The organism is Mucilaginibacter sp. Mucisp73, assembly GCF_059491465.1.
This window is the reverse complement of sequence record NZ_CP168507.1, coordinates 57,672-173,014: the sequence shown is the minus strand read 5'-3', so window position 1 is coordinate 173,014 and position 115,343 is coordinate 57,672. Positions and strand designations below refer to the sequence as shown.

Here is a 115,343-nt window from a genome sequence, read left to right as displayed (position 1 = left end):
CCGAAAATCTTAAAACTGATAGCGATAATCCAGAAGGGGAAATGCGGTTTATCCAGCCAGTCGGCACCGTGATACATCAGATCGGTAAAGTTATTGCTTTGTGCCATGCTCCGGGCCAGGGCCGAATACAAAGCCCCATCATCAGTAAAGAATTTGATGCCGATACCGGCTACATTAAGCACGATAGCTAATAACAGCACAATAAAATAAGGCCGTTTTTGCGATGAAAAAATTGAAGCTGCTGTACTCTCCACTAAAAATATTTATGCCCAAAAATAGCTGAATTTTAATTATTCCAGGGCAGGTATTTGGGTTGATCATGGTTGATCAGTTCGGGCTTGGCCGAATTTAACGCATGCCCGTTTAAAACCTGTTCGTATAAGGCAAGGTAAGCTGAGGCCATCTTGCCGATATTAAAGTTATCAACCGCATATTGATGGCAGTATTGCTTATTGAAGCTGTCAACATTTTTCAACCCAATGGCCAATTCTGTTTTACTTGCAGAAAGCAAGCCAACTTCAGCGGGCACCAGTTCGGGCAACGATCCGTAAGGCGTACCAAAAACCGGGCAGCCGAAATAAAGACTTTCAACAATAGCAATTCCAAATGGCTCATGCCACAGTACCGGGAAAAGCAGGGCTTTTGAACTGTTCATTACAACTGACTTCGCTTCATCGCCCACCATCCCTTTGAAACGGACATTTAAGTTGGGTGTAAAGCGTAATCCCATTTTCAGGTTGAGGCGGGTACCTCCAAGTACAACCAGTTTATTGCCACTCATTGTTGCTACATCGATAGCCCCTTTTACATTTTTAACGCGCCAGGCAGCTTTAGCCAGAAAATGGGTATGGATGCGCTTATTATCGAGCATAGGTTTTTGATAATCAGCCGTATCTATGGCATTATGCACAAAAACTATTGAGCCATGCCTTTGTGCATGATTGGCTGACACAAATACCGAGTTAACATCTAATTGCAAACCACCAGGGTTATTATGAACAGTTACGATATAAGGCTTTTTAGTAAAACCACTCACCTGGAATTGGAAGTGTACCACGTCAATATCATCAGGCACCTGTTGGTTGATATCAACAGCCGGATCGTAGATGAGCACTTTTGCAAAGGGACAGGTTGAGCCTGCACCTACCAGGTAAGTAACCTTGTGACCAAGCCTGTTTAACTCACGGCCAAGCCACCAGATAATTCGTTCGGTGCCGCCATATTTTGTTGCCGGGATTGGGGTGTTGTTTACGATGAGGATATTCATAGATGTTGGAGGCAAAGGTAATATTAGGAGTGTAATAAATTATTTCTTTATCGCTATCGATCGTTAAACTCTTTTAAACGAATAAAGCAGAATCATTATATTTGTTATATGGACACGCTAAAAATTAGTATACTAAATCCAAAAGCATTAAAGCTTTTAAAAGATCTTGCCGCACTTGATCTTATAGCTATTCAGGACAATTCTAAAACCGGATTTCAAGACGTCTTAAAACGACTACGCAATAAAAATTCAGACCTTACTCTTGAAGAGATCACAAGGGAGGTTAAAACTATTCGTGCAAGGCGTTATGCCAAATAATATTATTAAAGTAATTTTAGACACCAATTTATGGATAAGCTTTCTTATCAGAAAAGATTATTCCAAGCTTGATGCTTTACTTTTTAGTGGTCGAATTAGACTTATCTTCAGTAAGGAGCTATTGCAAGAGTTTTTAGATGTCGCAAGGAGACCGAAATTCAGGCGATACTTCTCTTCGATTGATATTTTAGACATTATCGAAACTATTGAAGAATTTGCCGAATTTATAGAAGTGCAAATTTCTGTAAAAGCATGTAGGGACGAAAAAGATAACTTTCTTTTAGCTTTAGCCGTCGACTCAAAAGCTTCTTATTTATTGACCGGCGACCTTGATCTTTTAGAACTGAAATCATATCACCATACGATTATAACAACGATTGCTGATTTTTTTGAGCTCTCTATTTCCTAAACCACTTTCTACTGGCCACCAATAACCCAAATTCTTCTGATGGATATTTCTCCGTTGACTTATGATGGATTTTATGCGCCCGGCGAATCCCGACTAAGTACCGGTTGTCACTTTTGAAAGCCTTGAAACGGTTATGGATAAACCAATCGTGAAAAATGAAATAAATGATCCCGTAGATGCTTATACCTGTACCTGTCCAAAACCGATAGTCCAAATTTAAATGTCCCATCCACATCAGCCATAAGGCGCAACCTGCAAAGCCGATGCTGAACAGGTCGTTCAGTTCAAACCAGCCATGCCTTTGTTGATGATGTGTTTTGTGAATAAACCATAATGGCCCATGGAAAAGGTATTTATGCATAGCCCAGGAGATGAGTTCCATCAACGCAATGGTTAATACTACAATTCCTATATCTGCCAATACTATCATATCATTTAGCGGTTAAGCTTCGGGCTATCAGGTCTTTCATCTTTTGGGTATTTTCATCTCCGTAATCACCGTAGCCGGTCTTCTTTAAAATCAACTTCCCTTTCTTATTAAAGATAATCACCGTTGGATATCCTCTGAAACCAAACTGCCTGTCGGGGCATTTGGTTTTATCCTCAGGCGTATATTTTGCTAATACCTTACCGGTGTAAATCTTTTCGTTACAACCTGGTATAAAATACACAGGCAATTTAAAATCGTCCCGCATACTGTAATGTTTATACAGGTTAACAAAGTTAGTCATCGATTTATCCTGTGTTATAAACCGCTTAACTATCCCGCTATCGGTTTGGCATAGGGTTATGAAACAAAATTTTTTATTGTCTTTATATTGGGCGTAAAGCTTGTGCAGCATGCCCATTTCACGAAAACAAGGCGGACAGGGCACAAACCAGCAATCAATAAACAGCACTTTATTTTGGCCTAATTGCTTTAGCGTGGTATGCTTTCCGTTGATGTCGTAAACCTCAATGTTAGGTATTGATTTAATTTTTGGGGGTTGTGCATGAACTACACAGCCAAGCAAAATAAAAAATGCGAATAAGGAGCAGGTTATTACTTTCATAGCCGAAGTATTTACCGCTAACTTAAAATTAAAAAAGCGGCTATCAAATGATAACCGCTTTTAAATATTTGAAATTAAAAATCCGACATCGAAAATCCGATATCCGAAATTATTAAATATGTATCGCCCTGTTTTCAGTGGCAGCCAAACATGCTTCACGCATCGCTTCGGTATAGGTTGGGTGGGCATGGCTCATACGCGAAATATCTTCGGCACTTGCACGGTACTCCATCGCTACAACGGCTTCGGCTATCATATCGGCAGCACGCGGACCAATCATGTGTACACCTAAAATTTCGTCGGTAGTGGCATCGGCCAATACTTTTACAAAGCCGTCCAGGTCGCCACTGGCGCGGGCACGACCGCTGGCCTTGAACGGGAACGAACCTGTTTTGTATTTAACACCTGCTGCTTTCAGCTGCTCTTCTGTTTGACCAACAGCGGCAACTTCCGGCCAGGTATAAACTACACCGGGGATCAAGTTGTAATCAATATGTGGTTTTTGGCCGGCAATAATTTCGGCAACCAACGTACCTTCATCTTCGGCTTTGTGGGCAAGCATAGCGCCCTTAATCACATCGCCAATAGCGTAAACACCTTTAACTTTGGTTTCCAGGTGTTCATCAACTGTAATTTTACGGCCACGTTCTTCAACGGTAATGCCGATATTCTCTAAACCTAAACCATCGGTGTAAGCTATACGACCTACGGCTACCAGGCAGTAATCACCTTTAAGTTCCAGCTTTTCGCCTTTGGGTGTATCACAGCTAACGGTTACTTCCTTACCTTTTACGGTAGCGCCGGTAACTTTATGGCCCAGGTAAAATTCCATACCCAGTTTGGTCAGTACTTTTTGTAATTCGCGGCCCAAGCCTTTATCCATAGTTGGGATAATGCCGTCCATAAACTCAATTACAGATACTTTGGCGCCTAAACGGGCATAAACCGAACCCAGCTCCAAACCGATAACGCCGCCACCGATCAACACCAGGTGTTTTGGTACTTCGCTCAGGCTTAATGCTTCGGTTGATGTAATAATGCGTTTTTTATCGATAGGCAAAAATGGCAATGCCGATGGTTTTGAACCAGTAGCGATGATCACATTTTTACCGGTAATTTCGGCAACAGTACCATCGTTCTTTTTAACAGTAATGGTGTTTTTATTTTTGAATGATCCTACACCAAAGTGAGTGTCGATCTTGTTTTTCTTCATCAGGTAGCTGATACCGCTGGTGTTAGCATCAACAACTTCCTGTTTGCGTTTAATCATCTGCCCAAAATCTATCGAAAGATCTTTAAGGTTGATGCCATGGGTTTTAAAAGCATGGGCAGCATTGTGGTAATGTTCAGACGAATCAAGCAGCGCCTTCGACGGGATACAACCTACGTTAAGGCAGGTACCGCCAAGGGTATTATACTTTTCAACAATAGCGGTTTTTAAACCAAGCTGGGCACAGCGGATAGCGGCTACATAACCACCGGGGCCCGAACCTATAACTATAACATCATATTGCATAGTAGTGTGTATTTTATGGTGGGCAAAGTTAAGGATTATTGTCTGAACCTGAATTTATCGAATTAAGGAATTATCAGAATACCAGGCAAATTCAATAAATTCATTTAATTCAGACAAAATCACGACAATCCTTTAATCCCATAAATCATGGTTCAGATTTATCCCATACCAACCACATTTTATCCCATTTTGTAACAGAACCATTGATAAATCGGTTTATCGTTAACTCTTTATTAAATTTAACCCAATTTAACACGACTGATCTCATGAAGAAAATTAACTTATTTTTTGTGCTGGCATTATTATATACCGGCGTTAATGCTCAAAGCAACTATGTAAAGGAGCATTTTACCAAAAAAGAGGTGTACATCACCATGCGCGATGGTGTAAAACTGTTCACCTCTATTTATACCCCAAAGGATGCTTCATCGCAAAATAAGTACCCGATGATGATGATGCGTACCTGCTACAGCATCGCCCCTTACGGCGAGGATAAATATCCTCAAAGGCTTGGCCCGTCTGAAATTATGATGAAAGAAGGCTACATTTTTGTTTACCAGGACGTACGCGGCCGTTGGAAAAGTGAAGGCACCTGGACCAACATGAGCCCGGTTATCGATAACAAAAAAAGCAAAAAAGATGTTGACGAAGGTTCTGACACCTATGATACTATCGACTGGCTGGTAAAAAACGTAGCCAACAACAACGGTAAAGTCGGGCAGTATGGCATCTCCTACCCGGGCTTTTATACCGCGGCAGGCATCCTTTCAAACCACCCGGCCCTAAAAGCTTCATCTCCGCAGGCCCCTATTTCTGATTTCTTTTTTGACGATTTTCACCACAACGGTGCCTTCATTGAAGGGTACTTTTTCACCTTCCCGGTATTTGGTGTTCAAAAAACTGATACAACCAGCAAAGCCTGGTACTCCATGCTTAAACCCGATAGCAAAGATGGCTATCAGTACCTGTTAGATCTTGGCCCGCTAAAAAATGCCGATAAATTTTATCATGATAACTTCTTCTGGCAGGAAACTATTAACCACCCTAACTACGATGAGTTTTGGCAAAAACGCGGTTTGCTGAAACATTACGGCAAAGTAAAACCTGCGGTGATGCTGGTTGGCGGCTGGTTTGATGCCGAAGACTTAACCGGTCCGCTGGCAATTTATAAAACCATTAACAAGTCAGATCCAAATGCATATAACACCATAGTAATGGGGCCATTTGGTCACGGCCGCTGGTCGCGCGAAACAGGGCATACTATGCATAGCAATGTTTACTTTGGCGATAGCGTGGCTACCTTCTACCAAAAAAACATTGAAGCTAAATTCTTCAACCACTTCCTGAAAGGTAAGGGCGATAAAAATTCCGGCTTACCAAATGCATACATGTTTAATACCGGCAAAAAGGAATGGGCAACATTTGATAAATGGCCTGCTGCCAATGCCGTACACGAAAAAATGTTTTTAGGTGCCGATGGTAAGCTTGTAAATACCCAACCTTCCGCAGCAGGTTCAGTTTCATACATCAGCGATCCGCTTAAACCGGTTCCTTATACTGAGGATAATACCACTACCATGGGCTTTACGCCGCACAATTACATGAGCGAAGATCAGCGTTTTGCAGGCCGCCGCCCGGATGTGCTGGTTTACCAAAGCGAGGTATTAAACGATGATGTTACCCTTGGCGGTGAGGTCATGGCGCACCTTAAAATTGCCACCACTGGCACCGACGCCGATTTTGTTGTGAAACTGATTGACGTTTATCCGCCCGATGAACCCAACAACCCATACATGCCAAACAAAAACATTATCCTGAGCAATTACTGGCAAATGGTACGTTCGGAAGTAATGCCGGCACGTTTCCGTAACAGCTTTGAAAAACCGGAAGCACTGGTAGCTAATCAGAAAACCGATGTGAATTTCCGCCTGCAGGATGTGCTGCACACCTTCAAAAAAGGTCACCGTATCATGATCCAGGTACAAAGCACCTGGTTCCCGATAGTAGCGCGCAATCCACAAAAATTTGTGGAGAACCCGTATAAGGCTGATGAAAGTGATTATATCAAAGCAACCGAAACGGTTTACAACGATAGCTATATTGATGTGCAGGTTTTGAAGTAGTTTATAGTGATTAGAGGTTGGAGGTCAGAGATTAGTTTTTTTCTCCGATGTCATTTCCGTAGGGAGAAATCTCCTACGCACGAAGAGTAGGCTTGAAAAGCAACTTTACAGGGCGTATAAGATTTCTCTTCCGCGCCACCGAATGAGACTCCTGCTGCTTCATCGAAATGACATGCGTTAAAAAAAACTTTAACTTAGCTATCATGGATACCTTTTAACCTGGCACAATTTAAATACATGAAAATAAAACAACTATATCTTGCAGCCCTGACCTTATTAAGTGCTGCAACATTCACTCAGCCAGCCGGGGCGCAGCTCCTAAAGGAAAAAGAGCAATTCACCCATGCCGATTCGCTGCGTGGAATGCTTACGCCTTTGCGTACCTGTTATGATATCAATTACTATCACCTTGACGTTAAGATTGATATCGATAAAAAGTTTATCAGCGGCAGCAATCAGTTTAAATTCACCGCCACACAGGATTTCAATAAACTCCAGTTCGACCTGTTTGCTAACCTTAACATTGCTAAAGTTGTTTATAAGGGGAAAGAACTTGCCTATACCCGCGATGGCAACGCTGTATTCCTCAACTTTCCGCAAACCATAAGCAAAGGCAGTAAGGATGAATTTACTGTTTATTATTCAGGCAATCCAACTATAGCTAAAAACGCTCCCTGGGATGGCGGGCTGGTATTTAAAAAAGATTCATTAGGCAAACCCTTTGTAGCAACCGCCTGCGAAGGGATTGGCGCCAGTATCTGGTGGCCCAATAAAGATCAGCTGGCCGATGAGGTGGACAGCATGATGATCAGCATCAGTGTGCCAAAAGGTTTGAAAGATGTATCCAACGGTCGCCTGCGTAAAGTAACTCCGCTTAAGGATGGGTACACCCGGTTTGATTGGTTTGTGGCCAACCCGATCAATAATTACGATGTTGCTGCCAACATTGCCGATTATACTCATTTTGAAGATACCTATATGGGCGAAAAAGGCAAGCTTACGCTTGATTATTGGGTTTTGCCAACCAGTCTGGAAAAAGCAAAAAAACAATTTGCCGCCAATGTCAAGCCTATGTTGAAAGCCTTTGAGCACTGGTTTGGCCCCTACCCCTTTTATGAAGATGGCTATAAACTGGTTGAAACCCCACACCTGGGCATGGAGCACCAGGGAGCTGTAGCCTATGGCAATCACTTCATGAATGGTTATATGGGTTATGATTTATCGGGTACAGGCTGGGGCAGCAAATGGGATTATATCATCGTTCACGAAAGCGGGCACGAATGGTTTGGCAACAATATAACTGATAAAGACCTTGCCGATATGTGGATCCACGAAAGCTTTACCTGTTATTCTGAATCTCTTTTTGTAGAGGATAACTGGGGCAAAAAAGCCGGACAGGAATATAACTACGGTTTAAGGCTTACTATTAATAATGACGGCCCTATAGTTGGCGTTTACAATGTAAACAAAGAAGGCTCGGGCGATATGTACTCTAAAGGTGCTGTTTTCCTGAACATGATCCGCACTATTATTAATGATGATGAAAAATGGCGCGGCATCCTGCGCGGCCTTAACAAAACCTTTTATCATAAAACGGTTACTTATGACGATGTGGTAGGCTTCATCAACCAACAATCGGGCATGGATCTTTCGGCAGTTTTTGATCAGTACCTGCATTACCGCAGCCTTCCGGTGCTTGAATTTACCAGCCATGAAAACAAGCTTTACTGCCGCTGGATAGCCGAAGCCAAAGATTTCAATATGCCCATCAGGGTACGTGTAAAGGGCGGCGAATACAAATTCATCACCCCAACAAAACAAATGAGCCCGGTTGAAATTGCAGGCGCCACCAAAGACAATATTGAAATTGATTATTTAAACTACTACGTGGGTGCGCTCATGGATTAATCCCCAATATAAATGAAAAATAAGTTTTTTAATATTTTTGCTGTCGCTTTAGGCCTTACCATAGTCGGCATAGCACCAAGCCAGGCGCAATTAGGCACCAACAGGCAAACATTTACCCGTGCCGATTCGCTTCGGGGCAGCTTAACGCCGCTGCGCACCTGTTATGATATTAACTATTATCACCTGGATGTGAAGTTTGATATCGACAAAAAATTCATCAGCGGCAGCAACCTGTTCAAATTCACGGCTACTCAAAATTTCACCAAACTTCAGTTTGATCTGTTTTCCAATTTAAAAGTAGAGAAAGTGGTGTATGAGGGCACCGAAATCCCCTTTACACGCGAGTTTAATGCGGTGTTTGTTACCTTCTCAAAAACCATAAAAAAAGGCAGCAAGGACGAGTTTACCGTTTATTATTCGGGCAACCCAACTATTGCCAAACGTGCGCCATGGGATGGAGGGGTGGTTTATACTACAGATTCGCTTGGTAAACCGTGGATAGCAACAGCCTGCCAGGGTATCGGCGCCAGCATTTGGTGGCCTACAAAAGATCATCAGTACGATGAGGTAGACAGCGTCCTGATCAGTATCAGCGCACCTAATGGTTTAAAAGATGTATCCAACGGCAGATTACGCAAAGTAACCGACTTAAATAACGGTTATACCCGCTTCGATTGGTTTGTGGCTAACCCTATCAACAATTATGACATAGAAGCCAACATTGGCGACTATGCCCACTTTGAAGGTACTTACCAGGGCGAAAAAGGCCCGTTAACGATGGACTACTGGCCATTAAGTTACAATATTGACAAAGCCAAAAAACAATGGGAGCTTGATGCGCCGCGAATGCTTAAATCATTCGAATACTGGTTTGGCCCCTATCCTTTTTATGAAGACGGCTATAAACTGGTTGAAACGCCACACCTGGGTATGGAACACCAAAGCGGTACCGCTTATGGCAACCACTATAAAAACGGTTATCTCGGTCGCGACCTTTCAGGTACCGGCTGGGGCCTAAAATGGGATTTCATCGTGGTACACGAAAGCGGTCATGAATGGTTCGGCAATAACATCACCTCAAAAGATGTTGCCGATATGTGGATCCACGAAAGTTTTACTAATTATTCCGAATCGCTTTTCATTGAAACCTATTACGGTAAACAAGCCGGGCAGGAATACGTGAACGGAACCCGTAAAAATATCCGTAACGATAAACCTATTGTTGGCCCCTACGGTGTAAATATGGAAGGATCGGGCGATATGTATTACAAAGGCGGCAATCTGTTAAATATGGTGCGCACTATCATTAACAACGATGATAAATGGCGTAGCATCCTCCGCGGGCTTAACAAAACCTTCTACCATAAAACAGTTACTTATGATGATGTTGTAGGCTATATCTGCAAACAGGCAGGCATGAACCTGGCGCCTGTGTTTGACCAGTACCTGCATTATAAAGATATTCCAACCCTGCAGTTTGTAACTAAAGACGGCAAGCTTTATTCCAAGTGGATTGCCAATGCCGAAGGTTTCAACATGCCGGTAAAGGTGCGTGTAAAAGGCGGCGGTTATATATTTATTAAACCAACCACACAGTTTACCCCTGTAAAAATTGACGGTATTACGAAGGACAATGTGGAGGTGGATACTTTCAATTATTATATTAAGGTTGATTAATGGTTGATTAGGTGAGTGGTTTATTGGGTGAATGGTTTAGCCCAATAGAATTCAGACTTACGAAGTTTTAGAAACTTCGTAAGTCTTGCTTTTTATAAGGTGAGAAAGTTATCCCCCAAACCAACCACTCACTCAATCAACCACTCACCCCCTCCCTCCACAAAAAAATCAAATCACGTGCAACTTTCCTCCCCCTGCCTGCGTCTAATTTGAAAACGAAACTAAAACAACCGTCATGAAATCGATCTCAAAAATATTATTAGCTGTAGCATTGGCAGCAGGAACAACTGGTTACAGCACTGCAAAACCATCGCACCCAATTGTTAAACATGCCGATCAAACCACACAAGACCGCCATTTATCTGGCTTCAGCGCTATTGACCTGGCAGGCTCTTTTGATGTTTACTTTACACAGGGCTCAAACGAATCAGTAAAAGTTGAAGCCCCTTCAGATGTTATTGACAAGATCATTACCGAAGTGCAGGGCGGCGTATTGAAGATCTACAGTAAAAAAGGCACCAACTGGGATAACTGGAGCTTTGGCCGCAGCCGTAAAATGATTGTACATGTCGTAGGTAAAGATATGACCAGCATTAACGTTGCCGGCTCCGGCGATGTTTATTTTAAAGAAGGCATCACCACCACGTCATTAAAATTAAAAGTTGTTGGCTCGGGCGATATGCTGGGCAAAGTGAATGCTAAAAACCTGGACAGCAGCATTTCAGGCTCTGGTGATATGAAACTTTCGGGCCGTGCCGATAATTCAAGGGTGAATGTGGTAGGCTCCGGTGATTTTACCGCCCGCGACCTGATCACCATTAACACCGAAGTGCATATAGCCGGTTCGGGCGATGCCACCATCAACGCCAGCAACAAAATTGAAGCATCTGTAAGCGGCTCAGGCGACGTGCATTATACCGGCGGTGCTAAAAATATTTCAAGCTCAAAAGCAGGTAGCGGAGATATTGAAAGGATATAAGAGCCCTGCCTAAGATAGGAACCTATTAACATATATTGCAGCGTCATTATAAGGTACGAAGACAACCGACCGAAGGGAGCTCATTAATACCTATAGAAAACAAATTATAGTTATTAATAATCCCCGATTTGCAGGTTCGCCCGGTATAGTTCGCGATTGTTTCGTACCTTATAATGACATAATAATAAGTTGTTGATTATTAAGTATGTTTATTGAGCCTGTTTTATAACATGGGCGTTGCCTGCGGCCCGGGCTTTCCGTTACAAGTCCTCGCTTTTCCCGCCCGCAATCCCTCTACACGCTGTGGGCTTTACACTGCAATCCCTCCTATGTTTACATCTAATATTATTGTAATGATTTTATGAGTGAAAAGAATGAGAGCACAGCAATCCCAAACAGCCTTGAGCATGTTGAGCGTTAGATATAGCCTCACTCCTTTACTTTTTTGAGTTTGAACAGAATGTAAGGAATACGACCAGGCAGTATATCCAGGATAACCAACAGGAGGAAAAACGAAGAAAGGTTTTCACTTATAACAGTTAAAAACTTTGATCAATGGCAAGCAGATTATTAAAACAAGTAGTAGGTATTGATGTGGCTCAAAAAGAGCTGGTGGTTTCTATCGGCAAGATGGATGAGCAGGCAGTTATAACAGTTTATGCGAACAAGATTTTTCCAAACAATGAAAAAGGATTTGCAAACCTGGAAGTATGGATAAACAAGCAAAGCATCCCCCAATATCCATTAAGATATGTAATGGAGGCCACAGGTGTATACCACGAGCGCCTTGCTTATTATCTGGCCGGCAAAGGGTATGCTGTAAGTATTGTCATGCCCAACAAGATCTCGAACTTCTTCAAGACACTGGAGATCAAAACAATTACCGATAAATCAATGTCTTTTGCCATAGCCATGTTCGGACTTGAAAAGAAACTGGATAACTGGGTACAACCCAAAAGGGTGTTCAGGACTCTGCGGCAGATAACCCGTGAAAGAGAACAACTTATTGCAGAAAGAACCATGATCAAGAACCAGCTACATGCTGAACAGTCCGAAGCTTTTCCGGGGGAAGATACTATCCGCAGAATGATGGACAGGATAAAGATGATTGGTGAACAACTTAAAGAAATACTTACTGAGATTAGAACAGCTGTAGCACAGGACAAACATTTAAAACAAACACTGGCTACCATTACCACTATTCCTGGAGTCGGCTTATTAACGGCCACTGTGATCATAGCCGAAACAAACGGCTTTGAGCTGATCAGGAGTAAAAAGCAGCTGACCAGTTACGCCGGGCTGGATGTCAGGGAAAAAGAATCCGGCTCATCCGTTAAGGGCAAACCCAAGATATCTAAAAGGGGGAACAAGCATTTACGAAAAGCCATGCACTTACCTGCATTAGCGGCCATAAGACATTCAGAAAGATATAAAGCTATATTTGTCCGGATCGTATCCCGAAATAGCGTGAAAATGAAAGCTACTGTAGCAGTACAAAGAAAATTATTGGAGATGGTATACACTATATACAAAACCAACAAACCATTCGAAAAACACTACCTTCAACAGAATGCACACATATCCGAAAATAGTTAGAGCAGTCGCTTCAATTGAAGGACTGCCCTAAACAGGCTAACATAAAGCTGCCTAAGACTCAAAAATAAAAAATAACTTTTGCATATCAACACAGAATCTAACGCGGCCCACGCGCAACTCCGCTAAAATAGTATTTTTCATGTCATCACTTTTTTTTCAGGGCTTCCCTGATGGTTACTTGCAATGACACTTTTTATTTTACAGTATTTGTGAAGCTAATTTAGTTCGCTTCTTATTATCTTTATCTAAGATAATCACCTCCACCATTCCTATCGCTAACCATGAAAAAGCTATTCTTCATCCTGATTGCTGCCTGCTTTTGCGCATGCAACAATCCGTCAAAACCAGGGGCGGATACCGCAGCTGAATCATCAAACACTCCCTACGAAATAAAAACCGGCGGTAACAAGCTCATTAAAGTTGCTGGTAAATATAACGTATGGACGAAAAAAGTTGGCGACGGTAAAATAAAAGTGCTGCTACTGCATGGCGGTCCGGGTTTTTCACACAACTATATGGAATGCTTTGAAGATTTTTTGCCGAAGGAGGGCATTGAGTTTTATTATTATGATCAGCTTGGCTGTGGGAATTCGGATGCTCCTGCTGATACCTCATTATGGAACATTCCACGTTATGTTGAAGAGGTTGAAGAAGTGCGTAAAGGATTAGGGCTTGATAATTTTTACATACTCGGACATTCATGGGGCGGTATGCTGGCTATGGAATACCTGCACAAATACCAGTCGCACGTTAAGGGGGCGGTATTATCAAACATGACAGCCGGTATTAAAGGCTATGTTGCCTATGCCGCTGAGTTGAAGAAGAAGTTTTTTTCGCCGCGTGATATCGCTGTATTTGATTCGTTAGACAGACTTAAACAATACGACTCGCCTCAATACAACGACCTGTTGATGAATAAACTGTATACCCAGGTGATCTGCAGGCTTCCATTAGAGAGCTGGCCCGAACCTTTATGGCGTGCCTTTAAAAAAGCTAACCATACCATATACATACAAATGCAGGGCGTTGACGAATTTCATGTAACCGGCAATTTTAAAGGATGGGAATTTTGGGACAAACTCCCGGATATAAAAACGCCTACCTTTGTTTTAGGCGGCGTACATGATGAAATGAACCCCGAAGACATGAAAAAGGAAGGTCGCCTGTTACCCAACAGCCGCACTTACCTGTGCCCTAACGGCAGTCACATGAGTATGTATGATGATCAGCAAAATTATTTCAAAAATCTCATTGCCTTTTTAAAAGATGTTGACGCGGGCACATTCACTGCCGATAAAAAGTAGCACACCAATTATTAATCTTATATAACCACCACACACTTAATCATGAAAAAGTTATTTACCTGTATCATCACGATGATGATCTTTACTGCGGTAAATGTTTATGCGCAGTTAACACCACAACCCAGTTCAACACAAAGTGTTGTGCAGGATTTCGGCCTCGGGAAAATCAGTCTGGTTTACTCCCGTCCGGATGTAAGAGGCCGTAAAATATTTGGAGGCATGGAACCTTACGGAAAAGTTTGGCGCACGGGGGCCAATTCGGCCACGGTGATTAAATTTACCGACGAGGTAAGTATGGAGGGCAACAAGATCCCGGCGGGCGAGTATGGTCTGTTCAGCATCCCCGGCGAAAACGAGTGGACTATCATCCTCACCAAACAACCTAAACAATGGGGCGCGTATAACTATAAAGAAGCTGATGATTTTTTGCGTTTTAAAGTAAAAACAGAACACCTTAAGGCATTAACAGAAACTATGACCCTCGCGTTCAGCAATGTAGCGGCAACTACCTGCGATTTGCAGATGATGTGGGAGCATAGCGGCTTCACCATCCACATGACCACCGATATCGATGCCAAGGTGATGGCCCGAATTGACTCGGCCATGAATACCGATAAAAAGCCATACTATGAAGCTTTGATCTATTACTACAACAATAATAAAGATATGGACAAGGCCTTAGCCTGGGCTACCGAATTGGAAAAAGACAAGAACTTTCCGCCATTTGTGCCTAAACTATGGAAAGCCCGGATCTTATTGAAAAAAGGTGATAAAGCTGCAGCCATAGCAACAGCCCAGGAAGGTGTAAAAATGGCTACAGATATGAAGGCAGATGAATATGTACGTTTAAATAACGAACTAATAGCACAGGCGAAGAAGTAATGATTAAAACACCAAAGTTTCCCCTCGAGTAATCGGATAAGTTGAACCCCTCTGGGGTTCAGGTAAGGGGTGGATGTTTTTCTACAAACCTTTTCCCTCTCTGGGGGATTTTTATAGTTTAATAAACAGGTATTAATTGAGATGTCTTTAAGGTGCACCAGAGGTGCAAAAGGGTTGTAGCGTAAATTACAGAAATATCCTTTGCACCAGAGGTGCAAAACAAAACGCCTTGCTGATCAATGACAAACCAATTTGTGGATTAACTAATCTTTAAGAGACCCAAAGGGGACAAAAAAGCCCTAATATCAGTATTACAAAAAATCCTTGTCAGCGATACTGACAAGGATTTTTCGTTTATTCTCTCCTTTGGAGAGGATTTAGGGCAGGTTAAAATCTCGTATAAAAAGCCAGCTGTGCTACGTGATTTACCACATAAGCATCGGCTTGTTTAATGTATTGATTAAGATAACCAGCTTCGGCATCAAATGATTTGCTAAAGCGGTAGCCAACTGCAACGTAAGCACGGTTTTGATCAAAGAAGTGTTTGTTTACTTTATTCTTATTTTGAACGTTTACAAAGGCCTCGTTTTGCAGGGCGAGGAAAGTACCTTCCGTAAATACATCCGAATCCGGTTTCATCGGGATCACCGCGCGGGCAAAATACCTGAAGCGCTGGGCAAAATAACGGTCGTTTCTATTGTCGGCGGTATTACCTAAAAAGCGCTGTTCCAACCTTAAACGGTGTGCCAGCTGTATGTGTTTGGTAAGCTTATGGGTATAGGTGTACTGCTGCCAAATGCGGTGCTCCGGACGAAAAGTTGTTTCGTTGCTGGGAGTACGGCCATAAGTGGCTATGTAGGCATAACCCAAAGCGCCCACCTTGTTTTTGGCAAAATAATAATTAGCCGAAGGGCGAAGCAGGATATGTTTAAGATAACTTACCTCATCGTGCGAGCGCAATTGCCCATCAAATGAATAGCCCCAATGTTCGGATAATTTTTGGCTGTGAAAAATAGCCGCCCAGCCCGAAAACTGGTTGTCTTGTGCCAGCAGCCTTGCAGGTGCCGCCAGCAGTAATACTGCAAAAATTAATAGTTGTTTTCTTAATTGCATGGTTGATATATATGTGTTATAAAGGTTAACATTTACTGTAGAGGCGCATTACATACATCTCTTTTTACGACAGAAATTTGCAGGATCTGTCATTCTATTTAAGGCAAAGACGCATGTAATGCGTCTCTATACATAACTTCACTAATCCTTAAACCTCACCAAAGTCTGTCGGCCCAGGTCAACCGTTACCCTGAAGGCTTCCTGGTTGCTGCTATAGCCCGGTGTTTGGTGCAGGCTTAATATAAATTGTCCTTTTACACGCTTGTATAAAAACGGCGTGTAAATAATATCAAGCCGATTATAGGTCTTCTTTTCAAAAAATGCATCACCATAAATAATATGGCTGCCCTGGCCTTTGTAAAATTCATCAAACAAGGCAAAACGTTTCCAGCTTAAATAGGCATTGGCTACAAAGCCGGCAGGTTTATGAAAACCATCAACACCCCTAACCCGCTCAAACGACATCATGCCGCCTGCCTCAATAGATAACGAATCTAAAATGGTTTTATGACTTAAATCTAAACCTAATCTTATTTGTCCGCCGCCATTGTCCTGGATATGGTCGTTTGGTAAAAGCACCTCGGCTCCTGCATCATGCATCAGCAAAAAATAGTGCGATACATAAAAGGGGCCTGTTAAGCTTGGCCGGTATTTGCCCGAAAAGCCGAACAGGAACTGTTCACGATCGGTAACGGTTTGGCGGCTTACCCAATCAATCCAGGCAGTTTCGGTAAAGTGGGCATTATGAAAACGAGTAAGCAAACCCTCAACATTAGGGCGGTAGTAGCGCAAAGTATCGTTCAGTAGAGCCCGCGGATAATCATCCAGCAAACCTTCGCGCGGGAAAGCACCGGCATTGAACAGCCAGTTTTTACCGGTAAAGCTGTAATAGGCAACGGGGTTAACTTTTAAAAAGTATGGTTTCGCACCAAACTCATGAATGCCGTTAACCCCTACAATAAAGTGGTTCACACTATCGATATTCAAGCCCAGGTCAAGCGCGGTACGCACACCCGAATAGGTGCGTGAGCGGGCAACAAAATCTTTGTACTCCCGGTTATCCATAAAACCCAAGCCATTAAAATGGATATCAAGGCTGCCCTGTGCAAGGGCTGCAGTGGTGGTTATGATCGAAAAAAAGACAAAAAGGTATATCCGTTTAAACATAGTCGATTTATTATTTTACTGTAATGTTGATGCTCTTGCTGTTACGTCCGCCAAAAAATGGTTCGGTACGCAATGAAAAAATGAGTTGATATCTGCCAGGCTGCTCCGGTGCTGTTACGCTAAATTTAAAATGAGTGCTTTCGCCCGGCTTTAGGGCAATGTTATGGAATGAATCATCTGCCTTTTGATTAGTGATCTGATCAGTCTTTTTAAAGAAACAGGCTTCAAAAAATACAGGGTGCTTTTGATTTTTATTACTGAAATCAATGGCGAATGGATAAGGATTTTTAACCGTAAGGTCGAAATCTATTTTTTGCCCCGGACTAACAGCTTCTTTGGGAGCAAGTGTTTCAAATTCAACCCGCTGATAGGTGCGTGTGTCATCAACCCAACCGCCATACCATTTACCGGCAAATACGTTAATGGAATCGGTTGTTACACCGGGCAACCAAACATCCAGTATATAATAAGTTTTTTTATGCTGAATGCTGTCTTCTATAGGCCAGATATCATACTGGGTACGGCGATAATGGCGTGAATCATAGGCAAGCCCACGGGTGGTGTTATTATAAAAATTGTATTTGGACGGATCCTGAAAACCTTCATAAAATATCACATAATTATTGCCTGCCTTTTTCTGGATCTGATGCGCCCAATCCTTAAAGCCGAAAAAGCTTTTCATGGCATCGATCTTTAGCAAGAACGGAGGCCCCCAGATAATACAGATACGAACAAGCAAAATCAGGCTGACGTTTATCACCGCCAAACGATTAAACCAAACAGGTTTGCCTCCCGGCCTGGCAAAACTGATAAGCACCAGCATGCTTAGCGGTACGTAAGCTATAAGCGTCCAATGGAGTTGTACCTCACCTTTAAAGGAGGTAAGAAAAAAGAATGCCAAAATACCTATGCTGTTTACGAGCAGGGTGCGGGTGAAAACATCTTGTAGCTTAGTTGTAAATCCTTTATAAAAAAGGAACCAGCCAATCAGCGGCCCGGCCATTATCAACTGCCCCAATGGATATAAATAGGTATTATCCAACTGGTAGTCATCGGCCGAACGTTCGCTAAGGTGATAGCTTATTGAAGGATAATCGTGGTTTACCTGCCACAGGATATGCGGTGCATACAAAGCCAGCGCCAGCAGCACAATTCCGTAAAAAGATCCTCGCTTAAGCAATTTTATATTAGATACAAGCGTGAAAGCAACCAACAAAATGCCATGATACTTGCTATACAGCAGGCAGGCTATCACCACGCCCAATATAATGGCCAATTTTAAGCTGTCCTCTTCAATATATTGCTGATAAAAATACAGGAACAGCACCGTGAAAAACAGCAAAGGAGCATCAGGTGTGGTGGTAAAGCCATAAATATGGAATACAAAGATGCCTGAAACCACCAGTATAAAGTTGATGGCATCAACCCTATAGCGCTTTAACATCATCCACATCAGGTATAAAGATGCGGTGGTGCTGATCACTGTAAAGAGCCTCGCTCCAAATTCATTATGTATGAGGCTGTAACCTGCTTTAATGAAAACGGCCACCATAGGCGGATGGTCATAATACCCCCAGTCTAAAAAGCGGGAATAAACCCAATAGTAGGCCTCATCCGCATGGATCTCCAGGGTAAATGCCTGTACGGCATTTAGCAAAGCCCACAACAGTAAAAAATAAATTATTGGCTTGTTATATTTTACCGGCGCGCTATTTAAAGAGGTATCCTGCATTAAAATGGATGAGTAAATGAATGGGCAAAGGTATGATAAAAGATATAAGCCATAAAACGTTGGCAGCGGCGATGTGATAATTTGACGAAAAACATACCACAATCTTCATAATTTAGCGCAGCTGGAAAGCCTTAACCCATCCAATATAAAATGAAACAAGAATTTGAGGTTATCAAAAAACCACGCCTGATGCTGTTAAACGTTGTTAAAGATCTTAGCCCCGAACAACTTAACCACATCCCCGCAGGTTTTAATAACAACCTGATCTGGAACCTGGCGCACCTTATTTCGGGTCAGCAAGGTATTTGCTATACGCGCGCAGGCGTACCTATTGTGGTTGATGATAAATACTATACCCCCTACCGTCCCGAAACAAAGCCGCAGAGCTTTATTAATGCTGATGACATAGCCGAAGTCAAAGAGCTGCTTATTTCAACCATTGATAAAATGGAGGAAGATTACCAAATGGGTATTTTCTCAAATTACCAACCGATGACCACCCGTTATGGTGTTACCTTGAGCAATATAGAAGAAGCAATCCGTTTTTTGCCATTTCATGATGGTTTGCATACCGGTTATATCATGGCTTTGAAAAGAGCGGTTTTGGAGGAGATGGGTAAGCTTGTTTAGTAAACAATTTTACTAAACGGGATCCCTACCGTTAACCCGATTGCTGTTTTATTGTAAGGCAGTCGGGTGTTTTTTAAGGAATTATTCATGTCCTGAAGCAAAAGCTGTGCTTCAAAATTTATGGCCGGGACTCCCTTTTTATCGATCAATACAATAGGGATGCCGATGATAGAGTTGAGCGCCTTATAAGTCCCCCATTTTTTTTCGATGCGGAAACTCACCCCCACATGTGAGGTTCCGGGGATATACACCAGTTTACCCACCGCAACCGGGGTTATAAAATTTTTATACTGGCCAATGTACCGGTCGCCTTTATTTATGGCGACCGTATTTGCTCCGTCTGTTCCCTGCGTCCCTGTTACATCAGCACTAAATAAGGAGCCGTTTTGTACCGCGTTATTCACAAAGCCTTTACCGGCAAAGGTTAAAAAGAACCGGCCCAGCTTAGGGCTTTCCCAAAAGCGGGTATGGCTTAAAAAAAGTTCGAGCGGGTAATTATAATGTTTGTTAACCGGCGCGTTAATGTCATTGCTTACCATAAATTTTTGAGGTATAACCGGAATATAAACGCCTGCCGTTGTCCAGTTATCGGTAACAAGATTAAAATTGGCTGTGTTAACCATCAGTTCCGACTGTTGTTCAGAAAACTGTTGCAAATAATCTGCCCGAAGCGTGACATAAAAAGTTTTCCGCAGCTTGCTTTTAACATCAGTTAAATCTTGCCCGGGCACTTCATCTTGTTTCAAAGCGTTAAGCGATTGTTCGAACTCTTCAACTTTTTTATTGATGCTTTGAACAAGTGTGTTTACCATCAAGGCCCGGGCGGCATCCATCTCCTTTTTGAAATCGCTATTCGCTGCATAGTAGGTCTTCGGTTTTCCCATCCATGTTTTCTGAATTGTAAAACCCAGTTGATTATCATAATACCTGTTAGCAGTTTTTGCCGAATATGCATTGGCAATATTTACCCTTGCCCCCACTACTACAAATGACCTTACCCAATCATCGCTATCAACCGGTTGGTGAAAATTGTGATTGATACTGATTGCCCCTTCCGCAGCATTAAGATTTACGTAGTTTTTATAGAGAGAAAGGTCTTCATTACCGGAGAGGTAAGAACTCACTTTATTTGACAGGAAAATGTTCATCGCTTTATTGGAGATGAGCATACCCTGTCCGTTACTAATAGGCCAATGAGTTACTTTACTGTTTATCGCTTTTATCTCATCGATGACCTGTCCTGTGGTTTGGGCTTTCAACTCCACTATGGTACAGCACGAAAACAGCAGGCCACATAATATTGCCCTCATCCCACCTAAATATGTCAGGCCAGCCCCCATTGCCGCGTAATTTGATTGGTAAAAACTTTTTGACAATCAGTATTGAGCAGGGCTTTTCGGGCGTTGATCCAGCGGGTAGCTGCATCGCCATACATTCGTTGGATGCGTTCGGGCGTAACCTCGTTAGCTTTACCCCAATGAAAAGTAAAGGGAATATTTTCATGCTCAAGCATCAGCCATACCTGGGTATAAAAGTTGTAGGCTTTGTCGGAGAGCGGCGCGTCCAGCTCCATAATACAGGTATGTTCAAACCGGGTAAAGCCCAATGTGGCTTTGGTTTGTTTAACAAACCTGAATGAAAATACACCGCTGAAAGGGCCGATATCTTTATTGATCTTCAACATCAAATCGGCAACCCTTGGCGAAAGTTCTGCCGGGAAACCGATGGCAGAGCTCAATAGTTTTCCTCTTAACGTAGTATTGCTAAAAATTTCGCCCAGCGTACCAAAATGAGGATCAGTATTAGTTGTCATGCTGGTATTTAACACCTTGGTAACTACAACCGGAACCAAAGCAGGTATGGCATCAGTAATAGTACCTATAAAACTGGCAGCATCATCTCCCGGGCCGATCCCCGCCGCGTTATCAACCGGGGGCTGATAGTTGGTACGATACGGGCGCTTATACATAGTGGTTACAAATGCGCCTTTGTCCAGATCGTACGGATTAAGTAACACCGAAAAATGACATGGGCGCTCGTTACTACATGGCAGCTTATCGGTATCGCTGAAATCAAGTGTTGCCATCATACCCTGAAGTTCGGCATCATAAGGTAACCGTTGCACATAAGTTTCTAACAAAAACAGGGGTTCTGTTTCCATTAGTACGCCGTGGATAATACCGAAGCTCCCAAAACTTACCAATGCGGCATTAAAAAGTTCATCATCCTGTACCAGCTCGGTTTGCAACAGATCCATAAACCGTTGCGCCACAACAGGAGCCGACGCCCTTTCCAGCCAGATATGCCTGTCAGGACTTACTACAATATGGAGCCCTACTACAAAATCTGGCGTGGCACCAAAATCAAACGCCGAGCCGTGAGTTCCTGTACTCACTGCACCAGCTATAGTTTGCCCATTACTGGCACCGGAAGTTTTGAGTGACAAGCCCCTGTTTTTCAAAAATGCGCCGAGCTCCCAGATACCGTTGCCACTTTGTGCAAAAAGCAGGTGGTCCTTGTTGCCTGTATAAGCCGGGTTAACCGCAGTATCGGCAACAGTAAACCTGGTGTTAAGGGGTTTTGTATCCAGCATTACACCATCTTTAACCGTTGCTATTTTTGTCCACGACCAGCCTGCGCCTAATGATCGTAATGGAGTATCGGTCTCAATAGCTTCTTTAATCAGGTTTTGAAGCCCTTTGGTAGCGTCATTATAACCTTCAAGGGCATCAAGATTGTCTTCATTGCCCAATTCATACAGATCTTTAATTTGCTCGGTAAAAGTTTCGTGCCGGTTTTCCCAACTGCTGACTCCTGTTTTAATAACTTTCATAGCCGCTTATTTGATTACACCATCTTTGGCGCAAGGTTTACCGCATTTCCACTCTACCCTTGCAGGGCTCCAGATACCTAAGGTTACAACAGTAAGCAAGGAATAACCGAAATTATTCTTCACCGTAACTTCGGCCATACCATTGGAGCCAAGGGAATCACATATAGGAGTAACGATTCGCTTGGGGCTTTGGATAGCCCCCCAAAAAAAGAAGTTTACATTCTGGTGCGATACCTCTGACCCAGCCTGCGCCTTTGTTTCGACACGGGCCGTGTAACAACTGCACAGCATTAATGAGATTAAAACAGCAGGGATACGCTTCCTGTAAAAATACAGGGGCCTGTTCAAACGTAATGGCAACATATTCTAAGTATTTGGGAAATTTCCTAAAATACAATAAAGTAAATCCAAATACTTGATTTTCAATCAAGTAAAAACACGTTTATTGAATACGTACTTTTACGTCATTTATTTGATTAATGAAAAGAAGGGGGCTTATCTTATTGATTTGTACAATCCCAGATGCTTTGGTTTGGTTAAAACGATATGCCATAAATGGTTTTTTCTTGAGCGGAAGGATGCAGCGCTGGCACTAAGATAGTAGCGCCACATGCGGTAAAAGGTATCACCATATTTAGCATTAAGCTGCGGCCAGCCTTGCTCAAATTTTTTACGCCACTCCATACAGGTTCGGTCGTAATATACGCCGAAGTTATGCCAATCTTCCAAAATAAATAAGCCCTGCCATGCTGTTGAGAGCTGTGCTGCCGATGGCAGCATACCATTCGGAAATATGTATTTTGCAATCCAGGGATCGGTAACTGTAGTTGAGTAATTACCGCCTATGGTATGAAGAAGGCAAATACCGTCATCTGCTAAATTTTCGTTTACCCTTTCCATAAAGATGCGATAATTACGATAGCCAACATGTTCAAGCATCCCGACAGAAACTATCCTGTCGAATTTTTCATGTACATCGCGATAATCCTGCACCCTGATCTCCACTGGTAAACCTTTGTTAATCTCCTTTGCAATAATGGCCTGCTCTTCCGAAAGAGTTACACCAATTCCTTTTACGCCATACTTTTCGGCTGCATATTGAAGAAGGCCGCCCCATCCGCAGCCTATATCAAGCAAGCTCATGCCGGGTTCCAATTTTAGTTTGCGGCAAATCAGATCAAGCTTAGCTTCCTGGGCCTCATCTAATGTTTGTGCAGTTTCCCAATAGGCACAGGAGTATATCATCCGCTTATCAAGCATCAACTCAAACAGATCGTTGCCAATATCATAATGCTTGTGTGCAACCTCCTTAGCCTTTGATTTGGTTTGCTGATTACCAAATTTTGCCTTGAGAAAGTATTTAAGCGTATTTAAGTCGCGTGGGATCATTTTATCAACCCGGTGATACTGGACGCGGAAAAAGAATTCGTCAAGCGCTTCACAATCCCACCAGCCTTCCATGTAAGCTTCCCCAAAACCCAGGGACCCTCCTGCCAGCACACGATCATACAATTTAGGATTGTGTACCTGTAAGTCCCATGAGTTATTGCCATTCACGGTAATACCACCTGAAGCAAACATATTTGTAACAATCTCTTTTGATGATCCCATAGCTTTTTCCGGTTTATGCGGTGATAAAGATATTCTTTTTGCGGAAAAACGGGAACAATTACTAACATAGTACAGCCACGGGTTACGCTGCGCTAAACCCGCGGCAGCTTTAGTAAACCCGCGGCAGCTTTACAAAAAAAGCCCCCTTACAGGAGGCTTTCTTATATATTCATTAAATCACTTTAAAGATTAGTATATAGTATAATCACGATTAAACTTCTTCCATGCTTTCGCCGGTTACCGTTTCTTTAATCTTATTTTCCAACTCTTCCTGTAGCTCTGGGTTATCAAGGATCAGTTGTTTAACAGCATCGCGGCCCTGGCCTAAACGGGTTTCACCATAACTGAACCATGAGCCTGCTTTTTTAATAATGTTGTATTCAACACCCAGGTCAATGATCTCACCGGCCTTTGAAATACCTTCGCCAAACATGATATCAAACTCAGCTACACGGAACGGAGGGGCAACTTTATTCTTAACAATCTTAACCTTTACGCGGTTACCGGAAACTTCATCGGTGTCTTTAATTTGGGAGATACGGCGTACATCCAAACGTACCGAAGCATAAAATTTCAATGCATTACCACCGGTAGTGGTTTCAGGGTTACCAAACATAACACCGATCTTATCGCGCAGCTGGTTAATAAAGATACAGCAGCATCCTGTTTTGCTGATAGTGCCGGTTAGCTTACGTAATGCCTGTGACATTAAACGTGCATGCAGGCCCATTTTTGAATCGCCCATTTCGCCTTCGATCTCGGCTTTAGGAACCAACGCCGCAACAGAGTCGATAACCAAAATATCAATAGCGCCCGAACGGATCAGGTTATCGGCAATTTCCAGTGCCTGTTCACCATTATCAGGCTGGGAGATCAGCAGGTTTTCAACATCCACGCCTAATTTCTTGGCATAAAAACGATCGAAAGCGTGCTCCGCATCAATAAAGGCGGCAATACCACCGTTCTTTTGCGATTCGGCAATGGCATGGATAGCCAAAGTTGTTTTACCTGACGATTCAGGTCCGTAGATCTCAATGATCCTTCCTTTAGGCAAACCGTTAACCCCCAAAGCAATATCAAGCCCCAATGAGCCGGTTGATATTACTTCAGTTTGTTCAACTACGGATTCGCCCAATTTCATGATGGTACCTTTACCGTATGATTTTTCCAGCTTATCTAACGTAAGCTGTAATGCCTTCAATTTATCAGCGCTATTTTTATCTATGTTAGCCATCGTATTAATTTCTTCAACAAATATAATTACATTTTTTAAAATTACTAATTTTTTTAGTAATTTATTTTTTAGCGAGTGGTTGATTGGAATGTATTAAGTAAATATAATAACTACTCACCAAGTCATCTATTCACTTAGTCAACTAATTATCCACACTTCTCTTCTTCAACTCCTTACCTATAATATTAAGGGCCTTTTTCTTTTTAGCTTCTTTGGCCTTCTTAAGTTTTGCAGCTTCAAGCCTTTGCAGCGCGGCTTCTGTATTATTGCGCTCATAATAGCGGCAAAACCACGTAAGCGGACAAATATCGCATTTAGGGCTGCGCGCCAAACAAATATACCGGCCGTGCAATATAAGCCAGTGATGTGCAACACCTATATATTCTTTAGGAATATTTTGGACCAGTTGCCTTTCAACCGCCAACGGAGTACGGGCATTATTAGTTAAGCCAATGCGGTTGGCCACCCTAAAAACATGCGTATCAACAGCCATGGCCGGTTCTTCAAAAATAACCGAAGCGATCACATTGGCTGTTTTGCGGCCTACACCCGGTAATTTTTGCAGATTTTCTATCCCCGAAGGTATTTCGCCGTTAAAAACTTCCACGAGCATTTTGCCCATGCCTACCAAATGTTTGGCTTTATTATTAGGGTAACTTACAGACCGGATATATGCAAAAACTTCGTCGGATGTTGCGGCAGCCAGGTCTTGCGGAGTAGGAAAACGCTCAAACAGTGCCGGCGTTACCTGGTTAATCCGTTTATCAGTACACTGTGCCGAAAGTATAACGGCCACCAATAATTGAAATGGATTATTATAGTTCAGCTCAGTAACCGGGTTAGGCTGGTTTTTAGAAAAATAATCAACAAAATGGCGATAGCGTTCGGCTTTTAACATTTTTAGTTCATGGTTGATAGTTCATGGATCATGGTTCAAGCACCCAGCTTAACGCAATGGCGATCCTGTCCAAAAGTATAGATATTCACAACAATAAAAAACCATGAACTATGATCCATCAATCATAAGCCATCTTAAAATAGAAAGGTTCATAAATCACTTATTGGGTTTTGGTTTTTCGATTCGCATCGGTAACCTTTTCAACAATCATGATCTATGAACCAGTGGGGGAATCCGCAATAAATACTAACGTAAGCTTTTTGAATAATCCAGGATCTGGTGTATAGTTTGCACTTTAGGTTTCCTGATCAGCAGGTCCAAATCAGCACGAATTGAATTGTAAAAAATCACTTCGTCGGCGTCCAGATTTTCTTGTGCATTCCTGTTCATTTCAGCTTCGTTAGCTAATGCATTTAACGTTTTTGTAAAGGTTTCATCCATAAGCTTATTTTACTATAATTTTTATATGGTTTATAACGGTGGCTTAAAGATAATATTTTGTTAAATGAAAATTAAATGAAATTTTTATTTAAAGAAATTAGCTGCCAGAAGCTATGAATTACGTTATTGCAACAGTAAATAACTTTATATCAGCAACTAATGAAACAATATCAGAATTTTACACAAAAAATAAGGTTAGAATATTATTATCCGGTTTAACCTAAACAATAATATCCTAACCTTTTATCGCTAAACTCTTATACTAAAAAGCTAATTTTTCAGGCTAAGCTCCTTGCTCTGCATCATTTTGCGGAGGTTATTAAGGGCATAGCGCATACGGCCAAGGGCGGTATTGATACTAACATCGGTAATATCGGCAATCTCTTTAAAACTCATATCGCCAAAGTGGCGCATAATAAGCACCTCCTTTTGTTCGGATGGAAGCAGCTGGATCAGTGCTTTAAGATCTTTATGGGTTTGATCCCTAACCATCTTGTCCTCGGTACTTTCGTCATAATTACCAAGCACTTCAAAAATATCGAAATCATCGCCATTGCTGATCATAGGCGCACGTTTTTCACGGCGAAAATGGTCAATCACCAGGTTATGTGCAATTCGGGTTACCCAGGGCAAAAATTTACCTTCTTCATTATATTTACCGGCTTTAAGGGTGTTAATCACCTTTATAAATGCATCCTGAAAAATATCTTCGGCAAGGTATTCGTCTTTTACCAGCAAGTAAATAGAAGTATATATTTTTGATTGGTAACGCCTTATCAATTCTACTAAACCGGCTTCGTCGCCGGCTACATATAGATGGATTAGATCCTGATCACTCTTCAATTGAAAATCCATAGAAAGTACTACTTAAAACTTAATTTTTAGTTAAAACCTTTTAAAGTAAAGTATATTCTATAGCGTGCTCCTTAGGGGTTAAAGATTTGTTCGCTCAAATAAAATAAATTATTGGCAAAAAAACAAATAAAATTTTTTTTTTTGCGTCTTACTTTACTATTAATCGGCATAATTACCTGTAAAACCATCATTTATTTGGTACGCTTCCGTTAGACTTATTTTTAATACCGAAGGTTTAATCATTCGCCAAAATAAATTTTTTAAAAAGTAGTTGTTAAAACAACATTAAGTTTTAAAAAGTCAGCAAACTGTAAACTCCAATATTTCACGTAGTTTAATCCAATAAACAATCAAAACTCATTTGGATTCTGCTAAATTTTTTAGGATTTTTGCATTCGCAAAAAGTTCATGGTTAATAGATCATGGTTCATGGTATAAATTTTGCCACTAACCTGCAAAGCATACTACTATGATCCATCAACCATCAACTATGAACTAATTCAATAGAATGAGTAAAGAAGCAGAAAAAGATCCGCAAAAGCATATTATTATAAAAGGCGCAAGGGTGCACAACCTTAAAAACCTTGATGTGGCTATTCCCAAAAACAAACTGGTGGTAGTTACCGGCATGTCGGGTTCGGGCAAATCATCACTCGCTTTCGATACTTTGTACGCCGAAGGCCAGCGCCGCTATGTGGAAAGCCTTTCATCATACGCCCGCCAGTTTTTGGGCCGAATGAACAAGCCCGATGTTGATTATATTAAAGGCATTGCACCGGCCATAGCTATTGAGCAAAAGGTAATTACCTCAAACCCACGTTCAACTGTTGGTACATCAACCGAGATCTACGATTATTTAAAACTGCTTTTTTCACGTATCGGTAAAACGATATCGCCCATATCAGGCAATATCGTAAAAAAAGACTCAGTGACCGATGTGGTTAACTTTGTGCTTTCATTGCCTAACGAAACCCAGGTAACCATTCTTGCTCCATTGCACCCGCACAACAACCGGAGCCTTAAAGAAGAGCTTGCAGTATTGATGCAAAAAGGTTTTGTTCGTGTTGAATACAATGGCAAACTTTCGCGTATCGAATCTTTATTAGAGGATGAAACAGTAGAGAACGTTCCTTTAATGGCGGCTGAACCAACAGTCGAGATCAAAAAAACAAAGACAAAAAAAGCCGCTGCAGAAACTACCGAAATTGATGAGCAAATTGCAGTACGCATAGTTGTTGACCGCGTTACCAAAAATGAGGAAGACGAAACTATTAGCCGCTTAGGCGACTCCATACAGACTGCCTTTTTTGAAGGCAAGGGCGATTGTTTTGTTCGCTTCCAGGAACCTGACAACGATACCGAGCATGAGCGCTTTTTTTGCGACCGTTTTGAGTTAGACGGATTGAAATTTGAAGAACCTACGCCAAACTTCTTCAGCTTTAATAATCCGTATGGCGCTTGTAAAAAATGCGAAGGTTACGGCAAGGTGATCGGTATTGATGAAGACCTGGTTATCCCGGATAAAAGCAAATCTATTTATGAGGGGGCCATTGCCCCGTGGCGCGGCGAAAAGATGCGCGAATGGAACGATGCGCTGGTAAGACATGCCTTAAAGTTCGACTTCCCTATCCACCGTCAATATAATCAGCTAACCGAAAAAGAGCAGCGCCTGCTCTGGACCGGCAATAAGTTTTTCCGTGGCCTTGACGAGTTTTTCAAGGAAATGGAAGAACAAACGTATAAGATCCAGTACCGTGTTTTGCTGTCGCGATACAGGGGCAAAACCACCTGCCCGGAATGTAAGGGCAGCCGATTACGAATGGATGCCTCTTACGTAAAGATCAATGAAAAGTCGATAACCGATGTGGTACTGATGCCGCTGGATAAAGCCTTTGAATTTTTTAAATCGCTTGAACTCAGTGAAACTGAGGCCAAAATCGGCAAACGCTTGCTGATGGAAATAACCAACCGCCTCGGCTTTTTAAATGATGTGGGCTTGAGTTATTTAACGCTCAATCGTTTATCAAATACATTATCAGGTGGTGAGTCGCAGCGAATCAACCTCGCTACGTCATTGGGCAGCAGCCTGGTAGGTTCAGTGTATGTTTTGGATGAGCCGAGCATCGGTTTGCATCCGCGTGATACCCAAAGGCTGATCAGCGTATTAAAATCCCTCCGCGATGTGGGTAACACCGTATTGGTTGTTGAGCACGAGGAAGAGATCATGAAAGCTGCCGATCACATTATTGATATTGGTCCGGAGGCCGGTACCCATGGCGGAGAGCTGATCTTTACCGGTACTTATAACGAAATTATAAAAGACGATAAAAGCCTCACCGGCAAATACCTGAGCGGCAGGGAAGAAATAGCTATCCCCGCAAGCCGCCGCAAATGGCACGATTTTATCGAAATAAAAGGCGCGCGCGAAAACAACCTGAAACACGTTACCGCCAAATTTCCGTTAGGCGTGCTTACTGTTGTTACCGGCGTATCCGGCTCGGGCAAAACCAGTTTGGTAAAACGCATCCTTGCCCCCGCTGTTCAAAAGGCATTGGGCAATTATTCGGGTGAACAAACAGGCTCATATGATGCTATTGATGGCGATTACAGCAAAATTGAACAGGTTGAACTGGTTGACCAAAACCCGATAGGCCGTTCATCGCGCTCAAACCCGGTTACTTATGTTAAAGCCTGGGATGAAATCCGAAACCTGTATGCTGCTCAGCCGGCAGCAAAAGCCGCCGGGCTAAAACCTTCGGCATTTTCATTTAATGTTGAGGGAGGCCGCTGCGATGTTTGCCAGGGCGAAGGTGAGGTTAAGATAGAGATGCAGTTTATGGCAGATATCTTTCTTACCTGCGAAACCTGCGGGGGCCATCGTTTTAAGCAGCATATTTTAGATATCCAATACAAAGAAAAAAACGTATCGGAGATCCTGAACATGACCATAGATGAGGCAGTTGAGTTTTTTGCCAAAGAGCCAAAGATCATCGCCAAAATAAAACCGCTGGTTGATGTTGGTTTGGGATATGTTCAGTTAGGGCAGTCGTCAAATACCTTATCAGGTGGTGAGGCTCAGCGTATTAAACTTGCTTCATTCCTGGTGAAAGGCAACAACACCAATAAAACATTGTTTATTTTTGACGAACCTACCACCGGTTTGCATTTTGCTGATATTAAAAAACTGCTGAAATCGTTTGATGCCCTGCTTGATCATGGCAATACCATCATTGTTATTGAGCATAACATGGATGTGATCAAATGTGCCGACTGGGTTATCGATATTGGCCCGGAAGGCGGCGACCGCGGTGGTAAAGTAGTATTTGAGGGCGTTCCTGAAGACCTTCTAAAACAAAAAGACAGCTATACGGGCAAGTTTTTAAAAGAGCGGTTTTAATTTAAAGTGCCCGTGTAATAAAACGGGCACTTTAAAATTTGCTTTATAAACATATTCCTACTTTAGGCCTTTCTCAACAAATGCAGGAATTGGCTTGAAAATCCTGGCCCAACTCTTTGAATATCAGCCTTGGTATTCCAAACGTGAATATTTATATTTACCTAAATCTTCCATACCTTTTTAATCTGAAACATCCGTTTACAGCAATTAATTTTATTACTAATACCTAAATTTCATTATCATGCCAGGTACAAAAGAATTTTATGACACTATCCGTGCGTCTGTATTTAAAGGCCACATTTCACAAAGCCAGATTGATGGTATCGAAGCCATTTTAAAGGCCGCAGCTGATGCCGGCGTTACCGATCAGCGTAAGGTAGCCTACATGTTAGGCACCGTTTACCATGAATGTGCAGGCACTATGCAGCCGATAAATGAGTTTGGCAAGGGTAAAGGTCATCCCTATGGCGAAAAATTTAAAATGGGCGGGGGGCCTGGTCACCGTATCCCTTATACAACGCCCGATCAGCTTTATTATGGCCGCGGTTTTGTACAATTAACCTGGTACGAGAACTATGAGGCCATGGGCAAGCATTTACACCTAGACCTGCTTAACCATCCCGAATTGGCACTTCAACCTGATGTAGCTGCCAACATTATGATTGAAGGTATGACAAAAGGCATGTTTACCGGCGTGGGCTTAGGCAAATATTTTGACGCCACCCATGCCGACTGGATCAACGCCCGCCGTATTATTAACGGGAATGATCACGATGTGCTGATAGCAGGTTATGCCAAACATTTTTATAAGGGATTGACCGGTATTGATGCGTAGTAAAATTAAATTCAGTTGCCAGGTTTATCGGTGCCAGGCAACTGAACCACTATGTAAAAACTTATAAGTATTTTCGCGTTGTTGAAACGATGGAAATAGTTAACCTGATAAAGAAATACAACGATCTTGGCATAGCTGATGTGATTGACCACAACCGGTTTAACCTCATTTCTATTGACCATCACTCTACACGGATTGAAGGCTCAACATTGACAGAGGTAGAAACACAAGTGCTGATCACCGAAGGGCGCACGCCCAACGGCAAGCCGTTGGAAGACAGCTTGATGGTAACAGATCATCACGCGGCCCTCCTTTTTACAATTGAAAATGCAAAAGTAAAAAGAGCATTGTCAGTATCTCTTTTGCAGGAAATCAATGCTTTGGTGATGAAGAATACCGGCAAAGTATACAATACTATGCTGGGTACCGTGGATTCCCGAACCGGAGCATTTCGGAAAGGCAACGTCACTGCAGGTATTTCCTATTTCCCCAATTTTGATAAAGTGGAACGCCTGACAAATGACCTGGTAAAAAAGCTCAATGAATCCATCGGTTCCGCCTTATCTGTTGCTGAACAGCTGAATCTTTCCTTTGATGCACATTTCAATCTCGTAAGTATACATCCTTATTATGATGGCAATGGGCGCACCTCGCGATTATTAATGAACTACATTCAGGCATATTATAATCTTCCATTGGCAATTGTGCGAAGCGAAAATAAAGTGGCTTATATTCAGGCATTAATTGATACCCGTCAACAGGAAAATATTGAAGTATTTCGTGAATTCATGGCAGGTGAGTATTCTTTTTTGCTCAATCAGGAAATTGAAAAGTTTGAAGAAATGAAAAAGCCATCAAAAGGAAGTGGTTTTACTTTTCTATTTTAATTTTAGCCATCGCCGGCAATCAATCATCCCCGCGTAATAATCAGCTATTCATTCACACAGCTAACGCAACATTTAATATATTAGCTTAAATGAATAAGCTGATCACTTACCTTTTTGTATTATTCTCCATTCAGCTTTGTTCCTGCCATACGGATACTTCTCCCGATCAGCACAAAACCGTTTTTAATATCAATCTGGAAGAAGGCCTTACCTCGCTTGATCCTGCCTTTTGCCGTAATCATTATACCATTTGGATGGACAACCAGCTTTATAACGGCCTGGTACAGATCAACGATAGTTTAAAAACCATTCCCTGTATTGCTAAAAGCTGGGAAACATCAGCTGATGGTTTATTATATACCTTCCATCTGCGTAATGATGTATATTTTCATGACGATCCTCATTTTGCAAACGGTACAGGTCGAAAGGCAGTGGCCTCAGATTTTGCCTATAGCTTCGGTCGTTTGATCGATCCCAAAGTTGCTTCATCCGGCTCATGGATCTTCAGTGATAAGGTAAAGGGCAAAAGCGCCTTCATGGCACCTAATGATAGTACTTTCCAGATCAGGCTTAAGCAGCCTTTCGCCCCCTTTTTAAGCTTACTCACGGCACAATATTGTTCTGTAGTCCCAAAAGAAGTGGTTGAGTTTTATGGCAAGGACTTCAGGAGCCACCCGGTAGGTACCGGCCCCTTCAGGTTTAAATACTGGAAAGAAGGCGAAGTACTGGTGTTTTTAAAAAACGAGCATTACTGGGAAAAAGACGAAAAAGGCAACCGCCTCCCCTACCTGGATGCCATCCGTTCTACCTTTATTGCTGATAAGCAGACTTCGTTTCTGGAGTTTGTAAAAAAGAATATCGATTTTTTGAATGATATCGACGGCAGCTATCGCGATGACATCCTCACCAAAGCAGGCAAGGTAACGCAAAAATATAAAGGTAAATTTATACTCAATACCGCTCCTTACCTGAACACCATTTACCTGGGCATGCTGGTGGATACCACTTTGCCCATTGTAAAAAAATCCCCTTTAAAAATACTCAAGATCAGGCAGGCCATCAACTACGCCATCGACCGCGAAAAGATGATCAAATACCTCCGCAACAGTATGGGTACACCGGGCTACGGAGGTTTTGTGCCCGAAGGCATGCCAGGCTTTAACGGCACCGGGGTAAAAGGTTATATATACGACCCGGAAAAAGCCCGTTGCCTGCTCCGAGACGCCGGTTATCCGAATGGTAAAAACATGCCCGAAATTACCCTGGCTACCACCGTTGGTTACCGCAGTTTAATTGAGTATGTACAAGGCCAATTGGAACGCATTGGTATAAAAACAAATGTAGAGATAACCCAGGGTGCCAGCCTGCGCGAACTGATCTCCAAAAATGGCATCAACTTTTTTTACGGCTCCTGGATAGCCGATTATCCAGATGCCGAAAACTACCTTTCAGTTTTTTATTCCAAAAACAAAATCCCTTTCGGCCCAAATTATACCGGGTTTAACAATAAAAAGTTCGATGAGCTTTTTGAGCAAACCTACCAGGTAAAAGATGATGAAAAACGCTTTGCCATCTACCGCCAGATGGATAACCTCATGATGGAGCAATCGCCGGTTGTGGTATTATACTATGATAAACTGGTAAACCTTTATCAAAACAACATTAGCGGTTATAGCCTTAACGGGCAAAATTTATTGGTGCTTAAAAGGGTGGTGAAGAGTTCGTTTTAGAGATTAGAGGTTGGAGATCGGAGATTAGTTGTATCGGGGTCTTCAAGCTGTTTTACCGTTTCTTCTTAATCTCCTATCAGATTTCAAAGCAAGCGAAACCTATTATTGCATAAAAAATCCCGGAAGGGAAAACCAATCGGGATCTCTTTTATAAAGTTTTTGCAGGGTTATACACCTAACAACAACCTTGCAGGATCTTCAAGCAATTGCTTAACCCTTACCAGGAAGCTTACCGATTCGCGGCCGTCGATGATGCGGTGATCATATGATAGGGCAAGGTACATCATTGGTCGGATAACAACCTGTCCGTTGATAGCTACCGGGCGCTCAATGATATTATGCATCCCTAAAATGGCCGATTGAGGCGCATTGATAATCGGAGTTGATAACATCGAACCAAATACACCACCATTGGTAATGGTAAACGTACCGCCGGTCATTTCAGGAATGGTGAGTTTGTTTTCGCGGGCTTTGCCTGCAAGTACCACAATGGCTTTCTCAATTTCGGCAAGGCTCATGCTATCGGCATTGCGGATAACAGGAACAACCAAGCCTTTAGGGGCAGATACAGCAATGGAGATATCAGCAAAATTGCTGTATACGATCTCTTCACCCTCAATACGTGCACCAACAGCCGGCCAGTCTTTCAAAGCCTCAGTAACCGCTTTGGTAAAAAACGACATAAAGCCTAAGCCAACATTATGCTTTTCTTTGAATTTGTCTTTGTATTTAGCGCGCAATTCCATGATCGGCTGCATATCTACCTCGTTAAAGGTAGTAAGCATTGCCGTTTCATTTTTAACCGATACTAAACGTTTAGCAACGGTTTTGCGCAACGAAGTCATTTTCTCCCGTTTTTCGTCCCTGGCACCACCTGTAGAAGTTGCAACCGGAGCGGCAGCAGCAGGCTGAGCAGCCGGAGCAGCTGGTTTAGCTGCAGGGACTTGCGCGCCAAGGGCATCACCTTTAGTGATACGGCCATCAACACCCGAACCTGATACTGATTTTGGATCAACACCTTTTTCGGCTAATATTTTGGCGGCAGCCGGTGATGGCGTACCTGAGGCATAAGTTTTAGCACTTTCGGCAGCTGCACCACCACGCGGCGATTCATCGGCAGCGCTTACTACAGCCGGGGTTACCGGGGTAACTGCAGGTTGAGAAGCACCCGCACCTTCAATAGTACAAACTACAGCGCCAATAGCTAACACATCACCTTCTTTAGCGATTGTTTTTAAAGTACCGGCTTTTTCGGCAGTAAGTTCAAAAGTAGCTTTATCTGATTCCAGCTCGGCAATGGCTTCATCCATAGCAACAGCTTCGCCGTCTTTTTTGATCCACCGGGATAAAGTAACCTCGGTAATAGATTCACCAACCGGCGGTACTTTAATTTCAACAGAGGCTGATGCAGCAGCCGGGGCGGCAGCAACAGGGGCCGGAGCAGGAGCGTTTGCAACAACTTCTGGCTGTGGTTGTGCTGCAGGACCAGCAGCTTCAGCGCCTCCGTCTTCGATATTGGCAACAACGGCGCCAATTGGTAGTACATCGCCTTCGTTGGCAACGATTTTTAAAGTACCGGCTTTTTCGGCAGTAAGCTCAAAAGTAGCCTTGTCTGACTCAAGTTCGGCAATAACCTCGTCCATTTCAACGTGGTCGCCGTCTTTCTTTTTCCAGCTCGAAAGGGTTACTTCTGTAATTGATTCGCCTACGGTAGGCACCTTAATCGCTAAGCTCATATTGTAGTATTGTAGATTTTATATTTTTTTATGGATGATGTCAGGATGCTTAATTATTTGATTAATCAGCACCGGCATCAGCCATTTTCTTTGTTGTTTTTTTAACAGCTTCTTTAACAGCTTTACCGGCTGGGGCTTCAAAAGCTTTTGAAACTATGTATAACTGCTGGGCAGCATGCTGTTTAGCAAAACCGGTTGCGGTACTGCTGCCTTCTATCCTTGAAATAACGCTCAGGTTAATCACCTTATCATTATGGAACTTGCGGCAAATGTAAGGCCATGCGCCCATGTTTTCAGGCTCTTCCTGTACCCAGATAAACTCTGCCTTTTCATATTTGGCTTTGATCTTCAAAATTTGCGTAACCGGAGTTGGGTAAAGCTGCTCTACACGTACAATAGCCACATCCTTACGGTTATCAGCCTGTTGTTTATCCAACAGGTCGTAGTAAACTTTACCTGTACACAGCAATACGCGTTTCACCTTTTTAGGGTCAACATAAGTATCGTCTATCAACTCGTGGAACTTGCCGTTGGTAAAATCTTCCAGTGGCGAAACACATTTAGGGCTGCGCAACAAACTTTTCGGGGTAAAGATGATCAATGGCTTGCGGAAATCGCGGTGCATCTGACGCCTTAAAATATGGAAGAAGTTTGCAGGTGTAGTACAGTTGGCGATTTGAATATTATCATCGGCACAAAGCTCCAGAAAGCGTTCAACACGTGCAGATGAGTGCTCGGGGCCCTGGCCTTCATAACCGTGAGGCAATAACATTACCAAACCGTTGCCACGCTGCCATTTAGTTTCGGCGCTGGCGATGTACTGATCAACAATGATCTGTGCACCATTAAAGAAATCGCCAAACTGGGCTTCCCAAATGGTTAAAGCAGTTGGGTTTGCAAGCGCATAGCCGTATTCAAAACCTAAAACACCATACTCAGATAATAAAGAGTTATAGATGCTCAATTTAGCTTCGGGGTTAATGGATGCAAGCGGTGTAAATTCGTCCTCCGAATCAACCAGGGTCAATACCGCATGGCGATGCGAGAATGTACCACGTTTAACGTCTTCACCACTTAACCTGATAGGGTAACCTTCTTTTAACAAAGTCCCGTAAGCAAGTAATTCACCCATGGCCCAGTCAAACACTTTGGTTTTGTTCACCATAGCACTGCGGTCTTCAAACAGTTTCTCAATTTTCTTGAAGAACTCTTTGTTTGGTGGTAGCACAGTGATCTTATTACCAATCTCTAATATGGTTTCTTCGGCTACTGAGGTATCAATAGCTTTTACCAGTTCTTTATGGCTTGCCAGGTGTAACCCGCTCCAGGCACCTTCAAACATGGCAATGGTATCAGTAAACCTTTCTTCTGATTTTACTTCATCCAGCTTTTGCTGTAACTCATCTTTGAAGGTTTTTTCGATAGATTTCAGGAATTCAGCATCTATACTGCCTTCATCTATCAGTTTTTGATTGTAAATCTTTAACGGGTTAGGGTGCGCGTCGATAGCTTTGTATAACAGCGGCTGGGTGAATTTAGGCTCATCAGCTTCGTTATGGCCATAACGGCGGTAACAAAGGATATCGATAAATACGTCCTCATTAAATACCTGTCTGTATTCCATAGCCAGGTTTACTACATAAGCCAAAGCTTCAACATCATCACCGTTTACGTGGAAAACCGGCGAAAGCACAGTTTTGGCAACATCGGTACAATAAGTACTTGAACGGGCGTCTTTATAGTTGGTGGTAAACCCTATCTGGTTGTTGATAACCAGGTGAATGGTGCCGCCTGTGCGGTAACCATCCAGTTTTTCCATTTGTAAAACTTCATATACTATACCCTGTCCGGCAATTGAAGCATCGCCGTGGATCAGGATCGGAGCGATCTTTGAATGGTCGCCGCCATATTTAAAGTCGATTTTTGAACGGGTGATCCCTTCAACAACCGGGTCAACAGCTTCCAGGTGCGATGGGTTGGGGCAAAGGCTCAGGTGAACTTTTTTACCGCTTTTGGTATGCACATCGGTTGAAAAACCTAAGTGGTATTTCACGTCGCCACCAAAAGGTGATTCAGAATCGTAGTTTTTACCTTCAAACTCAGAGAACACCTCTTTATAGGTTTTCTCCATAATATTGGTCAATACGTTCAAACGCCCGCGGTGCGCCATACCTATGATAAACTCCTCGATACCCAGATCAGCGCCTTTTTTAATTACCGAATCCATTGAAGGGATCAGCGCTTCGGCACCTTCCAGTGAAAAACGTTTTTGACCAAGGAATTTGGTGCCTAAAAAGTTTTCGAAAGTTACCGCTTCATTCAGCTTGTTAAGCATTTCCTTCTTTTCATCAAGGGTAAAAGAAGGTGTATTACGACGGCTTTCCATCCGCTCTTCAAACCATTTTATTTTAATGGGATTGCGGATGTATTTATATTCCGTACCAATTGAACGGCAGTAAGTGTCCTCAAGTAACTGGCGGATATCGCGCAATTTAGCGGCTCCTAAACCAACTTCAACACCGGCATTAAAAACGGTATCAAGGTCGGCTTCGCTCAAGCCAAAAGTTTCAAGCTCCTTGCCTGGGTAATAATGGCGGCGTTCGCGAACAGGATTTGTTTTTGCAAACAAATGCCCGCGCGAGCGGTAACCATCTATCATGTTTAATACGTTAATTTCCTTCAAGAAATGTTCAGGAGTAGCTTGACCAACTGCAGCAGGTGCAATTGCCCCGGCAGCATCGGTATCTTTACCAAAATCAAATCCTTCAAAGAATTTTTGCCATCCAAAATCAACCGATTCCGGCTCCTGTTTGTACTGTTCGTATAGGGAAGATATGTAGGCAGCGTTTCCGCTATTTATATAATTGAGACGATCCATGTGAAACTGATCTTTAAAACGGTACAAAAGTAATGATATACCGCTATATACTTCATAATTAATTGTAAAGAAATTTAGCCTTTGTTAAGCTTATTTTATCCTTAAATGGGAAAATACGGAGTTTTGAGGCAAAAGAACAACAGTTATTTAAATAGATGGTTTATAGAAATAATAATTAGATAAGATTTTCATTAAATTTGCGAGTATGAATACCGACTTAAATATCAATGAAATCCTGTTACAGGTTGAGCGGCTTGATAAGCAAGCACAGCAAAGCCTTTTTGAAAAACTTGCATTGATGATCCGCAAACCTGAACAAAAGAAAGGTAAAATAAGATTGTCAAGTATATCTGGCCTGGGTGCATCACTGTGGAGTAAAACGGATATAGACGCTTATATAGACCAAGAAAGGCAGTGGTAATAACAGCAGAAAATACAGTAGTAATAACAGACTTTTATCGCAAACGAATTTTCCTGGATACCGCCCCATTAATTTATTTTATTGAAGGACATTCAACTTATCAGGAAAAATTGATAGAGTACTTTTCCGCAAATGATAATGGAGAGTTTGCCTTTATTACTTCATCGATTACCCTTTTGGAAGTTTTGGTTAAACCAATAAAGGATCGAAAAACAAAATTGGTTTCTCAATATAAAAATATCCTACTGAATGCTGAAGGCATTCAAATTTTCGGAATTTCAAATGAGGTTGCGGAAAAGGCAGCTGAATTAAGAGCCAAATATAATTTAAGAACTCCTGATGCATTACAAATAGCATCTGCATTGATACATGAAGCTGATTATTTTTTCACCAATGATCATAGGCTAAACTCTGTAACAGAAATCAGTATAATTACTTTGCACAATATGCAGTAATATTTAAAATCAAACGCAACAATTCTTCCTTACACCCCAACCAAATCCCCGGCCTCGTCAATGGATGACGGCTGCCAGGTATTCACAAAATCGGTTTTGGCTTCAAGCTCTTTGGGCAGCTTGGTAACTATAGCGTATTTGCTTTCCTTAGCATCGTTAACACCGGCAATAAAGGCCCAGTTGCCCCAATTGCTGGCCGGCGAATAATCAATAAGCTTTTCTTCAAAATAAGCAGCCCCCTGTACCCAGTCGGCTTTGAGGGTGTTTACTAAATAGCCCGCTACTACCTGCCGGTTTTGATTACTGATATAGCCGGTAGCGTTAAGCTCATGCATTGCTGCATCAATAAGGGGCACTCCTGTTTCGCCGTTTTTCCATTTTTGGAGCAAGAGGTCGGCGTCCGGTGCAAAGTCAGTGCCCTGAGCTTCGTCTTTAGCTTTGATAAATTTTTGGCCGTGTTTTTTAAACATGAACCTGAAGTAATCGCGCCAAAGCAATTCAAGCTTTAACAGGTTACCATTACTGCCATATTTCTGAATTTCCCAGTAAACCTGCCTCGGCGAAATACATCCTATCGAGATCCAGGGAGAAAGTTTTGAAGAGCAATCAGAGCCGTTACGCCCATTTTTTTGTTTCAGCAACTGGTCTGCATTGGCAAAACACTTATGCATTTGTACCAAAGCCGCTGTTTCGCCCCCCTGAAAATATTCAGTAGCGCGCATATCGTCAACAGGCTCGTTTAAACCTAATTGCTGCAAGGTTGGCAATTCGCCGGCATCGGTAATTTCCGGAACGCTGATATGATCGGGTTTGGGTACGCACGGGCGAACATTACTGTCACGTTCCACCTTCTTTTTAAAAACCGCGAAACTATCCGGGATATCCTTAATCGGGAAAGGAAGATCTTCCTTATGATACATGGTATGACCGATGAAATGCTTGAGGTTAAGCCTCATTTTCCATAGGGCAGTTTCAACCTGTTCGGAGATATTGGTTTCCTCGTAGGCTACCTCACGGTGATGATAAACTTCATTTACCTGGTATTCCTGGGCAAGCTGCGGGATCACATCGGCAGGGTTACCAATGCGGATGATCAATTCGGCACCAAAACCCTGTAAATTTTTGCGGAGATCAGCAACGGCCTCTAAAAGGAACCTCGCCCGGAAATTTCCGGTTTTTGAGGCACCGGTTTCATTATGCTGAAAATAATAAGGATCGAAACAATAAACCGGCAGTACTTTATCAGCCTTGCGCACGGCTTCTAACAAAATTTCGTTATCATTTATGCGCAAGTCATTTCTAAACCAAACCAGAATAGTTCTATCACTCATAGTTAAACAGGGGTTAACTGAATAATAATAATGCAGTATGCAAATTTGCAATTTATTTGTGCTTCATGCACATGTTACCGCAAGATTATGACATCACCCAAACATTCAATTATTTTATTAAACTAAATAAAATGCTTTTAGCTATATAAAATAATTACACCTATAGGGGGATCAGCGTGTAAATATACGTAAATACAGGCAATTAAGTTATATACCTGCCCGGGCGGCTATCCCCGGTCAATCGTTACAGATCGGGAACTCTATTGATCGGCTTTGATCTTCGCCCTGATCACCGAATCTTTTTGGGCAGGGCTAAGCTTATAATTAAACCGGAAAAGTGCCCCCTCAAAATCACCATACGAAGGATTGGGAATAACAATATACCTTTTGCCAAATTCCGCTTGCAGCTTTTGTGTAGTAGCCGTCCTGCTTTCTTCGGCCGGGTGATTATCATACAGCAGGTCAAAATCGGGCAGGTTATCGCCGCAAAGCAGCAGGATGTTATGTGTTTTTAAAACGTTAAGACGTCGTGCTTCCTTGCTCGACGAAGTGGTTTTCAACTGCAGGTGTTCATCATCGGCATTAGGCAACCCATACAACTTCAGATTTTTTAACGTACTTGCCCGCTCATTTTCATTACGGTTGGTGATATAAAATATGGCGATCCCTTTTGATGCAGCGTACTTAAAAAAAGCAGGTGCGCCCGGGACGGTATCAGCAAGGGCTTTGTCTGTCCATTGTTTCCAGGTGGCATCGCTGTAATCTAAATTCTGTAAGGCGCGATGGGCATCATAGGGGCTATTATCCAGCACGGTTTCGTCAATATCGGTAACGATAGCCAGCGGTTTATCACCGGGGTTCTTAATCCCTTCATCAACCCTGAGTTTAGCTACGTTATAGGCCTGAAAGCATAGTGCTTTGTATTCCGCCGCCCGCTGCTGCCATAATGAAGCCCAGATCTTACCATCGTTGGTAATGCTGGGATTAGGATTGGCTGTTTTTTTAACAGATGAGCAGGCGCTGAATAACAACAGGCCAGATAGTAGATAGCTATAACTTTTTTTCATGTGGGTTGATTAAAATGGGCTGACATGCTGAGTGTTTAAATCCTGGGCTCTGAAGGCGAAATGACATCTCCACATCCGTCATGCTGAACTTGTTTCAGCACCCCACTTGCTAAGTATACTTCATGCAGCTTGTCTTGTGGGGTCCCGAAACAAGTTCGGGATGACGCCATTTTTTAACGTATCATGGGCAACTTACCTCAGCACCTCACACATCCATCGGGGACTTAGCAAGTGGGATCCCGAAATAAATTGGGGATGACCACCGTGTGCTTATAACAGCTCCGGCTTTATTTTATCCTTAAACTCCTTGGCAAATTTATTGAGTTTTGGCTGGATAACAAACGCGCAGTATGACTTGTTAGGATTATCGTTGAAATAATTCTGGTGGTAATCTTCGGCGCTGTAAAATGTACTTGCCGGGGTGATTTCGGTTACGATAGGATCGTCAAAAACCTGCTCGTTGGTAAGCGTTTTGATCATCGCTTCCGAAGCCAGCTTTTGTTCATCTGTATAGTAAAATATAGCCGAGCGGTATTGTGTGCCCACGTCATTGCCCTGGCGGTTAAGCGTTGTTGGGTTATGGGTTTTAAAGAAAACCAATAACAATTCATCAAACGAGATCACATCGGCGTCATACTCCAGGTGAATCACTTCGGCATGACCGGTAGCGCCCGTACAAACCTGCTCATAGGTTGGGTTTAAAACTTTGCCGCCCATATAACCCGAGGTTACTGATGTTACACCTTTAAGAGATTGAAAAACGGCTTCGGTGCACCAAAAGCAACCGTTGCCGAAAGTTATTTTTTGAATGTTCATATGTCCTGTTTTATCAAAAGTAATGCCTGTTTAAATAGTTAGCTAAGAGGCGGATTTGAATATGTCAATTAAATTACTAAACTTAGTGTTTAACCTTATATTAAACCTATTAATTATGAAAATTGCAGTATTAATTGCTCGCGTTTTGCTGGGCCTGGTCTTCGTGGTGTTTGGTTTAAACTTCTTTTTCCAGTTTCTGCATATGGCCCAACCGCCCATGAGCGATAAGGCACAGGCATTTAGCGGCGGGTTATTTAGTTCAGGTTATTTTTTTCAATACATGAAGGTAATTGAAATAACCAGCGGCCTGTTTTTAATTATTAACCGCTATACGGCACTGTTTGTGTTATTGCTGCTGCCTATTGCACTTAATATATTCCTGTTCCATGCCATTTTGGCACCGGCCGGTTTGCCAATTGGTGCAGCAGTTATAGTTTTAGAGGTATTTTTGCTGTTTGCCTATCGTAAATATTACGCGAGTATTTTTACGGCCACGCCAACGGTATAAACATCCGGTGATTCTACAAGCTTTATCGGCAATATCCTATGTAACAAATAAGATGTCCCAATTTTTTGATTCTCCATAAAAAAATTAAAAATTGCCGGCGTTTCTTTTTTTACAAATAACAAATGTTCCATTTTTTGAGAGTGAAACACTGGAACGCGTAAAAAATAAAACTCATTGATAATCAATAATTTGATATTTTACGTGAAACACTATTAATTATTTGACTATCAGCAAATAAACCATTTAGGAGTATAAATTCAGCGTTTCAGATCCGGGTAAAAACGCCCGGATTTTTTGTTTGTTTTTTCGCGTTTTTTGGAGTTTTTTGAAAATACACGCTACTGATGATCATTGTACTGACAGTACATTGTCACCATTATCTTGATTTGGAATTAGTAATAAAAGCAGTAAAAAGCGACTTGAATTACTTATTCCCTGAGCCACGACGGCCAGAGGCCGCTCCGATAGTTGCCACTCACCGGAGGCGAGCGGCGGCGATTAGGGGCTTACACCATCTCCCGCTCAAAAATTTCTTGCACCATGCCTATCTGCTCTGTATAAATAGATTTTTTTCGGGTGCCAAAGTACAGGGTGTTCTCGATTAAATTATACCCTTCCCAAAGCAATTTGATATTGCCGCTGTCCCGCTCCTTTCTTGAAAGAAAATCAGGGATCACTGCAATTCCTTTGCCGTTGCTCAGGCAACGCAGAATTGACCCCATGTTTGGCACAATGAAATTAGGCTTAAAATCGGGCCGTTTGCCAAAGTTGATATGCCAGAAGCGCCGCAGGTGTTCCATATCGCCCGATGAGCCGTACCAGGTTTGGGCTTTAAGCCAGGTTTGAATCTGGTTAAGGTCTTTAGTTTTCAATAGTTCATTAAACTCGTCGGTCGGCGTTTGCGCCCCGGCCAGTACCACTATGCGTTCCTTAAAAAAGGGTTTATACTCGAGGCCTTTATAATCGCCTTTATGAGGCGTAACAATCATATCGAGGATGCCGTTGTCCAGGTCGGCAAGCATTTCGGGGTATTCGCCAAATTTGATGATCACATTAAAAGGCAATGTGGGCAGGTAGGATTCAAGCGTAAACTGAAAAGTTTCAAAGCACATCCCTATACTAATAGTAGGCACATCTTTTTCAGTGCTTTTATGAAAGTGCCGTTCGGCATCCTCCAGTTTACAAATTGCCTCCAGGATATAGTTGTATAAGATCTTACCCCGCTCTGTGGATACCATTTTACGCGAAGTACGGTCGAACAATTTGTAGCCCACATAGCTTTCCAATGAGCTCAAATGCAGGCTCACGCCCGGCTGCGAAATAAACAGCGCTTCGGCCGCCCCGGTTAGCGACCCGGTTTCATAGATTGCCTTAAACGTACGGAACCATTCAAAATTAACCATAGCCTATCTATTATAATTATGATACAAATGTATAAATTAAACTATTTTAATAATGAATTAACCCGCTGTAATTTTGATGAAAATTAAAACAGAAAATAAATGACAAACATATTTGTAATAAACGGAGGGCAGATCTTCGGTCACTCCGGCGGAAGATTTAACAAAACTTTATTGGATACAACCGTACAGTACTTTACTGCTCATCCCGATTTTGAAGTTCGTTCAACCGACGTAAATAACGCCTACGATCCTATGCAGGAAGCCGAAAACTATAAATGGGCCGATGTGATCATTTACCACACCCCGGTTTGGTGGTTCCAGGTACCGCACGCCTTTAAAAAATATATCGACGAAGTTTTTACCGCGGGGTATCAAAACGGCATTTACCGCAGCGATGGCCGCACCGCCGAAAACCCCGGTATTAATTACGGCACAGGCGGCTTAATGCAGGGCAAAAAATACATGCTCACTACATCGTGGAATGCACCGGTTACCGCTTTCACCTTACCCGGTGAGTTTTTTAACGAACGCAGTGTTGACGAAGGCCCCCTGTTTGGCTTTCACCGCATGAACGCTTTTACCGGTATGCAGGCTTTAGAAAGTATCCACTTTTATGATGTAATGAAAAACGCTAACATTGAGGAGAACCTGCAACACTATCAGGAACATTTAAACAAGCTATTTACCCAAAACAACCCGAGCCATGAAAATTTACTTAACAGCCTTAGTGAAGTGTAAAGCCGGCACCACTGCCCAAATGAAAGATTTTTTGGATAAGCTGGTGGCAGCATCCCGCCAGGAAGAAGCCTGCTTACAATACGAGCTATATCAATCAACAACAGATGAAACCCAGTTTATTTTTCACGAGACCTGGGCCAGCCAGGAAGGGCTTGACCAGCATGTTAAGCAGGAGCATTTCCAGCTGTTCAGTAAGCAGATAGCTGATATTATAGACGGCCCGCTTGGGATATATAAAACCGATAGGGTGCAAAAAAATACCTGTTTAACAAAACGGCCCCCGGTTTTCACCGGGGGCCGTTTTGTTATTTGCCGCAGGTTTTATTGCAATCGCCCGAGGCTTTGCATGATTTGCTGCAGTTGTCTAAACACGTTGGCCTGGTGCATGACTTTGCGCATTTGGTGCAATGGTTCATTTTGTTATTGCAGCAAGGCGTATTAGCAAACGAAAAATTAAATATGGTAAACAGCATCACAGTGGTGATGAAAAGAAACTTTTTCATGATTTTTAATTTGAATTTTTAATAAAAAGATACGCTATTAGAAACAGGCAGGTGTCTTTTTATTAAGCTTTCGGAGGGTTCCAGCAGGCGTTGGCGTAATCGGATAAATTGCCTGCGAGGTAAGGCGAAGCAACATTGTTATTAATGTTAACCACAGCAGGCCCAGCCTTGACAGGTTCAACTTTTAAAAAGCAGCAATTGTTGCACGATAGCATGGTCATGCACATACCACCGTCACATCCTTTTTGACCGCCATGCTGTTTCTGTGGCATATGAGCCATATGACGACAGCATTCTTTCGACATGTTATTCACAGGCGCCGCTTTCCCCGGTATTACGGAAATGAGCACCATAAAAATTAACATGATAAAGGCGATTGCTTTCATTGAATCTTGAAACGGAATGTTAGAGAAAATAGTATTAAACACTGAGAAGCTGTTTAAATTTGACGAATATCGTTTACAGGTAAATAAAACTTCATTGCCGTTGGTTTTAACCAACGGAATAAAGCATTCACAACAAGAGGGCTTCAGTCCAAATCCGCTTGCATAATTAGGCTAAAGCCAGGAGTTTTCGGCTCTTAATCCGTTGGTTAAAACCAACGGCAATTAATATTCTTCATTCTTAAACAGCTTCTAAGAGGTTGTTTAAAAACGAATGAAATGAATGTTTTTTGTAGAGACGCATCACATGCGTCTCCCGTAGGACAAGCCGTGCTTAATAGGCGAGCAAGCGTAAAATGCATGCGGGAGACGCATGTGATGCGTCTCTACATTTGGAAATCATCATTCTTAAACAGCTTCTAAGATGCCATTTAATATTTTACACATAATTTAGCATAAGGCGATTGCTCGGTTAATTTACACTATTCCTTTGCTTTTAGCCTATTATTTATAATTTAGTGTCCAAAATACATTTAATCCCAAACGATATTATGTCATCAATAAAAACCCACCACGCCGGGGCTTATAAGTTTGCATGCATCCTTGCCGTCCTGACGCTGGCCGCGTTAAAACCTTTTGCCCAAATCCGCCAAAAGCTCGATTTTGATAAAAGCTGGCGCTTTAACCTCGGCGCTGTCGAAAACGGCGAAAAAACAACGCTGAACGACAGCAAATGGCGTGTGCTCAATTTGCCGCATGACTGGAGTATTGAAGGTAAATTTTCAAAAGATAACCCGGCCACACCTGAAGGCGGCGCCCTGCCCGGCGGCATTGGCTGGTACCGTAAAACTTTTACTGTTCCGTCTACATCAAAAGGCAAGCTGGTTTATATTGATTTTGATGGCGTATATCAAAAAAGTGATGTATGGATCAACGGCCATCACCTTGGTTTCCGGCCAAACGGGTATATCTCTTTCAGGTATGAACTTACTCCTTACTTAAATTTCGGCGGTAATAACGTTATCGCTGTTAAAGTTGATAACTCGGTGCAGCCAAATTCGCGCTGGTACTCAGGTTCGGGCATTTACCGCCATGTCTGGCTGGTTACCACCAACAAAATCGCCATCGATCATTGGGGTACTTGTGTAACTACGAGCGATATCACCGATGCTTCTGCCAAAGTAAATGTACAGGTGCAGCTGCATAATAATGAGGTTTCACCATCATTATTTATTAGCACTAAACTTTATGATGCCACCGGTAAAATTGTTGCAATCAGCGAACAGGCTACATTGTCAGCACGGGTTAAAAACGCTGTACTAACTACTGATAATACGCTCACCGTGAAAAACCCGGTGTTATGGTCGGTTGAGAAACCTTATTTGTATAAAGCGGTTACACAAGTTCTGGAAGGCAAAGATGTGATTGATGAGTATACCACTACCGTAGGCATTCGCTATTTTAATTTTGATGCAGATAAAGGTTTCAGCCTGAACGGGAAGCCGATGAAGATCTTAGGTGTTTGTAATCACCATGACCTTGGCAGCCTTGGCGCAGCCATTAACAACCGCGCGTTGGAGCGCCAGTTGCAGATGCTCAAAGCGATGGGCTGTAATGGTATCCGCACCTCGCACAACCCTCCGGCACCCGAACTGCTCGACCTTTGCGATAAAATGGGTTTTATTGTGATGGATGAAGCCTTTGATTGCTGGGAATGGAAAAAGGCTACTTACGATTATCATCTGTACTTTAAAGAATGGCATAAACGCGACCTGGAAGACCAAATCAAACGCGACCGCAACCACCCCAGTATCATGATCTGGAGTATCGGCAACGAAATCCCGCAACAGGCGGATACCAGCGCGCTACGCATTGCGCCTGAGTTGGCGGCTATCGTTCACAGCCTGGATAAAACCCGTCCGCTCACTACGGCTAATGACCGTCCGGATAGCACCAACAAAATTATAAAATCGGGTGCTATTGATTTGGTTGGTTATAACTATCACCAGTTTGATTACGCTAAGTTTCATGACCGTTACCCGGGTAAAAAGTTTATTGCTACTGAAACTACTTCGGGTTTGGAAACGCGTGGTTATTATGAAATGCCTTCAGATAGCATCAGGGTTTGGCCGCCAAGCTACGATAAACCTTTTGTAAGGGAAGGCAACAATGTTTCGGCATATGACAACACCCGGCCACCATGGGGATCAACACATGAAATGACCTGGAAGGTGATGAAAAAGTACGATTTCCTTTCAGGCATGTTCATCTGGACAGGCTTCGACTATCTGGGCGAACCAACTCCATATTCATGGCCATCGCGCAGCTCATATTTCGGTATTATTGACCTGGCCGGCTTCCCTAAAGACGTATATTATATGTACCAAAGCGAGTGGACCAATAAAAATGTGCTCCACATCTTCCCGCACTGGAACTGGCAGCCTGGTAAAATGATCGACATCTGGGCATACTATAACAATGCAGACGAAGTTGAACTTTACCTCAATGGGAAATCATTAGGCATCCAAAAGAAAACCGGCGACGACCTGCATATAATGTGGCGGGTAAAATATGAGCCGGGAACGCTGAAAGCTATATCACGCAAAAACGGCAAAACCGTGTTAACCCGCGAGATCCATACTGCCGGAGCTCCTGCAAAAATCGAACTGACTGCCGACCGCTCGCAGATCAAAGCCGATGGTCAGGACCTGTCATTTATCACCGTAAAAATATTGGATAAAGACGGCAACGTTGTACCTGATGCTGATAACAAGGTAAACTTTAAGATTGCCGGCGAGGGCTCCATTGCCAGCGTTGACAACGGCGATCCGGTTAGCCATGATCCGTTTAAAGCTGATTACCGAAAAGCATTTCATGGCCTTGCGCTGGCCATAGTACAGGCCAAAGAAAAAGCCGGCACGATCACTTTAACCGCTTCGGCTGATGGATTGAAAAGTGCTACACTGGTACTGAAAAGTAAATAACATCACCCCCGGCCCTCTCCAAAAGAGAGGGAGTTTGGACGTATAAAAAAACGCACCCCGTCTCCCTGTAGATGGGGTGCTTTTTTTTATAAACCGAAGAGCCTTTAAAACGGAGGGAAAGTTTTTTGTAGAGACGCATAATTGCGTCTCCCGGCGGACAAGCCAATTTAAAAGGCTTCTGATTTCGTTCGAAATTGCATGCGGGAGACGCGTTTATGCGTCTCTACATTTAAAACAATCAAAGTCAAACAGTTTCTAAGTTTCTGCCGACATTTACGCCTAATGACACTTTGATTACCAATTACAAGCCCCCGCGTAAAAATGTATCATTGTTCCCTACTTCTGTATAAATCGCCCTGTGTTTGCCCTGTTAATTTTGTGCTATCATTTAAAAACAACAAAAATGGCAAAGACAATTTTCATTACCGGCGCATCACGTGGCTTCGGTAAATTATGGGCCGAGGCATTACTGCTAAGAGGCGATAAAGTAGTAGCAACCGCTCGTAACCTGAGCGCTTTGGATGACCTGGTAAATAAATATGGCGACAGTATTTTACCGCTGCAACTGGATGTTAATGACCGCGCGGCAGATTTCGCGGCCATCAGCAAAGCAAAAGAACATTTCGGCAGTATTGACGTGCTGATCAACAATGCAGGTTACGGCTTATTCGGCAGTATTGAGGAAACCACCGAGCAGGAAGCCCGCGAGCAGATGGAAACCAATTTTTTTGGACTGCTATGGTTATCACAGGCAGTGTTACCTGTAATGCGTGAACAAGGCTACGGCCATATTATCCAGCTTTCGAGCGTACTTGGCCTCGTTACTTTACCTGTGCTGGGCTTGTATAACGCATCCAAATTTGCGGTAGAAGGTTTAAGTGAAACCCTGGCCGCCGAAGTAAAAGGCTTTGGAATAAACGTATCCCTGATTGAACCTAACGGCTTTGCAACTGATTGGGCCGGTGCTTCTGCCGCGCAAACCGTGGCAATGCCCGAATATGACGCGGTAAGGGCAGCTTTCCAGGCTGGTTTAAATGACGACGATATTTTCGGTGTACCGGAAGCAACTACAGATGCTGTGCTGAAACTGATTGACACCGAAAACCCTCCGTTGCGGTTATTCCTGGGTAAACACGCGTATCCGTGGGTTAAACAAACTTATGAAGGCCGTGCTGCCGAGTGGGATAGCTGGAACGAGGTAGCTGCCGCTGCACACGGTAAATAATATTATAGTTCCTGTTAATAATCAGACCATAGCTTTGGGCTTTAAGCGTTCTGCTTTCAGCTTCTATATAAATGGTATTATTTGGTATAATCTACGCCGCAATTCGGCGTAGATTTGTTTAACTTTATTCATCATGCAGCATTTTAAAAGTTTGGCCGATATGCACCGCTCCAACGGTTTCCCGATGCCGGAGAACCCGCTCTTCAGCTTGTACAGGTGTACCCACACCTGTGGGTTTGGCGAAAGAGAGTTTACATCTGATTTTTATATGATCGGGTTTAAAAAACTTAAAGCAGGCCAGATCATGTATGGCCGTACCAAATATGATCATGATAACGGTAGCATGATGTTCATCAAACCACGGCAGGTGATCCAGTTTAACAGTGTGGAGTATGATGAGGATGCGTTTATCATGTTCATTCACGAAGATTTTCTGAACGGCCACTTTCTGCATAACGAAATCAGCAAATATGCTTTTTTTGATTATGAAGCCAACGAAGCGCTGCACCTTTCGCCATCGGAAGAGCAGATCATGTGGGACCTTTATTATAAGATAGAAGCCGAATATCACAATAACACCGATGAGTATAGCCGCGACATTATACTTACGCATATCGATTCTATCCTGAAATACTCGCAACGGTTTTACAAACGCCAGTTTATTAACCGTACAGAACTTTCGGGTAAAACAGTATCAAAGTTTAATGAAGTATTAGCAGCTTATTTTACCAACGGCTTATTGCTAAACCAGGGACTGCCCTCTGTTAACGCGTTGGCCTCACAACTTAATTTATCACCTCGTTACCTAAGTGATATGCTTAAGCAGGAAACAGGAAAAACTGCTATTGAACTGATCCATATTTACCTTATAAACGAGGCAAAAAACCGTCTTAAAAGTGATTACCAAAACGTTTCCGAAATAGCATACGAACTTGGCTTTGAGAACCTTCCATATTTTTCACGGCTGTTTAAAAAAGAAACAGGTATCAGCCCTAACCAGTTTAAAAAACAGTTGCTTAACTAACGGCTCGATACGCTAATGTATGCTGACCAGAGGCTAAATCATGCGTCACGAAAGATTTGTTTTTTAGTTTATTGCTAAACTATGTTAATTGCGCATTTAGCAGCGAAGTTCTGATCAGGTTTAGGGTTTTCTTTTCTGATGCTGAATCTTTTTCAGCAGACAAAACCGTATAGGTAGTAACCGCCATCGTTTTTTCAGGCTTTATCAATCGCCAGGTGATAAGCGTAATCATTGCACCATTATCTTCCGACTCTTTATAAGCAGGTCCTGCCAAAATTGTTCCATGCACGGTGGTTGCATAAGGCAAACCGGCAATCAAAAGTTTTAAATTTTTGTCTTCACTAATTCCTTCCGGAGGAATTGTCTCAATAATATTAAAACGAAGGCTGCTTTTCGATTTCGGATCAAAGCAAGCTTCCTGATCCTCTCCTTCAGATTCATACTGCCAATGCGCAGGAAGGGCAATAATCAAGTTTTTATATTGATGTGTTATGAGTGGTATTTGCTTCTTTCTGAATAAATTAAACATAGCAGGGACTATTTGTTCAAATTCAAGTTTACTAAAATAGCAATTTTAAATTCTGTAGGGAATCTGTAGATATAAAGTTATATTAAGTTTCTGTTAACAGGTGTTTCGGAATAAAACGATTTTGTAATTTTGGCTACAATCGTTTTCTTATGAAACTAAAACTCATCGCCGGCATTGTTCTTTTATGTGCGGCTTTACAATCCTTCGCTCAAACTCCGGGAAAAATTGAACAAACAGGACAGGTACTATTGCCCAACGGCTGGAAGCTTAGTCCCGCAGGCAGGTCTTTACCGCTTGGTGATCTGCCGTTAAACATGCAGCTTTCCGTATCGGGTAAATTATTAGCTGTTACCAACAACGGCCAAAGCACCCAGTCGGTACAGCTTATCGACCCTAAAAACGAAAAACTGCTTGACGAGGAAGTGGTTAAAAAATCATGGTACGGGCTCGCTTTCAGCCGTGATGAAAAAAAGCTGTACGCATCGGGCGGTAATGACAACTGGATCCTGGTATTCAACATCGCCGGTAGCAAATTAGGCACCCCGGATACCATCAAATTAGCACCGAATGCCTGGCCTAAAAATAAGGTTTGCCCTACCGGCATGGTAACTAACAAAAGCAACAGCCGCCTGTATTCGGTTACGAAGGAAGACAGCACTCTTTACATCATAGATCCTGATAAAAAAGACATCCTTAAACAGGTAAAACTCCCTGCTGAAGCTTACAGCTGTATTTTATCGCCCGATGAACAAACGCTGTATATCTCTTTATGGGGTGGTGATATGCTTGGTTTTTACAACATAGCTACGCAAACGCTCAGCACCATTAAAACCAGCAGCCATCCTAACGAACTGCTTTTAGATAAGAAAGGGAAATTCCTGTATGTGGCCGATGCGAACGATAATGCGGTATCCGTAATAAATACTTCAACTCATAAGATAATAGAAACTATTTCTACCGCGCTTTATCCTACCCGCCTCACCGGTTCAACCAGCAATGGCCTGGCCTTATCGCCAAACGGAAAAATGCTTTATATAGCCAACGCGGATAATAATTGCCTTGCTGTATTTGATGTTACTATGCCGGGCAGCAGCAAAAGCAAGGGCTTTATCCCGGTAGGCTGGTACCCAACCAACGTAAAAGTATTGGGCAATAAAATCCTGGTATCAAACGGCAAAGGGTTTTCATCAATGGCTAATCCTAAAGGGCCGCAGCCGGTTAAAAAAACAGACAACAGCGGTTACAAGCAAGGGGCCATCAACAGCCGGGAGCAATACATAGGTGGCCTGTTTAAAGGTACGCTGTCATTTATCAACAGCCCGTCTGATGCCGAACTGAAAACTTACACCAAACAAGTTTACGCCAATACACCGTTTACTGCTAAAGTTGAAAAAACAGCCAAAGGAGAAGAAGGCAATCCCATTCCGCGGCGCCTGGGCGAAAAGTCGCCTATTAAATATGTGTTCTATATTATTAAAGAAAACCGCACTTACGACCAGGTTTTAGGCGATATGCCGCAAGGGAACGGCGATACTTCGTTGTGCATCTTCGACAATAAAGTAACGCCTAACCACCACGCTATTGCCAATGAATTTGTACTGCTTGATAATTTTTACGTTGATGCGGAAGTAAGTGCCGACGGCCACAACTGGAGCATGGCTGCCTATGCTACCGATTTTGTAGAAAAAACATGGCCAACCAGTTACGGAAGCCGCGGTGGAAATTATGATTTTGAAGGTACCCGCAAAGCCGCCTATCCGCGCGATGGCTTTATATGGGATTATTGCAAACGCGCTGGTGTAAGCTATCGTACTTACGGCGAGTTTGTGAGCGATGGTAATCCCGGTAAAGCAAACTTAAAATCGCTTGAAGGGCATTTTTGTATCAAGTCGCCTGGCTTTGACCTGAATGTGAAAGATGTTAAAAGGACCGAGATCTGGGCCCATGACTTTGATTCGTTACTCACTATAAACGCGGTGCCGCATTTTAACACCGTGCGCATTTCAAACGACCATACCAGCGGGCAGCGCAAAGGCGCCATATCGCCCATCGCCGCCGTGGCCGATAATGATCTTGCCATAGGCCAGTTCATCGAACATTTATCCCACAGTTCGATCTGGAAAGAGTCGGTAGTTTTTATTTTGGAAGATGACGCCCAAAACGGCCCCGACCATATTGATGCCCACCGTTCACCGGTGTTTGTAGCCGGTCCGTATGTAAAACGCAACGCTGTGATCCACGGCATGTACTCAACCTCGGGTGTTTTACGTACCATCGAGCTTATTTTAGGCTTGCCTCCAATGAGCCAGTATGATGCAGCCGCTATGCCGCTATTTGATTGTTTCACCAGCAAGCCCGACCTTACACCCTATACAGCCAAGCCGGCACAAGTTGATTTGGAACAGCGCAACATAGCAGTAAACGAGAGCAGCAAACGTTCGGAACTGTTTAATTTTGCCAGGGAAGACGCCGCACCCGATATCGACCTGAATGAAGTGGTTTGGAAGTACGTAAAAGGCGAAGCATCGGTTATGCCTGCACCAAAAAGGAGCGCTTTTGTAATTTTAGAACCTAAAAAAGAACAGGATGATGATTGATTTGTTAACTTCGTTGAACCGGAAGTTGTCCAATTAACGAATTCTTAATACATTGGTTTAAGGCCCGGTTTATGATTTATAAAGCCGGGCTTTTACATTAATTATACACCTATGATCACTCATTTAGAAAACGACCACATTAAAGTAGCTATCGACACCAAAGGCGCTCAACTGAGTTCATTTATCAATAAAGCTACAGGTATTGAACATATGTGGCAGGCTGATGAAAAAATATGGCCATGGCATGCCCCCAATCTTTTCCCGGCAGTAGGCGGCCTCATTAACAATGAACTTTTGGTTGATGGTGAAAAGTATTCCATGTCGCGCCATGGTTTTGCAAGGCAGTCGGAATTTTTCTTATTAGAGTCGGATGAGACATCGGCAAGCTATTCGTTACCAAACTGCGAAAACACGTTAAAGGTTTATCCTTTTAAATTTGATTTCCAGATTCTGTATCATCTTATTGATAACGCGCTCAGGATTACCTATAAAGTGATCAACCTCGATAAAAAATCCATATATTTTTCTGTTGGCGGGCACCCGGCATTTAATGTCCCCTTTAACAAAGGCGAAAACTACGAGGACTATTACCTGGAGTTTGAAACTGAAGAACATTTTAACACCCACCTTTTATCAAAAGATGGCTTTTTTAACGGCATAACCCATCCTGTGCCAACTCCCAACAAAAAACTTTACTTAACCCGCGACCTGTTTAAGGATGACGCGCTTGTTTTTAAAGATCTAAAATCGCGCATGGTAACTATTAAAAGCGATAAACATGATCAAACCTTAGCGCTTGAATTTCCTCATTTTAATTATCTTGGTTTATGGGCCAAACCGGGGGCTGATTTTGTTTGCATAGAACCATGGCTTGGCTGTGCCGATACCGAAGGCAAACACGTTGACATTAAGGATAAAGAAGCTATCCAAAAATTAAGCGTGGGGCATGTTTTTGAATCGGCCTATTTTGTTTGCTTATAAACATTTGGGTTACAATAATTTTATACTTCGGTAAAACATTTTTCGCACTTTTTCTCTTTCATAGAAAGAATCACTTAACTATTAAAACTATGAAAACTAAAGTTTATTTATTAGCCCTCACCATGCTGCTGTCATTTACAGCGTTGAACACCTTTGCTGCTGATAGCCACGCGCTTACCCCGCTAAGCAAAGAAGAAATAGCAACCATGACAACCGAGCAAAAACAAGCCCGTGTTGAGGAGATCAAGGCCCGTGTAAATGAGATCAAAGCGATGGATAAATCGGAGCTTACCAAAGCTGAACGTAAGGAATTGCGTACCGAATTAAAATCAATGAAAAAAGAAGCTAATGCTCTTGGCGGCGGTGGTATTTACCTTTCTGTTGGTGCAATTATCATCATCATTTTGGTATTGATCCTGATATTATAATTTGAATCGTCTTGTATAAAAAACGCCTCCGACGAAAATCGGGGGCGTTTTCTTTATGTCTGTTCAGGGCCTTTCAGAGATTTAAGTTACCCTATGTCTCCTCAGGGTCTCTCGGAGAGGACCCTGAGGTACCCGGCAGATTGCCTTGCCGGCAGTCTTATTAAGATGTAACATTTAGACTAAAATTTACGATAAGATAATATAATTATCAGCATCAGGGTCCTCTATGAGAGACCCTGATGGGACGAAAAACTAATGCTCATTTGGCTATTACCAATTGAATAATCAGCTGAGTTGAAACCCTCTGGGGTTCAGATAAAGTAGGATGCTATTTCTACAAACATTTTAGACTTTTACGATTTAATAAACATATATTAATTGCTTATGGACAGGTGCACCAGAGGTGCAAAAGGTTTGTAGCATGAAAAATAGAAATATGCTTTGCCCCAGAGGGGCAAAACAATACGCCCTGCTGATTAACGACAAACAATTTTATGGATTAACTTAAATCTCTGAACGACCCGGATGGGACAGAAATTCCTGGAAAAGAAAAAGCCCCTGAATATATCCAGAGGCCTTCTATATCTTAATTAAATACTTTATTATTTTTTGCTGCTGTCGGCTTTAGGAGCTGCCGGTGTAGCAGAGGGCGTTAATGCCGGAGTTGATGAAGGAAGCGCGTTGCTTGGTTTTGAAGCTTTTTCAATTTGCTCACGCAGCGCAGGATTGTCTGCATTGTTTGATGAGCCGCCTTTTACAGCAACGTTAATAGCCAATGATAACATCATAAGGGTGATAGCTAACGCCCAGGTACCTTTTTCTAAAAAGTCGCCGGTTTTTTGTACGCCCATTAATTGTGATGAACTTGAAAAATTTGATGCCAAACCACCGCCTTTAGGGTTTTGGATAAGTACGATAAGCCCTAACAGAGCGCATACAATTACGGTAACAATGATTAAAACGATATACATTTCTTTATATTAATTAGTTTTCTTCTCTAACTCCTCAATTTGGCTTGCAAAGTAACGGCTTTTTTCCGGGAATTTCAACATCAATTTTTTGTAAGTTGCAATAGCTTTGTGATATAACATCTGGTCGATGTAAATTTGGGCTAATGTTTCACTTACCAGGTCATTTCTGTCTTCCGAGCTCTTCTTTGCTTTGTTCTCATTATCGAGCTTATCAATTGATGGCGGCCTGATCTGGGGCTCCTCTTTAATAAATTTCTCAATGATGATGTCTTCCTTTCTTTTTATCTCCGGCACATCGGGCTGAGGGGTTTTCTCCAGCTCCTCCAGAGATTGCGAATGGAAGATATTTTCATAATACTGATGCTGCAGTGCATCGGCTGTTTGGCTATCAGGCGCTACAGGTTTTTTGGGCTGTTCAACCGTTTCAATATTATAAGGCTGATAAGTTGATGCATATTCCTTACGGGTTTTATCTAACCACCACATAAAGGTATAAGGCATTTTCTCGTCGTTGTACTTTGATAAAACCTCCTGCTGTTCAGTAGCTTCAATTTCTGCCGGCTGCGGAGCCGACTCCTGCGAGATGGCTTTATCATCATTCCTTGTGTCAACAACCGAGTTATCAAACAAAAAATAATCTGTTGACGCAATATTACCGATTATCCATTTTTCAGTTACATCGTCCCTTACTTCTTTAGCTTCGTCAAGGGCAACCGGCGCCTCATCGGCCACCTCTGTTTTATCGTTTATCGCTGCTTCCGCATTAACATTAGCAGCAACGGGGTCATTCACATTAGCCTGGCCTATACTTATATTCTCGATCCCAACAATTTCATCGTAAACCTCATCATCTATATCGTGGGTTGATGAAACTGATTCCCCGTTGGGCTCAGTTGTAACTGCTCCCGGATCAGCAACCTCCATTACCGGTTCTGCATCTGCAATTTCAGGCTCATGATCATCGATATTGATAAAATTGAAACTACTTTTATCCTGATCTGTGTCTGCGGTTAAATCTTCGGAGAACGGTGGCAGTGTATCAGCCAGGTCATCAACAGCGGGACCGATATTAAAATAGTTTTCGGAGGCCGGTGTATTATTTACCGGAACAACATCAAGCAGGTTAATTACCTGTGATGAATTTACCGGAGAAAGGCCTTCGGGCTCCTGAATTAATTTATGCAGTAAAACGGGTTTGTAATAAACGGCCGCGCGCTGTATATCCTTATTGGTACCGGCATGGGCAAGCAAAGCACGCAAAATACCGCTTTGCGGGTAGGCATCAACCAGTTGCTGCAGGTTATAACCATAAAAAGAACCTGTTTCGGCCGGGTTAGCCAACAGTTCATCTAATATTTCGTATTGCCTGCTATTCAAATATTGATCCACGTGGTTGAAAATACAAATTGCCTACCAATTAGAAAAGGCCGCGTTAAAAATATCATCAATTAATTGCTTATTAATTTGCCGTATCAGGTTCTGTTCCTGCGAAGAAATGTCCCCCCGGTAGTCAGCAAACTTAGTAAAACTTTGTTCAAAACTGAGCTTTTTATCGGCGGGTGTTTTCGCCGCATCAAATGAAAACTTAACCCTTACAGTGATAGTAAGCCTGTTAGCATCAGCAATTGGGGCCACATTATTTGCGGTAGCCTGAATAGATGCCGGAGCGATAGAATAACCGGTAATAGCGCCCGACATGGTTGCATCGGCCTCGCCGCGGACTAAGCTTAGGCTGGTTTGTGTACGGATCCTGTCTTTTAACGCTTCGGTGAAAGTTTGGCTTAGGTTATTTACCACCAGCGGGGCGTTGTTTTCAAAAAACTGCACATTGATGGTCTTCAAACTGGGCGGGATTGATTGATTTTTGAGTGTGTAACATGATTGGCATATAAGTAACAGCACACACACTGAAATAATCCCCAAAAGTTTTTTCATCAATTTTATAAGTTTAGTTCTTTTATTTTCCTGTATAACGTACGTTCAGAGATCCCCAGTTCATTAGCGGCAAGTTTGCGTTTACCCTTATGTTTTTTCAACGCCTTACGGATCAGGTCTGATTCTTTTTCAATCAGCGATAATGATTCCTCTACTTCTTCGGCATCATGTGTTATATTAAAACCGTCGATAGTGCTGCTATTACTGCTGGTGTTTGTAACGGTATTAACGGGTTGTTGTAAAGTAAATTGTGGTTCGTTATTACCATGCAGCTCAATATCGCGGTAAAGTTGATTTAAGGTTTGCGGATTATTGGCGTAATGCGGCGAAACACCGCCATGCTCAATAATATCGGCCACCAGTTTTTTCAACTCTACCATATCCCGCTTCATATCAAACAATACTTTATAGAGGATGTCACGTTCAGAAAAATCTTCTTTAGGCTGATTGTCCAAACGCATGGGCAGGTTACGTGCGCCGGCCTCGTGCGGGATATAGGTAAGCAGGGTTTGGGCAGTGATGATCCTGTCGCGCTCAAGTACAGCCAATTGTTCGGCCATGTTTTTCAACTGCCTTACATTACCCGGCCACGAATAGTTGGTTAATACCTGCTGCGCTTCTTCATCAAGCTGAATGGGCGGCGTACGGTATTTGTCGGTAAAATCAGCCGTAAACTTGCGGAACAGCAGAAACACGTCTTCTTTCCTGTCGCGCAATGGCGGAATCTTCAGCGGTACCGTGTTTAAACGATAGTAAAGGTCCTCACGGAATTTGCCGTTCTTCACCGCGTCATACACATCAACATTGGTAGCCGCGATAACGCGTACGTTAGTTTTTTCCACTTTCGACGACCCTACTTTGATATATTGTCCCGATTCGAGCACCCGCAGCAAACGGGCCTGGGTACCCAGGGGCATTTCAGCAATCTCATCTAAAAATATGGTACCACCGTTTACGGTTTCAAAATAACCTTTACGCTCACCAACGGCGCCCGTATAGGCTCCCTTTTCGTGACCAAAAAGTTCCGAATCGATAGTACCTTCAGGTATGGCGCCGCAGTTAACGGCAATAAAAGGCCCATGCTTGCGCGGGCTCATCTGGTGTATGATGTGCGAAAAAACCTCCTTACCACTACCACTCTCGCCGGTAATCAATACCGAGATATCAGTAGGTGCAACCTGGTTTGCTATAGTTATAGCCCGGTTAAGCAATGGCGAATTGCCAATGATCCCGAAGCGTTGTTTTATTTCCTGTACTTCCATTTTAAAAAAGATTCAAGAAGTCAAGAGTCAGGAAGCAAGATTTGAGCGAAGAATTTCTCTTCATCAAATACCGCTTCTTATATACATCTTGTCTTTTAGTAAGAATCACGTTTATTCATCATCGGAGTTCAAAATGTACTCCCTAAAAGAGAATATCATTTTTTGAACTTCGACAACAAGGTCTAAACATTCCTTTAATTTATCTTTAGAGCCGTAGCCCCTGCGTTCACATATTAATAATTGCGTCTCCACTTCAAACGATGAAGTAAGAGACGTTGTTAAGAACTCGGCAAAATGCGCCTTAGTTCTCTTACCTGAACCTTCCGCTATGTTAGACGGAACTGAACAGGAACATCTGTTTAATTGGTCAATCAGGTTATATCTTTCCTCGATAGGTAATGCTTTACAATAATCATAAGTTAAATCAGTAAGATCCATCGACTTTTGCCAAATCTTCAAGCTCTTAAAATTATGCCTCATCGTTACTTAGCTTTATTCTCTTTCTTGATTCCTGACTCTTGATTTCCTGCCTCTATACAACCTTACCTATCAACGTAGCCGTAGTGCTGCGTTCAATCAATACGTTTACGTATTGCCCCGGCTTGTAATTTTCACCAACCGGGAAAATCACCATCGCGTTTTGATCGCTGCGGCCGCAATAGTCTTTGTCTGATTTTTTGGAGAAACCTTCTACCAGTACACGTTCTACCCGGCCAATGCGGGCCTGCATTCTGTAAAAAGAATATTCCTGTTGCTTGGCTACAATTTCGGTTAATCTTTTCTGTTTTACTTCTTCAGGGATATCATCGGCATAACGTTTTGCCGCTAAAGTGCCCGGCCTTTCGCTGTATTTAAACATGTAGGCAAAATCGTACTTTACGTAATCCATCATGCTTACAGTATCCTTGTGCTCCTCATCTGTTTCGCTGCAAAAACCGGTGATCACATCGGTTGATATAGCGCAATCAGGAATGATACGACGGATAGCGTCGATCCTGTTGATGTACCATTCACGGTCATAAGTGCGGTTCATCAGGTCAAGAATGCGGCTGTTGCCCGATTGTACCGGCAGGTGGATATAATTACAGATGTTATCGTATTTATTGATGGCATACAGCACCTCATCGGTGATATCCTTTGGATGCGAGGTTGAAAACCTAACCCGCAGATCAGGATCGATCTGTGCTACCATTTCCAGCAGGTTGGCGAAGTTTACCCCTCCAACCTCCCCCAAGGGGAGGCTTTTGTCATTTTCAACGCCTACCTCAATTTGCCCTTCTAAAGCCCTCTCCTTTGGAGAGGATTGGGGAGAGGTCCATTTATATGAATCTACGTTTTGGCCTAACAAGGTAACTTCCCGATAGCCTCTGTCAAACAGGTCGCGGCATTCGGCAACTATCGATAAAGGGTCGCGGCTGCGCTCGCGGCCACGGGTAAAAGGTACCACGCAAAATGAGCACATGTTGTCGCACCCGCGCATAATGGATACAAATGCATTGATACCATTGCTGTTTAAACGCACCGGACTGATATCGGCATAAGTTTCCTCACGGGAGAGCAGTACATTAACCGCTTTTTGTCCGCCGTCAACCTGGTCAATGAGGTTCGGCAAATCGCGGTACGCATCCGGACCAACCACAACATCAACTAATTTTTCTTCTTCCAGGAATTTTGATTTCAGGCGTTCGGCCATACAGCCCAATACACCTACTACCAGGCCCGGATTTTTCACCTTAGCAACGGTAAACTCTTTTAAACGGTTGCGTACGCGTTGTTCGGCATTTTCGCGGATAGAACAGGTGTTGATGAAAATAACATCGGCTATGCTATAGTCGGCAGTGGTTTCAAAACCGCTTTCGGCCAATATCGATGCAACTATCTCACTGTCAGAAAAATTCATGGCGCAGCCGTAGCTTTCAATATAAAGCTTGCGGCCATTATTTTTAGCTGTTTCGGCTTTTAACATTAACGCCTCACCCTGCCTGCTCTCATCATGTGTTTTATCCGGAATAAGCAAATCCATCATTTATATAAAAAATTAGTTTGCAAAAATAAACAAAATTTAAATACCTAAATGACATATTGTCAGTATTAAATAAAATCTCATTCATTTCATAAAAAACGGGTAACACTTTCGCATTACCCGTTTATCCTATTCAAATAAACCGTTATTTATTGCGTTAAAGCTGCAGTAGTGGTATTATTGATTTGCCAGATAGCTGCACCGGGCGTAGGGAAGCTAACACCCTTGGTGCTGCCTTTAACACCATTGTCCTGGCCAAAATAGTAAAGTGGATGACCTTTGTACACCAGTTGTGTTTGTCCGAATACGGTTATCACATCAAAGTCGGCTTTATTTAAAATAGAAGGAACATTCTGAACCGCCGTTACCGCATCGATTGGCCAGTTAGCATCATGTGCTGCTACACCTGTGCTGAATTTATTTGTCTTAAACGTATCCTTGGTAAACAGGTACAAAGTACGGCCATTGGCATCAGTGATATATTGCGAGTTTTCGGTGCCGGCAATGCCTTTACTTGTATATTGGTTACCATCATGCCCTATCAGTTGCGCGTAGGAAACCATAACGGTGTAATCCGGCTTGGCTATAAACCATGATTTGCCAACACCATCGCCATTAACATCGGTAACAGCCACGTCTTTTGCATAATAATATAAAGGCCAGCCTTTATAGGTAGTTTGTTTGTTCCCGTCGGCATTGGTGATAACGCCGAAGTCGGCAGCTGCCAGGCCGGTACCTATAGATGGGTTTTCTTTATAAAAGGCAGGCCAGGCTACAGCGCATCCACCGGTACAAGTTGAAACGTTGGCCGCATCATCAGAGAACAGGTACAACGCACGGCCGTTATTATCCGTTATGATGCTACCAAATGTTGCATTTGAGGTAAGCTGTACGCCGGTAACAGCTTTAGGTGTGGTTGGGTTGTTGTCGTGATTTTTTTTGCACGATGCCGCTAATAAAGTTAGGGCGATTGAGCCCGTCAGGGCTAAGTACATTTTTGTTTTCATCGGGAGTCTTATGATGTTAGTTATGGATATTTATAAACATAACGCCCTGAAATTCCCGAGGGTTGCTTTGCAGTTAAACAAAACCTTTATATGAGTTAAACACCGGCATATAATCCCGCATTAACAATGATGAATTAAGTATGAGTTTTAACAAAAAATAACTTATCCATCCGCTACGCTATAACAAAAGTTGCTACCTTGCTGTTAAAGCATTAAAACACAAGTAAAAGTAACACCGGTAAATGGCACTCAATTTTTTAAAGCACCAGTGGCAAAAAAAAACGTTCAAATTTGTGCTGATACCGGTTATAGTGATATTGCTGCTGGCCGTAGTAGTAAACAGGTATTGGTCGCCCATTTTGGCCGGCAAGGTAAAGGATGTGGTATTAAGCAGCAGCGACAGCCTTTACAAAGCCGATTTTTCGGACGCCGAGCTGCATATCCTGCAGGGCAAAATTATTATTTACAATATAACCCTTAAGCCGGACACAACAGTTTATAATCAAAAAAAGCGTTTACGCCTGGCCCCCAATACCCTGGTTGAGCTTAAGGTAAAACGGCTGGTGCTTAATCATGTGCATCCATTTAGCCTCTATTTTCAAAAAAAGCTTAATATTGGCCAAATCATCCTGAATGAGCCACGCCTGAATGTAAGCTACCAGCTAAACCATACCAGGGATACTGTTGTTAAAGATCGCCGTACAGCCTGGCAACGCATCTCCAAAAGCTTGAAATCGATCCATATCGGCAGCATCCTGCTCAATGATGTTAACCTGAACTATGAAGATTACTCGGGCAACAAGGTGGCTATTTCCAAACTTAAAGAGCTAAACTTAAGTGCAAACGACCTGCTCATTGATTCGGCTACGCAATATGATAAATCGCGCCTGCTTTATTGCAAAGATATCGTCACCGAACTGAACAATTACACCGGAGAAACACCAAGCGGCCTGTACACTTATAAAATCAGGCATCTTAAACTCTCCACCCTTACATCACGCCTAAATATCGAAGGGCTTGCTATGCAGCCTACTAAATCGGACGTTTTTTTTGATAAAAGCAAGAAAGACCGGCTGGGCTTACTGGCCGATTCTGTGCAGCTAAACAATTTTGACTACTTAAATTATCACAAATACCGCACAGTTTCTGCTTCAAGCCTAACCATGACAAATGGCAAGATAACGGCTTTCACCAACCCGGGTAAGAAACCATATCCCACAACAGATAAGGTTAAAACGTTCCCCAATATGATGATCAGGAAATTAAACCTTGATTTAAGGATCGACACCATGAAAATCCGGCACGTTGATGTGATCTACAATGAGTTTAATAAAAAATCTCAAAAAACAGGCACAGTTACCTTTAATAATACCAGCGGGCATATTTATAATATTACCAACAATCCATCGGCCATAGCCAAAAACAACATTACCCTTGTTGATCTGACTACCTATTTTATGAACCGTGGCCGGCTCGATGTGCAATTGAAATTTAATTTAAGCGATGAAGATGCTGCTTTCAGTTATAAAGGCACATTAGGATCAATGGAATTTGGAAGGCTAAATCCAGCTACCATGCCTTTGGCTATGGTAAAAATGACATCGGGCAGCGTAAAAAAATTCAGCTTTGATATCCAGGCCAACAGCAAAGTATTTAAAGGCAAGGTTGATTTTTTATATAACGATTTAAAGGTGGTGCTACTAAAAGCCGATACGGTTAATGATCGTTTCAAAAGGAAATCGATCATGTCGATATATGCCAATCTCTTCGTGATCAGGCGCAGTAATCCTGATGATAAAGGGAAGCTCACTTCGTCATTAGTGATCTATAAGCGACCTAAAGATTCGCCTTTTTTTAAAACGGTTTGGAAAACCTTACTTACCGGAATCAAACCATGTGTCGGCCTTGATGAAGAAAGCCAAAAAGCCACTAAAGACCGCATTGACGAGCACCTCAAAAACAAGGAAGAACGGCTAAAGAATAAAGCAGAGCGCCAGAAAAGAAAAGCGGAGCGGAAAAAGCTGATGGACCAGGGGAAGTTTTGATAAGGTATGAAAATAATATCTCCACCACGTCATTGAGGTACGAAGCAATCCCCGACGGGCAGAGTAGCTATGCAAACAGCCCTGTAAAGTTCGCGATTGCTTCGTACCTCGCAATGACGTTTCTTTATCAGGTCCCGTATTTCATTCAATTTTATTGCAGCAACAACTTCAAATTAATCCCAAAATTGGTAAATGATGTATTAAACGTTTGCGAAGTATAAGGCTTGGTAAGGTTTGAATCATAAAACAAATTCAGGTTAAAACGCTGGTTGATCACATAATCAACAGATGGCCTTACGGTAATATTTTGCGCGCCCGATGAGATCTCGGCCGATTCAACATCAGCCCGGTAAATGAGCGTCTTATTATCGCGCAATGAAAAATCGAGCTTAAAGTTCACGTCCTTATGCTGAATGCCTTCAAACCAGCCAAACGGAAAATGGAAATCTTTGGTGTGGTAACCAAAACCAAAAACAATGATCTTTTCATTTTGCTGTGCCAACTGGCTGTTAAGCATACTTAAGCTGAGCGAACGGCTTTGGCGATATTCGGCATTGGCGGTCATGCTGTTTTTGAAGCGTACGCTTGCACCCAGCAAAGGCACAAACTGCTCAAAAATGGTGACCTGCGAAAACTGATATAACGGCAGGAAATCATTATTTAAATCGCGCGAAGTGGCAGCGCCGTTGGCCTCGCGGTATTGAAGCAGCGAGGTAAAGCCGCTTACATTATATGATGAACGGTAACCATGACTCAGATCAAACGAATCAAAAATATCCTGGAACCAGGAGATCTTACCTAAGCCATTGTAGGTTACCTGCCAGTTAGGAATAGGAATTTTGGGGAATTGCGACAGGTTACTGCCCGAAGCATTTTTACCTGCATATGCTGCCAGAAACGCCGGCACCAGCACATTTTGCGAATTTGGCCCGTAACCATCGGCATAACCATCAGCAACCCCTGCCGAATTTGGGTTGGTACGCCCTAATCTTTGCGATATTACGGCGCGGGCATCCAAAAATTTCTGGAAAGTAGACGATACATTGTTTATCCCCTTTGCCGATTCAAAGGCGGTACCAATGGTGAGGAACGATACACTGTAGTTACCCGATGTAACCGGGCTTAATGTTTCGATGCTATTGCTTGATGCCAGGTATTTAAAATTAGCCTGGTAGTTATGGTCCTGGGTTTTAAACGCGCTAAGCTCAATCCGCAGATCTTTAAATGGTTCAATAATACCCCTGAAGTGCATATCCTCATTTAACGATGTGGTATACAACTGATTTTGCAGGGTATCGGTGGTGATCCAGCCGCTAGCTACAGCCCTGGCCCGGATATCTGCCTGGCTACCTAATAAAAAGCCTAACCCGGGTGCATTACCATCTGCACCAAAAAAGCCCGACTGCGGTAAGTATCCAGGTAAAAACGTTCCCTGGGTACGGGTATAGGTTGCGCTCAGGTTTTTAATGCTGGTTAGCAGGCCTATCAGGATATTGCTCTTTTTATTGGGATTATTCGCCTTACGGATAAAAGGGAACTTGTTATACAGCGAAACCATATTCAGGGTTGGGTTAAGCTGGATTGCCCTTGAGTTTTGAATACTGTTACCAACATCATAAGCGGTACTATTGATAGCAAACAGCGGCTGTGTTTGCCAGTTAAAGTGTGTACTGTAACGCGCTACTGCCGATATCCAATCCAATCCCGGGATTTTGTTAATAGGCACCGTATAATTAAAGTTGATGGTGTGGTTATAATTGGTTGTACGACCCAGCTTTTTCAGGTTATCCCAAAGGGTATCGCGCTTTAAACCATTGATACGGCCGGCGGGTTCATCCACAACCGAAAGATTGGTAGCATCAATATCCATTTGTAAGGATTTCGACAGGTTCCAGCCTATACCATATACACGGGTAATGTTGAAATATTTATTGAATGTTGTCGTCGGGATAGGGATATAATTATTGGGGTCATTATCGCGCAGGGTATTCTCCGAATAAAAGCGGTTAAAATTGATACTGAAATTCAATCGCGACGGCAGCAGGCTAAAGTTCAAATCGCGGAACAGAGCCAGCATATTGCTTTTGATGATCTTGGCAAATGGGCTGTAGTATTTGGGCTGATTGGTATAGTTATAAGCAAGTGTGAGATTATAGGTTTTCTCCACATCATTCTGCGTCACAAAATCATGGTGATTGTATTCGGTGTAGGCATAAGTAGCATTAAAGTTTTCAATATCCCAAATATGGTTAAGCGCATTTTGGTTTGTACGCGCCTTATGTACATTGGTAAAGTTGATGCTTTTGCGGGTGGTAATATCAATAGCCGCGTTCCTGATAGAGTCGCGCTCTTTGGTGCTCGTTGCCGCTGCCAGCGATGCCTTCAGCTCAACATCCGGCGCTCCGGGATCATATTGCGGCATGCTCCTTTGTGATGACAAATTGATGTATGCCGGGATATGGATGCCGCTTTTATCCGGAAAAAACTTGCCAAGCTCAACATTGGCCGATACGTCATAGGTTTGATCATCACTCTGGCTCCGGTCGTTCAGCCTTGAATCAAGGGTACCGAAACCAATGGTTGTTTTACTGCCCGATACGGTAATATCGGCAAAGTCGGCAAGCTTGGCATCAATCCTCGCGGTAGCGGCCCATCCCCCGCGCTGATCAAAATCGGTAAGGCGCAGCTCATCATACCAAACAGTTCCTGATTTATCCAACCCATCATCGGGCAAAACATTTGTGCCTTTATAAGGATTGCGCACGCCAAGCATAATGGTACGCAGCTTGCTTAAATCGGGCTGGCCCTTGATATAAACTACCTTATCGCCCTCCGTGTATTTAAAAAGCTGGTTGTAGGCCACATTGGAGTGATTACGCGCAAGCTTTGCTCTGATCAGCAAATCAAGCTCCAGGTCCATTTCATTAACATCCGGCCATATTGCTCCTGCATCGCTGGTACCCGGCTGGGTTATTTTTAAAGGCAATTCGTACTCATAATAGTTATCCTGGTAATCAACCCCGAGACGGATAAACGCGTTCAGGTCATTATCTTTCAAATAATCACCCTCGGCATGGATAAACATTTGCATGCGTTTGTATTTACGCAGGTCATTATAAAAAGTACGGAAGGCGGCCCTTGAATATCCATCGCGCAGGCTTTTTATATTAAGGGACAGTGATTGCTCGTTGAGCTTGGTATTGGTTTGCAGGTTATTGTAATTACGCTGGCGGTTAATACCGGGCGGCACCACATAAGGTATAGGCGTGCGGTTACCGTTCTCTTCAATATTCACAGCCTGCACGTCGATGGTCGAATTATCTATCGGTGGGTTTTGGATAGCCGGATCGGCAATAACATTCAGCGGATTTTTTTCGGTATTGAAAGCACGCCACTCGCCGCGCACCAGTTCCAGGGTCGCAAAACGAAGCACGGCGGTATCGGCAAAATTAGTCATGAACATCCTCATAAAACGGATTGCCTTAAAATCCTGGATATTGCCCACTTTTAATTGATAATCTGAGATTGGGATGCGGAACTGGTACCAGTTAACTGCCTGTGTTGTGCCATTGGGCAGTTTTACCTGCGCGGTAACTTTATCGCTGATATAATTTTGCCCTACCACCATATCTGCCGGGCGCATGGATACTTTATACTGAAAGTATGAATCTTCCTGGCTCATGTTGTTGTCGCGGTTAATATCCTCGCCATCAGGCAGGGATGTTGAAGCCGAGTTTTGCAAGCCAAGCTCTGCCTGCGATTGCTGCGCCGTTTTCGAGTTACCGTCGGTGCCGTTGTATTTGCTATAACGGTCGAGGATGCCGGCACGGGCCTGATCGAGCGCCGGGCCCTGGTAATACTGATAATCATCTGACGAAGGGTCGGCTGCGATGGCTGTCGCGGCCTGCGCGTTCAGTTGCCCTTTTATCTGCTGAACAACCGGGGCAAATTTGGTTTGCTCATCCTGGTCGTTCATGCCGTCCAAACCAACATCCTGCAGTTTACGGGCATTGGGGTTGTTATCAAAAGCATTAATAACCGGCTGTAGTTTAGACACCCGCCCCCAGCTGGTTTCATCCACCTTGGTCAGGTCGCCGTCAACAGGCAAACCATTTTCCAGGCTTTTACGTCCATCTTTCAAAATATCTTCCGATATCGAGCCTAAGTTAAAGTACAAATCACCACCGGCCGAGTTGGGTTTGTATATGAACGGATCGAGCATCCAAAACTCGATGTAGGATACGTTCAACGATTCAAAATCATTTGTTTCCAGCTTCCTGAACATACCGCCCCAGCGTGTTTTAGGGTTTTGCAAGGTACCATCGGGATTAATGCCGGTGGTAGCATAGTTGTACGGCCCACGGATACTTGGATAAAAAGCCATGTTGAGCGTAGCCAGGCTAATCGGCTGCCCGGTAGCCGACTGCTTGTAAGGGAAAACTTCCTGCTCAATTACCTGCCTTACATAATGGTTGGAAAGCTCGCTTCTTGATATGGGGATGGAACCTGTATTGGTATAAAATATAGGGTCGATATTATAAAAAGCCAGCCGGGCACGGTTATAGCCATAGCTCAGGTTATCAAACAAAGCCGATTCGCCGAATAGCTGCGGCGTTCCTGAAATTTGCCAGCTGTTAGCTCCTTTAATATCTATTACCGATTGACTGTTCTCAAAATCGTCAAGATAAGATGTGCCGTGTTTGGAGCCTGCAAAATTCAATGCACCGGGACTGCCCGGCATCAGTTTGGCAAACTCACCATAAAAATTAATGGATGATGGCACCTTGGTATGGATGCCGGGGATCTTATCAACCAGCCTGGTTAAAAACCGGGAGTTTGAACTGTAATTGGCATCAAAGCCCCAAATGGTATTGGAGATGGATTCTTCGCCGGCAATTTCATTTTGGGTGATAGGTTGCTCGGTAAGGTGCATCAAAGTAGCACCTAACTGAAGCTTATCGCTGGCATGATAATCAAGCCGGGTGCCGTACAATGACTTTTGCTGTACGCCGAACAATTCATTATTCTCCAGCTTTACGGTAATAGGCTGGCCGGAAGATAACAGTGCCTGGTTCAGAATCCTGATCCGCCCGGCATTGTAGTCAACCGTATAATCGTTCCCTTCCTGCAACTTCACGGTACCCGCGGTTACGTTCACCGATCCCTGCGGAATGTTAACTGCATTTAGTTGATACTCTGAACCACCTGTTGAGGTATAAGTTCCCTTGATTACATACCTGTTTAATGCCGGGAAATATTGCTGTGCGATGGTTTTGGTTGAGTCATACAATGGCTGATAAACGTATCGTTTAACCAGGTCGGTCTCGCCCGGGGTAAATTTGGATGCCAGGTCCGAACCAAAAGGCTCCACCACCGGGAACGAGATCCGCCCGTTTTGCGAATCGATGGTGATTCCTTCTAAAAAGTCAAAGTAGCCATCCGGCTTTTTATCGCTTTGCTGGTTGAGGTTATCAAGTCCTGCTACCTGGAGCCACAGCTTACCTTTTAGGTTTTGCCCCTCTTCCATTACCGTTTTTTCGATCCCCGTTTTATCATCAAGGCGGGTAACAGTTAACTTAAAATTGGTAGGGGCTATCTGAAAAGCACCGAGGGAGTAAATGTTTTTCATCATCAAATCCCAGGTAGGCAGGTTGGTTTTCAATAACTCGCCTTTCAGCAATTTCACAAAAAGCACATTAGGCGTATTTGGGTTAACGGCAACATCGCTGCTAAATTCACCCACCTGGTATTGCACACCATTAACAGTATACTGGTAAGCAACCGCCAGTACCTCATCATTATTTAAGGGATAATTTAGGGAGATGTAACCTAATTGCGGGTGCAGGGTATACTCCTTATCGGTAAGCTTGCGGGCGTAAGTTAGTTTGGAATAGTTATCCGTATTGCCCGATCCCTGGAAAAAGCTGGCAACATCATTGGAGTTGGTGAGCCTTGCATTTTGCGGCAAAACAGATAACAGGTTGTTTGATTGCTGGGCGAAACCTGGCCCTTTAAAACCCGCAGGCAGAGCGCTTCCGCCGCCTACTATCCTGGTTTTATTGTATGGGTTATTTTCACCAAGGTCCATGAAAGCCAATATATCGCGCGAATCGGTAGTTACGTTGGTACGGTTGGTTGTCCAAACCTCAATTTTAGTAATGTTTACATTGGAGCTGATGATCGGGATATTAGCCAGCGCCCTGTTGTAATTATTCCTGAAATATTGCGACAGGAAGAAGTGCTTGTTGGCCTCATAATCGGCAGGGGTCAACCTAAACTCGCCTTGTTGCGAACCATTGGTAATGGTGATGGTTTTTGACTGTGAGCGTTGCTGCGAAAAGATACTTGTAACATCCAGCCGTCCGAATTTCAACTTGGTTTTAACGCCAAAAAGCGCCTGACTACCGGTGATCAGTGTGGTATTAAGCGGCATACTAACCGTGCCAGCCTCAATTTTCTGAATGATCTCGTCGGGCGAGCCTGTATAATCCAGCTTTATCTGGTTTTCAAACTGGAACTGCGCGTCGGTATTGTAATTGGTGGTAATCTTTAACTTATCACCTATGTTACCTGTTACGTTGAGTTGGATGCGCTGATCAAAATTAAAGTTAAACTGACTGCGCTGGCGGGTGTTAAAAAGCGGGTTCTGGTTTTTATTTATCTGCCCGGCCATGATCATTTCTGCTGATCCTTGCGGACGGATATCAATCACCGAGCTACCAAAGATCTGCTCAAACGTACGGCTCCTGACCTTTATAGGCGGTATAAACCCCGGCTGCTGCGAATCATAGGCATAATTATCTGCCAGCTGCTGAAAATAGCCCCGTTGGACCGATCGTTCTTTAAGTTTTAAATATTGCTCAAACGTAAGATACTGCGGCGGGCGGTAAAGTAAATTACCTACCCTTTCGTATAAAATATAACGGTTTGTGGCCGGATCATATTCAATGGTACGTACCAGGCCTGCCGGGTCGGTATTGAAAATACCTTCCCTCATCCGCTGGCTTCGTGGCGCGGTCAGGTTTATTGGTGCATTTGATTTGGTTGTATCATTTTTAGCCGCAGGCGAAGGCTTTTGTTGTGCATACACATTACCCAGTCCCCCGAACACCACAATGAACAACACACTTATAAGTGTCTTATAAGTAAATACTTTGATCAAAAGTTAGTAGATATTTATCCGTAATTATAGCGTTTTTAACGCGAATTTAATTAGTTCTTCAACCGTTAATTCGCCATTATTTTTCTTGATCTCCTGGTCTAATACCTTTTCGGCAACGTTACGCGCAAAGCCCAGCATTACTAATGCTGATAGTGCTTCATCCTTAACCGTCTGGCTCACCGGCACAACAGTTAAGGTATCGGGGCCTTCCTTACGCAGCTTATCCTGCAGCTCCAAAATAATCCGCTGAGCCGATTTTGGCCCAATTCCTTTTATCCGCTGGATCAATGAAACATTACCGCTCACAATAGCAGCCTGGATCTCGGCCGGGCTTATGGACGATAACATCATCCTTGCCGTATTTGGCCCGATACCCGAAATAGAGATCAAATGTAAGAACAACCTGCGTTCACCTTCTGTAGCAAAGCCGTAAAGAGTGTGCGCGTCCTCTTTTACGTGTAACCATGCAAAGAGTTTACATTTCTCGTCGTCACTAATGCCCGAATAGGTATTTACCGAAATATTAATATGATACCCTACCCCTCCCGCATCTATAACCACATACGACGGGCTTTTGAACATTAGTTTCCCACTAATATAATCATACATATATTATTACTTTATTAAGTTTATTAAACAATGATGTTAATGGCAAACAGCCTTTACAGTGATTATCCAAAGATAAAATTCCGGCGTCATTATGTTCATATAATGACAAACAAAAAAGCTGCGTTATACTCACCTTAAAAAATAAAGACGCTAAGTATTTAAATACCAGCGTCTTTATAAAAAATGTATTACTAACCCTACTCAAACCCTCCCCTCCGGGGGAAATTTAGAGGGAGTTCTATTTAGCTGTTGGCAGCAGCTTTTGCCTGCGCATCAACCACTGCAATAGTAACCATATTTACAATTTCACGTACCGAACTGCCCAACTGCAGCACATGCACCGGTTTTTTTAAGCCAACCAATATCGGCCCAACTGCTTCGGCGCCGCCTATTTCCTGCAAAAGTTTATAGGCAATATTACCCGACTCCAGGTTAGGGAAAATCAGTGTATTGGCCGGTTTACCATTGAGTGTTGAGAACGGGAAGTTATCATCAAGCAAATCAGCGTTAAGCGCAAAGTTGGCCTGCATATCACCGTCGACAACCATGTCGGGGTATTTTTCGTGCAGTATCGCTACTGTTTCCCTGGTTTTTTCTGGTATCTCCCCTTCGTTCGAACCAAAGTTGGAGTATGATAACACAGCCACCCTCGGGCTGATATTAAACTGTTTTACTGAGCGTTCTATCAGCACGGTAATATCAACCAAATCATTCACACATGGGTTTACGTTCACCGTTGTATCTCCAAAAAACACAGGACCTTTAGCGGTGATCATCATATACATGCCCGCAACACGGTTAACACCTTCCTCAGTACCGATAATTTGGAGGGCCGGTTTTACTGTGGTTACATAGTTTTTAGTTAAACCTGAGATCAGCGCATCGGCCCGGCCAAATTGTACCATACAAGCGCCGTAGTAGTTACGGTCTACCAATTGCTTTTTAGCCTCGTACAGGGTAATCCCCCTGCGCTGGCGTTTGTTATACAGAAACTCGGTATACTCATCCATATGCTCACATCCTTCCCGCGGATCAATGATATGAACATCACCCAAATCAAGGTCATTATCATGGATGATCTTTTTGATCCTGTCGATATTGCCCAGCAAAATGGGGGTGGCAATACCTTCTTCTTTCACTATCTGTGCCGATCTTAAGATCTTATAATTATCGGCCTCGGCAAATACAACGCGCTTAGGGTTCTGTTTTGCTTTAGCGGTAAGGTTACGCAGCAGCTTATCATTAGTACCCAGGCGCACCCTCAGCTCCTCTGCATATGCATCCCAATCGGTGATCACCTTACGGGCTACACCTGAAGCTATGGCCGCTTTTGCCACCGCCATGGATACCTCGGTGATCAGCCTTTGGTCCATTGGTTTCGGGATGATATAATCCTTGCCAAATTTCAGGTTAGTAAGGTTATAAGCGAGGTTAACGGCTTCCGGAACCGGTTTTTTAGCCATTTCGGCAATGGCATGTGTAGCGGCAATCTTCATTTCCTCGTTAATGGCAGTAGCCCTGACATCCAGCGCACCGCGGAAAATGTAAGGGAAACCAAGCACGTTATTTACCTGGTTAGGAAAATCGGAACGGCCGGTTGCCATAATAATATCATCGCGTGTGCCGGCTGCAAGGTCATAATCAATTTCGGGCACCGGGTTGGCCATAGCAAAAACAATGGGCTTTTTAGCCATGGTTTTCAGCATATCGGGGGTTACCACATTACCTGCCGAAAGACCGACAAATACGTCGGCATTTTTCATAGCATCGGCCAGTGTTTTAACGTCTTTGCGGTCAGTAGCAAACGCCATCCTGATCTCGTCAAGGTCTGTGCGTTCCTGGTTGAGCACACCATTAATATCAAACATCACCAGGTTTTCTTTTTTAACCCCTAATGACAGGTACATTTTTGAGCAGGATACCGCGGCGGCACCTGCACCGTTAACCACCATTTTTATTTTATCCAGTTTTTTACCCTGGATTTCGCAGGCATTCATTAAAGCTGCCCCCGATATAATGGCGGTACCATGCTGATCATCATGCATTACGGGAATATTCATTTCGGCTTTTAGCCTGCGCTCAATTTCAAAGCAGGTTGGGGCCGAGATGTCTTCCAAATTTACACCGCCGAAAGTAGGCTCAAGCGCCTTTACGATGTTCACAAAGTCATCTACACTTTTGGCGTTCAATTCAAGATCAAACACGTCAATATCCGCGTATATCTTGAACAGGAGACCCTTACCCTCCATTACAGGTTTACTGGCCTCAGGGCCGATGTTGCCCAGGCCAAGTACGGCAGTACCGTTGCTGATCACGGCTACAAGATTGCCTTTAGCGGTATATTTATAAACATCTTCGGTATTGTCAGCAATCTTTAAACATGGTTCAGCCACACCGGGCGAGTAGGCCATGGTTAAGTCGCGCTGCGAATTTGTTGGTTTGGTAGGTACAACTTGTATCTTTCCGGGACGGCCTTGCGAGTGGTAATTCAGCGCATCCTGTTTTCGGTTAGTTTTATTCATTTTTTTCAAATTGAAGCGCCCAAAATTACAATTCTTTTTATGGAACAAACATACAAAAGCCCCTTTTTGCGATTATGTTAAAAAGAGGATAAAATATGGTTAAAGTTTTGATAAGATGTGTTTAAAAGAACGGATTTGGCAATGTTCTATTTTTTCTTCTTTGCCTTCTCCATATTTTTCTGAACCCTGAACTTTACAATTTTGGTGATCAGATCGAGGGGCATAGGCTCATCAAGTGGAAACTGAACCGAACCTTTTGCCCCTTTATAGCCCGAAAGTTCTTCTTTAAATTCTTCCAAACCCTGCGGTGTGGGATAAAAACCGATGTGATTTTTAAAACCGCCGAAGTGTACCAGGTTACCGTTAAGAATAAATGTTGGAATGGCGTATTTAATAGCTTCTTCGGCATCAGGCGCGGCAGCCCTGATGGTAGCACGTACCAATTGCAGTTTTTGTTGAACATCCTCCGGGAAACCGGCGATATATTCGTCAATATTTTCTTTTGGCTTTTCCATAGCAATATTTTTGTCCGGAAGTCGGAAAGTCCGCATAAGTCCGAAAGATTTTCACGGAAAGACTTTATATCTATAAAAATACAAATGTTTTTTTATGTCCGAAAGTCGGAAAGTCCGGAAGTCCGAAAGATTCTTATACTATCATCTCTTGCGCTCGTTTGCAACGAGTGCTTAATATGGTTTGGCGATTGCATCGCCAGTCGCGTTATAAACGCTAACTGTCTCGTCCTAAAAAAAGTTTACAGATTAAATGCTAAATCCTGTTATACGTTTACAATATTTATTAGTCCTAAAATAGGTTTACAAAACCACATTTTGAGATTTATAATAATTTTTCCATGTTCGCTCTGCTTCTATATTATTTTGATGTACAAACTCAGGTGTGAGCATATTACAACTCATATGTGGTCTTTGGTTATTATAGCTTTTTACAGACTTAATTAATAGTTCCATTACCTCTTCTTTGGTACTCAGACTCTGATGTTCCAGGTACTCCTGTTTGATGATTCCGTTGATCCTTTCAGCAATTGCATTTTCTAAAGGATCACCGTTTTCAGTCATGCTGATGATTATATTGTTGTCCTGTAATAGCTTTACATAATCATAACTGCAATATTGAACCCCTCTGTCTGAATGATGTATTAAACCATTTATCGGTTGCCTGTTTTCTCTGAGGGCCATTTGTAAAGCACTCAGCGTATGAACAGCTTCTAATGTGTCAGCAGCATGATAACCAACAATTTTTCTGCTATATGCATCTGTTATAAAACTTATATATACAAAGCCTTTGGTTGTTCGGTAATACGTTATATCTGATACCCATATCTCATTTACTTTATTAGGGATTATTTCTTTTATACAGTTGGGATACTTTTTTAACCAGTGAAAAGACTGGGTGGTATAAACACGTCGCCTTTTCTTCCGTACTAAAAGATGATGTGCAGCAAGAAGATCAAAAAGGGCATCCCTTCCCATCTTTATCTGATGTTCAAGTAAAAATGATTGTAATAATACATAGAGCTTTCTGACACCGATAGCCGGATGTGTAGTCCTTAAATGCCTTACTTCATTTAGGATGATCTCCTGTTCAAAACTAATTGCTTCTGCTTCCCAAAAGTGTTGATAATAAGCTTGTCGGGTAATGCCAAGTAAACAACAGCACTTTCCAAGGCTTACCCTGGGATAGCTGTTTTTAGTCTCACGGATTACTTGGTAACGGACTTTTTTCGGATATTGATCTTCAGGTCTCTTTCAGCAACTTCTATCATTTTACGATAAAGCTCCTTTTCCAGAAGCGCATCTTCCAGTTGCTTTTTCAGCAACTTAACTGATGCACTATCTTCAGGCTGGATATCCGGATCTCTCTTTGCTGGCATGATACACGAAGATACATAAACCGGTCTTTTTTTCTCCAGGCCAAACGATTTTAACCAGGCTGAAATCCGGCTATTCCCTAAATTATATTTCCGCTCAAGAAAACTCAGGCCTTCTTCTCCTGTTAAATATTCCTGGCAAATTTTTCGCTTAAACTCATCACTGTATCGGCTCTGCCATTTACTCCCATAGGTCTTTGAATATCTTTCCATTTTTGTTTACTGTTGTGTAAACCTATTTCAGGACAAGACAAACCCAAGATAAGCACTCGTTGCAAACAAGCGCAAGTTAATGAGACATAACGGCTAAGCTGCTTTTGCCCCGGCGGCCAGAGGCCGCTTGATAGTAGCCACTCGCCATGATACGAGCGGCGGCGATGGGGGTTAACAGGGTTAACACTTTTCGCAATTTGTCAATATAAAATCTTGACAATAAGATATATAATAAAACAGAGGGTTACACTAACAATCCGCTAAAAGTACTTTGTTTGCGGTCGCTGTACCACTGTAGCCATTAACCGGGCGGCGATTGAAGCACTTACAATAGTATAAAAGACAAGTTCGAAAGCTGGATTTCAACTTGCGGACTGCGGACTTCCCGACTAAAAATACTTTCGGATTTGCGGACATCGGAATCTCCGACTAAAAAAATTAATTCTTTGAATACTGGCCGTCATCCTGCACGTTGGCAGCAACTTCCCCTGCCGATACCCTTAACATAGCCCCTATTGGTGCGCGGTTAGTTTTGAGATGGTTCCAAACTTTAAGATCAGATACCTCACAACCAAACATATCAGCTATAGAAGCAAGTGTTTCGCCTCTCTTCACTTTATGATGGGTAGGGATTTTGCGTTCAGACTTACCCGGCGTATATTGAACAGCAGCGTAAGCAGCCGGTTTAGGGGCGGCAGGAGCTACGGGGGTATTAACACCATTTAGCACGTTATACAAAGCAGCGTAATTATCTTTGGCGGTTTGGGGGATGATAAGCCTGCGCGGCGTTTTTTCACTGCCATTAACAACAGCCATCCGGTACGATGGGTTAAGGATGGTGATCTCCCTTAAACTAACATCAAGTGCCTGGGCAACATTGCTCAAAGGAACAACTCTTTTAACCATTACCGTATCGGTGCGGGTAGAGAAGTTGCAAGCCTGCGCAACAATGTTATGCTTATTAAAATAATGCATTACATAATTCATGGCGATGAAAGCCGGCACATACCCGCGGGTTTCAACAGGCAGGTACTGGCGAATGCTCCAGAAATCAGTTACGCCACCTGCTTTTTCAACGGCGCGTTCCACATTGCTTTTACCGCAATTATACGAGGCAATGGCCAGTAGCCAGTCGCCAAATTCCTGGTAGGCATCCTTCAGATAGGCAGCCGCAGCATAGCTCGACTGGATAGGGTCACGGCGTTCATCAACATAGTTATCCATGTTTAAGCCATAAGTTTTTGCCGTGGTACCCATAAACTGCCAAAGACCTGTGGCCCCTACCCTTGATACCGCGTTTGGATCAAGTTTCGATTCCACAATCGACAGGAATTTTATTTCTTCGGGGATCCCGGCTTCACGGAAAGCCTTTTCGTATATGGGGAAGTAATATTTGGTTAAGCCTGCTACCTGGCCCATTTCTTCGCGATTGTGCATATACAGATCGATATAAGCCTGCACATATTCATTATAATCAAGCTGGATATCCTTGCGGATGGAATCTAACCTGCGCTTGTACAAACCGCCGTATGTACTTAACGGCAACGACTGATTAAGCACCGGTAAAATAGTAGTGTCGGCGTTTACAATATCGGGGGTAAATTTGGTTACCCGGTTTATTTGCTTAATTGACTTTGCTGAATTGGTTGTGTTTGTTTCGGCTTGTAAAACTTGGAGTGATAAGAGGCAAATGGTCAGCGTAAATAATCTCTTCATTTATTCAGGGATTTGATTAATTTATAATGCCCAAAGCATCAGCATTTTACTAAAATATCATTTTTTTATTACAGATCGAGAAAATATTTGGCAAAATCTAACAGTTGCTGTTCGCCAAAGTGCTTTGTTAATAACTGTAAACCTAACGGCAAACCGTTGCTGTTATTGCCCGTAGGTATTGATATGGCCGGCACGCCGGTTAATGAGGCTTGTACGGTAAATATGTCAGAAAGATACATTACCACCGGATCTTTCTCTTCCTTACCTATGTCAAAAGCCGGTTCGGGCGCGGTAGGCACCAGTATAAAATCATACTCTTCCAGTATCTGGTTAGTTTTTTCCTGGATCAGCCTGCGTACTTTTTGTGCTTTTGCATAGTAGGCATCGTAATAACCCGCGCTCAAAACAAAAGTGCCCAGCATGATACGGCGCTTTACTTCCTTACCAAAACCTTCAGAACGGGAACGTTTATAAGTAGACTGTAAATCTGTAGCCAGCGGACTGCGATAACCGTAATGCACACCATCGTACCTTGCCAGGTTTGATGACGCTTCGGCCATGGCCAGGATATAGTAAGTTGGCACCAGGTATTCCAGCAGCTCAAAAGCTATCGGGGTAACTGTGTGCCCATCGGCACGCAGCTTATCGATGTATTGTACAAGGTTGTCTTTTACTTCGGTGTCAACACCCGGGCTTGATATGGCTTCCTGCAGGTAAGCTATCTTCTTTTTTCCCGGCTTTTGAAGATTAGTATATGATGCAGGTGGCGGAGTTTGTGATAACGTACTGTCATATTCATCCGGACCTGCGAGTACTTCCAGCAATAATGCAGCGTCTTCTACCGATTTAGTGATAGGGCCAACCTGGTCAAACGAGGAAGCATAGGCGATAATACCGTGCCTTGAAATTGTTCCGTATGTTGGCTTTAAACCTACAACACCGCAAAATGAAGCCGGCTGCCTTACCGAACCACCCGTATCCGTACCTAAAGCGGCATGGCACATCCCTGCTTGTACGGCCACAGCCGAACCGCCCGACGAACCGCCTGCAACTTTAGTTTCATCGGCATGGTTTTTTACCGGGCCAAAGTATGATGATTCGTTGGTGGCGCCCATGGCAAATTCATCGCAGTTACAGCGCCCAATGATCACCGCGTCTTCGGCCAGCAGGCGTTCAACCACGGTTGATGAAAAGATGGAAGTGAAACCGGTTAAGATTTTTGAGGAGGCACTAACCTGGTGCCCTTTATAGCAGATATTATCTTTAATGCCGACAACCATACCGGCTAATTTGCCGCCGGTGCCATTCTTTATTTTGTTGTCAACGTTTTTTGCAGCAATCAGCGCTTCATCGGCAAACACTTCATTAAAAGCGTTTAAATGAGCATTTTTTTCAATTTCAAGCAAATAGCCCTTTACAAGACCTTCAACAGTAATTTCTGCACGTTCCAACCCGCTCTTTATTTCGGTTAAAGAGGAATAAATATTAGCCATGGGGCTAAAATAAAAAACTTATCCGTTGAAATAAGAAATAAATCAACAGATAAGTTCATATACTCGATAAAAATGGCATTAAAACCTAATCCCTGTTAGGGTATTAAGCTTTTTTTTCTTCAGATGAAGAAGATGAGCCGTCGCTGTTTTGCGCGTCTTTAAATTCCTTAACGCCTTTCCCTAAGCCTCTCATTAATTCAGGTATTTTTTTACCGCCGAATAATAAAAGTATCGCAATGATGATCAGAATAATTTCTGGTGCGCCTAATCCACCCATGATTTTAAGTTTTATGTATGATTAATATTATATTATGATTTGTATTCTTCTTCTTTTTCGGTATCCAGATGGCTACCGGTAATGGTCTTATCTAAATTGATATGACTTTGGTGTTCCGGCTCAGCCGGGGTATTTACATGATAATCACTGATCGCGATTGTATTTGGAACAGTATTTTCAACAACCGGCTTTTCGTGCTCAGCTGCAGCTTCCGGAGCTTCTGAAGCTTTTTCATCTAAAAGCGGTTTTTCTTCTTCTACTTTAGGTGCAGGTTTCTTTTCCTCGTAATTATTGATCTGGTTATTGATCTCACGTTTAACATCTTCAGAGGCATCTTTAAAGTCGCGGATCCCTTTACCCAGGCTCCGTGCCAGGCCGGGCAGTTTTTCGCCGCCAAATAGCATCAATGCTGCAAAAAGTATCAGTACCATCTCGCCCGTACCAATATTTAAAAATAACAAAACTGAACTTAACATAGCATTCTGTTTAAGGATACAAATATATACAATTAAAATTTCTTATAGTTCATAACTAATTAGTTAGGCGCCAGCCAGATCTTGGGGTTAACCGGTGTTGTTCCTTTATAAATTTCAAAGTGCGCCTCCGTTTCTCCTGTCGATGGATCAGTTGCCACCGTGCCGATAGCTTGTTTGGTGCTCACTTTTTGCCCACGCGCAACAGTTACCGACCGTAAATTACTGTAAGCTGTAAAATACTCCCCATGCAATATAATTACCAAATAGGTGCCGCTCACATCACCCACTTTTACAACCGTACCATCAAATACAGCCCTTACGGTGCTGCCCTGGTTAGTACGGATATCAACACCTGTACTTTCACTCCTGATACCTTCAGGCGTGGTATAGGTACCAAAACCCTGGGTAATTATCCCGTTGGATACCGGCCATGGCAAACCACCGCGATTACCCAAAAAGTCGTTCGACAGCTTAGCGGCCTCGGGTGTGGCATTCAATACACTTGATGTACTGCGCGCGGCAGCCGGCTTAGCCGGAGCCGGTGCAACAGGCGCGGGCTTATTTTCGGCCTTTGCTTTGGCTGCGGCCAGTCTTGCAGCTTCTTCAGCCCTGCGTCTTTCTTCTTCAGCAGCCCTGCGCCTGGCCTCTTCAATTTCCCTGCGGATAGCTTCGTTAATAGCGCGGTTTGTTTTTACTATCTTAGCCTGCAGATCTTTTTGCTGTTTCTTCAGGATCCCCTCATGCTGCGACAGATCGCTTACTACTTTAACCTGGTTATTACGTTCATTACCCAGTGTTTCTTTTTCTTTTTGCTGATCCTTTAAAAGATCATTCTTTTCGTCCTTTGTCCGGTCAAGCTCATTAATTTTAACATGCAGCTCCTTCTGTGTACCTTGTATATAGGCGGCCTGCCGCTCACGGTAGGTACCAAACTGCTGTAAATATTTTAAACGCTTATAGGCCTGGTTAAAGTCTTTTGATGCAAAAAGGAACATCATTTTATTATATGCACTTTGATTGCGATATGCAAACAGGATCATAGCCGCGTATTCCTTTTTAAGCTGATCTAATTGCGACTGTAAACTACGTACGTTATTACTACTCTCTGAGATCTGGTTATCCAAAAGCCTCACTTCAGAGTTGATATTTTCTATTTTTTCCTGTCTCAGGTTTATCTGTGCCTTGAGTATGCTTAGTTGCTTTAATGAAGCCTTTTTATTGTTTAAAGTTTCATTGTAATCTTCATTTAATTGTTCAAGCTCTTTATTCAGCTGTGCTTTACGACGTTTCAGTTCGTCACTGCTTTGCGCGTGTACATTAACTGCTGCCAGTACCAATAATAAAAAGAAAACTGCTTTTAAAAACTTCATTAAATAAACATATTAATTATTTGCCAGGCTCGTACCCGTCAGGAATGCTGAACGGATAGTTTTGCTGTACTTCAAAATCGGCCTTAGTATAATGCAAATTAACTTGTATTTTTTTATCTTTTACTACTGATGCGATATCTATTTGTGCCGGCAATACCCGGTTTGTTGCTTCGATAAAGGTATTATTGGTAACCTGTAACGATTGCGCCTGGCGCTGGTTATCTAAATTGGTTTGCGTAACCTTATTATCCGGACCCAGTATCAGCTTGTAAACCAGATCATTCAGGGTGCCGCTCAAAGTTGTATTGCCATCGGTATGATCAATAGTGGCCTGCTCATTAACCAGCTCGGGCACGGCGTTGCCAATCAGCAACGACTCGAGTGTTTTATAATTAACCTCTTTGCTAGCGTAAGTATATATATAGCTAAACGGCTTTTTAATGTAAACGCTTTGCAAGCGGTTAATGATCATAATGCTGTCGGGCGTTATAACGGCGCGGGCAGCTTCAATGCCTAATACTGCTGTGATGGAAACCCAGATCCTTTTATCTTTTGCTATCCTGATATTCAGGGTAACATCATTGCTGTTATTATTGATGCTAAGCTTGGTTTTTGCCTTGCCCGCAAATGTTGTAAAATTTACCTGGTTTGCCCTTATGGCTGCCAGTTTGCCGGCAATATCACTCGTCCTTGCGGTCGAATCTGCCTTACGGGTAACCAAAACTTGTTTACGCGCTTTACAGCTTACCATTACCAGCAGGCAGCAAGCTATAAGTAAACTATTCGCTATATTTTTTTTCATTTATCTTACGATCTAAAACTGGTGACTGCTCACCAAAGCCTTTCGCCTTTTTCCAGTTAGTTACGGCAGCATCGGTATTCCCAAGGAAAAACAATATATCGCCATAATGTTCATACTTAACCCCGCTGTTGTCTTTATCATGCGTCAGGGCTTTCTCCATCCATTCTTTGGCCTGGGCATATTTTTTTTGTTTAAACAGGATCCAGGCATAAGTATCTTCAAACGATGCTGTATTAGGCTGCAGCTCATTGGAATGTGCCGACATTGCTGCCGCCTTTTCCAATTGCTCATTCCTTAACGATAAATAATACGCATAATTGTTTAAAGTGAATGCATTATCCGGATTGTAGGTTAAAGCTTTCTCATAACTCTCGTCAGAACTTTTAATATTCTTCAACTCATGATAGCAATCGCCCAATAATGAAAAACTTAACGAAAGTAGCTCCTTATCCTGAAGTTCTAATGAAGTGGCGTTTTTAAGATAACCAACCGCCTTATTGTTATCCTTTTTTTGTGCCCAGGCAACACCGACAAGATAATTCATCCAGGCCTGGTTCGGGAATAATGACAATGCGTTTTCACCATCTTTAATAGCGGCATCAAGGTCATTGTCGCCTAAATCCAGGCGCACCAGCTGTTCCTGAACATTGTACACCTGGTTATTAAGCTGGGCCGATTTTTTAAGTACCGGCTTTGCCTCTTTATATTTGGTATTCTGGATCAGCATATCGCCGTAAATAGCATAAGCCCTGGCATCGTTAGGATGGGCAACGGTCAGGATCCGACTTAATTCAAGCGCGCTGGCTTTTGCATTAGCCTCCGGAAACTTAGGAAAGTATCCGGATATAATATTAATTTTTTGATCGATGCCGATATCCGGAATGGCAAATCCCTGGGTAAGCTCATTAAAGCTGGCTTCGTTGTTCTTTTTATCGCGATAGATATCGGCCAGCGCAAAGTGCACCAAACCATTTCGCGGATCAAGCTTTTCAGCTTGCTGCAATACTTTAAGCGCCTTATCGGCAAACCCGTTCGAGTTGTAAACCTCGCCAAGGGCCAGGTAGTAACGGATCTCCCCGGGATTAGCGGCTATCTGCTTTTCCAGTTCGGAAGTGGCCTGGTCAATTTTGCCCTGCTTTAAATAGATCTTTTGACGATTGGCTAAAAGATCATCACTCGGGCCGTTCAATTTTTCAATCTCATCATATACCTTAAGGGCATCATCGTACCTTTTCAGGATGGTAAAAGCATTGGCCTTGTCAAAATAATACGCTGATTTATCCGGGTTAAGCCTGATCAGCTGGTTAAAAACATTTTCAAGCTTATCAATGGTATTGGTTTTTTCATAGCTATCGGCCAATGCTGCCCAATACCATTCGTTATCCTTATTTATTGCTACAGCCTGCTCCAGGAGGGGCTCAGAAGCTGCAAAATCATTTTGCTGCCTTTTAAGGTTTGCCAGTTCATATAAGGAAGCATCATTTGCGGGGTCGGCCTGTAAAACGCGCTCAAACATTTCGGTGGCAAGCTTATAGTTCTCAACCGTTTTTTCGCGCAGGGCCGAAAAGAAAAGCTGCTTAACCATAGCGCTGTCCTGATAACTCATCACCTTACCTGCCGATGCCAGTGTTTTATTATCGCCGTTCTTTTTATGCTGAGCCTGAGAATTTAGAGGCAAGATGGCAAGAGGCAAGAATAAAGACGCAAGAAAAGGCGCAGAAAACAGGTGTGTTTTCCGTGTACTTTCTAATTTAATATTGCTTTTACCAATCTTCATTCTTCTTGCTTCCTGACTCTAATGGTCTTGACTATATTTCTTTCTTGCTTCCTGACTCTTATAGTCCTGACTCTAATTACTTCCCGTGTGTCCGTAGCCGCCTTCGCCCCTTTGGGTTTCGTTCAGTACTTCTACCTGCTCCCAGTTAACACGCTCGTGTTTGGCAACTACCATCTGGGCTATCCTGTCGCCGGTATTGACCTCAAAATCTTCTGTCGAGAAATTGATGAGCAATACCTTGATCTCTCCGCGATAATCAGCATCAATGGTACCCGGCGAATTAACAATACCAATACCATGCTTAAATGCCAGACCGCTTCTTGGGCGGATTTGCGCTTCGAAACCCTCGGGTAATTCAATATATAAACCTGTTGGAATGAGTTTACGTTCCATTGGTTTAAGCACTACCGTAGTTTCTACATCGGCACGCAGGTCCATGCCTGCCGCATGAGCAGTTTCATAAGCCGGTAAACTATTTTTTGATTTGTTAATTATGCGGATGATCATCGTTTAAATATAGCTTTTAACTCCTTGCGCTCAAAGTAATACGCCCCGGCCGCAAATAAAAGTAAAAGCCCGTTACCAACAAAAATATTACGTTTAAATACCGTGAACGACAGAAAAACAAACAATACCGAGACAATTATATACGCAAGGTTCTTTTTTAAGTTGTATGGGATGGGGTAATTTTTTTGCCCCCACAGGTACGAGAGCACCATCATGGTAGCATAGGCCGCGAACGAGATCCACGCCGACGCCATATAGCTGTATTTAGGAATAAGCAGCCAGTTTAAAATAACGGTTAATACCGCCCCTATACCAGATATATATAAGCCATACCGGGTTTGGTCAGACAATTTATACCACACCGAAAGATTCATATAAATACCAAGGCTCAGGTAACCGAACAACAAAGGCGGTACAACGCCAAGGCCCTGCCAAAACGGATTGTAAACTATATGATGTTTCACCTCATGCGTTTCCTTTCCTACTATAACAGTCGCCAGTATATCAACATTGGCAATAAGTGCTACACATATAACGGCTACCATAATTACAAAGTAGGTCATGATGCGGGCATAAGTTTCGCCCGAGTTTTTGTTTTTTGCATGGCTGAAGAAAAACGGTTCGGCGCCTAACCTGAAGGCCTGCACAAAAATACTCAGGAATAATGCAATCTTGGCGCAGGTGCCATAAATGCCCACATGCGTATCGGCAATACTTTGGGGCAGCATTTGCTTCAGCATCACTTTATCCAATGACTCATTAATGATGAACGATATATTGGCTATCAATATAGGCCAGCTGTATGCAAACATTTCGCTTAACATGGCACCGTCAAACTTCAGCTTCATTTGCAATATCTCGGGCAATAACAATAGTATGGTAAGCCCGCTCGCTATTGCGTTAGCTAAAAACACATACCCTACCCAATTGGGCCTGTACCAACCTGCCATCCATGCTCCGGCCGGCAAATGATGATTTATTATAAACGGAACGCCGAACAGAAAAAACAAATTGAGCATCATCACAAGGCCGATGTTTGAGCATTTGATAATGGCGTATTTTATGGGGCGGCCTTCTGCCCTGATGCGGGCAAAAGGGATTACGCAAAAAGCATCAAGCACTAAAATTACAAGGAAGCACTTTACGTAAAAAGTATAGTCGGCATGATCTTTAGTGACGCCGGCCTGCATGTAATTGACAATAGGATTTAAAAATAGTACACAAAAAACCAGGAATATTACTGATACCATTATAACAACACCAAACGCGTTATTATAAACCTGCTGTTTGTTATCCGAACGTTTTTGCAGATACCTGAAATAAGTAGTTTCCATACCAAAAGCCAAAATGGCGTTAATGATAGAAGCACTTCCATATACCGATGTAAAAACGCCATTAGCATTTACCGGCAGGGTACGGGTATAAATTGGCGTTAAAACAAAGTAGATCATCCGGGAAATGATGGTACTCAGACCATATATAGCAGTTTGCCCAGCGAATTTTTTTATAGTAGACAATGGAGATATTCGATTTAATGGGTTTGTATTTAGTTACAAACGCCTTTTAACAACCTCAAAATTACGATAGTTTTTCAATTCGCCTTCATGGCTTTCAACGGCATTTACCTCGGCATCCTGAGGGCCCTCATTACACCATTCAAGAAACATATCAAGAAATGTGTCATCAGCCTCGGCTTCGATGTACACATCACCGTTGGGCTCATTCAATACAAAACCGCGTACACCGAGCTGATCCGCAACCGCTTTGGTTGATTTACGGTAAAAAACACCCTGCACTTTGCCTTTAACTGTAATATTGAGATGTTTGATCATTAGATTTGACAGGTATTAAATTAAAAGCGGAATGCTCAAAGCTTAAAGCTAACAACCCTACTGGTGCAAAGGTAACTTTTTTCCGGCTAAGCAACCTGTTTTACTTAACAAGCGTAATTACTACCAAACGCATTACATTTTATTTTGATTGATATAACTCTAAAAATCTATTTTATGAAAAAAATTATTTTTTCTGCCCTGATCATTGCTTTTACAGCCTTTTCGGCATTCGCTATTTTTGGCAACTGGAAGGTGAAAGGCGATGAAGCCCAGGTAACTTTTGAAGGCCACAGGGTGAGCGGTTCATTCGGCGGTTTAAAAGCCGATATAACATTTGATAAAGACCATCCCGAACAAGCTAAAATTTCGGCAACTATTGATGTTACAACCGCGGCAACCGGTTTCTTTATTAAAACCAGCCACGTAAAATCGGCCCTGGGCGCCGACGATTATCCAACCATTAAATTTGAATCAACCTCGGTATCAAAAAGCGGTAACGGCTACGTAGCCAGCGGAAAGCTAACCATGAAAGGCAAAACCAACCCCGAAGCCATCCATTTTACTTTTGACGACAAAGGCAGCGAGGGTGTATTTAAAGGTGATTTTAAAGTACTGCCTCCTAAGTATGGCATCGACAGAAGCGGCACACCGCCCGAAGTTACAATTCATTTGACAGTGCCGGTAAGTAAAGGATGATATCTGCACGAATCCTTGTATAGCTTACTTATAATTTAATCGAATTACACGAATATTTTCTTGACGTTATTCGTGTAATTCGATCTGATTCGTGAAAATTAGTGTCAACTATATCGGCTTTTTCACTTTGGTTTCGGGGGCGATCTTAAACCCATCGAGGTGGCCGAGTAAAGGACAATATCTGCACCAATCCTTGTATAAATTGCTTATAATTTAATCGAATTACATGAATGTTTCCTTTACGTTATTCGTGTAATTCGATCTAATTCGTGAAAATTAGTGTCAATTTATATCAGTTTCTTTACTTTGGTTTCGGGGGTGATCTTAAACCCATCAAGGCCACTGATCAGGTTCAGGCCCGGGGTTTTGCCTGCTTCAAGCGTGCCTTTTTCATCGTCGATACCCAGGTATTCGGCTCCATTACGGGTCCCCCATTCAACCAGGCGCGGTAAGCTTATAGAAGGGAACTTTTGTTGAATAGCTCGCATCTCGCTCAGTAAGCATAATTTGCTGTTTGATGCAAGGCTGTCGGTACCAAGGGTAATATTAAAACCCTGGTCAACAAAAAGATCAATTTTAGGTAAACGCCCTTCAATATAAAGGTTTGCATTAGGGCAAAAACACCAGTTTATCTTTCTGTCAAACCGTTTGATGAAGTAAATATCCTTCAGGTTAGTACAGGTATTATGTACCAGCAAAACCTTTTGCTGGTTAGAGAGCAGCGGGATAATAGATTGTACCGAGTTACGGGCCTGCGGTTTGAAATAGGATATATCCATACCAAAATGCTCGTACAACTCTAAAAAAGCACCAAGTTTATACCGGTAAAATTTGTTCTCATCCTCACACTCCTGGTTATGGATACTGAGCAGGTTTTCATCGTTGGTATCGCTGTGCTTTTTAATCAGCTTAAATAACTCCTTTGATACCGAATACGGCGCATGCGGGGTTATAGAACACGAGCCGGGCTTAAATTCACTAAGCAGGGCCAGCGCTTTTTCAAAAACTTCAGCAGCCTTTTCGGGCAAAAAACCAAAAGTTTCAACAAAGGTATGATAGTATAACTTGCTTTGTTTTTTCATCGCAACACTATTATTAGTGTTGGAGATATCACCAACGGCTACAATACCGTTATCATACATTTCCTGATCGGCCTTAGCTATGGCATCAAGAACCTCCTGCTGATCGGTATTGCGTAAGGATTGAACGTCTTTTATAAAATTTACCAGGCCGCCTTTGGGCTTTACTTTATCTTTTAAATGAGAAAGTTCGGTATGGCAATGCGTATTGATAAATCCCGGGCAAATAACACCGCTTACCTGCTGTATTTGCCCGCCAGGGGACTTGGTATTATCGGTAACAGCTATGATCTTCCCCTGATCATCAACAGTAACTATTCCATTTTTAATCGGATCGGCATAAACAGGAAAAACGTAATCGGCTCTAAAACTTTTCATTAAAATTTAAACTTAGTATCGTAACACATAACGTTTTTCAAAACAATCTGTCCTGCAAAATAAGTACAATTAACTTTTAGTTATTGTTTTTTATTAGCCAAAAAGAATGACTTTAAAAAAAGATAGATTTTTTTAAATTTAAGTACTTTTGCACTGTGAACAATACAAAAGATAAAATTGACATCCGTAGCCTGAGCCTGAATGCTTTACAGGAGCATTTCATCCGTATGGATGAAAAAGGCTTCAGGGCAAAACAGGTGTATGAATGGCTTTGGAAAAAATCTTGCTTTTCTTTCAACGAGATGAGCAATATTTCAAAAGAACTCCGTGCTAAACTGGATGCAAATTTTGTAATTAATAATGTAAAAATTAATTCTTCACAGGTTAGTGCTGATAAAACTATAAAAAATTCTTTTATTTTACACGACAACCACTTAATTGAGGGCGTTTTAATTCCAACTCCCGGCCGCATGACGGCCTGTGTATCATCGCAGGTGGGTTGCAGCCTTACCTGTAAATTTTGTGCCACCGGTTATATGGAGCGCAAAAGGAACCTCAACCCCGATGAAATTTACGACCAGGTAGTTTTAATTGATCAGCAAGCCCGCGAAAACTACAATCAGCCTTTATCAAACATTGTTTACATGGGCATGGGCGAGCCATTGCTTAACTATGCCAACATGATGAAGTCGATAGAGCGCATTACCTCCGAGGATGGGCTTAATATGGCTGCCAAACGCATTACTGTATCAACAGCCGGCATTGCCAAAATGATCAAAAAACTGGGCGACGACCAGGTAAAATTTAATCTTGCCCTTTCCCTTCACGCGGCAAACGACGAAAAACGGAATACTATTATGCCCATCAACGAGCAAAATTCGTTAAAGGCCCTGGCCGAGGCATTAAAATATTACTACGCCAAAACCAAAAACCCGGTGACCTACGAGTACATTATTTTTGATGGTGTGAACGATGGTATCCAGGACGCTATGGAGCTGGCTAAATTTTGCAAACACCTGCCCTGCAAGGTCAACATCATTGAATACAATCCTATTGCTTTTGCCAGCTACATCAATGCCGGCGAGGATAAAGTTGAAGCATTTGCCGATTACCTCACCAAACAAGGTATTAACACGCACCTCCGCCGCAGCCGCGGCAAGGATATTGACGCTGCCTGCGGTCAGCTTGCCATCAAAGAAAAAGATAAACTGGCCGAAGTTTAAAAAATCCATATTAAATTGAGGGCATGAAATTACTGCATGCCTACCTTTCAGATTTTGCCGCCCTGCTGTTCCCGGAGCTTTGCCCGGCCTGCCAGGCAAGCTTGGTAGCAGGTGAGCATATCATTTGCAGCGATTGCCGCTTCAATTTACCTTTTACCAATTTTCATCAGCAACCTGCTAATATTGTAGCCCAGCAGTTTTGGGGTAAAATTAATGTGGAAGCCGCCTACGCGCTCTATTATTTTCATAAAGGAGGAAAGATTCAGAACCTGATGCACCATTTTAAATACAAAGGCATGCAGGAGATCGGCAATCTGTTGGGAGGCATTGCAGGGGCACAGCTTGCCGCAAATGATATTTTTAATACCGCAGATGTAATTATTCCGGTGCCGCTCCATAAACGCCGCCAGCGCGAACGTGGCTATAACCAAAGCGCCTGCTTTGCCCATGGCCTTGCCGAAAAATTAAAGGCGGTTGTTGATGAGCACAGCCTTGTACGTACGGTGGCCACCAAAACGCAAACCCAACGGTCGCGCTTTGCCCGGTTTGAAAATATGCGGCATGTATTCGCGGTTCAAGATCCGGCTGCGCTTGAAGGTAAACACGTTTTATTAGTTGACGATATAGTGACTACCGGCTCTACCCTTGAAGCCTGCGGCGCAGAGTTATTGAAAGTTCCTGGTTTGAAGTTAAGTATAGCGGCTATAGCTTATGCGGTGTAGGGCCATAATCGAGTAGGATACTAATCATGTCATTGTTGAGAAGCAACATGGGAATGAGCCAGGGGTTCGACATGGCAATCGCATACTATACAGGGCGGTCACGCTTCCGTGCGATTGCCGCACTATCGCTTATAATGACATCTGTTTTAGTACGGGGATTTAAACAAACTCACCTCTAATCTCCAGTCTCTAATCACTAACCCCTACTGCTGCTGATATCTGCTTAGTTTATCGTAAAGCACCCTCGGGTCAAAGGGTTTAAGGATGTAGTCATTCATTCCGGCATCGTTAATCTCGCCCATTTGGTTGCTGAGCATAGAGGCCGTAAGGGCAATGATCGGTAACTGCTGGAAATAAGTTTCTGTTTTAGCGCGGATAATGCCTGTAGCTTCCAAACCGCCCATTTCGGGCATGTGGATATCCATCAGCACTACGTTGTAGTTGCGGTTGGTTTCAACCTTTTCAATAGCTTCAATGCCGTTTTCGGCAAAATCAGCATTGGCACCCCATTTCTTTAATATCTTATTAATGAGCAGGCGGTTAATCTGGTTGTCATCAACTACTAAAACATTTATTTTAAGTCCTTCTTCCACGTTATTACTATTTCTGTTTGACTGGTAATCTCCCTTTTTAAAGCCTATGGTAAACCAAAATGTTGATCCCTGTCCCGGTACGCTGTCAACATTTATGCGCGAGTCATGCAGTTCAATTAACCGCTTGCTGATAGCGAGGCCAAGGCCGGTACCTCCAAACTTGCGTGTAGTATCCAGTTCGGCCTGCTTAAACTGCTCAAATATAGTCCCCAGTTTATTTGCGGCAATGCCTATGCCGGTATCAATTACTGCAAACCTGATGCGCACATCCTGTTCTGATTGCTGTATTACTTTCAGATCGATGGTAACTCCGCCTTTTTCGGTAAATTTAATGGCATTACCAACAAGGTTTAGTAATATCTGGATCAGCCGGGTACGGTCGCCCAAAATCACTTTGGGTATGGCCTCATCAATGCTTTTGCTAATATATATATTTTTTTCGGCGGCTTTATACTGCATGGAGCTTGTTATGCTTTGAACAAGTTCGGTTAAATTAACCCGCTCCTTCTCCAGCTCAACGTTCCCGGTTTCGATCTTGGCAAAATCAAGCACATCGTTGATGAGCGTCATCAGGTTTTCGGCCGAGAATTTCAGAATATTAAGGTTTTCCTTTTGCCCATCAAGCGGATCATCCTCCAGCAACAAATGCGACATACCAATTACGGCATTCAGCGGCGTACGGATCTCGTGGCTCATTACCGATATGAACATATCTTTGGCGCGGCTCAGCTGTATGGCTTCCTCCCGGGCATTAATGAGTTCAATTTCGGCTTTCTTTTTAGCAGTTATGTCAATGATAACCTCTATGTATTTATCAACTTCGCCCTTACTGTTAATGATCACCGAGTTGATCACCGAGATCCACAACGGCTGCCTGTCTTTCCGGTAAACCAGCAGGTCAACCTCAAATGATTGTTTATTGCGGGATAACTCCCGTGCCTTTTGGATAATAGATACGTCGGTAAGCTCCCCTTTCAGCACATCGCCAAGATGGTTGTCTTTTACATCAAGCAAAGTATAGCCGGTTATTTGCTCAAAGGCTTTATTGACCCACTCAACCTTACCATCGCTGTTATTAATTACCACGCCACTGGCAGTGCTGCTGGCCACTAATGAAAGCATGGTTACCTGCTCTTCGGTTTTCTTACGTTCGGTGATGTCAACCATGACAGCTATCTGCCTTTCAACACTACCTGTTTCATTAAATAAAGGGCTATTTGACAGAAAGATCCAGATTGGGGTTTTGTCCTTTTTATAAACTTTTATTTCAACTTCATATCCCCGTTTTTCCTCTACAGCTTTCACTGCCGCGTTAAACACATTAAGGTCGGTATCTTCGCCAACCAGCATAGTGCCAAACATTTTACCACGCATTTCGTCAAGCGTATAACCTGTTATACTCTCCAGGGCTTCATTCATCCAGACCACCTCGCCCGTATTACTGCGGATCAGGATACCGCTTGGCGATTTGCGGGCCGCGAAGGACAGGATCTCCAGGTCCTGCTCAATCTTTTTACGCTGGGTTATATCAATAATAACCCTGATAAATTTATCTGTTTGCCCGGCACTGTCGCGGATCACCGAGTTAAATACCGAGATCCAAACCGGTTCACCATCTTTTTTATCTATCAACAGGTCAACCTCGTAAGATACCTGCTTGCGGATGGCTTCATCCAGCCGTTTTACAGCTTCGGCATCCAGCGGTACGCCTTTAAGCACATCGCGCAAACGCCGGTTTTCCACATCGGCCTGGCAGTAACCTGTTATCTGCTCAAAAGCTTCATTGGTCCATATTACCTCATCGGCCGCGTTGCTGATCACTACACCACTGGTAACTTTACTTGCAACCAATGATAGTAATGCCAGTTCATTGGCCACCTTTTTCTGATAGCTGATATCGCGCCCGCTGGCAAACCACTTATCGTTTTTAAACGTTACCGACCAGCTAATGCATTTAATATCTCCCGATGGTGTTATAATATTTGCTTCTATTTCAAAATGGCGTTGCTGCCTGCTCAACCCTTTTTTCAGGACCGACAGCGATTTTGCCTGTTCTTCTTCGAGGAAAAAACTCCAGATGGGTTTGCCGATAACCTCAGTAGCTAAATAACCCAAAACCGGTTTGGCAGAGCGGTTAATTTGCTCGATTTTAAAATCCCTGTCCATGATACAATGAATATCCGGCGAGCTGTCAAAAAGATCATGAAATTCCTGGTGGCTTTTCAAATTTCGCTCCAGTTCAAGCTTCTGTTTCCGGAGCAGCAGGCGCGACATGACCTCATCGGCCAGCGTACGGAGCGCATCACGCTGTTCGGCTGTGAGCTTACGCGGCTTTGTATCAATCACGCATAATGAGCCAAGCCTGTGGCCGTCCGGATCAATCAATGGGGCGCCGGCATAAAAGCGTACGCCCATTTCATTGGCTATGGGGTTATCCTTAAATTCCTCGTCCTCCTTAGAATCGGTTATTTCAAGAAGCGCCTCGGATTGGATGGTGCGGTTGCAAAAAGCGTCGGCGCGGGGTGTTTCCTCCACGTCGACGCCGTATGTTGATTTAAACCATTGCCTTTCGGCATCAAGCAGCGATATCAGCGCTGCCGGCACCTGGCATATGTAGGAGGCTAAACGCGTAATAGCGTCGTACTCCTTTTCGGGCATGGTATCCAAAACATTGTATGATTTAAGCGCTGCTAAGCGCTTATCTTCTATGCTTGATGGATCTTCCTGCCTTAGTGTCATTTTTTACTCTGAGTCCTTATCTCTGTACAACGGGAAGTCGTACATTAACTTGTGAACCCTTTTACGGATTTTCTTGATAGAATGTTCATTTTCAGGATCAGAAATTACAGCATCTATCAATTCAACAATATGCTCCATATGTTTTTCCTTCATCCCGCGGGTAGTGATAGCCGCAGTGCCTACACGGATGCCTGAAGTTACAAATGGCGATTTATCATCATATGGCACCATGTTTTTATTCACGGTGATATCGGCAGTTACCAAAGCATTTTCGGCAGCTTTACCTGTAATATTTTTATTACGAAGATCGATCAGCATTAAGTGGTTATCCGTACCGCCAGATATGATCTGGTAACCCAATTTCACAAATGCTTCGGCCATAGCGTCGGCATTCTTCTTAACCTGCACAATGTATTTCATGTAGTTTTCGCTCAAAGCCTCACCAAAAGCAACTGCTTTAGCGGCAATGATATGCTCCAACGGACCACCCTGTGTACCAGGGAATACGGCCATATCCAATAATGACGACATCATCCTGATTTCGCCTTTAGGGGTTTTGATACCAAATGGGTTTTCAAAATCCTTACCCATCATAATTAAACCACCACGCGGACCGCGCAAAGTTTTGTGGGTAGTAGTAGTAACAATATGGCAATGCGGAAGCGGATCGGTCAATAAACCTCGGGCAATTAAACCTGCAGGGTGCGAGATATCGGCCAATACCAGCGCACCAACTTCATCAGCTACCTTACGGATAAACTCATAATCCCAATCGCGTGAGTAAGCCGACGCGCCTGCAATGATCAGTTTCGGTTTTTCGCGCAGGGCTACCTCTTTAAGCTGGTCATAATCAACCAGGCCGGTTTCTTTTTTAACCCCATAAAAATGAGGTTCATACAATTTGCCCGAAAAGTTAACAGGCGAACCGTGTGTTAAGTGACCACCATGTGAAAGGTCAAAACCTAATATTTTATCGCCCGGCTGCAATACAGCAAGCATAACTGCCGCGTTTGCCTGTGCGCCAGAATGCGGTTGTACGTTAACCCACTCGGCGTTAAACAATTGCTTGGCGCGTTCAATAGCTATGGTTTCAATTTCGTCAACCACCTGGCAGCCGCCGTAATAGCGTTTGCCCGGTAAACCTTCGGCATACTTGTTGGTTGCAACAGAACCTGCAGCTTCCATAACCTGCCTGCTTACAAAATTCTCAGATGCTATAAGCTCAATGCCTTCTTCCTGGCGTTGCTGTTCTTCATCCAATAGCTTAAATATCAGTTTGTCTCTTTTCATTGTGTGTTTTTAACGGCGCTAAGTTACGCAATTGATATAGATTTGAGATGTGAGATGTGAGATTTGAGATAAGAGTAATGTTAGATTTTACGTGGCTTAAAATAAACGCAATATTATTTGCCGCCCAAGTGTTTACAGCGAATAAATCGTCAGACCTAAACGCATAATTATTCTTTGAATCTCAAATAACTTCACCTGTTGAGAAATCTGGATTTTATTTTTTCCATCACTTTATCATGTGCAATGCCCTCACCCCGATCAAGTTGTTTTTGCCTTTTTGAATAGCCTGCTTAATTCCTTTTGGAACATCAGTCCAAAAATCAGCCTCCGATAAACTAACCGATGGCCTCCTCTTTTTTAAAACACTTGGCTTATTCTGTCTCATATCTCAAATCTAATGTCTCATATCTCTTTTGGCGAAATCCAAAAGTTATTATAACCCAATCCAATCTGGATATCTATCAGCTCTTGTTGCAACATTTCAAGCACCGCCAAAAAGTTATATACAAAATGAACTTTGTTTTCAGATTCTTTGGCGATTGCTTTAAAATCGAGCATTTTATTGATCTTGAGCAGATCGGCAACTGCCTTCTTTTGTTTTTCGATGGTGTAGGGATACTGTACTACTGTGTGTTTCACCTCCTCACTGCGCCTGGTGAAATTGCGGATCATCCGCTCATAAACAACCATAAGACGGTAAAGGGTTAATTCGGATAACTCTTCGCCGGGCACGGCTACTTTTTCAACCTGTTCGAGGTCATGTTTGATATTGCCGCGCTTTTCCTGTTTAAATCGCTCATCTTCCATCGGCCTTATCTCTTCACAAACCTCTTTAAATTTTTTGTACTCGATGAGTTTTCTGATCAGGTTTTCCTTGGTATCCGGATCATCGCCTGCTTCTTCGGTGCCATAACGCGGCAGCAGCATTTTTGCCTTGATACGCATAAGTGTTGCAGCAACGAAAATAAATTCGCTGGCAATTTCCATATTGAGGCTGCTCATCTGGTGCAGGTATTGCAGAAAATCATCGGCAATTTTTGCTATCGGGATATCGTGAATATCCAGCTCATCACGCTCAATGAAAAACAGCAGCAGGTCAAACGGGCCTTCAAACTGGGGTAACCTAATGGCAAAACTATCGTCGGTCATAAAATCCGGTCAAAAATAAACATTTCGGCCGGATTCATCGCAGTAAGAATTAAGCTGCAAAGCACAGACTCTCAGGTTTAAAAACAAACAATCCACGGCTTCTGTTGATCATCATAATATGCCTTAATCAAACTGTTTTGTTTGGCATATCCTGTTTGTTAAGTAATTTAATATCTTTATATACCCTGAATGTAACAATAATTAGTTTATTTTGCAGGTTAAATATCCTTACGAATGTCAATGCAGGTACCGGCCGGGAATTTATTACAAAAAATAAATTATCCATCTGATTTAAAGCTACTTAATGAAACGGAGCTTGAACAGGTATGCAAGGAACTACGCCAGTATATTATTGACGTAGTATCAGTTAATGGCGGGCACTTTGCCGCCAGCCTGGGTGTGGTTGAACTTACCGTAGCGCTACAATACGTACTTAATACGCCATACGATCAGTTAGTTTGGGATGTTGGGCACCAGGCTTACGGCCATAAAATACTTACCGGCCGCCGTGATGAGTTTCACACCAACCGTATTCATGGTGGCATCAGCGGCTTCCCAAAACGTTCGGAAAGCATATATGATACCTTTGGTGTAGGCCATTCATCAACTTCTATATCTGCCGCATTGGGCATGGCTGTTGCCTCTCATTATAAAGGCGAAACAGACAGGCAGCATGTAGCCGTAATTGGCGACGGCTCGATGACCGCAGGGATGGCCTTTGAAGCACTTAACCATGCCGGCATTGAAAACTCCAATCTGCTGGTGATTTTGAATGACAATAACATGGCCATCGATCCTAACGTTGGTGCATTGAAAGAGTACCTGACCGACATAACCACGTCAAAGCCATACAACCGCTTCAGGGACGATATTGCCCACGTGTTGGCCAAGCTATCATCCATTGGCCCGGATGCCTTTAAAGTAGCCCAAAAACTCGAAAAAAGTATTAAAGGTACCCTGCTTAAACGGAGCAACTTTTTTGAAGCGCTTAAGTTCCGTTATTTTGGCCCTATTGACGGGCATGATGTTAATCATCTGATAAAAGTTTTAAAGGACCTGCGCGATATTCCAGGGCCTAAATTACTACACTGTATCACGGTGAAAGGTAAAGGCTATGCCCTTGCCGAAAAAGACCAGACCAAGTGGCATGCTCCGGGCTTGTTTGACAAGATCACCGGCGAAATCAAAAAAACTAAATACGACAAGCCTCAGCCTCCTAAATACCAGGATGTGTTTGGGCATAGTATCATTGAACTGGCCGAGCAAAACCCTAAGATCATGGGTATTACGCCGGCGATGCCATCAGGTTGTTCATTAAACCTGATGATGAAGGCCATGCCTAACCGTGCGTTTGACGTAGGTATTGCCGAGCAGCATGCGGTAACTTTCTCTGCCGGTTTAGCTACCCAGGGGCTCATTCCGTTCTGCAACATTTACTCCAGCTTTATGCAGCGGGCTTATGACCAGGTGATCCATGACGTGGCCATACAAAAGCTTAATGTAGTGTTTTGCCTTGACCGTGCAGGATTTGCAGGGGCTGATGGCGCTACCCACCATGGCGCTTATGACATGGCCTACATGCGTTGTATCCCCAATATGGTGGTATCTGCCCCCATGAACGAGGAAGAACTGCGCAACCTGATGTTTACTGCCCAGCAGGAAAACATGGGGCCATTCGTGATCAGGTATCCACGTGGTAATGGAGTTATGGTTGACTGGCAGCGTCCGTTCAAAGCCATCCCCGTAGGCAAAGGCCGTAAGGTTTGTGATGGCGATGATGTGGCTATCCTGTCTATTGGCGCTATCGGCAACGAGGTGATTAAGGCCACTGCCGAACTCAATGCCGAAGGTTATAACCCGGCCCATTACGATCTCCGCTTTGTAAAACCGCTTGATGAAGCTTTGCTGCATGACGTATTCAAAAACTTTAATAAAGTAATTACCGTTGAAGACGGCTGCATTGAAGGCGGCATGGGTAGCGCGGTACTTGAATTTATGGCCGATAATGGCTATACCAATATCCAGGTTAAACGCCTGGGTATCCCTGACAAGTTTATTGAACATGGCGACCAGCCCGAACTATGGGCCGACTGTGGCTTTGATGCCAACGGTATAGCCAGGCAAGTACGTAACATGACTGAGAAACGCAATGTGAATACGATAGCGTCGTAATGCAAAATTGTTATTACGTACAAAACATAAAAAGCGACTGATGGTCGCTTTTTATGTTTTGTTAAAATTCTTTAATCACGCAGGGCTCATTTAATGAACTTTATAGCTCGCCAAATCATTATATATAGCACGGAATGAACTGCGGATACCAAAGGTTAACATTGATGTTTTATCATTGAACTGACTGTTCTTATCACGGCGCACCAGGCCGCCAAGTTCAAACCTTAAGTTATATTTAGGGTTAATTAAATAGGCTACTTTTCCCTCCAGGTAAACCATATTGGTGGTTAGGCCCTGCCCGGTGTAATTGCCATATACCCTTGCCGGGTCACGATAACCCTGAAAGGGGTCCTTACCATAGTTCAGGCCATTGATATCAAGCCCGTAATGCCCATAGTCAAGCTCCCCTGAAAAATCAAACCTTTTATATGAATAGTTAAGCAGTCCAACTACTTCGCGGAAATTGGCGCCCCAGGGATGTCCTATCGGCTCGCCATTTTCAGTGTAATTGATTACCGAAGAACGCTCTGAATAGGTATATGGTTTAACATTATTTGTCTCGAGCAAATAGTTTAAGCCTTTAACATTAAACAGGTTACCCCCCCTTACACCCAATTGAAATCCGTATTTATTGCGCGAGCTCCCTTTACTTGAAAAGAAGCTTGAAGACTCAAACTCGTCAAGCGAAAACTGACCATAAGCGGTGATGCCATCAGTTAGCTTATATTTAGCTGTAAAGCCTATCAAAGCATTATCGGGTGAGCCATTTGAAGCTTCAACGGGCCTTAAAAATATCACCGGGTTGATGTAAGTAAAATCAAACCCGCGTTTATGGCCTAAATCATCCTTAGCAGCCCATATCACCGCATCAAAGAAACCGAGTGATAACCGGTTAGATACGTTCCAGTCTAAATAGTGAAATACACCAAATTTTTTCCTGTCCCCGTTATCTACTTTTACCGAAAGCGGGTCATTAAAATAAGTCCACATGGCCATATAACGCACATTGCCCAGCGTAGCCGTTAACTTGAAAAATGGGTAGGGCGATGCATAATCAGATAATAATAATGACCGGTAGCCATCGCCAACAAAGGTTTTATCGCGCCCCGCGCTGATGTTCAAAAACTTTATCGGTGTATACGAAACGTTAGCCGTGATATATGACCAGCGGTATTCATTGCCGTAAATACCGGCGTAGGCCTGCCCGGGGGCTATACCAACCTGGTTAACGTAGGTTTGTAAATAATTAGGTAATACCGCGCGGTTTTCATATCCGGCCACATTATACGAAAAGTTTTTTCCGAAGGTACCGCCCAACTGGATCCCAAGTGTACCAAAATTGGTGTTCTTTTTCCCTGAGAAATCACGGCTCAGATTGAAGTCGGGCAACAGATCGGCATAGAAGGTGGAGTTGCTGCTTTTAACATCAATCTGATGCTCATTAAAAAAACGCCCTTTAATATCGTTTAAGTTCATCAATGAGTCATAGTGAACTTTCAAAAGTGAGTCATCAACCATAAATGGTTTTAATGAACTATGTACCCTTGTTTTGGTTGAATAAACATCCTCATTTAGTTTCTGATAAAACTGGTAGTTATAAGGTTGATATATTGACTGGGCCTTCGCAAACCCGCTTCTCAAAAGCAGTAAAATAATGCTTGTAAATATTCTCTTCATATAATGGTTTATATGGTTTTATACTCGGTTATTCAAAATAATTAGGCGTGCTAAACCCACCTTTTTTCAGATATTCATCTTTTTTTACCAGTTGCAGATCTGCCAGTACCATATCCGTCACCAATGCCTGCAGGTCATATTTTGGTTTCCAGCCGAGCTTGTTATAAGCTTTGGCAGCATCTCCAATTAACAGATCAACCTCCGTCGGCCTGAAATACTTTGGGTCAACTTTTACAACAGTTTGCCCAAACCTCAAAGCCTCCAGGTTCAATCCAAGCGCAACGGCCCTTTCCTCATCAATATCAATGATCACCCCACGCTCGTTCTCATCCTTTCCGCTAAATTCAACTTCGATACCCAACTCCATGAAAGCCATCCTGATAAAATCACGGACGGTGGTTGTTACACCGGTTGCTATTACAAAGTCTTCGGCAGTTTCCTGCTGCAGCATCAGCCACATCGCTTCTATATAATCTTTGGCATGCCCCCAATCGCGCTGTGCCGAAAGGTTGCCTACATACAAACAGTTTTGCGAGCCAAGGGCTATTTTTGATGCTGCCCGGGTAATTTTCCGGGTAACAAAAGTTTCGCCCCTTACCGGGCTTTCATGGTTAAACAAAATCCCGTTGCAGGCATACATACCATAGGCTTCGCGATAATTAACTACAATCCAGTAGCCATATAGTTTTGCCACCGCGTAAGGTGAGCGTGGATAAAAGGGCGTGGTTTCACTTTGCGGCACAGCCTGTACCAAGCCATACAGCTCGGATGTGGAAGCCTGATAGATACGTGTTTTTTTGGTGAGATCAAGAAGCCTTACTGCTTCAAGAATACGGAGTACACCAACACCATCAGCATTGGCGGTATATTCGGGGGTTTCAAAGCTCACTTTTACATGGCTTTGTGCTGCAAGGTTATAAATTTCATCGGGCTGAACTTCCTGTATAAGCCTGATCAGATTTGTTGAATCGGTGAGGTCGCCATAATGCAGACTGAATTTAACACCCGACTCATGCGGGTCATGGTATAAATGATCTATCCTGTCGGTATTTAATAAGGATGAGCGGCGTTTAACCCCGTGTACCTCATAGCCCTTCTTCAGCAAAAACTCTGCTAAATAAGCGCCATCCTGACCCGTTATGCCTGTTATTAAAGCCTTTTTCATTAATTATGACCGTAGATATATTAGGTAGTACAATAATATCCAATTTTATTGTAATTACTCCTATAACGCTCAATATATAGGTTTAGGCAAGGCGTTATACTACAGTTTAAGGAAAAAATATTCGGCCTAAAAAGTTTTACAAAAGATTAAATTCCGGCAACGGTATCTTCCAGTTCCCGGTACCAATCTGCTCCGTATTTACGGATGAGCGGATCTTTCAAAAATTCGTGAACGCGTACTTTCAACTCATCTCCAAATGAGCATGCAGGGCTGCAGATACTCCAACGGTCATAGTTTAAAACATCAAACTCGGGATAAGATGTTATGCGGATAGGATATAAATGACACGATATGGGTTTTTTCCAATTAACGGCACCTTCTTCATACGCTTTTTCAATACCGCATTTAGTAATGCCGTTTTCCCATATTACATAGGCGCATTCTTTGTTGGTATCAACACAGGGCGTAGTATAATCCCCTTCAAAATCGGTAACGTAAACCCCTTCCTTTTCAATGGTTTTGATCCCTTTCGCGGTAAGGTAAGGCTTTACTTTAGGATAGATCTCTTTCAGGATATCGAGTTCATCGGCATTAAGTGGCGCGCCCGAGTCACCTTCAAGGCAGCAGGCACCCTTGCATTTATTTAAATTACATACAAAATTCTCTTTTACTACATCCTCGTGCAGTAATACATTGCCAACCTCAATCATTATCTTTTTTTAAATCAATCTTTTATAGGGTTCAAAGGATATTTAAGTCCTGTAGCCGATTTCAGGTCCATTGTTACGCTGCCTATCAGCACTTCAACGTGGGCCTTTACCGGGATCCTGTTCTTATCGTTGGTAACCCAAAGGTACAACTTGCTGTTTTTCCGGAAAATGCGTCCCGGAATAATTGCCGGGCTAAATTTAAGACAATTAAACTTACCAAGCGAACACTCAACCGTTTCAGTGCCAACATAGGTTATTTGCATACTGTGAAACCCGTCTTCCAGGAAATATTGCAGATCAAAAGTATCGCCCTGTTGCAGCTTTGAAACATCAATGGCCCGCGCAAAATAATAAGCCGATACAAAATCAAAAGACTCACCCTTATACCCGAACGTTCCTTTATTTGCGGTTACCTTTTTATCTTTCTGATCGAACGTAACATTGTCGGTATGCCTGTACTTACCTTCGCGCCTGTTTTCTGTATAAAAATAGGGCATCAGTGTTGTTTGATCTACATATGATTCATAGCGGTTACGTACCTTGTAAAACAGGTCGAAAGAGCCGGCGGTTTTGCCTTCGGCCACGAGATGAAATGTAGGCCGGTCATTATATTTCTTATCACTGGCCTCTACCCTTATGGTGGCTTCGGCAGCGGTAAAAAAACCGTATTTCATTTTGTAGTCCAGTTGTTCACCTGCTTTAAAGATCGACTCGTTGATCTTTTTCAGTCCCTGGGCAAATCCGCCCTTGCAGCAGGCTATAAAAAGCAGTACAGTAAAAAAATATTTATTTATCAGCAGTTTCTTCATTGACTAATAGCCCTTTTAGCAGGACTTGTGATATGACAACTGCTATTATAAATGGTTTAAACTTGTTTTTATTGCGTACTACCACTTAAATACTTAATCCTTACGCTTATAGATAGGCACTGTTGAACAAGGTTCACCAAACATGAGGCTTTTAACCACGGCACTCAGCTTTTTAGTCAGCTCAACATAAGCAGATACCGGCACTTCGGTATCGCCGCAACCTTTCAACACAATCCGCTGCCCGCGGTATTGTTCAAAATCCGCTTTGGCTATTTCCTTTTCAAAAAGTACAGTTTCTAATACCTCTTTATCCCCAAAAACAATTTCGCGGGCGTAAGGGGCCATCCGGTTGGCCAGCAGCATATATGCCCAGGCTGGTACAATAGCATCGGCGGTGCAGGTGATACCTACATTTTTACCCTCATATTGCGCCCAGTCATGTTCCTTTATAAAGTCCCTGAAATCTTTCTCGCGAAGGATCAGGCCATGGAACAGGTTATCTTTAATATCATAAATGACGCGATCGCCGGCAGGATAAAAAGAGGCCGGGTCTAAGGTAACGAGGCCGCTCTGAGCCACCTTATTTATTATGTTTTCCTGGATATCCATATCTTTTATATGAAAGCTAAAAGCTGAAGGCATAAAGCCTAAAGCCGCTTAGCTTGATTATCAATATTTTTATAAGCAGCTGAAAGCAGAACGCACAAAGTTTAAAGCTAATACTACTTAACTGCTTTATATAAAAGCCCAACAGACCGTATATTAAACAAAAAATCCGGGAACGGCTTAACGCTGATCCCGGATGCAAATTTACTTTAAATTTTGTTTAGAAGAATTTAGCCCTGTTATCTTTTACAATTGCATTATCTTTTAATGCATCCAGCACCTGGCCTTGTGAACGTTGTAAAAGCGCCTGGTTAATTTGTTCTTTTTGTTTAATAGCGTTGGTTAGTGCAGGCGGGTTAGTGAAACCATTAACCACATATACATAAACACCTTGTGCACCATCAATAGGTTTTGAAATTTTGTTGATTGCCGAACCAAAGATTGAACCGATAACTTTATACTCTGCCGATTGACCTGGGATAATAGGATTGGCAAATACAATGTTTTCAACCGGAACTACCTTGCTGCCCACTTTTTGGGCAACCTGGTCAATTGAAGTACCACCGCTAAGAACTGCGTCAAACTTCTCTTTCAATTGTTTAGCTTTAACCTCATTACGTACCATTGGCTCAATTTGCTTTTTAACAGCCTCAAGAGATAAGGTACCTTTAGGTTTAATTTCGGTAAGGCGGCTTACTATATACTGGTCGCCTACGGTAAATACTTTATCAGTGATATCACCTTTTTCGGCTTTGTAAGCCCATCTAACCACGTCACGCGCGTTATCCAGGCCAGGAAGACCAGAAGCTATCGCGGTAACATCTTCGGCGGTATGGGGTTTCAAACCTTCTTTTTTAGCTTCCGCTTCAAAATTATCAGGTGTTAATGAGGCTAAGAATGCCTGGGCTTTGCTGTAAGCTACAGTTTGGGTTTTGCTGCTTGCAGTTAACGGCTTATCAACAACACCAACTTTAACCAGTTTAACAGAACCTTTCTGATCTTCAACCTGGATAACGTGGTAGCCAAATTGTGATTTCACAACAAGAATATCGCCTTTATTTGCTTTATAAGCAGCATTGTAATATTCAGGAACTAAATTGCCCTGACCGCCCATTGAGCCATTGGCGTCAAATGAAGGAATTTCACCGCCTTTTACCGCACTACCTTTATCGGCAGAGAATGTAGTTGCCAACTCGGCAAATGATTTACCGCCCTGGATTAATTTTTTAATTGAATCGGCTTTAGCTTTAGCTTTTTCTTCACCACCTGCCGACGCAAGGTCGATCAGGATATGCCTGGTTTTAACCGAATCAAACGTAGTTTTGGTATCAACCAGCTTAGCTATTTTGTAGCTGCCGTTTTCAAGGTAAGGACCATAAACAAAACCTTTAGCCGCGCTAAACATGGCAGTATCCAGTTTAGGGTCAAGGCTGCCTTTACGCTGGTAAGCCAAAGGCGCTTTGGTTTCGGCATTGATTTGCACAAAAAGCGAATCGTTAGGCGTAGTTTTGAATTCATTGGCTAATTTATCAGCTTGTTGTTTAACTGCCGCCGAGTCTTCTTTTGAAGGAGCTGCGTTAAAACTAACGTATTCAAAATTCCTTAACTCCTGCGGAGTTTTAAATGAAGTTTTGTGTGCATCATAATATGCGCTGTAATCAGCATCGGTTAAAGTAACTTTAGCATCAGGGATTGAAGCATAATCAAGCGATACATATTTAAAGTTAGCCAGCTTGTTTTTTGCTTCGTAATCATCTGTAGCTTCAAGCGAGTTTACATAAAGGCCGTTGGTAACCAAAGTCATGTATTTAGTAGCTTTTTTAGCTTCTATCAGGTCGATCACAAAATCGCTCCATGCTTTTTTCTGAGCAGGGTCGGCTTTGCCTGATTGCAGGTAGGCTTTGAACTGATCATACCTGCTGCGATCAAACTGACCGGTTTGCTGATCGGCAAACTGGCGGGCTATCTGCGGGTCGGGATTATTATCACCGATCATTACGTTCATTTCATCATCACCAACAGTAAGGCCAAGTTTTTCAATTTCTTTGCCTATCAGCAACTGGCTTAAATACTGGTTCCAGGTAGTTTCCTGCAGATAGCTTGCTATTTGCGGAGAGATACTTTGTCCCTGTTGTTTAAACTGTGCAGAGTTTTGCTCCAGCTTTTCGTTGAATTTGTCATAGGGCACTTTTTCGCCGTTTACAACGGCAAGCTCGTTACTATCGTCCCTGAAAAAGGAACCGCCCGATCTTACAACCTCGCTCACAATAAATGCAAGCAGCGCGAAACCAATAAAGAATGCGAGAATCTTCCCCATCCTTTCGCGCAAAAAACCCATTATACCCATATTACATTTATAATTATTCTATTCTTTTTAAGAGGGCGCAAGATACAATTTTTAACAAAATTCTATAACACAAAATTTTCGTTAAAAAAAGTCATTATTGTGTCGCTTTTTCATCAACATGAAACAGCCCGGTGCTGCTTTTAAAGGTAGGGTTTAAAAGCTTATCATCACTTTCAAAAGTATTGCCATTCATGACATTACCGCCGCTAAGTGTGGCCTGGACAGGTTTGTTAGAGTAAACCCGCTTGGTTACCTGGTCCCAAAATAATTCGTTTGATTTAAAGGTTTCGCCTTTGGCGTTGGTTGCAACTACGTTGCCGTGAAATTCGATCAATTTTTCCTGCTCGCGCTGGATACCTGTATCGGCTATGATATCACCGGCAAACTGGCCTGTGCCGCGGTCATAGTAATCGATCTTTACACCTTTAGGCATAATTTTATAAGGCTTCTTGATCTGGTATTCGATCATCAGCGGCGCGGTAAGATGGATCTCCACTTTGGCCGAATCGCTCATGATCAGATCAAGCCCTGTAGTGCGCCGGGTTACAGTATCAACCTCATTAGCTGAAATTTCCCTAACCTTTTTCAGGTCATTTTCGCACGAAGACAGGAAAGCCGCCATTGGCAACAGTAACAGGCATAATGCCGGTATGTTAACTGCAGGGCGGCTCATAATAGCGAATTAGTCGAATTTATACTTGGTAAACCACTTATCGTTAAGCGTAAAGCCAAGGTGAATATTAACGTAGTTTTCTTTAACCAAACCGTTAACCAACGAACCGCGCTGACCTATTTCTGCCGCGATATTAATTTTATAGTAACTGCCGTTATTTGAGCGCAAAGGCAAGCCAACACCTACGGTACCGGCATAACGTTTAATAGTAGTACCGTTAATGTGCATGTAAGTTTGATCGTATATAGCTCCTATGCGGTAATCAACAGTGGCAAGGTAGTTTCTGATGGTTGATATGTTTGGGGTATATGAACCACCGATATTGAAAGTTTTACTATCCTGTAAACCCTGGTTTACGCCGGCAATTGACAAGTCGGACCATTTGCCCATGGAGTAATCGGCACCAACCAAAAATTTACCATCACTTTGGAAAGAGATCCCGAACCTGTTGATCTGCGGTAATTTTAGTTTTGATTTAGGCCCGGTTGTGCTAACCACGCTATCGGCAGCGATGTCCTGGTTTCCGTTTGCATCGTTAAAGTACTGGCTAACAATAAAGCTGCTTTGCGTGTGCAGTTTTGTACCTGCAGATGCCGAATAGCCAAATACAAGATGCTTGGTTTCAGAAAAATCAAATGAATACTGCAAGCCGTAATCATAGTTGATACCACCAATGGCATTGCTCGATTCAATTTTTGAGTTGATGGCACCTGCCAGGCCAGGGATTTCGGTAGTAGCGATATCTTTAATATTACCAAATATGTACGATACGTTTGCACCTAATAACAAGTGTTTGCCGATACCAAAACCATACCCTAAATATGCTTTTGATAAACTACCGTCGCCGCTGTAACTGTAGTTTGTTACGTTGGTATCGGCAGGTGAACCCGAGGTTCCTAATTTATTCACCGTTTTTTTAAAATTATAGCCGCGCTCGCTGTATGGCAATAAACCAAAGCTCAATGCCGAACGTTTTGAAGTTGGAATAGCGAAAGCGATGTGGTTAAGCCTGAAATTGCTGTTTTTTTGGCTTGCCGAACCGGTTTGCGACAGATTTAAAAAATTTGCATATAAGCCAACATCAATGGTTGTAAGATTAATAGCACCGTATGAAGCCGGATTTATTACGTTGATATTGTTAAAAAGGCTTATCCTGTTTGTAGCTACAGCTATACCGCCCATACCTATGTTTTGGCCCATCAGTTGAGGATCAATATCACCAATACCGTAACGTGAATATGGAGAGCTTGAAGTTGCCGTTGATTGCGCATGTGCTGAAAAAGCGGCAACAGCCAATAAAAGTGTTATAAAAAACCGGGTATATTTAATCATTATGCTTTTGTATAGCTGCGTTTAATCCTTTTAAAACCAAATATGGTTCAATTTTTATGTAGCGGGCAAAGATGCTATTTTTCAATAGAGTATCAAAAAAAATGCTGTCGCCCCCGCTTAGTATAATGTTCAGTTGCCCCTCGCCGGTTTTATAACTTTCAATAAAACCGGTAAGCTCATATTTTATTCCGTTTTGTACTCCCGAACGGATGGCCGTGGTTGTATTGTTTCCGTATGGCGTATCAAAACCTGCATCGGGTTCAATAAGCGGCAAACCTGCCGTATAATTGTTCAAAGCCTTATAACGCATAATTAAGCCCGGCGATATGCTGCCGCCAAAATAATTTCCTGCGGCGTCGATACCATCATAAGTAATGGCCGTACCCCCGGTTATTACCAGGCTATTTTGCCCCGGGAATATATGATATGCACCAATAACAGCTGCCAGCCTGTCGGGCCCAAGGGTTTCAGGGGTTAAATAATGGTTATTTATTCCGCTTGTCATTAAAGTATTAAAATGCGTCAGCGAAATTTTTTGCCCCAGTCCGGCCTGCCATGCTTCTGTATTTTTTTTTACCGACGATATGATTGCCTTAACAGGATGGTATTTGTTAAGCAAAGCATCCAGTACCGGCACATCAATGGTTTCATATTGGCTAACCTCAAGTATTTCATCCAGTTTAAAAACCGCGATTTTGATGAGTGTATTACCAATATCGATAACCAGGCTGGTCATCAGGCCCTAACTATTGATAATATTGATTCAAAAATAGCTAAACCATCTTCATTGGCTAACAAGCCATCGGCAGCACGTTCCGGGTGCGGCATTAAGCCAAATACATTCCTGCTCAGGTTTGTAACACCTGCAATGTTTTCCAATGATCCGTTAGGATTTGCATCAGCAGTGATATTGCCGGCCTCATCGCAGTACCTGAACATTACCTGGTCGTTATCGTTAAGGGCTTTGATCACATCTGCATCAGCAAAATAATTGCCTTCACCATGTGCTATCGGGATCCTTAAGGGTTGCTGCGGATCAAGCTGAGCGGTAAGTAATGATTGTGTTGTTTGCGGTTTTAAGTAAATGTTGCGGCAAATAAATTTGCGATTAGTGTTGTGCAATAGCGCACCTGGCAACAAACCGGCCTCGGTCAATATCTGGAAGCCATTGCAAATACCCATTACATAACCACCTTTGGCAGCAAACTGGATAACCTCCTGCATAATTGGCGAAAAACGGGAAATAGCGCCCGAACGCAGGTAATCGCCAAATGAAAAACCACCGGGTAAAACAACAAAGTCAACACCCTGCAGGTCATGATCTTTATGCCATAACCTTACCACTTGCTGACCCATCACTTTCTCTAATACATATATGATATCCTCATCACAATTAGAACCGGGAAATATAACTACTCCAAACTTCATCAGAATTATTTTTTAAATTGAGGTTGAACCTAAATAGCTTATTATATAGTTTCAGGCTACAAAACTAACATAACCGCCGAAATAAGGACGAATGTAAAAGTTAAAATTTGTTAAACTGAAAGTAAATGATGCTGATAAACAACAACAAATACAGTATTTCATAAAACCAGCGCTTGGTTGCATACAAAAAATAATAGGCAAAAAACACCGTTACCGGTACTGCACAAAGCAAAAAATGGCTCAGGCGAAATTCCGAATTGAGATAAAATGAAAGTGATGTGATCAGAAAAATAAAAAACAAAAGCTGGAATGTTTTACGGATCTGCACGTAACTTTTAAAGAAATTTTGCTGCAGCTTAAAAAAACAAAGCACTAATATTACAATAACCGGCGCCAGCAGCAGGTAGTTATAGGAATTAATGCTGATATGATCGGGAAATTTTTTGCCTAAGGGCGACCAGATATGGCTAAACCGGGGCAGCATATCATTCATAAAATAAATAACCGCAAGGAAAAAGAACACGGTTACATACCCCAATATCGAAATAACCCATTCGCGCCAGTTAAACGGCCTGAATATCATAAGCGCTATCCATATAACCAGGAACAAATAAATAAACGGGAAATAAACAAGCGACCCCACCGCCACGATCAAACCCAGATCATAAGTTGTTGACTTAACATCCTCCCCCTTATACAGGTTGAATAATTTAAACAACATCCAGATGAGTAAGAAATTACATAAAAGCGGGGCGCTTAAAGTTAAAAAGGGCGTAAACAAGCCCGAAAGCGTGATATACATCAGCGCCGGCAAAAAGGTTGGCTTGCCTAATAAATTATGATGATTAATTAACGAATTAAGCAATAAAGCCTGGATAAATACAAGCCCGCCGGCCAGTATCACATTAAGCAGCGGCGAAAACGCGTATTCATATTTTACGGGTACCAGCAGCCGTGCAAAGGGTTCTACAAAAATAAACTCAACCTTTTCGGGAACCTGCACCATGAAACCTATCCGGAGTACGAACAGCAAAATAGCCAGCCATATAATATTAAGGGGATTATAGTTCCTGAAAAGATTGATCATATGCGCGGCCGTGTTTGCGGTTGCAAAATTAGCAGAAAAACCGCTTAAGTTGCAATGCTTTACTACCTTGTATACTGCTTTACCAGTTTATCAACAATAGCGGCTGTTTCATCCGGAAAATCAACTACGATCTTTTTACTGTCGTTGATCCAGTGGTTTAAATGGCCGTTAAACTTATCATTTATTTCGCTCACCACCGGAACCCCCAACCTGGAGGCCGAAAGCGCGTTACACTGCTGTTCGTATTGCCCTTTCATGGGTATCATCATTACCTTTTTCTGTAAAAACAGGGCCTCGGCGGGGCCTTCAAAACCGCCCCCGGTAAGCAAACCGGTACAGCTTGCCAGGCTTTTGTTAAAAGCTTCATTATTTACGGGGAAGATCTCCACGTTTCCCGATTTGTAGGCCTGCTTTTGCCGTTTTGAAAACACCTGCCATTTAACCTCTCTTTCGGCACTTAAATATTTCAGCAGTGTTTTGTCATCATAAGCCGGCAGGTAAACTGTATAATGGCCCAGGTTGGAGGTTTCCATCTGCCTGATTTCGCTCCGGATTACAGGGGTATTGATAAAAGTATCATAGCGCTCAAAATGGAAACCTACATGATAGGTAGTAGGCGAATAGTTTTTTAAAAGCCATTGCGCAAACGGGTCTTTTTTTTCGGGGCGCGGTGTTTTGGGCGATACAAACGAACACTGGTGACTTAAAGATACCGACGGTACACCCCGTAATTTACAAGCCCAGGCACTTACAGGTTCAAAATCATTGATGATGAGGTCATATTGTTTCAGGGGAAGGCTCCGCAGATCGCGCTGAAACTGGCGCAGGTTCATGATTTTCCAGGTAGCCCAGTTATCCACGCCGCCGTTGGTACCAAATACAAAGCTCACACCATGAAAGCGATATTTCAGGGGTTGTGATAATGATACTTCAGCTTCGGTGCCGCTTACCAGCAAGTCAACCTCGCCGTATTGTTGCAGCAGGGGCACAATTTCCCTTGCCCGGCTTATATGCCCGTTACCTGTTCCCTGTATACCAAACAGTATCTTCATTAAAATAAATTCTTTTCAAAAGGATGATGATCGTACCGCGCAGATACAGCGGACACGCTGATTTGTCTGCACCAATATTCAGGGGCTTAATTTAGTAAAGAAAAATGTTTTCGGTAAGTAATTTAATCGTGTTCGTGTTTAAAGCGCTCCAACAAGTTTTTAACATCGAGCATAGCGTTCAGATCTTCCGAATCGGTTTTATCATCTTCATCAGCATCTGTATTGAAATCATCCGGCTTGTATTTAAACACTTTCCATTTGCCATTGTGATATTCAAGAGCGCTTAAACTTTCTACCCAATCGCCCGAGTTGAGGTAAAGTACCGAGCCTGTATTTTGTGTAGACGTAATTTCCCTGATTTCGGCATGGTGAATGTGACCGCAGATCACGTAGCCGTATTGTTTATCGACAGCCAGATCGGCCGCGGTTTGCTCAAATTGGTTAATGAATTTTACCGCTTCCTTAAAACTGGCTTTCACCTTTTGCGAAAAGCTCATTTTTTGCCTGCCAATAGCGGTAAGGAACCAGTTTACAAAACTGTTGATCAAAATCAATGTGTCATAACCAACAGCGCCAAGTTTAGCCAGCCATTTGGAGTGTTGCATGGTAACGTCAAACACATCGCCATGAAAGATCCAGGCTTTTTTCCCATCGATATTTAACACGAGCTTATCAAGCAGCTGAAAAGTGCCCATGTTAAAATCGGTAAACTTGCGCAGCATTTCGTCATGGTTGCCGGTTAAATAATAAACCGGGATGCCATCGGTAACAAACTTCAGAATGCGGCGCACCACTTTCATGTGCGCTTCGGGCCAGTATGATTTACTAAATTGCCAAATATCAATAATATCGCCGTTAAGGATAAGGATTTTGGGCTTGATGCTTTTTAAATATTTAAGCAACTCTTTTGCGTGACAGCCGTAAGTACCAAGGTGCACATCAGATATTACTACAATATCAACTTCGCGTTTTGCCATTAAATTAAGGGGGCTATTTTACAGGCCGGCAAGATATGCCGGAAAACAACATTTTCATTAATAAAGCAACGATTACTCGTCGTCCTCATCTTCGTTAACAGTCAATTCATATGGACTTGCATAAAAGCAGCCGACCAGGATCAGCAACCCTATAACTACCAAATAAGCATACTCAAAATTCATCACAAAGATTTTTACAAATGTCTGAAATTTAACATTATCCTACTGTTAAGACTACATTAAATATAAAAGGTTACTTTGCTGTACTAAATTTATTTTTGATCCTGTTAAGTTGTTTCAAGTGGTGCTGTAAATGAATGCGGATAAATTTAAACCATTGCCTGGCATTAAGCATTCCCATACGCGGGTGCTTGTATCTGTTAGCCGGCGATGATTCGGCAATGAGTGGCATAGTCGTTTCAATCCGTTTGCGGCATTTGATGATCAGGTTTTTGGCATCTTCCTTACTGATCTTATTGGCAGCTATTTTATCGCTTACCGCATTGGGTACTGTTGTTTTAACCGGCGGAAATTTACCTAACAACAGCAAGATCCGGCCTTCCCAATTAATGCCTTTTTTAGTTGGCTCGCAATTGCCGTGGGTACAACGTTCAAGCGCGATTGATGAACCCAGCGTAGCCTGCATAATATGGCTGTAAACCTCGGCAAACGACCAGCCGCCATCCTCCGGGGTAACATCAAACAACTCATCGGGGATAACATCCAATTGTTTGCGGTATTCATCAAGGGCTGCATCAATAGCTTTACGTTCTTTGGCGATACTCATAAAAGTAAAGTTAACTCTTTTAAATGAGCAATCTGCACGGGCACATCCTGAGGTTTTTCCGCATTAAAAGGGTTAAAATAAATAGCGTCCATTCCAAAATTAAGCGCTCCGCGGATATCAGCTTCGATGCTGTCGCCGATCATCACACTTTCTTCTTTTGATGCCCCGGCCAGGTCAAGCGCGTGTTGAAATATGGCTTTGTCCGGCTTGTTAACGCCAACATCTTCGGAGATGATAATGTTCTGAAAATATTTGGCCAGGTCCGTCGCCGCGATTTTTATCCGTGTTGAATCTTTAAACCCGTTCGAGATCAGGTGCAGGGTATATTTTGATTGCAGGTATTGCAATGTTTCGTGCGCATGCG

The 115,343-nt window shown here is 42.8% G+C and carries 96 protein-coding genes (2 of these 96 cut by a window edge); 30 read left to right on the top strand and 66 right to left on the bottom strand.

Features of this window, described 5'->3' with window-relative positions; all coding sequences use genetic code 11:
- Positions 1–254, bottom strand: the 5' portion of a protein-coding gene (locus tag ACEN82_RS00730; RefSeq protein WP_413319570.1) for a glycosyltransferase family 39 protein. The gene continues 1,414 nt to the left of window position 1, outside the view; 254 of the gene's 1,668 nt are visible here — the first part of the coding sequence; its start codon is at positions 252–254; its stop codon lies off the left edge, out of view.
- 32 nt (positions 255–286) lie between these two features.
- Complete coding sequence (locus ACEN82_RS00725; protein ID WP_413319572.1) at positions 287–1,267, bottom strand: glycosyltransferase; 981 nt, start codon at positions 1,265–1,267, stop codon at positions 287–289.
- A 108-nt stretch (positions 1,268–1,375) separates the two neighbouring features.
- On the opposite strand from ACEN82_RS00725, the gene ACEN82_RS00720 reads away from it, so the two are divergent.
- Together ACEN82_RS00720 and ACEN82_RS00715 are read left to right on the top strand one after the other, a co-directional pair.
- Positions 1,376–1,585, top strand: a complete 210-nt coding sequence (locus ACEN82_RS00720) for a hypothetical protein (protein WP_413319574.1) — start codon at positions 1,376–1,378, stop codon at positions 1,583–1,585.
- The gene (locus ACEN82_RS00715) at positions 1,575–1,994 is read left to right on the top strand and encodes a putative toxin-antitoxin system toxin component, PIN family (RefSeq protein ID WP_413319576.1); all 420 of its coding nucleotides are present in this window, start codon (positions 1,575–1,577) and stop codon (positions 1,992–1,994) included. Before ACEN82_RS00720 ends, ACEN82_RS00715 begins: the two co-directional genes overlap by 11 nt.
- Here ACEN82_RS00715 and ACEN82_RS00710 read toward each other — a convergent pair.
- The 3 genes from ACEN82_RS00710 to lpdA form a co-directional block, all read right to left on the bottom strand.
- Positions 1,984–2,424, bottom strand: a complete 441-nt coding sequence (locus tag ACEN82_RS00710) for a sterol desaturase family protein (protein WP_413319578.1) — start codon at positions 2,422–2,424, stop codon at positions 1,984–1,986. The genes ACEN82_RS00715 and ACEN82_RS00710 overlap by 11 nt on opposite strands.
- A 1-nt stretch (position 2,425) precedes the next feature.
- A complete protein-coding gene (locus ACEN82_RS00705; RefSeq protein WP_413319580.1) occupies positions 2,426–3,046 on the bottom strand; it encodes a TlpA family protein disulfide reductase in 621 nt (206 codons plus the stop codon).
- Positions 3,047–3,158: 112 nt separating this feature from the next.
- Complete coding sequence (gene lpdA, locus ACEN82_RS00700; RefSeq protein WP_413319582.1) at positions 3,159–4,562, bottom strand: dihydrolipoyl dehydrogenase; 1,404 nt, start codon at positions 4,560–4,562, stop codon at positions 3,159–3,161.
- Between the two features lie 266 nt (positions 4,563–4,828).
- Between lpdA and ACEN82_RS00695 the strand changes: the two genes are divergently transcribed.
- The 7 genes from ACEN82_RS00695 to ACEN82_RS00665 all read left to right on the top strand — a co-directional run bounded on the left by ACEN82_RS00695 (position 4,829) and on the right by ACEN82_RS00665 (position 15,031).
- Entirely contained in the window at positions 4,829–6,685 is a 1,857-nt protein-coding gene (locus ACEN82_RS00695; protein ID WP_413319584.1) for a CocE/NonD family hydrolase, read from the top strand.
- Positions 6,686–6,922: 237 nt separating this feature from the next.
- Positions 6,923–8,593 carry a M1 family metallopeptidase gene (locus ACEN82_RS00690; protein ID WP_090534436.1) on the top strand — a complete coding sequence of 557 codons (1,671 nt, stop codon included), beginning with the start codon at positions 6,923–6,925 and terminating at the stop codon, positions 8,591–8,593.
- A 12-nt stretch (positions 8,594–8,605) separates the two neighbouring features.
- Positions 8,606–10,270, top strand: a complete 1,665-nt coding sequence (locus tag ACEN82_RS00685) for a M1 family metallopeptidase (RefSeq protein ID WP_413319586.1) — start codon at positions 8,606–8,608, stop codon at positions 10,268–10,270.
- Between the two features lie 235 nt (positions 10,271–10,505).
- Complete coding sequence (locus tag ACEN82_RS00680; RefSeq protein WP_413319588.1) at positions 10,506–11,249, top strand: head GIN domain-containing protein; 744 nt, start codon at positions 10,506–10,508, stop codon at positions 11,247–11,249.
- A gap of 555 nt (positions 11,250–11,804) precedes the next feature.
- The gene (locus ACEN82_RS00675; RefSeq protein WP_413323217.1) at positions 11,805–12,845 is read left to right on the top strand and encodes an IS110 family RNA-guided transposase; all 1,041 of its coding nucleotides are present in this window, start codon (positions 11,805–11,807) and stop codon (positions 12,843–12,845) included.
- A 281-nt stretch (positions 12,846–13,126) separates the two neighbouring features.
- On the top strand, positions 13,127–14,149 hold the full coding sequence (locus ACEN82_RS00670; protein WP_413323036.1) for a proline iminopeptidase-family hydrolase: 1,023 nt from the start codon (positions 13,127–13,129) through the stop codon (positions 14,147–14,149).
- A gap of 42 nt (positions 14,150–14,191) precedes the next feature.
- Positions 14,192–15,031 (top strand): DUF2911 domain-containing protein, encoded by an 840-nt coding sequence (locus tag ACEN82_RS00665; RefSeq protein WP_495644057.1) that lies wholly within the window; start codon positions 14,192–14,194, stop codon positions 15,029–15,031.
- A 387-nt stretch (positions 15,032–15,418) separates the two neighbouring features.
- Here the strand turns inward: ACEN82_RS00665 and ACEN82_RS00660 are convergent, their stop codons facing one another.
- The 3 genes from ACEN82_RS00660 to ACEN82_RS00650 all read right to left on the bottom strand — a co-directional run bounded on the left by ACEN82_RS00660 (position 15,419) and on the right by ACEN82_RS00650 (position 19,043).
- The gene (locus ACEN82_RS00660) at positions 15,419–16,144 is read right to left on the bottom strand and encodes a DUF2490 domain-containing protein (protein WP_413323039.1); all 726 of its coding nucleotides are present in this window, start codon (positions 16,142–16,144) and stop codon (positions 15,419–15,421) included.
- A 141-nt stretch (positions 16,145–16,285) separates the two neighbouring features.
- Positions 16,286–17,311 (bottom strand): lipid A deacylase, encoded by a 1,026-nt coding sequence (locus ACEN82_RS00655; RefSeq protein ID WP_090534425.1) that lies wholly within the window; start codon positions 17,309–17,311, stop codon positions 16,286–16,288.
- A gap of 10 nt (positions 17,312–17,321) precedes the next feature.
- A complete protein-coding gene (locus ACEN82_RS00650; protein ID WP_413323040.1) occupies positions 17,322–19,043 on the bottom strand; it encodes an ArnT family glycosyltransferase in 1,722 nt (573 codons plus the stop codon).
- Positions 19,044–19,193: 150 nt separating this feature from the next.
- Between ACEN82_RS00650 and ACEN82_RS00645 the strand changes: the two genes are divergently transcribed.
- Entirely contained in the window at positions 19,194–19,673 is a 480-nt protein-coding gene (locus ACEN82_RS00645) for a DinB family protein (RefSeq protein ID WP_413323041.1), read from the top strand.
- On the opposite strand, the gene ACEN82_RS00640 is transcribed toward ACEN82_RS00645, so the two are convergent.
- The 8 genes from ACEN82_RS00640 to ACEN82_RS00605 all read right to left on the bottom strand — a co-directional run bounded on the left by ACEN82_RS00640 (position 19,670) and on the right by ACEN82_RS00605 (position 27,545).
- Positions 19,670–20,983 (bottom strand): hypothetical protein, encoded by a 1,314-nt coding sequence (locus ACEN82_RS00640; RefSeq protein WP_413323042.1) that lies wholly within the window; start codon positions 20,981–20,983, stop codon positions 19,670–19,672. The two genes, ACEN82_RS00645 and ACEN82_RS00640, sit on opposite strands and share 4 nt — an antisense overlap.
- A 14-nt stretch (positions 20,984–20,997) precedes the next feature.
- Positions 20,998–22,506 (bottom strand): FAD-binding protein, encoded by a 1,509-nt coding sequence (locus ACEN82_RS00635; RefSeq protein ID WP_413323043.1) that lies wholly within the window; start codon positions 22,504–22,506, stop codon positions 20,998–21,000.
- A 6-nt stretch (positions 22,507–22,512) separates the two neighbouring features.
- On the bottom strand, positions 22,513–22,869 hold the full coding sequence (locus tag ACEN82_RS00630) for a Bor/Iss family lipoprotein (RefSeq protein ID WP_413323044.1): 357 nt from the start codon (positions 22,867–22,869) through the stop codon (positions 22,513–22,515).
- A gap of 132 nt (positions 22,870–23,001) precedes the next feature.
- Positions 23,002–24,117 carry a cyclopropane fatty acyl phospholipid synthase gene (gene cfa, locus ACEN82_RS00625; RefSeq protein WP_413323045.1) on the bottom strand — a complete coding sequence of 372 codons (1,116 nt, stop codon included), beginning with the start codon at positions 24,115–24,117 and terminating at the stop codon, positions 23,002–23,004.
- A gap of 211 nt (positions 24,118–24,328) precedes the next feature.
- The gene (gene recA, locus ACEN82_RS00620) at positions 24,329–25,351 is read right to left on the bottom strand and encodes a recombinase RecA (protein ID WP_090534412.1); all 1,023 of its coding nucleotides are present in this window, start codon (positions 25,349–25,351) and stop codon (positions 24,329–24,331) included.
- Positions 25,352–25,493: 142 nt separating this feature from the next.
- A complete protein-coding gene (nth, locus tag ACEN82_RS00615) occupies positions 25,494–26,249 on the bottom strand; it encodes an endonuclease III (protein ID WP_413323046.1) in 756 nt (251 codons plus the stop codon).
- A gap of 246 nt (positions 26,250–26,495) precedes the next feature.
- Positions 26,496–26,690, bottom strand: coding sequence for a hypothetical protein (locus ACEN82_RS00610; protein ID WP_090534406.1), 195 nt, complete (start codon positions 26,688–26,690; stop codon positions 26,496–26,498).
- 270 nt (positions 26,691–26,960) lie between these two features.
- The gene (locus tag ACEN82_RS00605; RefSeq protein ID WP_090534404.1) at positions 26,961–27,545 is read right to left on the bottom strand and encodes an RNA polymerase sigma factor; all 585 of its coding nucleotides are present in this window, start codon (positions 27,543–27,545) and stop codon (positions 26,961–26,963) included.
- 508 nt (positions 27,546–28,053) lie between these two features.
- Between ACEN82_RS00605 and uvrA the strand changes: the two genes are divergently transcribed.
- The 4 genes from uvrA to ACEN82_RS00585 all read left to right on the top strand — a co-directional run bounded on the left by uvrA (position 28,054) and on the right by ACEN82_RS00585 (position 34,394).
- Positions 28,054–30,942, top strand: a complete 2,889-nt coding sequence (gene uvrA, locus ACEN82_RS00600; protein ID WP_413323159.1) for an excinuclease ABC subunit UvrA — start codon at positions 28,054–28,056, stop codon at positions 30,940–30,942.
- Positions 30,943–31,183: 241 nt separating this feature from the next.
- Positions 31,184–31,777: a glycoside hydrolase family 19 protein gene (locus tag ACEN82_RS00595; RefSeq protein WP_413323160.1), complete on the top strand. Its 594-nt coding sequence runs from the start codon at positions 31,184–31,186 to the stop codon at positions 31,775–31,777.
- An 89-nt stretch (positions 31,778–31,866) separates the two neighbouring features.
- Positions 31,867–32,664, top strand: a complete 798-nt coding sequence (locus ACEN82_RS00590) for a Fic family protein (protein ID WP_413323161.1) — start codon at positions 31,867–31,869, stop codon at positions 32,662–32,664.
- A gap of 89 nt (positions 32,665–32,753) precedes the next feature.
- Positions 32,754–34,394 carry an ABC transporter substrate-binding protein gene (locus ACEN82_RS00585; RefSeq protein WP_413322318.1) on the top strand — a complete coding sequence of 547 codons (1,641 nt, stop codon included), beginning with the start codon at positions 32,754–32,756 and terminating at the stop codon, positions 34,392–34,394.
- A 167-nt stretch (positions 34,395–34,561) separates the two neighbouring features.
- Here the strand turns inward: ACEN82_RS00585 and odhB are convergent, their stop codons facing one another.
- Together odhB and ACEN82_RS00575 are read right to left on the bottom strand one after the other, a co-directional pair.
- Complete coding sequence (odhB, locus tag ACEN82_RS00580) at positions 34,562–36,130, bottom strand: 2-oxoglutarate dehydrogenase complex dihydrolipoyllysine-residue succinyltransferase (protein WP_413322319.1); 1,569 nt, start codon at positions 36,128–36,130, stop codon at positions 34,562–34,564.
- Positions 36,131–36,191: 61 nt separating this feature from the next.
- Positions 36,192–39,008: a 2-oxoglutarate dehydrogenase E1 component gene (locus ACEN82_RS00575; protein WP_413322320.1), complete on the bottom strand. Its 2,817-nt coding sequence runs from the start codon at positions 39,006–39,008 to the stop codon at positions 36,192–36,194.
- A gap of 205 nt (positions 39,009–39,213) precedes the next feature.
- Between ACEN82_RS00575 and ACEN82_RS00570 the strand changes: the two genes are divergently transcribed.
- Together ACEN82_RS00570 and ACEN82_RS00565 are read left to right on the top strand one after the other, a co-directional pair.
- A complete protein-coding gene (locus tag ACEN82_RS00570) occupies positions 39,214–39,429 on the top strand; it encodes a hypothetical protein (protein WP_413322321.1) in 216 nt (71 codons plus the stop codon).
- A complete protein-coding gene (locus ACEN82_RS00565; RefSeq protein ID WP_413322322.1) occupies positions 39,423–39,884 on the top strand; it encodes a type II toxin-antitoxin system VapC family toxin in 462 nt (153 codons plus the stop codon). Before ACEN82_RS00570 ends, ACEN82_RS00565 begins: the two co-directional genes overlap by 7 nt.
- A gap of 29 nt (positions 39,885–39,913) precedes the next feature.
- Here ACEN82_RS00565 and ACEN82_RS00560 read toward each other — a convergent pair whose 3' ends face one another.
- The 3 genes from ACEN82_RS00560 to msrA all read right to left on the bottom strand — a co-directional run bounded on the left by ACEN82_RS00560 (position 39,914) and on the right by msrA (position 43,098).
- A complete protein-coding gene (locus ACEN82_RS00560; protein WP_413322323.1) occupies positions 39,914–41,215 on the bottom strand; it encodes a DASH family cryptochrome in 1,302 nt (433 codons plus the stop codon).
- A gap of 260 nt (positions 41,216–41,475) precedes the next feature.
- On the bottom strand, positions 41,476–42,282 hold the full coding sequence (locus tag ACEN82_RS00555; RefSeq protein ID WP_413322324.1) for a 5'-nucleotidase, lipoprotein e(P4) family: 807 nt from the start codon (positions 42,280–42,282) through the stop codon (positions 41,476–41,478).
- Between the two features lie 270 nt (positions 42,283–42,552).
- Positions 42,553–43,098: a peptide-methionine (S)-S-oxide reductase MsrA gene (gene msrA, locus ACEN82_RS00550; protein ID WP_413322325.1), complete on the bottom strand. Its 546-nt coding sequence runs from the start codon at positions 43,096–43,098 to the stop codon at positions 42,553–42,555.
- 115 nt (positions 43,099–43,213) lie between these two features.
- On the opposite strand from msrA, the gene ACEN82_RS00545 reads away from it, so the two are divergent.
- Positions 43,214–43,606: a DoxX family membrane protein gene (locus tag ACEN82_RS00545; protein WP_413322326.1), complete on the top strand. Its 393-nt coding sequence runs from the start codon at positions 43,214–43,216 to the stop codon at positions 43,604–43,606.
- 506 nt (positions 43,607–44,112) lie between these two features.
- On the opposite strand, the gene ACEN82_RS00540 is transcribed toward ACEN82_RS00545, so the two are convergent.
- A complete protein-coding gene (locus ACEN82_RS00540; protein WP_413322327.1) occupies positions 44,113–45,009 on the bottom strand; it encodes a LysR family transcriptional regulator in 897 nt (298 codons plus the stop codon).
- 99 nt (positions 45,010–45,108) lie between these two features.
- Here ACEN82_RS00540 and ACEN82_RS00535 point away from each other — a divergent pair, with 99 nt between their 5' ends.
- On the top strand, positions 45,109–45,747 hold the full coding sequence (locus tag ACEN82_RS00535) for an NAD(P)H-dependent oxidoreductase (protein WP_413322328.1): 639 nt from the start codon (positions 45,109–45,111) through the stop codon (positions 45,745–45,747).
- Positions 45,713–46,189, top strand: coding sequence for a putative quinol monooxygenase (locus ACEN82_RS00530; RefSeq protein ID WP_413322329.1), 477 nt, complete (start codon positions 45,713–45,715; stop codon positions 46,187–46,189). Before ACEN82_RS00535 ends, ACEN82_RS00530 begins: the two co-directional genes overlap by 35 nt.
- 123 nt (positions 46,190–46,312) lie before the next feature.
- Here the strand turns inward: ACEN82_RS00530 and ACEN82_RS00525 are convergent, their stop codons facing one another.
- Positions 46,313–46,678 (bottom strand): hypothetical protein, encoded by a 366-nt coding sequence (locus ACEN82_RS00525; RefSeq protein WP_495644056.1) that lies wholly within the window; start codon positions 46,676–46,678, stop codon positions 46,313–46,315.
- A 506-nt stretch (positions 46,679–47,184) separates the two neighbouring features.
- Between ACEN82_RS00525 and galB the strand changes: the two genes are divergently transcribed.
- From galB to ACEN82_RS00510, 3 genes are all read left to right on the top strand, one after another.
- Entirely contained in the window at positions 47,185–49,617 is a 2,433-nt protein-coding gene (gene galB, locus ACEN82_RS00520) for a beta-galactosidase GalB (RefSeq protein WP_413322331.1), read from the top strand.
- Between the two features lie 403 nt (positions 49,618–50,020).
- Entirely contained in the window at positions 50,021–50,842 is an 822-nt protein-coding gene (locus ACEN82_RS00515) for an SDR family NAD(P)-dependent oxidoreductase (RefSeq protein ID WP_413322332.1), read from the top strand.
- A 133-nt stretch (positions 50,843–50,975) separates the two neighbouring features.
- Positions 50,976–51,866 carry a helix-turn-helix domain-containing protein gene (locus ACEN82_RS00510; protein ID WP_413322333.1) on the top strand — a complete coding sequence of 297 codons (891 nt, stop codon included), beginning with the start codon at positions 50,976–50,978 and terminating at the stop codon, positions 51,864–51,866.
- A 79-nt stretch (positions 51,867–51,945) separates the two neighbouring features.
- On the opposite strand, the gene ACEN82_RS00505 is transcribed toward ACEN82_RS00510, so the two are convergent.
- Positions 51,946–52,395: a hypothetical protein gene (locus ACEN82_RS00505; protein WP_413322334.1), complete on the bottom strand. Its 450-nt coding sequence runs from the start codon at positions 52,393–52,395 to the stop codon at positions 51,946–51,948.
- A 149-nt stretch (positions 52,396–52,544) separates the two neighbouring features.
- Here ACEN82_RS00505 and ACEN82_RS00500 point away from each other — a divergent pair, with 149 nt between their 5' ends.
- From ACEN82_RS00500 to ACEN82_RS00490, 3 genes are all read left to right on the top strand, one after another.
- Positions 52,545–54,992, top strand: coding sequence for a bifunctional YncE family protein/alkaline phosphatase family protein (locus tag ACEN82_RS00500; RefSeq protein WP_413322335.1), 2,448 nt, complete (start codon positions 52,545–52,547; stop codon positions 54,990–54,992).
- Positions 54,993–55,103: 111 nt separating this feature from the next.
- Entirely contained in the window at positions 55,104–55,973 is an 870-nt protein-coding gene (locus ACEN82_RS00495) for an aldose 1-epimerase family protein (RefSeq protein ID WP_413322336.1), read from the top strand.
- Between the two features lie 89 nt (positions 55,974–56,062).
- On the top strand, positions 56,063–56,401 hold the full coding sequence (locus tag ACEN82_RS00490; protein WP_090534362.1) for a hypothetical protein: 339 nt from the start codon (positions 56,063–56,065) through the stop codon (positions 56,399–56,401).
- Between the two features lie 602 nt (positions 56,402–57,003).
- Here ACEN82_RS00490 and secG read toward each other — a convergent pair.
- The 7 genes from secG to ACEN82_RS00455 form a co-directional block, all read right to left on the bottom strand.
- Positions 57,004–57,372, bottom strand: a complete 369-nt coding sequence (gene secG / locus ACEN82_RS00485; protein ID WP_413322337.1) for a preprotein translocase subunit SecG — start codon at positions 57,370–57,372, stop codon at positions 57,004–57,006.
- Between the two features lie 9 nt (positions 57,373–57,381).
- The gene (locus ACEN82_RS00480; protein ID WP_413322338.1) at positions 57,382–58,761 is read right to left on the bottom strand and encodes a hypothetical protein; all 1,380 of its coding nucleotides are present in this window, start codon (positions 58,759–58,761) and stop codon (positions 57,382–57,384) included.
- Between the two features lie 21 nt (positions 58,762–58,782).
- Positions 58,783–59,214 (bottom strand): LptE family protein, encoded by a 432-nt coding sequence (locus ACEN82_RS00475; protein ID WP_413322339.1) that lies wholly within the window; start codon positions 59,212–59,214, stop codon positions 58,783–58,785.
- A gap of 98 nt (positions 59,215–59,312) precedes the next feature.
- Positions 59,313–60,569 carry a sigma-54 interaction domain-containing protein gene (locus ACEN82_RS00470; RefSeq protein WP_413322340.1) on the bottom strand — a complete coding sequence of 419 codons (1,257 nt, stop codon included), beginning with the start codon at positions 60,567–60,569 and terminating at the stop codon, positions 59,313–59,315.
- A gap of 111 nt (positions 60,570–60,680) precedes the next feature.
- Positions 60,681–61,049, bottom strand: coding sequence for a four helix bundle protein (locus ACEN82_RS00465; protein WP_223266126.1), 369 nt, complete (start codon positions 61,047–61,049; stop codon positions 60,681–60,683).
- Positions 61,050–61,101: 52 nt separating this feature from the next.
- Complete coding sequence (locus ACEN82_RS00460) at positions 61,102–62,595, bottom strand: MiaB/RimO family radical SAM methylthiotransferase (RefSeq protein WP_413322341.1); 1,494 nt, start codon at positions 62,593–62,595, stop codon at positions 61,102–61,104.
- Between the two features lie 146 nt (positions 62,596–62,741).
- Entirely contained in the window at positions 62,742–63,599 is an 858-nt protein-coding gene (locus tag ACEN82_RS00455; RefSeq protein WP_413322342.1) for a hypothetical protein, read from the bottom strand.
- 242 nt (positions 63,600–63,841) lie between these two features.
- On the opposite strand from ACEN82_RS00455, the gene ACEN82_RS00450 reads away from it, so the two are divergent.
- A complete protein-coding gene (locus tag ACEN82_RS00450) occupies positions 63,842–65,644 on the top strand; it encodes a hypothetical protein (RefSeq protein ID WP_413322343.1) in 1,803 nt (600 codons plus the stop codon).
- 151 nt (positions 65,645–65,795) lie between these two features.
- On the opposite strand, the gene sov is transcribed toward ACEN82_RS00450, so the two are convergent.
- The 16 genes from sov to ACEN82_RS00370 all read right to left on the bottom strand — a co-directional run bounded on the left by sov (position 65,796) and on the right by ACEN82_RS00370 (position 88,285).
- A complete protein-coding gene (gene sov, locus ACEN82_RS00445; protein WP_413322345.1) occupies positions 65,796–72,806 on the bottom strand; it encodes a T9SS outer membrane translocon Sov/SprA in 7,011 nt (2,336 codons plus the stop codon).
- Positions 72,807–72,830: 24 nt separating this feature from the next.
- Positions 72,831–73,415: a Holliday junction branch migration protein RuvA gene (gene ruvA / locus ACEN82_RS00440; protein ID WP_091174622.1), complete on the bottom strand. Its 585-nt coding sequence runs from the start codon at positions 73,413–73,415 to the stop codon at positions 72,831–72,833.
- A 242-nt stretch (positions 73,416–73,657) separates the two neighbouring features.
- The gene (locus tag ACEN82_RS00435; RefSeq protein WP_413322346.1) at positions 73,658–75,937 is read right to left on the bottom strand and encodes an NADP-dependent malic enzyme; all 2,280 of its coding nucleotides are present in this window, start codon (positions 75,935–75,937) and stop codon (positions 73,658–73,660) included.
- Between the two features lie 146 nt (positions 75,938–76,083).
- Complete coding sequence (locus tag ACEN82_RS00430) at positions 76,084–76,452, bottom strand: iron chaperone (RefSeq protein WP_413322347.1); 369 nt, start codon at positions 76,450–76,452, stop codon at positions 76,084–76,086.
- A 300-nt stretch (positions 76,453–76,752) separates the two neighbouring features.
- Positions 76,753–77,658 carry an IS3 family transposase gene (locus ACEN82_RS00425; protein ID WP_495644142.1) on the bottom strand — a complete coding sequence of 302 codons (906 nt, stop codon included), beginning with the start codon at positions 77,656–77,658 and terminating at the stop codon, positions 76,753–76,755.
- The gene (locus ACEN82_RS00420) at positions 77,658–78,038 is read right to left on the bottom strand and encodes a hypothetical protein (RefSeq protein WP_413321919.1); all 381 of its coding nucleotides are present in this window, start codon (positions 78,036–78,038) and stop codon (positions 77,658–77,660) included. Before ACEN82_RS00420 ends, ACEN82_RS00425 begins: the two co-directional genes overlap by 1 nt.
- Before the next feature lie 438 nt (positions 78,039–78,476).
- Positions 78,477–79,754 (bottom strand): lytic transglycosylase domain-containing protein, encoded by a 1,278-nt coding sequence (locus tag ACEN82_RS00415; RefSeq protein WP_413321918.1) that lies wholly within the window; start codon positions 79,752–79,754, stop codon positions 78,477–78,479.
- A 68-nt stretch (positions 79,755–79,822) separates the two neighbouring features.
- Positions 79,823–81,247: an Asp-tRNA(Asn)/Glu-tRNA(Gln) amidotransferase subunit GatA gene (gene gatA, locus ACEN82_RS00410; protein WP_413321917.1), complete on the bottom strand. Its 1,425-nt coding sequence runs from the start codon at positions 81,245–81,247 to the stop codon at positions 79,823–79,825.
- A gap of 103 nt (positions 81,248–81,350) precedes the next feature.
- Positions 81,351–81,524: a Sec-independent protein translocase subunit TatA/TatB gene (locus ACEN82_RS00405; protein ID WP_175490113.1), complete on the bottom strand. Its 174-nt coding sequence runs from the start codon at positions 81,522–81,524 to the stop codon at positions 81,351–81,353.
- Positions 81,525–81,556: 32 nt separating this feature from the next.
- Positions 81,557–82,000 carry a Sec-independent protein translocase subunit TatA/TatB gene (locus tag ACEN82_RS00400; protein WP_188833502.1) on the bottom strand — a complete coding sequence of 148 codons (444 nt, stop codon included), beginning with the start codon at positions 81,998–82,000 and terminating at the stop codon, positions 81,557–81,559.
- Positions 82,001–82,059: 59 nt separating this feature from the next.
- The gene (locus tag ACEN82_RS00395) at positions 82,060–83,370 is read right to left on the bottom strand and encodes a murein hydrolase activator EnvC family protein (protein ID WP_188833503.1); all 1,311 of its coding nucleotides are present in this window, start codon (positions 83,368–83,370) and stop codon (positions 82,060–82,062) included.
- 16 nt (positions 83,371–83,386) lie between these two features.
- Positions 83,387–84,172 (bottom strand): lipoprotein insertase outer membrane protein LolB1, encoded by a 786-nt coding sequence (gene lolB1, locus ACEN82_RS00390; RefSeq protein WP_188833504.1) that lies wholly within the window; start codon positions 84,170–84,172, stop codon positions 83,387–83,389.
- Positions 84,150–85,850 (bottom strand): tetratricopeptide repeat protein, encoded by a 1,701-nt coding sequence (locus tag ACEN82_RS00385; protein ID WP_413321916.1) that lies wholly within the window; start codon positions 85,848–85,850, stop codon positions 84,150–84,152. The genes lolB1 and ACEN82_RS00385 overlap by 23 nt, the downstream gene beginning before the upstream one ends.
- Positions 85,851–86,021: 171 nt before the next feature.
- On the bottom strand, positions 86,022–86,456 hold the full coding sequence (gene dut / locus ACEN82_RS00380; protein WP_413321915.1) for a dUTP diphosphatase: 435 nt from the start codon (positions 86,454–86,456) through the stop codon (positions 86,022–86,024).
- Positions 86,453–87,907: a polysaccharide biosynthesis C-terminal domain-containing protein gene (locus tag ACEN82_RS00375; RefSeq protein WP_413321914.1), complete on the bottom strand. Its 1,455-nt coding sequence runs from the start codon at positions 87,905–87,907 to the stop codon at positions 86,453–86,455. The genes dut and ACEN82_RS00375 overlap by 4 nt, the downstream gene beginning before the upstream one ends.
- A gap of 99 nt (positions 87,908–88,006) precedes the next feature.
- The gene (locus ACEN82_RS00370) at positions 88,007–88,285 is read right to left on the bottom strand and encodes an acylphosphatase (protein WP_090534455.1); all 279 of its coding nucleotides are present in this window, start codon (positions 88,283–88,285) and stop codon (positions 88,007–88,009) included.
- A gap of 177 nt (positions 88,286–88,462) precedes the next feature.
- On the opposite strand from ACEN82_RS00370, the gene ACEN82_RS00365 reads away from it, so the two are divergent.
- Complete coding sequence (locus ACEN82_RS00365) at positions 88,463–88,984, top strand: YceI family protein (protein WP_413321913.1); 522 nt, start codon at positions 88,463–88,465, stop codon at positions 88,982–88,984.
- Between the two features lie 287 nt (positions 88,985–89,271).
- On the opposite strand, the gene ACEN82_RS00360 is transcribed toward ACEN82_RS00365, so the two are convergent.
- Complete coding sequence (locus ACEN82_RS00360) at positions 89,272–90,441, bottom strand: amidohydrolase family protein (RefSeq protein WP_413321912.1); 1,170 nt, start codon at positions 90,439–90,441, stop codon at positions 89,272–89,274.
- Positions 90,442–90,596: 155 nt separating this feature from the next.
- Between ACEN82_RS00360 and rlmN the strand changes: the two genes are divergently transcribed.
- On the top strand, positions 90,597–91,664 hold the full coding sequence (gene rlmN, locus ACEN82_RS00355) for a dual-specificity RNA methyltransferase RlmN (RefSeq protein ID WP_091174591.1): 1,068 nt from the start codon (positions 90,597–90,599) through the stop codon (positions 91,662–91,664).
- Positions 91,665–91,687: 23 nt separating this feature from the next.
- The gene (locus ACEN82_RS00350; RefSeq protein WP_413321911.1) at positions 91,688–92,386 is read left to right on the top strand and encodes a ComF family protein; all 699 of its coding nucleotides are present in this window, start codon (positions 91,688–91,690) and stop codon (positions 92,384–92,386) included.
- Between the two features lie 203 nt (positions 92,387–92,589).
- Here ACEN82_RS00350 and ACEN82_RS00345 read toward each other — a convergent pair whose 3' ends face one another.
- The 3 genes from ACEN82_RS00345 to ACEN82_RS00335 all read right to left on the bottom strand — a co-directional run bounded on the left by ACEN82_RS00345 (position 92,590) and on the right by ACEN82_RS00335 (position 98,157).
- Positions 92,590–95,718: a PAS domain S-box protein gene (locus tag ACEN82_RS00345; RefSeq protein WP_413321910.1), complete on the bottom strand. Its 3,129-nt coding sequence runs from the start codon at positions 95,716–95,718 to the stop codon at positions 92,590–92,592.
- 3 nt (positions 95,719–95,721) lie between these two features.
- Positions 95,722–97,008: a serine hydroxymethyltransferase gene (gene glyA, locus ACEN82_RS00340; protein ID WP_090534972.1), complete on the bottom strand. Its 1,287-nt coding sequence runs from the start codon at positions 97,006–97,008 to the stop codon at positions 95,722–95,724.
- A 402-nt stretch (positions 97,009–97,410) separates the two neighbouring features.
- Positions 97,411–98,157 carry a segregation and condensation protein A gene (locus ACEN82_RS00335; RefSeq protein WP_090534968.1) on the bottom strand — a complete coding sequence of 249 codons (747 nt, stop codon included), beginning with the start codon at positions 98,155–98,157 and terminating at the stop codon, positions 97,411–97,413.
- A gap of 240 nt (positions 98,158–98,397) precedes the next feature.
- Here ACEN82_RS00335 and dxs point away from each other — a divergent pair, with 240 nt between their 5' ends.
- Positions 98,398–100,329, top strand: a complete 1,932-nt coding sequence (gene dxs / locus ACEN82_RS00330; RefSeq protein WP_413321921.1) for a 1-deoxy-D-xylulose-5-phosphate synthase — start codon at positions 98,398–98,400, stop codon at positions 100,327–100,329.
- 90 nt (positions 100,330–100,419) lie between these two features.
- Here dxs and ACEN82_RS00325 read toward each other — a convergent pair whose 3' ends face one another.
- The 15 genes from ACEN82_RS00325 to ACEN82_RS00255 all read right to left on the bottom strand — a co-directional run.
- Positions 100,420–102,006, bottom strand: coding sequence for a gliding motility protein RemB (locus tag ACEN82_RS00325; RefSeq protein WP_413321909.1), 1,587 nt, complete (start codon positions 102,004–102,006; stop codon positions 100,420–100,422).
- Positions 102,007–102,034: 28 nt separating this feature from the next.
- The gene (gene gmd / locus ACEN82_RS00320) at positions 102,035–103,171 is read right to left on the bottom strand and encodes a GDP-mannose 4,6-dehydratase (protein WP_413321908.1); all 1,137 of its coding nucleotides are present in this window, start codon (positions 103,169–103,171) and stop codon (positions 102,035–102,037) included.
- 146 nt (positions 103,172–103,317) lie between these two features.
- Positions 103,318–103,881, bottom strand: a complete 564-nt coding sequence (locus ACEN82_RS00315) for a DUF3109 family protein (RefSeq protein ID WP_090534958.1) — start codon at positions 103,879–103,881, stop codon at positions 103,318–103,320.
- 14 nt (positions 103,882–103,895) lie between these two features.
- A complete protein-coding gene (locus tag ACEN82_RS00310; RefSeq protein WP_413321907.1) occupies positions 103,896–104,690 on the bottom strand; it encodes a DUF3108 domain-containing protein in 795 nt (264 codons plus the stop codon).
- Between the two features lie 93 nt (positions 104,691–104,783).
- Positions 104,784–105,299, bottom strand: coding sequence for a DUF2480 family protein (locus ACEN82_RS00305; protein ID WP_090534980.1), 516 nt, complete (start codon positions 105,297–105,299; stop codon positions 104,784–104,786).
- 217 nt (positions 105,300–105,516) lie between these two features.
- Entirely contained in the window at positions 105,517–107,634 is a 2,118-nt protein-coding gene (locus ACEN82_RS00300) for a peptidylprolyl isomerase (protein ID WP_413321920.1), read from the bottom strand.
- 103 nt (positions 107,635–107,737) lie between these two features.
- Positions 107,738–108,316 (bottom strand): LPS export ABC transporter periplasmic protein LptC, encoded by a 579-nt coding sequence (lptC, locus tag ACEN82_RS00295; protein ID WP_112651494.1) that lies wholly within the window; start codon positions 108,314–108,316, stop codon positions 107,738–107,740.
- Positions 108,317–108,325: 9 nt separating this feature from the next.
- Entirely contained in the window at positions 108,326–109,648 is a 1,323-nt protein-coding gene (gene bamG / locus ACEN82_RS00290; RefSeq protein ID WP_090534951.1) for a BamG family beta-barrel-assembly machinery protein, read from the bottom strand.
- Positions 109,641–110,384, bottom strand: coding sequence for a type III pantothenate kinase (locus ACEN82_RS00285; protein ID WP_413321906.1), 744 nt, complete (start codon positions 110,382–110,384; stop codon positions 109,641–109,643). The genes bamG and ACEN82_RS00285 overlap by 8 nt, the downstream gene beginning before the upstream one ends.
- The gene (purQ, locus tag ACEN82_RS00280; RefSeq protein ID WP_413321905.1) at positions 110,384–111,076 is read right to left on the bottom strand and encodes a phosphoribosylformylglycinamidine synthase subunit PurQ; all 693 of its coding nucleotides are present in this window, start codon (positions 111,074–111,076) and stop codon (positions 110,384–110,386) included. The genes ACEN82_RS00285 and purQ overlap by 1 nt, the downstream gene beginning before the upstream one ends.
- Before the next feature lie 100 nt (positions 111,077–111,176).
- Positions 111,177–112,163, bottom strand: coding sequence for a DUF6427 family protein (locus ACEN82_RS00275; protein WP_413321904.1), 987 nt, complete (start codon positions 112,161–112,163; stop codon positions 111,177–111,179).
- A gap of 62 nt (positions 112,164–112,225) precedes the next feature.
- The gene (locus ACEN82_RS00270; RefSeq protein ID WP_090534945.1) at positions 112,226–113,215 is read right to left on the bottom strand and encodes a glycosyltransferase family protein; all 990 of its coding nucleotides are present in this window, start codon (positions 113,213–113,215) and stop codon (positions 112,226–112,228) included.
- A gap of 122 nt (positions 113,216–113,337) precedes the next feature.
- Complete coding sequence (locus ACEN82_RS00265; RefSeq protein WP_413321903.1) at positions 113,338–114,192, bottom strand: UDP-2,3-diacylglucosamine diphosphatase; 855 nt, start codon at positions 114,190–114,192, stop codon at positions 113,338–113,340.
- A gap of 253 nt (positions 114,193–114,445) precedes the next feature.
- Positions 114,446–114,979, bottom strand: coding sequence for a DinB family protein (locus tag ACEN82_RS00260; protein WP_413321902.1), 534 nt, complete (start codon positions 114,977–114,979; stop codon positions 114,446–114,448).
- Positions 114,976–115,343: the 3' portion of a YjjG family noncanonical pyrimidine nucleotidase gene (locus tag ACEN82_RS00255; protein WP_413321901.1), read on the bottom strand. The gene runs 328 nt beyond the window's last position; 368 of the gene's 696 nt are visible here — the last part of the coding sequence; its start codon lies off the right edge, out of view; its stop codon occupies positions 114,976–114,978. The genes ACEN82_RS00260 and ACEN82_RS00255 overlap by 4 nt, the downstream gene beginning before the upstream one ends.

What these genes read in the sequence shown, in the direction of transcription:
- nth (WP_413323046.1), bottom strand. Translation starts at nt 26,249, where the DNA reads ATGTTAAAAGCCGAACGCTATCGCCATTTTGTTGATTATTTTTCTAAA.
- ACEN82_RS00690 (WP_090534436.1), top strand. Translation starts at nt 6,923, where the DNA reads ATGAAAATAAAACAACTATATCTTGCAGCCCTGACCTTATTAAGTGCT.
- ACEN82_RS00365 (WP_413321913.1), top strand. Translation starts at nt 88,463, where the DNA reads ATGAAAAAAATTATTTTTTCTGCCCTGATCATTGCTTTTACAGCCTTT.
- odhB (WP_413322319.1), bottom strand. Translation starts at nt 36,130, where the DNA reads ATGAGCTTAGCGATTAAGGTGCCTACCGTAGGCGAATCAATTACAGAA.
- dxs (WP_413321921.1), top strand. Translation starts at nt 98,398, where the DNA reads ATGCAGGTACCGGCCGGGAATTTATTACAAAAAATAAATTATCCATCT.
- ACEN82_RS00570 (WP_413322321.1), top strand. Translation starts at nt 39,214, where the DNA reads ATGAATACCGACTTAAATATCAATGAAATCCTGTTACAGGTTGAGCGG.
- ACEN82_RS00335 (WP_090534968.1), bottom strand. Translation starts at nt 98,157, where the DNA reads ATGACCGACGATAGTTTTGCCATTAGGTTACCCCAGTTTGAAGGCCCG.
- ACEN82_RS00640 (WP_413323042.1), bottom strand. Translation starts at nt 20,983, where the DNA reads ATGAGGGCAATATTATGTGGCCTGCTGTTTTCGTGCTGTACCATAGTG.
- ruvA (WP_091174622.1), bottom strand. Translation starts at nt 73,415, where the DNA reads ATGTATGATTATATTAGTGGGAAACTAATGTTCAAAAGCCCGTCGTAT.
- ACEN82_RS00720 (WP_413319574.1), top strand. Translation starts at nt 1,376, where the DNA reads ATGGACACGCTAAAAATTAGTATACTAAATCCAAAAGCATTAAAGCTT.
- ACEN82_RS00285 (WP_413321906.1), bottom strand. Translation starts at nt 110,384, where the DNA reads ATGACCAGCCTGGTTATCGATATTGGTAATACACTCATCAAAATCGCG.
- ACEN82_RS00305 (WP_090534980.1), bottom strand. Translation starts at nt 105,299, where the DNA reads ATGGATATCCAGGAAAACATAATAAATAAGGTGGCTCAGAGCGGCCTC.
- ACEN82_RS00465 (WP_223266126.1), bottom strand. Translation starts at nt 61,049, where the DNA reads ATGAGGCATAATTTTAAGAGCTTGAAGATTTGGCAAAAGTCGATGGAT.
- ACEN82_RS00680 (WP_413319588.1), top strand. Translation starts at nt 10,506, where the DNA reads ATGAAATCGATCTCAAAAATATTATTAGCTGTAGCATTGGCAGCAGGA.
- msrA (WP_413322325.1), bottom strand. Translation starts at nt 43,098, where the DNA reads ATGAACATTCAAAAAATAACTTTCGGCAACGGTTGCTTTTGGTGCACC.
- ACEN82_RS00605 (WP_090534404.1), bottom strand. Translation starts at nt 27,545, where the DNA reads ATGGATTTTCAATTGAAGAGTGATCAGGATCTAATCCATCTATATGTA.
- ACEN82_RS00450 (WP_413322343.1), top strand. Translation starts at nt 63,842, where the DNA reads ATGGCACTCAATTTTTTAAAGCACCAGTGGCAAAAAAAAACGTTCAAA.
- ACEN82_RS00555 (WP_413322324.1), bottom strand. Translation starts at nt 42,282, where the DNA reads ATGAAAAAAAGTTATAGCTATCTACTATCTGGCCTGTTGTTATTCAGC.
- ACEN82_RS00585 (WP_413322318.1), top strand. Translation starts at nt 32,754, where the DNA reads ATGAATAAGCTGATCACTTACCTTTTTGTATTATTCTCCATTCAGCTT.
- ACEN82_RS00470 (WP_413322340.1), bottom strand. Translation starts at nt 60,569, where the DNA reads ATGGAAGTACAGGAAATAAAACAACGCTTCGGGATCATTGGCAATTCG.
- ACEN82_RS00710 (WP_413319578.1), bottom strand. Translation starts at nt 2,424, where the DNA reads ATGATAGTATTGGCAGATATAGGAATTGTAGTATTAACCATTGCGTTG.
- ACEN82_RS00405 (WP_175490113.1), bottom strand. Translation starts at nt 81,524, where the DNA reads ATGGGTGGATTAGGCGCACCAGAAATTATTCTGATCATCATTGCGATA.
- ACEN82_RS00675 (WP_413323217.1), top strand. Translation starts at nt 11,805, where the DNA reads ATGGCAAGCAGATTATTAAAACAAGTAGTAGGTATTGATGTGGCTCAA.
- ACEN82_RS00530 (WP_413322329.1), top strand. Translation starts at nt 45,713, where the DNA reads ATGAAAATTTACTTAACAGCCTTAGTGAAGTGTAAAGCCGGCACCACT.
- ACEN82_RS00375 (WP_413321914.1), bottom strand. Translation starts at nt 87,907, where the DNA reads ATGATCTACTTTGTTTTAACGCCAATTTATACCCGTACCCTGCCGGTA.
- ACEN82_RS00660 (WP_413323039.1), bottom strand. Translation starts at nt 16,144, where the DNA reads ATGCAATTAAGAAAACAACTATTAATTTTTGCAGTATTACTGCTGGCG.
- gatA (WP_413321917.1), bottom strand. Translation starts at nt 81,247, where the DNA reads ATGGCTAATATTTATTCCTCTTTAACCGAAATAAAGAGCGGGTTGGAA.
- ACEN82_RS00540 (WP_413322327.1), bottom strand. Translation starts at nt 45,009, where the DNA reads ATGGTTAATTTTGAATGGTTCCGTACGTTTAAGGCAATCTATGAAACC.
- ACEN82_RS00575 (WP_413322320.1), bottom strand. Translation starts at nt 39,008, where the DNA reads ATGGATCGTCTCAATTATATAAATAGCGGAAACGCTGCCTACATATCT.
- lolB1 (WP_188833504.1), bottom strand. Translation starts at nt 84,172, where the DNA reads ATGAAAAAAAATATAGCGAATAGTTTACTTATAGCTTGCTGCCTGCTG.
- ACEN82_RS00495 (WP_413322336.1), top strand. Translation starts at nt 55,104, where the DNA reads ATGATCACTCATTTAGAAAACGACCACATTAAAGTAGCTATCGACACC.
- ACEN82_RS00725 (WP_413319572.1), bottom strand. Translation starts at nt 1,267, where the DNA reads ATGAATATCCTCATCGTAAACAACACCCCAATCCCGGCAACAAAATAT.
- ACEN82_RS00395 (WP_188833503.1), bottom strand. Translation starts at nt 83,370, where the DNA reads ATGAAGTTTTTAAAAGCAGTTTTCTTTTTATTATTGGTACTGGCAGCA.
- ACEN82_RS00545 (WP_413322326.1), top strand. Translation starts at nt 43,214, where the DNA reads ATGAAAATTGCAGTATTAATTGCTCGCGTTTTGCTGGGCCTGGTCTTC.
- ACEN82_RS00705 (WP_413319580.1), bottom strand. Translation starts at nt 3,046, where the DNA reads ATGAAAGTAATAACCTGCTCCTTATTCGCATTTTTTATTTTGCTTGGC.
- ACEN82_RS00420 (WP_413321919.1), bottom strand. Translation starts at nt 78,038, where the DNA reads ATGGAAAGATATTCAAAGACCTATGGGAGTAAATGGCAGAGCCGATAC.
- ACEN82_RS00265 (WP_413321903.1), bottom strand. Translation starts at nt 114,192, where the DNA reads ATGGCAAAACGCGAAGTTGATATTGTAGTAATATCTGATGTGCACCTT.
- gmd (WP_413321908.1), bottom strand. Translation starts at nt 103,171, where the DNA reads ATGAAAAAGGCTTTAATAACAGGCATAACGGGTCAGGATGGCGCTTAT.
- ACEN82_RS00590 (WP_413323161.1), top strand. Translation starts at nt 31,867, where the DNA reads ATGGAAATAGTTAACCTGATAAAGAAATACAACGATCTTGGCATAGCT.
- ACEN82_RS00685 (WP_413319586.1), top strand. Translation starts at nt 8,606, where the DNA reads ATGAAAAATAAGTTTTTTAATATTTTTGCTGTCGCTTTAGGCCTTACC.
- ACEN82_RS00435 (WP_413322346.1), bottom strand. Translation starts at nt 75,937, where the DNA reads ATGAATAAAACTAACCGAAAACAGGATGCGCTGAATTACCACTCGCAA.
- secG (WP_413322337.1), bottom strand. Translation starts at nt 57,372, where the DNA reads ATGTATATCGTTTTAATCATTGTTACCGTAATTGTATGCGCTCTGTTA.
- recA (WP_090534412.1), bottom strand. Translation starts at nt 25,351, where the DNA reads ATGGCTAACATAGATAAAAATAGCGCTGATAAATTGAAGGCATTACAG.
- cfa (WP_413323045.1), bottom strand. Translation starts at nt 24,117, where the DNA reads ATGGGATCATCAAAAGAGATTGTTACAAATATGTTTGCTTCAGGTGGT.
- ACEN82_RS00400 (WP_188833502.1), bottom strand. Translation starts at nt 82,000, where the DNA reads ATGTTAAGTTCAGTTTTGTTATTTTTAAATATTGGTACGGGCGAGATG.
- ACEN82_RS00325 (WP_413321909.1), bottom strand. Translation starts at nt 102,006, where the DNA reads ATGAAGAGAATATTTACAAGCATTATTTTACTGCTTTTGAGAAGCGGG.
- ACEN82_RS00455 (WP_413322342.1), bottom strand. Translation starts at nt 63,599, where the DNA reads ATGAAAACAAAAATGTACTTAGCCCTGACGGGCTCAATCGCCCTAACT.
- ACEN82_RS00505 (WP_413322334.1), bottom strand. Translation starts at nt 52,395, where the DNA reads ATGTTTAATTTATTCAGAAAGAAGCAAATACCACTCATAACACATCAA.
- ACEN82_RS00535 (WP_413322328.1), top strand. Translation starts at nt 45,109, where the DNA reads ATGACAAACATATTTGTAATAAACGGAGGGCAGATCTTCGGTCACTCC.
- ACEN82_RS00360 (WP_413321912.1), bottom strand. Translation starts at nt 90,441, where the DNA reads ATGAAAAGTTTTAGAGCCGATTACGTTTTTCCTGTTTATGCCGATCCG.
- ACEN82_RS00490 (WP_090534362.1), top strand. Translation starts at nt 56,063, where the DNA reads ATGAAAACTAAAGTTTATTTATTAGCCCTCACCATGCTGCTGTCATTT.
- ACEN82_RS00670 (WP_413323036.1), top strand. Translation starts at nt 13,127, where the DNA reads ATGAAAAAGCTATTCTTCATCCTGATTGCTGCCTGCTTTTGCGCATGC.
- ACEN82_RS00500 (WP_413322335.1), top strand. Translation starts at nt 52,545, where the DNA reads ATGAAACTAAAACTCATCGCCGGCATTGTTCTTTTATGTGCGGCTTTA.
- bamG (WP_090534951.1), bottom strand. Translation starts at nt 109,648, where the DNA reads ATGATTAAATATACCCGGTTTTTTATAACACTTTTATTGGCTGTTGCC.
- glyA (WP_090534972.1), bottom strand. Translation starts at nt 97,008, where the DNA reads ATGAAAAGAGACAAACTGATATTTAAGCTATTGGATGAAGAACAGCAA.
- lptC (WP_112651494.1), bottom strand. Translation starts at nt 108,316, where the DNA reads ATGAGCCGCCCTGCAGTTAACATACCGGCATTATGCCTGTTACTGTTG.
- ACEN82_RS00350 (WP_413321911.1), top strand. Translation starts at nt 91,688, where the DNA reads ATGAAATTACTGCATGCCTACCTTTCAGATTTTGCCGCCCTGCTGTTC.
- ACEN82_RS00515 (WP_413322332.1), top strand. Translation starts at nt 50,021, where the DNA reads ATGGCAAAGACAATTTTCATTACCGGCGCATCACGTGGCTTCGGTAAA.
- ACEN82_RS00260 (WP_413321902.1), bottom strand. Translation starts at nt 114,979, where the DNA reads ATGAGTATCGCCAAAGAACGTAAAGCTATTGATGCAGCCCTTGATGAA.
- lpdA (WP_413319582.1), bottom strand. Translation starts at nt 4,562, where the DNA reads ATGCAATATGATGTTATAGTTATAGGTTCGGGCCCCGGTGGTTATGTA.
- ACEN82_RS00460 (WP_413322341.1), bottom strand. Translation starts at nt 62,595, where the DNA reads ATGATGGATTTGCTTATTCCGGATAAAACACATGATGAGAGCAGGCAG.
- ACEN82_RS00300 (WP_413321920.1), bottom strand. Translation starts at nt 107,634, where the DNA reads ATGGGTTTTTTGCGCGAAAGGATGGGGAAGATTCTCGCATTCTTTATT.
- ACEN82_RS00270 (WP_090534945.1), bottom strand. Translation starts at nt 113,215, where the DNA reads ATGAAGATACTGTTTGGTATACAGGGAACAGGTAACGGGCATATAAGC.
- galB (WP_413322331.1), top strand. Translation starts at nt 47,185, where the DNA reads ATGTCATCAATAAAAACCCACCACGCCGGGGCTTATAAGTTTGCATGC.
- ACEN82_RS00560 (WP_413322323.1), bottom strand. Translation starts at nt 41,215, where the DNA reads ATGAGTGATAGAACTATTCTGGTTTGGTTTAGAAATGACTTGCGCATA.
- ACEN82_RS00415 (WP_413321918.1), bottom strand. Translation starts at nt 79,754, where the DNA reads ATGAAGAGATTATTTACGCTGACCATTTGCCTCTTATCACTCCAAGTT.
- ACEN82_RS00635 (WP_413323043.1), bottom strand. Translation starts at nt 22,506, where the DNA reads ATGAAAGTTATTAAAACAGGAGTCAGCAGTTGGGAAAACCGGCACGAA.
- ACEN82_RS00695 (WP_413319584.1), top strand. Translation starts at nt 4,829, where the DNA reads ATGAAGAAAATTAACTTATTTTTTGTGCTGGCATTATTATATACCGGC.
- ACEN82_RS00665 (WP_495644057.1), top strand. Translation starts at nt 14,192, where the DNA reads ATGAAAAAGTTATTTACCTGTATCATCACGATGATGATCTTTACTGCG.
- ACEN82_RS00310 (WP_413321907.1), bottom strand. Translation starts at nt 104,690, where the DNA reads ATGAAGAAACTGCTGATAAATAAATATTTTTTTACTGTACTGCTTTTT.
- ACEN82_RS00275 (WP_413321904.1), bottom strand. Translation starts at nt 112,163, where the DNA reads ATGATCAATCTTTTCAGGAACTATAATCCCCTTAATATTATATGGCTG.
- ACEN82_RS00345 (WP_413321910.1), bottom strand. Translation starts at nt 95,718, where the DNA reads ATGACACTAAGGCAGGAAGATCCATCAAGCATAGAAGATAAGCGCTTA.
- ACEN82_RS00650 (WP_413323040.1), bottom strand. Translation starts at nt 19,043, where the DNA reads ATGCAGGATACCTCTTTAAATAGCGCGCCGGTAAAATATAACAAGCCA.
- ACEN82_RS00430 (WP_413322347.1), bottom strand. Translation starts at nt 76,452, where the DNA reads ATGGAAAAGCCAAAAGAAAATATTGACGAATATATCGCCGGTTTCCCG.
- ACEN82_RS00510 (WP_413322333.1), top strand. Translation starts at nt 50,976, where the DNA reads ATGCAGCATTTTAAAAGTTTGGCCGATATGCACCGCTCCAACGGTTTC.
- ACEN82_RS00595 (WP_413323160.1), top strand. Translation starts at nt 31,184, where the DNA reads ATGCCAGGTACAAAAGAATTTTATGACACTATCCGTGCGTCTGTATTT.
- ACEN82_RS00645 (WP_413323041.1), top strand. Translation starts at nt 19,194, where the DNA reads ATGAAACAAGAATTTGAGGTTATCAAAAAACCACGCCTGATGCTGTTA.
- ACEN82_RS00715 (WP_413319576.1), top strand. Translation starts at nt 1,575, where the DNA reads ATGCCAAATAATATTATTAAAGTAATTTTAGACACCAATTTATGGATA.
- ACEN82_RS00655 (WP_090534425.1), bottom strand. Translation starts at nt 17,311, where the DNA reads ATGTTTAAACGGATATACCTTTTTGTCTTTTTTTCGATCATAACCACC.
- uvrA (WP_413323159.1), top strand. Translation starts at nt 28,054, where the DNA reads ATGAGTAAAGAAGCAGAAAAAGATCCGCAAAAGCATATTATTATAAAA.
- ACEN82_RS00315 (WP_090534958.1), bottom strand. Translation starts at nt 103,881, where the DNA reads ATGATTGAGGTTGGCAATGTATTACTGCACGAGGATGTAGTAAAAGAG.
- purQ (WP_413321905.1), bottom strand. Translation starts at nt 111,076, where the DNA reads ATGAAGTTTGGAGTAGTTATATTTCCCGGTTCTAATTGTGATGAGGAT.
- ACEN82_RS00610 (WP_090534406.1), bottom strand. Translation starts at nt 26,690, where the DNA reads ATGGATGAAACCTTTACAAAAACGTTAAATGCATTAGCTAACGAAGCT.
- dut (WP_413321915.1), bottom strand. Translation starts at nt 86,456, where the DNA reads ATGATCATCCGCATAATTAACAAATCAAAAAATAGTTTACCGGCTTAT.
- ACEN82_RS00630 (WP_413323044.1), bottom strand. Translation starts at nt 22,869, where the DNA reads ATGTTGCCATTACGTTTGAACAGGCCCCTGTATTTTTACAGGAAGCGT.